The organism is Mesorhizobium sp. WSM1293, from assembly GCF_000513875.1.
Classification (GTDB): domain Bacteria; phylum Pseudomonadota; class Alphaproteobacteria; order Rhizobiales; family Rhizobiaceae; genus Mesorhizobium; species Mesorhizobium ciceri.
In genome coordinates this window covers 502,397-617,739 of the sequence record NZ_AZUV01000001.1, presented here as the reverse complement: position 1 = coordinate 617,739, position 115,343 = coordinate 502,397, and the positions used below count along the sequence as shown (strand labels likewise).

Sequence of the window (115,343 nt, the reverse complement as noted above, 5' to 3'; positions counted from 1 at the left end):
AAATTCATGGCCAGCGCCGGGCTCCTGAAGGGCTCGATCGACTACGGAAAATGGGTCGACAAGAGCTTTGTCGATGGCGCCGCGGCTGAAGTCGCTGCCGTCCAATAGACTGGAAGCATCGAGCGGGGCGGGCGCTTTACCGCGCTGCCCCGTTCGTCTGGTCCGTCAAATCTCTGGGATGTTCTCCTTGAAGATCACCTGCAGCCTTGGCTGGTGCAGTTCATAGGGCAATCCCCGGACCGCATGGGTCAAAGTGTTGAGCGCTTCGCGGGCTTCGACGCGCGGGTTCTGGTCGATGACCGCGTCGAGCGTGCCGTCGAGCAGAAGGTCCTTGGTGCCGTCCGTCACCTCGTGGCCGAGGAAGACCATGGACTGGGCGCGGCCGTGCTCCTTGAGCGCGCGGGCGATGCCGGTGTTGCCGGCGCCGACATTGTAGATCGCGGCAAGGTCGGGGTGCCGTTCCAGCAGGGCCGATGCCTCCGAATAGGCCTTCTCGCGGTCGTCGAGCATTTCGCGCATCTCGACGATCTGCAGGTTGGGTGATTCCTCGGTCAGGACGTGGCGGAACCCCATCTCGCGTTCTTCGTGGCCGCGATAGGACAGCGAGCCGGCGAACAGCGCCACCTTGCCCGGATGCCCCGATCCCATGAAGCGGTTGAGCAGATAGCCGGCCAGCCGCCCGGCGGCGCGGTTGTCGATGCCGATATAGGCGACCCTGGGCACATGCAGGATGTCGGAGGCGATGGTCACCACCTTGATATCGTTGGCCGACAGGGATCGGATCGCTTCGCGCACCGTCGGATGGTCGAGCGCTATAACGCCGACGCCTTGCGTCTGTCCGCGCAGGTCCTGCAGCAGGCGGGCGAGCCGGTCAGGATTGAAGCCCTCGATGGTGGCGATATGGACATCGAGGTCGGGCCGCGCCAGAGCCTGTGCCTCGATGTGCCGGTGCAGCATCTTGATGAAGGAATTGGTGCCGGCCGGCAGCGCGAAGTCGAGCCGGATGACCTCGCCAGGCGAGGGCCGTGGCGGCGCGCCGTTCGGGCCTTCGGCGATGTAGCCGAGGCGCTGCGCCATTTCGAGCACGATTTCGCGCGTGCGCGCCCGCACGCCGGGTCGGTTGTTGAGCACGCGGTCGACGGTGGCGGCCGAGACGCCGGCTTCCCGGGCTATGTCAGTCAGGGTGGAACGCACCGTCTTTCATCTCCTGCATGCGTCAGATCGGCTGGTGACGGCTTCCCCGCCATCGGCGATTCTGATGGGAAATGATGTATCCGCCCTTAGCCCATGCGCAAGCCGCCGCGCTAAATCAAATGGTCCGGCAGGGCTGCGCAGGGCCGGGAAGGGTCGTGTGCCCTCAAATTGAAGCACCCGGCATGATGCATGGATCCCGTTTTTGTGCATTTCCTTGCCCTATTGCGATGTTGTGAGGTGTTTTGATTATTTATGATGTTGACAGCCTTGCCATGCTGCCGTCAATATCCCTCATAAGGGCCGTGGAGGAAACGTGGCCCTGAGGGAGGAGTTTCAATGTCTGACTTGATCCGCATCTCGCGGCGCCGGCTGCTGGCATCCGGAGGAAAGGCGGCTGTGATCATGGCCGCCGCTGGTATCGCACCCCAATTCATTCGTCCCGGCCGCGCCTATGCGGCCGACGCGCTGGCGCCAGGCATGATCGGCGGCCCGACGGGCTTCGATGGAGCCGAGCGCTACCAGTATGGCGCCGACACGCCGGAAGGCCGCGCCATCGAGGCGGCCAAGGCGCTGAAGGGCGCCGGCAAGGCGCCCGCCAAGATCGTGCTCGGCCTGTCCGACGGCTCGATCGGCCAGCTCACGCAGCCGTTCCCGGCCGGTGCGCCGTCGATCAAGGAGCTGTGGGAAAAGGAAACCGGCATCGCGATCGAAATCGTCGGTTTGCCGAACGGCCAGGAATTCACCAAGACGATGCAGGACATCTCCACCAAGGGTGGGGCCTACGACATCTATTCGACCGAATGGAACCGCCTCGGCGACCTCGCCGAAACCGGCGGCATCGCCAAGCTCGATGACTTTGTCGCGCAGCACAAGCCCGAATGGGACGATCCCGTCAGCGGCTATGTCAACGGCGCCAAGGGCGTGTCGCTGCTCAACAAATACCGCGGCTCCAACTATGGCGTATCGCTGGACGGCGACTTCCAGACCTGGGTCTACCGCACCGACCTGTTCGGCGACGAAGCCGAGAAGAAGGCCTTCAAGGACAAATACGGCTACGATCTGGCGCCGCCGAAGACCTGGAAGCAGCATGGCGACATCGCCGCCTTCTTCCAGCGTCCGGACAAGGGCCTGTTCGGCTCGACCGACCTGCGCAACCAGGGCTGGGGCTACACCAACTGGTACCAGCGCTATGTCTCGATGGCTTCGCCCAACCAATTCCTGTTTGGCGATGACGGCAAGCCGATGATCAATTCCGAGCAAGGCATCGCCGCCACCAACGAATATGTCGCTTCGCTCGCGCATCACTCGCCGGATGCGATCTCCTGGGGCTGGCCGGAGCAATACGGCAACTTCGCCAAGGGTGGTGCGGCGATGACCTGCGCCTTCTCCAACCTGCCGAAATTCCTCGACAATGCCGGCAACAAGGACTCAGCCGTCACCGGCAAGATCGGCTCGATGCTGCCGCCAGGCCGCGAGATCGACTCCAAGCTGATCAGCCGCTCCGTGCTGTGGTTCTCGCTGACCGGCATGGTTTCGTCGCAGTCGAAGAACCAGGAGGTTGCCTATCTCCTGCTGCAATGGCTGGGCTCGGCCCGTATTTACGCCTGGATGAGTGCCAATCCCGGCGGTTATCTGGACCCGTTCCGGCTTTCGGACTTCTCCGATCCGCTGGTGCGCCAGACCTATCATGCCTACCACATGGACGTCGTGCGCGAGACGGTGGCGCGCACCGTGCCGACCATCAACTATCCCGGCGCGACAGCCTTCCACAATGCGCTCGACGAGAACCTCATGGCGGCGCTGACCAAGGCCAAGACATCGGAGCAGGCGATGGCCGATACGGAGGCGGAGTGGAAGAAGATCGTGCGGCGCACCGGCGAGGACAAACTGCTCGAAGCCATCAAGACCAACAAGGAGGCCTGGCCGACAGTTCTCGACCCGATCGTCTGATCCATCTCCCTGGATCACATCGAAGGAGGGGAGGAGCCTGCTTTTCCCCTCCGCCCACAACGCCACCAGCAAAGCCGCCAGATGAAGCGTTCCGTTCCTTTCCTGATATTCCGCTATGCCGCGATCTTCGCGGCCATGGCGGTGACGCTGGTGCCGATCCTGTGGATGGTATCGATGGCGTTCAAGCCGATCGCCGAATGGTCGGCGACCGGCGCCGACCTGACCTGGTGGCCGAAGAACCCGACGCTCAGCAATTTTCGTTTCGTCTTCGGCGAGTCGACCAACAATTTGATCGTCGCGCTCGACCGTACCGCGCTGAAGCCGATCCTCGCATCGCTGCTGTCGGCGGTTTTCGGCACGGTGATCGCCATGTCGGCGGGCACTGCGGCGGCTTATGGGCTCTCGCGTTTCGGCTCCGGCCAGAACCTGCCGCTGGCGCTGATCCAACTCAGGATCTTTCCGCCGATGGCGGTCATGATCCCGGTGATGATCATGTGGGCTTTCCTCAACTTCACCGATAGCTGGTGGGGCCTGGCGCTGATCTACGGCATCGTCACCTTGCCGTTCGCCTTCTGGCTGATGAAGACCTTCTTCGACGACATGCCGCGTGAGATCGAGGAGGCGGCGCTTGTCGAAGGCTGTTCGCGGCTGCGCGTCTTCACGCGCATCACGCTGCCGATGATGCGCGCGCCGCTGGCCAGTGCCGCGCTCTTCGTCTTCATCCTCAACTGGTCGGACTATCTGATCGCGCTGCTTCTGACGACGCGCGAATGGGTGACCATCCCGGTCTACATGGCCTCTCTTTCTTCCTCGATGACCGGGCAGCTCTATGGCGCCAAGGCAGCGCTTGGGCTGATCGCGGCCGTGCCGCCGGTCATCATGGGCATCGCCATCCAACGCCATCTGGTGCGCGGGTTGACATTCGGGGCGCTCAAGCAATGAGCGCGGTGACTGTCATGACTTCCAAGGATGAGGTGAAAGCCGTCGGAGCAAAGCCGGTTTCGCGCGATGAGGGCGCAAGGCTGGGTTTCCGGCTGACATTGCCTGCGCAGATCCTGGTGCTGTTCATCTCGGCCTTCCCGCTGTTGATGCAGCTCTACATCAGCGTCACCGACTGGTCGCCCCTGTCGGGCACCGGCTGGTGGAACGCCTGGTCGATGTGGAACAGCTTTGCCAACTACACCGATCTCGCCGCCGACGCGCGCTTCTGGAGCGCGCTGAAGCGTACGGCCATCGTCATGATCGTCTGCGTGCCGGCGGAATTCCTGCTTGGGCTGGCGCTGGCGACACTGTTTGCCGACGATTTCCCGGGCAAGCGCGTCTTCTATTCGATCCTGCTGATGCCGATGATGGTGGTGCCTGCCGTGGCCGGCTACATGTTCTTCATGCTGTTCCAGTCCGGCGGCCCGGTGAACGACATCTTGTCGGCGCTCACCGGATCTCCGGTCACCATCGCCTGGCTGTCGGATCCGACACTGGCGCTGATCGCGGTGATGGTCGCCGACATCTGGCAATGGACGCCGCTGATGTTCCTCATCCTGCTTGCCGGCCTGGTCGGCGTGCCGGAGGACCAGATCAAGGCGGCGACGCTGCTCGGCGCCAATCCGTGGCAGCGCTTCGTCACCATCGTGCTGCCGAAGATGAAGACGATCATCATCATCGCGTTGGCGATCCGGGTGATCGAGAACTTCAAGATCTTCGACACGCTCTACATCATGACCGGCGGCGGTCCAGGCGTCGCTACCGAAACCATCTCGGTCTACATCTACAAGCTCACCACGCAGGACCTGATCTGGGGCTATGTGGCGGCGATCGCGCTGGCCATTTTGGTCGTGCTGTCGATCGTCGCGGTGTTTGCCATGAAGCGCATGGCGCGGGCACGCGAGGTTCCGGCATGAGCGCCATCCACCTGCAAAACCTGGTCAAGAAATTCGGCGACTTCACCGCGCTGAAGACCATGGACCTGGCAATATCAGATGGCGAGTTCATGGCGCTGCTCGGCCCGTCGGGCTGCGGCAAGTCGACGACGATGAACATGATCGCCGGCATGGAAGAACCGACCGGCGGCAAGATCCTGTTTGGCGACCGCGACATGGCCGGCGTGCCGATGGGCCGGCGTGGCGTCGGCTTCGTGTTCCAGAACTACGCCATCTTCACGCATATGACGGTGCGCCAGAACCTTGCCTATGGACCAAAAATGCGAGGTGCCGCGAAAGCCGAGATCGACCGTCGCGTCGGCGCCATCGCCGAGATGCTGCAGCTTTCGCCGCTGCTCGACCGCAAGGCCGACAAGCTGTCGGTCAACATATTGCAACGGGTGGCGATCGGCCGCTCGGCGATCACGGAGCCGGCGATCTTCCTGCTCGACGAGCCGCTGTCCAATGTCGACGCCGCTTTCCGGGCCGTCATGCGCACCGAACTGAAGCAGCTGCAGCGGCAGTTCCGCCAGACCATGGTGTATGTCACCCACGATCAGCTCGAGGCGATGACCATGGCCGACCGCATCGCGGTCATGGATCATGGGGTTTTGCAGCAGGTCGGCACGCCGCTCGAGGTCTACAACGATCCAGCCAATGTGTTCGTCGCCCGCTTTATCGGTGCGCCGGGCATGAATCTGCTCAAGGGCAGGCCGGCGGAGAGCGACCGCGGACTGGTCGTCGATCTCGGACCGTTGGGCGTCACGCCGCCGCTGCCGGGCGAACTCGCAGCGGCCATGCGTGGTGCACGCGGCGAGGTGCTTTACGGATTCCGGCCTGAACAGGCGACGTTGGTGCAGAATGGGCAGGGCCTCGCAATGCCGGTGACCTTTGTCGAACGGATCGGTGCGCGCACCATCGTTCATCTCGGCCAGGGCGAGGCGGCTGTGAAAGCGGTGTTCGACAATGATGTCGGGCTGGCTATCGGCGACACCGCTGTCATCGCTCCCACTACGTCGTCAGTGCGCGTCTTCGACGCCGCTACCGGCCTTGCGATGAAGGCGGGTTGAGATGGCCGATATCGTCTTCCGTAATGTGACCAAACGCTACGGCAATACACTCGCCGTCGACGACGCCTCGTTCACCGTCAACGACAATGAGTTCTTCTGCTTCTTCGGTCCGCCGCTGTCGGGCAAGTCGACCATCCTGCGCCTGGTGCTCGGGCTGGAGGCACCTGACACCGGCGAAATCCTGATCGGAGGCAGGCCGGTCAACGCGATGTCGCCGGCCGAGCGCAACGTGGCTATGGTGTTCCAGAACCTGGCGCTGTTTCCGCATATGAGCGCGCTCGAAAATGTCCGCTTTCCCCTGGTCGAACGCCGGGTCGCCGAGGCCGAGATCAAGCGGCGGGTCACGGACGTCGCGGCGAAGCTGCATATCGGCCATATCCTGCACAAGCCGCCGGGACAGCTTTCGGGCGGGGAGCGGCAGCGCGTAGCGATCGCCCGGGCTCTGGTGCGCGATCCCAATGCCTATCTGATGGACGATCCGATCTCGGCGCTCGACGCCAGGCTGCGCGAAGAAACGCGCGTCGAGCTGAAGCGCATCCAGCGCGAACTCGGAAAGACGCTGATCTACGTCACGCACGACCAGGAAGAGGCGATGTCGGTCGCCGACCGCATCGCCATCCTGGAGGACGGCAAGATCAGGCAGATCGGTACGCCGGCAGAGATTTACGACCGCCCGGCCAGCACCTATGTGGCGAGGCTGCTTGGTTCGCCGATGATGAACATCCTCAGATCGGCGCGCGGCGATGGCGGTGTCGAAGCGGCTGAAGGCACGATCCGCATCAACGACAAGACAGCGCCCGCCGACGCCGTGGAGATCGGGCTGAGGCCGGAGGACATCAAGGTCAGACCGTGGGCGGATGGGGGCCCGGGCCGCCCGGCGCGAGTGTTCGAGGTCGAGCCGCTTGGCGGCTACACCGTGGTGACGCTCGCTGCCGGGCAGGCGCGGCTGAAGGCGTTGCTGCGCGGCCAGCCCGACATCCGGCCGGATGCCATGGTGGCGATATCCTGCGAGCCGGCCAGAGTGCATTATTTCGAACAGAGCGGCGGGGCGTTGGCACGATGACGGCCGCCGCAAGGAAAGACTTTCGGGAGGAAGAGATGGCAAGCAAAGGCTTCGAGCCGGACGTGAAGGTCCGCACGAAGGAATACAAGATCGGCTGTGTCGGCGCAGGCATGATCATGGCCGAGTGCCATCTCGCCGCCTACAAGGAAGCCGGGTTCCCGGTGGTGGCAATCGCCTCGCGCACCAGGGCCAGCGCCGAGAAGGTGGCGACGCGCTGGGGCATTCCGACCGTCCACGACACACCGAAAAAACTGATCGAGGACGAAAATGTCGAGATCATCGACCTTGCTTTCCCGCCCGACCTGCAGCCGGCGCTGATCCGTCACGCGCTGAGGCAGAAGCATATCAAGGCGATCCTGGCGCAGAAGCCGCTGGCGCTGTCAGTCGAGGAAGCGGTCAAGCTGCGCGATGAGGCGGCCAAGGCCGGCAAGATCCTCTCGGTCAATCAGAACATGCGCTACGACCAATCGATGCGCGTCTTGAAGCAGATCATCGACAGCGGCGCGCTGGGCGACATCGTCTTCGCGCAGATCGACATGCACGCCATCCCGCATTGGCAGAGCTTCCTCGAGGACTATGACCGGCTGACGCTCGCCAATATGAGCGTGCATCATCTCGACGTGCTGCGCTTCCTGTTCGGCGATCCCGACGAAATCACCACGCTGACACGCAAGGATCCGCGCACGAAATTCGACCACTCCGACGGCATCACCGTGTCGACGCTGCGCTTTCCGTCCGGCGTGCTTGCCGTGTCGCTGGAGGATGTCTGGTCCGGTCCGCGCCAGGATGGCTACAAGGACGACCAGCACATCAATTGGCGCGTCGACGGCAGCAAGGGGGTCGCGAAGGGCACCATCGGCTGGCCGACGGGCGCTGCCTCGACGCTGACTTACGCTTCGACCGAGACGACCGGCGGCGAATGGGTCAGCCCGAGCTGGGACACGATGTGGTTCCCGCATGCCTTTATCGGTGTGATGGAGCAGCTCCAGCACGCGGTGAAGACCGGCACGCCGCCGGCGCTGTCGGTCGCCGACAACGTCAAGACCATGGCGCTGGTCGAGGCGGGTTATCGCTCGATCGACGAGGGCCGCACGGTCAAGCTTTCCGAAATCGCTACATGATCACCGCAGCTGAAACACCAAACAACTGAATCGCTTACAGGGAGGAATTCATACCATGATGCAGGCAGGTATTTTCACGGGCTATTTCCCGTACGGCCTCGAAGAGACGGCGAAGAAGATCCGCGGGCTCGATTTCAACACGGTGCAACTCGACCTCCACTTCAAGGACGTCGACCTGTCGGCGGGGCAGATCACCAAGGACAAGGCCAAGAAGGTACGCGACGTCTTCCGCGATCATCACCTGCCGGTGTGCTGCATTTCCGGCTACACAAATATCATCCACCCGGACAAGGCCGAGCGCGACAAGCGCGTCGGCTACCTCAAGGAGATCATCCGCAACGCCCGCCATTTCGGCAGCCCGTATGTGATCTCGGAAACCGGCACCTACAACACCGAATCCGACTGGGTGCATCACCCCAAGAACAAGACCGAGGAAGGGTTCGAGGAATGCCGCAAAGTGATCGCCGACCTTGCCCAGACGGCCTATGACCACGGCGCGGTCTTCCTGCTCGAAACCTATGTCAACAACGTCGTCGGCTCGGTCGAGGAGACAGTCAAGATGTTCGCGCAGGTCGATCACCCCGGCCTCGGTCTGCTGATGGACCCGACCAATTATTTCGAGACGCATAACATCGACAGGATGGACCAGATCCTGAACCAGGTGTTCGACACGCTGACCGACAAGATCAGAATAGCTCACGCCAAGGACGTCAAGCGTTCGGGCGGCGACAAGTCCGAGAAGCACGCCGATATCGGCGACGAGGACGCGCTGGAGAGCCATACATTCCGTGGCGTCGGTGAGATCGAGCTGCCGGCACCGGGCCTCGGTTCGCTGAACTACGACCTCTATCTCCAGCGGCTGGCGGAAAAGCATCCGAACATCCCGGTGATCATCGAGCATCTCTCGGAAGACGACGTGCCGCGCGCCAAGAAATTCCTCGACGGGAAGTTCCGCGCCAATGGTCTGTGACGATCACTGCGCGCCGTCGATTTGCGGCGGCGCGGTTCGGTTCCAAAGTAAGGGAGGAGAAAAAATGTTGAAATTCGCATTGAAACTGGCGGCTGCCGTAACGCTGCTCGCCGGCGTCTCGTTGAGCGCGCCGGCAATGGCGCAGGATGGCCAGAAGACGTTCTACTTGCTGTCGCATGGCGGTCCGTCGGATGCGTTCTGGCTGGACTGGAATGCCGGCGCGACCAAAGCCTGCGACCAGCTCAAGGTGACCTGCAAGATCTCATTCAGCGGCGGCGACATGGCGGCGCAGAAGGAGGCCTTCAATTCCGCGCTTGCGGCCAAGCCCGACGGCATCGCCACCACCTCGGCCCAGCCGGGCTTGTGGACGGAAGAGGTGAAGGCGGCCAAGGCAGCCGGCATCCCGATCGTGTTCTTCAACACAGACGACCCGGCGACCGGACGGCAGGCCTATGTCGGTGCCGATCTCAAGGAGGCGGGCGTCATCTGGGCCAAGTATCTTGTCGACCACAAGATGGTGAAGCAGGGCGACAAGGTGTTCCTGCCGGTGGAAGTGCCCGGCGCCAGCTATCAGCAGCTGGAGACCGAAGGCATCGCCAGCGTCTTCGATCCGTTGGGGATCAAATATGATGTGGTCGATTGCGGCACCGACCCGGCCGGCATCATTGCCAAGATGACCGACTACATGGTGGCCAACAATCCGCCGGCGATCATCGCGCTTGGCGATTCCGTCGCGGCCAGCGTCAAGCGGGTGTTCGACGGCGCCGGCGTGCCGGCCGGCAAGATCCCGGTCGTCGGCTGGGGCAATTCCAAGGAAACCGCGGAAGCCGTCAAATCCGGTTTCGTCAACGCGGCCGCCTGGCAGTTCCCGTCTGCGCAGGGCTTCATGCCGGTGGCGCTGCTCGGGCTCGCCGCTTCGGGTGAGCCGATCGGCTACGACATCCATACGTTCAGCCTCTACGACGCCTCGAGCGTCGAACCGATCCTGAAACTCTACGACACGAAGTGAAAACGGTGCCCGCGGCGTAAGCTGCGGGCGTCTCTTCAAAGCATGGTTGAAGCAGTCATGATGATCGCCGCAGAAGACGAAATGCCTGTCGGGAAACGCAGATCGAGCCTTATGCGCTCGCCGCAATTCTCCTCGCTCGTCATCCTCATTGTCCTGCTCGCGGTGTTCGCCATTGCCGATGCCAATTTCCTGTCGCCGCTCAACATCTCCAACATGATGGCGTTCCTGCCCGAGCTCGGCATCATCGCGCTCGGCATGACGCTGCTGTTGACGGCGGGCGAGTTCGACCTGTCGGTCGGCGCCGTGTTCGGGCTGGCGCCGGTCGTCGTCATGCTCCTGGTGCAGAACGGCGGCGTGGATATAGGTGTCGCCCTTCTGGCCGGGCTTCTGCTGTGCATCGCCATCGGCGCCATCAACGGGCTGATCGTCACCAAGATCGGCATTTCGTCCTTCCTGGTCACGCTGTCGATGCTGCTCGTGGTGCGTGGGGCAGCGCTCTACATCACACAGGGCTTTCCGCTGAAATCCTGGGACCAGCCGGGTTTTTTCGTGACGCTGCTGGCCGGCAGCTTCAATGTCGGCTCGTTCCGGTTCTACACCTCGCTGTGGTGGTTCATCGGTCTCTCGCTGCTGGCGATCTACGTGCTGCGCTATGCCAAGCTCGGCAACTGGATCAGCGCCATCGGCTCGAACCGCAACGCGGCGGTGGCGCGTGGCGTGCCGGCGGACGCCGTCAAGGTGTGGCTGTTCATCCTGACTTCGGTTCTGGCGGGGCTGGCCGGCATGATCAGCGCCTTTCGCATTTCGGCCGCTTCACCGGTGGCCGGCACCGGCTACGAGCTCGAAGTGATCGCCATGGTGGTGGTCGGCGGCACGGCGCTGACCGGCGGACGCGGCACGATCCTCGGCACCATCGTCGGTGCGCTGATGCTGCGCGCGATCCGCAACGGCATCGTGCTGATCGGCGTGCCGGGCCTCGCCTACAATATCTTCGTCGGCCTGATCATCCTCGCCATGCTCATCCTGCACGCTTTGCTGCAGAAGAACGCCGCAAGGGGCTGACGATGGAAGTTCTCCGGCTGCAAAATCTGCAAAAATCCTTCGGCAGCGTCCGCGCACTGAAGAATGCGTCCTTTGCCCTCAAGGAAGGCGAGGTGGTGGCCCTGCTCGGCGACAACGGCGCCGGCAAATCGACGCTGATCAAGGCGATTTCCGGTGTGTTTCCGATCGACCGTGGCGACATCTATGTGCGCGGTGAAAAGGTTTCGATCCGTTCGACACGCGATGCGATGGACCTCGGCATCGAGACCATCCACCAAGATACATCTCTTGCGCCGGATCTCAGCATCGCGCGCAATCTTTTCCTTGGGCGCGAGCCGGTCAAGCTGAAATGGCTGGGCGTGTTCGCGCCGCTCGATTTCGCCAAATTGCGAGACGCGGCGTCGGCGCTGTTGAAGCGCGTCGGCATCTCGAAAAAACTCGACGCCGATGCGCTGGTCTCGACGCTATCGGGCGGCGAGCGCCAGTCGATCGCGATTTCTCGCGCCATGCAGTTCGCCGCCAAGGTCATCATCCTCGACGAACCGACCAACAATCTCGGTGTCGAGGAAACCCATGGCGTGCTGCGCTTCGTCAAGGAGGTGCGTGACGCCGGGCACTCCGTGCTCTTGATCACCCACAACATCCACCACGTGTTCCAGGTCGCCGACCGCATCATCGTCATGCGCCGCGGCGAGATCGTCGCCGAGCAGACGGTTGCCGATACCGATCTTCTGACCGTGGAAAGCATCATCACCGGGGCCGACATGTCGGCGCTGCTGAAAGAGACGAGAGCGAAGTGAAGAAGTTGGCCGTCACATGGTAGAACTTTACGGCAAGACGCTTTCGCGCCGGCAGGTGTCGGAACGTTCGGGCATGCTGTCGCAATTTGCCGGCGTGCGGCTGATGACGCTTGGCGACGGGGTGGAACGCGGCATCCGCATGCTGGAGTTCCGCACCGGCTCGGGCCTGCGCTTCACGGCACTGGTCGACCGGGCGCTCGACATCGCTGACTGCGACTTCAAGGGCCAGGCGATCGGCTGGCATTCGCCGAGCGGTTTTCGCCACCCCGGCCTGCACGATTATGAGGGGGAAGGGGGGCTCGCCTGGGCGCGTTCGTTTTCAGGGCTGCTTGTCACCTGCGGCCTCGACCACATATTGGGCCGGGAAGAAGTGCCGGCCGATAGCTACAACTACCCGGGCAGGAAGACCGTGATCCATTCGCTGCATGGCCGCGTCGGCACCATTCCGGCGCGGCTGACCGGTTATGGCGAGACCTGGGACGGCGACCGCTGCGTGCTGTGGGCCGAAGGCACCGTGCAGCAATCGGCAGTGTTCGGCGAGGATCTGCATCTGATCCGGCGTATCGAGGCCGATGTCGGCGGCAACGAGATCCGGCTGTCGGATCGCGTCGTCAACCACGGTTTCAACCGCACGCCGCACATGTATTTTTACCACGTCAATGTCAGCCATCCCTTGCTCGACGAGGGTTCGCGCTATCTGGCGCCGATCCGCGACGTCGTCTGGGCTGGCCATGCCGGCGAGCGCTACCAGGCGCAGAAGGTGGGTTACCGCACGATGCCGGCGCCGCAATCGGGTTTCAGCGAGCAGGTCTGGCAGCACGAGATGGCGGCGGACGCCAATGGCGAGGTGCCGGTGGCAGTGGTCAACGATCAGCTCGGGCTCGGCTTCGAAGTGGTGACGCGCAAGGACCAGCTGCCTTGCGCATATCAATGGCAGAATTTTCAGGCGGGGCAGTATGCGCTGGGCATCGAACCCTCGACGCACCATGTGCTCGGCAATCTCGCGGCGCGCGAGCGGGGCGAGATGATCTGGCTGGAGCATAGTGAAAGCCGTTCTTACGACGCAGTGTTCCGGGTGCTCGACGGCGCCGGCGCGATCGCCGAGGCCGAAGCAAAGATCGCGTCGATCGCCAGGCAGCCGCAACAGGATTATCCTGTGCCGTCGGGACATTTTCCGGGATTGGCGGACAGGGCATGAGGCGAAACGAATGCTCCGGCTGGCGGGCCGGAAATCGGAGGTCGATGTGATGGAGAAAAAGCGCGACTACAGCCTGGTCGGGGAAAGCACGCGCATCGCGATCGAGACCGGGCTGGCCTCGGCCGAGTGGTATCACACCGATGTGCCGCGCAAGGCGATGAAAGAGCTGATGCAGCGCTCGGACGGCCCGGCGATCCGCGACACGATCATCTGGATCGTTGCCATATTGGGTTCCGCCGCCGGGATCGCCTGGTTCTGGGGCACGTGGTGGGTGGTGCCGTTCCTGCTCGTCTATGGCGTGCTCTACGGCTCGTCCAGCGACTCGCGCTGGCACGAGTGCGGCCACGGCACCGCCTTCCGCACACGCTGGATGAACGATGCCGTCTACCAGATCGCCAGCTTCATGCTGATGCGCAATCCGGTGACCTGGCGCTGGAGCCATGCCCGCCACCACACCGACACGATCATCGTCGGCCGCGACGCCGAGATCGCGGTGATGCGTCCGCCGGACCTGCTGCGCGCCGCACTCGCCTTCACCGGTGTTCTCGATTTCCGCTATTCGCTGCCGACGCTGGTGCGCAATGCGTTCGGCAGCATCTCGCCGGACGAGAAAAGCTTTATTCCCGAGATGGAGCTTCACAAGGTGGTCACAGCCGCGCGCTGGCATGTCGCCATCTATGTCGCGGCGATCGGGCTGGCGCTTTATCTGTGGTCGTTCCTGCCGCTGGTGCTGATCGGCCTGCCGCGCCTCTACGGCAGCTGGCACATGGTGCTGACCGGCCTGCTGCAGCATATCGGGCTGGCCGACAATGTCACCGACCACCGGCTGAACACGCGCACCGTCTACATGAACCCGATCAGCCGCTTCATCTATTGGAACATGAACTATCATGTCGAACATCACATGTTCCCGATGGTGCCCTATCACGCGCTGCCGAGGCTGCACGAATTGATCAAGCACGATCTGCCCGAGCCGAACCCTTCGATGTGGCATGCCTATCGCGAGGTCTGGCCGGTGCTGCTGAAGCAGCTTCAGTACGAGGATTATTTCCTCAAACGTGAATTGCCGCCGACGGCGCGGCCGTATCGGGACGAATTCCATGCACTGACCGTTCCGGCTGCGGCGGAATAGGGGAGAAGCAGATGGCCGACTGGGTTGAAGCGTGTGGCGTTGACGATGTCGAGGAAGAGGATGTCATCCGCTTCGATCATGGCGGCCGTACCTTCGCTATCTATCGCAGTCCCGATGACGAGTACTTCGCAACCGACGGGCACTGCACGCATGAGAAGGCGCATCTGGCCGATGGGCTGGTGATGGACGACATCATCGAATGCCCCAAGCACAATGGCCGCTTCAACTACAAGACGGGCGTGGCTCGAGGCGCACCGGTATGCGTCAATCTCGCCACCTATCCAGTGAAGGTCGAGGCTGGCAAAGTGATGATCCAGATCGGCTGACCTGCCGCCGAATGCAACTGAGGGAACCCTTTTGATGAGCCGAAAAAGACCGACGGTGGCGGATTTGCGCGCCATGAAGGGCAAGCGACAGCTGACCATGCTGCGTGTGCTGACGATGGACGAGGCCGAGGCCGCGGAGCGCGCAGGGGTCGACATCGTCTCGGTGCCGCCCGAATTGGTGCTCAACCCTGAGTACCGCGACGCGGCGCCCAGCCTGTTCACCATGCCGGGCGACAATTTCTACGTGATCGGCACGGCGGACGATTTCGTGCGCTGGGCCTTCCGGCTCTACAAGGCCGGCGCCGACGCGGTCTATTGCAGCGCCGGCTACGCCACGATCAAGCGGATGGCCGATGACAATATCCCGGTGATCGGCCATGTTGGCCTCATTCCTTCCCGCGCGACCTGGACTGGCGGCTTCAAGGCGGTCGGCAAGACCGCCGACACCGCCATGGAGGTCTTCGCGGCGGTGAAGCAGCTGGAGGCTGCAGGCGCCATCGGCGCCGAGATCGAGGTGGTGCCGGTCGAGGTGGCCAAGGCGATCTCGGAGCGGACGTCGCTGATCATGCTGTCGATGGGAGCGGGTACCGGTTGCGATGCGCAATATCTGTTCGCCGACGACATTCTCGGCCAGAACCGTGGCCACATGCCCCGTCATTCCAAGGTGTATCGCAATTTCGCCGCCGAATATGATCGTTTGCAGGCCGAGCGTATCGCCGCGTTTTTGGAATATGTTGCCGACGTGAACAGTCTCGCCTATCCCGAAGACAGGCATGTGGTGCATATGGATCCGGCTGAACTCAGCCTGTTCATGAAGAGGGTCGACGGGGCGTGAAATCTCAAGGCAATGATGCGACGGACGAGGCCGCGCCGGTTCATATTCTCACGCTTTCCTGCGAGGATCGGCCGGGGATCGTCGCCGCCGTCACGGCGGAGCTTGCCGCGAACGGCGCCAACATCGCCGAAAGCAGCCAGTTCTGGGACCGGCAGACCAATCGCTTTTTCATGCGGATCGCCTTCATCAGCCCGTTAGGCTCGACCGGGGACAGTCTGGAGCGGGCCCTGGAATCAAGCGTCGATCGCTTCGGCATGAAGACCGCGCTGGTCGATCAGGGACGCCGCCCGAAGATCATCGTCATGGTCTCCAAGTTCGACCACGCGCTTCTCCATCTGCTGTACCAGATCAGGGTCGGCTGGCTGAACGCGGAGGTTGCAGCCGTCGTCTCCAACCACGAGGATGCCCGCCGCTTCGCCGAGCTGGAGGGCATTCCCTACCACCATTGGCCGACCACCAAGGAGAACAAGGCCGAACAGGAACAGAAGCTGCTGGACCTGGTGCAGCGGACAGGGGCCGAACTGGTCATCCTGGCGCGCTACATGCAGGTCTTTTCAAAAGGTCTGTCGGACCGGCTGTTCGGACGGGCGATCAACATCCACCATTCGTTCCTGCCGAGCTTCAAGGGCGCCAAGCCGTACCACCAGGCTTTCGACCGCGGCGTCAAGCTGATCGGTGCGACGGCGCATTACGTCACTTCCGACCTCGACGAGGGCCCGATCATCGATCAGGAGACCGAACGCGTCACCCATGCGATGAGCGCCGAGGATTTCGTCGCCGTCGGGCGCGACATCGAAAGCCGGGTACTGGCGCGCGCGGTCAAGTTGCATCTCGAAGCCCGCGTCATGCTTAACGGCCACAAGACCGTCGTCTTCTGAGAAGCCGCGTCAGGCCGGCCAATTTCCGCCGGCGAGCGCGGCGTAGAGCGCTTCGGCGTCGATGCCGAGCGGCCGGTCCTCTTTCAGCATGGGGACGAGAGCGCGGATTGCCGTGTGAATTGCGGCGGTGCGCGGCGCCAGCGTGAAGCCGTCGCGCAGGTCGACGGCCTGCGCGGCGGCCATCAATTCGAAGGCGATCAGCCGCCGCCACAGCGCGATCATCCCTGCGCATTTCGCAACCGCCAGAGGTGTCTGCGTGGCGTGATCCTCGACGCCCTCCGACACGGCCAGAAAGTCGAGCATCACCGGATTGGCCTTGTGGCGGATGGCGGCCAGGATCGAGGTCACTGTCTTCTGCAACGGCACGAAGCCGGCCGAGGCGCCGCCGACCGGCGACAGATATTTCGGTAGGCCATTGCGGCCCGAACCGGTGAGCTGGATGAAGCGCGCGGCACTGGCCGCGGCACATTGGGCGATCGCCAGGCCGAGCGTCTCAAAGGCGAGCGCCAGTGCGGCGGTGTGGAAATTGCCGGTCGACAGTACCAGTTCATCATCGCCCAGCACCAGCGGGTTGTCGGCGGCGGCGTTGAGCTCGATCTCGACAGCCTGTCTCGCCTGGCCGATCGCCTCGATCAGTGCGCCATGGACCGACGACATGCAGCGGATCGACAGCGGGTCCTGCAAGGTGGTCGGTGCCGGCGCCTCGTCTCGGACGAGCAGATTGTGCAGCACCTTGGCTGCTTCCTGCTGGCCGGCTGCCGGGCGCGCCATATGCAGGCGCGGGTCGAGGATGGTGCGGTTGGCACCAAAACCTTCCATGGTCAGAGCCCCGGCATGCTGTTGCTGGGCCAGGGCAGTGAGGGCATCCGTCACTGCAAGTGCGCCGCTGCCGGCGGAAACCGCCGATGCGTTGATCAGCGATAGCCCGTCCTTGGGCGCCAGGCTGATCGGGGCGAGGCGCGCCATCATCAGCGCCTTGGCCGCCGGTATGCGACGGCCCTGATAGTCGGCTTCGCCTTCGCCGGTGAGCATGCGGGCGAGTGCCGTCATCAGCACCAGGTCGCCGGCTCCGATCGAACCGAGCGAGGGCATGACGGGATGGACGCCGGCATTGAGCGCGTCGAGCAAAGCAACGAAGACGGAAGACGAAAGGCCGGATCCGCCAACCGACAGCATCGCTGCACGCGCGGCCATGCTTGCCCGCACGGCATCGACCGGCAATCCTTCGCCGACGGCGCCGCTGCGTCCCTCCAGCAACTGGCGCTGGAAGGCTCCGGCATCGCCCTCTACAGCAGTGCCGAGATTGGCGCCGAGCCCGGTGTTCAAGCCATAGATCTGCTGGCTGGACGCTGCAGCCTGGTCGAGCACTTTTCGTGCCTTCTCCAGCCTGCCGATGACATCGGGTCCGATCTCCACCTTGCGCCCATCGCGGGCGACCGCAGCGACATCGCCAACGCCGACGCCGGTTCCGGTGAGGACGAGCGCGCTCATGCGAAGCGCAGTCTCTGGCCGATGCCTTGCGCCTGCGCCTTGGCCAGCATCGCCTTGCCCAACGCGATATCAGACAGCGACAGGCCACGATGCCAGAACAGGATCGTTTCGTCGTCGCTTTCGCGCCCGACTTTCAGGCCGGCGGCGATCTGGCCGAGTTCGGCATGCAGCGTCTTCTCGCTCAGCCGCCCGGTCTCGACATGGGCGCGTAGCGAGCCGAACTTGCCGCCCTTGCACTGGCCCCAATCGTCGACGACCATTTTCTGCATGATGTCGGTCAACGACAGTTCCACCGCGCTCATCGTGCCATAGGGCACGACCAGCGCGCCGGGCTTGATCCATTCGGTCTTCAGCAACGGCTGCGGCTCCGGCAGCCGCGAGGCCTCGACGACGATGTCGGCGCCCTCGATGCAGCTTTTCCAGTCGGCCACCGCTGTGACCGTCTTGCCGAGATCGGCTGAGAGTTCGGCGGCAAAACCGTCGCGGCTTTCCGGGCGGCGCGAATGGACGCGAATCTCGTCGAAGTCGAAGAGATGGTCGAGCAGGCGCACATTCCAGTAGGCGGTGCCGCGCGCGCCGATATGGGCCAGCACCTTGGAATTCCTGCGCGCCAGATGCCTGGCGCCGATGGCGGTGACGGCGCCGGTTCGCATGTCGGTGATGACGGTGGCGTCGAGGATGGCGCGCGGCGCGCCGGTGCGCGGGTCGAACAGATTGAGGATGCCGAATTCGGAAGGCAGGCCATGCAGGTAATTGTCGACATAGTCGCCGACGATCTTGACGCCGGCCGTGTCGAGCGGCGCGACGTAGCCGCGCAACACGTTGAAATGGCCGTGGAAGGACGGGTCCGGCTCGAGATGGACGCGCGGTTCGATCACCGTCTGGCCCTTGCCTTGCGCCACCAGGCCAGCCTCGACGGCGGCGATGATTTCGCCATCGGTCATGGCAAGGGCATCGATGTCGAGGGCATTGAGGTAGTCGATGTAGATGGGCTTCATGTTACGCGTATACTCTCCTTGACGGCCCCATCCATTCCATAGCAGGCCATGGCGGCACACGAAAGTTTGTTGCGACGTCTCTGGACGTCGCCGGGGAGATGCTGTTCAAACCGGTTCCGTCATGACTGCCATTCCCGAGATCGCAACCTTGTCCGAAACGGCCACCCATGCGCGGCGCGTGGCGTTGATCGTCGCCATCGCCTTTTTCATGCAGTTGCTGGATTCGACGATCATCTCGACATCGCTGCCGCAGATGGGCGCCTCCTTCGGCGTGTCGCCGGTGGCGATGAGCATCGGCATCACCGTTTACATGCTGACCATGGCGGTGTTCGTGCCGCTGTCGGGCTGGCTCGCCGACCGGTTCGGGGCGCGCAACATCTTCCTGCTGGCGATCGTCCTGTTCACCCTGGCTTCGCTCGCCTGCGGCCTCTCGCAAACCCTGACCCAGTTCGTCGCCGCACGTGTCGTGCAAGGGCTCGGCAGCGCGCTGATGACGCCGGTTGGGCGCATTCTCGTCCTGCGCAATGCGTCGAAATCCGAACTGCTCAACGCCACGGCGCTGATCACCTGGCCAGCACTGTTTGCGCCGGTGGTCGGGCCGGTGCTCGGCGGCTTCATCACCACCTATCTGTCCTGGCATTGGAATTTCTTCATCAACATCCCGCTCGGCGCGGTCGGGCTGGCGCTGGTCGCCCGTTTCATCCCAGGCGACCGCGAGGCCGACCCCAAGCCGCTCGACTGGCCCGGTTTTTTCCTGACATCGGCGGGACTTGCCTTGCTGCTCTACGGTCTCGAGCGTATCGCGCATCCCGAGGACGGCGTGCTGCCGACAGCGCTGCTGATCGTAGCCGGCATCGTCCTCGGCTGGCTGGCGGTGCGCCATCTCAGGCGCGTGCCGCATCCGCTGCTCGATCTCTCCTCGTTCAAAGTGCTGACCTTCGCCATCTCGACGCTTGCCGCCGGCACCATTTTCCGGGTGGCGATCAACGCCACGCCGTTCCTGCTGCCGCTGCTGTTCCAGGTTGGCTTCGGCCTTTCGCCTGTCGATGCCGGCTTGATGATCCTGGCCTATTTCCTTGGCAATCTCGGCATGAAGACGGTGACCACGCCGACGCTGCGCCGTTTCGGTTTCCGCTCGGTGATGGTCGTCAACGGCATCATCGCCTCGGCCTCGATCATGGCTTGCGGAGCGATCTCGCCGCAGACGCCGCAAGCGCTGGTGGTGGCGCTGATGCTGATTGCCGGCCTGTCGCGCTCGATGCAGTTCACCGCCCTTAACACGCTGGCCTTCGCCGACATCGATGCGTCGCAACGAAGCTCGGCGGCGACGCTGTCCTCGATGCTGCAGCAGGTGGCGATGCTGTTTGGCGTCGCGGTGGCGGCGGCGATCCTTAATCTGTCGCAGATCGTCAGGGATCGCCCCGCTCTCGATCTTGTGGATTTTCGAGTAGCCTTTCTGGCGATCGGCGCCATCGGGCTGGTGGCGGCGTTGCGTTTTCTCGTGCTCCCGCCAGGTGCGGGCGCGGAGGTTTCCGGGCACTCGCCGGGAAATTCAGATCGATTTTTCCGCCTGATGCGGAGATAAATTCCGTCCTGTCCCTTTGCCTTGGTGCAGCGCTTTCGCGTGCGGCCGCAATGGCGCAACCAATTGCCAAAAGCGCAGAGTTTTCCGCGCATTGCGCCAGCTTCGGCAATCGATGCGTCCACTCGATAAATATCGCAGCCGGCCTGGATTCCGGGCGCGGATTCATTTGACGAACCGGCGTTGGGCCGATTAGCGTTCTTTCCCAGGGATGGCAGCGCTGCCATCGGGGCAAACGCAGACATGAACACCATCGGCTGGCCAAATTTCAGGAGCCTGAACCAGGAAGGCATTGTCTTTGCCATCGCCGTGGTGCTGTTCGTTGCAGCGGCTATAGGCCTGCCAGGTTTCATCGACCCCAACAATCTCGTCGCCATCGTCCGCTCCGTGTCGGTGCTGGGCATCCTTGCGCTCGGCATGGCCGTGGTCATCATCGGCCGCGGCATCGACCTCTCTGCCGTCGCGATCATGGCGATGTCGGTCGCCTGGTACCTGCAACTGCTGAATTCGGGGACGCCGGACGGGCTTGCCTTCGCCTATGTGCTGGCCGGTGTGCTGGCCATCGGCCTGCTCAATGGTTTTCTCGTCGCCTATGCCGACGTGCCGGCGATCTTCGTGACGCTGGCGACAGGCTCCTTCGTCTTCGGCTATGTACGCTCGCAACTGATCACGCAGGATGCCGTGCCGGTGCCGCAGGGCCATTGGGTCGAGTTGCTCGGTGGCCTGCGCTTCCTCGACATTCCCATCGAGGTTTTCGTCTTCGCAGGGCTGGCCTTCCTGTTCTTCCTGTTCCTGCGCTACACCAAATGGGGCCGCTATATCTATTTCGCCGGCGATAATCCGGTGGCCGCCCGCAACATCGGCATGCCGGTGCGGCCGATGCTGGTGCTGCGCTATGTGCTTTCCGCCTTCGTCGCACTGGTCGCCGGCCTGCTGACGGCGGCCAGCCTGCATTCGATCAATACCCGCGTCGTCAATTCGACGCTGCTCTACGATATCGTGCTGGTGGCGGTTATCGGCGGCATCGGCCTGTCCGGCGGGCGCGGCGGGGTGCGCAACGTGCTGGTCGGTGCGGCACTGATCGGCATCCTGCTCAACGCCATGACCATCATCGACATTCCGCTGCTCTACCAGAACCTGATCAAGGCAGCGATCCTGCTCGGCGCCATCATCGTCGACGGCATCATCAATCCACGTGACGAGCAGACCGCCCAGCAGGGCGACATTTAGACCTGAACTGCGGCGGACGGTTGGGGCCGGCCGCTGATAACAACGACCAAAGCAAAAGGATCCGACATGAAACTGATCAAGACACTCATGGCCGCCGCCACGGCGCTCGCTGTCACCGCCTTCGTGGCGCCAACCTTCGCCGCCGACGATCCGGGGCCGGCTGCGTACGCGCAGGCGCTCAAGGGCAAGCGCGTCATGCTGGTGCCGCTGGCAATGGGCTTCGACCTGGCGCAGGGCTGGGCGCACTATCTGAAGACCGAAGTCGAGGCCTGGGGCGGCGTGTTCGAGACGCGCGACCCGAACTGGGTCGTCGATGCCGGCGCGCAGGCGATCACGGACGCCATCTCCTCGGACACCAGGCCGGATGTGCTGATCATCCACGCGCCGGACCTCAACTCCTATTCCAAGCTGATGAAGAAGGCACAGGCCGCCGGCACCTATGTCATCCTGGTCGACAATCCCGCCAACTTCCCGGCCGACGCCTTTATCGGCAGTGACTGGGACCGGCTTGGCCAGCTCGAGGCCGAAGCGGCGATCAAGGGCTGCGGCCCGAACTCGTCGAAGAAGATCGGCCTGGTGCAGGGTGACCAGGCGAATTCCTCCAGCCTCTATCAGTATGCCGGCATCATGAAGGTGCTGGACAAGAATCCCGACTTCAAGGTGGTGGCCAAGCCCGATTCCAACTGGGATGCGACGACCTCGCGCAACGTGACGACGACGATGCTGCAGCAGAACCCGGATATCTGCTCGATCATCGATTTCTGGGATGGCGACGCCACCGGCGCGTCCGCCGCGATCCGCGATGCCAAACTCGACGGCAAGGTGTTCCTGGTCACCACCGGCGGCGGCGAGAAGGCGGCCGATTGCGACAAGCTGGTCGACGGCACCTATGGCGCTGTGGTGATGACCGATCTTGCTCGCCAGTCGGGCGACATGAACGCCATCATCAAGTTCCTGCTGCAGAGCGGCCAGCCGGCCGGCACCTCGCACACCTACATCTACACGCTGGAGAAGGCGACGACCAAGGCCGACCTCAAGCCCGACAGCTGCTGGGACCTGAAGGCGCTGCAGGCACAAGCGGCGGCGGCAAAGTAAGCCGCACCTTTTCGACTGAAGTACAAGCGAGGTGACCGGAAGGATCCGGTCACCTCGTCCCCTCATGGAATAGCAGCAGCCGATGTCCTTTCGCGAACGCCTCCAGTCCTGGCGCTACAATCTCGTGCCCGACCATGTCGTCGGCGAGATACTGACCAAACGCTGGACCGACAACGCCATTCCGTTCCTGGCGCTGGTGGCGACATTGGCCACCTTCGGCTCGGTCATTCCCGGCTTCTTCAAGCTGACCGCTTTGCAGGAATCGACCCGCCAGCTCGGCGAGTTCTCGATGGTCGTCACCGGCATGACGGTGGTGATGCTGGGTGGCGGCATCGATCTGTCGGTCGGCTCGATCTTCGCGCTGTCGTGCTTTTCCGCCGTCTATGTCTTCTTCATCCTCGAACAGTCGATCTGGCTGGCGCTGGCCGCATCGCTCGCCACCGGCCTCATCTTCGGCGCCATCAACGGCTACCTCGTCGGTTATCTCCGCTTGCGCGCCTTCCTCACCACGCTGGTGACCTTCATCTTCGGCCGGGCGCTGTTCGACATCCTGGTCACCACCTATGCCGCCGATGTGCAGCTCTCGACCGCGACATCGGATGTGCTCGACTTCATCGGCGACAGCACCTTCTGGGGGCTGTCCGTCTCGGTGTGGCTGGCGATCATCCTGGCCATCGTCACCCATATCGCGCTGACGCGTTCGCGGCCGGGCTGGCACGTGCTGGCGGTCGGCGGCTCGAGGCGCTCGGCGCATAACGCCGGCATCCGCGTGCGCCGCACGGTGTTCATGACCTATGTCTTCTCCGGCTTCTGCGCCTCGATCGGCGGCTTCCTCATTGCTTGCCGGCTGAGCGGGGCAGGGCCGGGCACCGGCCTCAACCTCGAGATCATGGCGCTGACGGCGGCGGTGGTCGGCGGCGTCAGCCTCGGCGGTGGCCGAGGCTCGGTAATCAAGGGGCTGATGGGCGCCATCATCGTCTTGACCATGACCAATGGGCTGATCCGGCTGGGCTACGGCACCGGCACCAACCAGATGGTGCTCGGCATCATGCTGGCAGTGGCGGTGACCATCGACATCCGCTGGCTGAAGAACCGGCACAAGGTGCTGAACGAGGTCTATGTCGCGCCGGTCTATCTCAAGATGGGCGAGACACAGTCGGCCGCACCCGGCTCGGGCACCCCATACGAACTCGACAACAGGCTGTCGGCCGCAGAGCATATCGGGCTTGGCGAGCTGGAGGGGCCGGAAGACGTCATCCTCGACCGCGACGACAATCTCTATTGCGGCACGCGCCATGGCGAGATCGTCCGTTTCTTCGCGCCCGATTATGTCAGGTCGGAGGTGTTTGCCCATATCGGCGGTTTCCCGCTGGGGCTGGCCTTCGACAAATCAGGCAATCTGATCAGCTGCGTCGGCGCCATGGGACTCTATTCGGTCTCGCCGCAGCGCGAAGTCAAACGGCTGTCGGCCGAGACATCGCGGTCCTGGACCTCGATCGTCGACGATGCGCGGCTGCGTGACCCCAACGACTGCGACATCGCACCCGATGGCCGCATCTATTTCACCGACTCGACCAAGCGTTATGACGCCCATGACTGGGCGCTGGATTCGATCGAGAACCGTGCCACCGGCCGGCTGCTGGTCTACGACCCGAAGGACGGTTCGACGAAGACGCTGCTCGACGGCTACCGCTACACCAACGGTGTGTGCATGGCGCATGACGGCAAGTCGCTGTTCTTCGCCGAAAGCTGGGCCTGCCGCGTGCACCGCTACTGGCTGGAAGGGCCGAAGGCCGGCACCGCCGAATGCGTCATCCGCGACATGCCGGGCTATCCCGACAACATCAACCGCGCCTCCGACGGCAATTACTGGATGGCGTGGCTCGGCATGCGCACGCCGAGCTTCGACCTGTCGCTGCGCCATCCCGACATGCGCAAGCGCATGACGCGCCGGCTGCCGCAGGACGAATGGCTGTTCCCCAACATCAACACCGGCGGTGTGGTGAAATTCAATGACAGGGGCGGCATCGTCGAGGCGATGGGCGATCTCACCGGCGGCGCGCACCCGATGGTCACCTCGATGCGCGAGCACAAGGGGTATCTGTTCGTAGGCGGCATCCTCAACAACCGCATCGGCCGCTACAAGATTGCAGGCGCCGACCCGAACTGGACCAGCCCCGCTTCCTATTGGGGAGCAAAGCCATGATCCTCGACCCGGTGCTCGACCTGTTCCGCGGCAAGGCGGTGACCATCCCGCCGCTCGACGGCGCTTTTCGCCCCAATACGCGGCTGGATGATGCGCCGGCTTTTGCCGAGCTGACGGAACCGGATAATCTGCTGGTTACCGGTGACAGGCTGGTGGTCTCCAGCGGCAACGCCATCCATTCGATTGCTGCTGGAGCGCAACCTGTCGTGGTCGAGACCTTTCCGTCTGCCGTCACCGCGCTGGCGCTGTCGCCATTGGGCGAACTGACGGTCGGGCTGGAAAGCGGCAAGTTGCTGATGTCAGGCGTGGAGGTTTCGCTGCCGGCCGGGATCAGCTGCATCACCGCACTAGCCTATGCGGATGACGGCACGCTGTGGCTGGCCAACGGCTCGGCCGAGCATGTGCCATCGCAATGGGCCGCCGATCTGATGAAGAAGGGCGCGTCCGGTTCGCTCTGGAAGCGAGACGCGGCAGGCGGTGATTTTCGCAAGCTCGCCGGCGACATTGCCTTTCCCTACGGGCTGCATCCTGTCGGCAAGGATGTGCTTGTCAGTGAAAGCTGGCGCCATCAGTTGGTGCGTTTCGGCGGCGCGACGGGCAGCCGTTCGACGGTTCTGACGCATCTGCCGGGATATCCCGCGCGGCTGTCGCCGTCCGCCGATGGTGGGGCCTGGCTGACCTTGTTTGCGCCGCGCAACCGGCTGATCGAATTCGTGCTGCAGGAAACGCATTACCGGCAGGACATGCTGAGCCAAGTGCCGCCGGCCTACTGGATCGCGCCGGCACTGGCGTCCAGCCGCAGCTTCCTCGAGCCGCTGCAATGCGGCGGCATCCGCACCATGGGCATCCACAAGCCGTGGTCGCCGAGCCGCTCCTATGGGCTGGTGGTCAGGCTCGACCAGAAGATGCAGCCGCTGTTCAGCCTGCACAGCCGCGCCAACGGCACGCGTCATGGCATCTGCAGCGTTGCGGAAAAGGACGGCCGGCTGTTTGTCGCCTCCAGAGGCGGCGACTGCGTGCTGGCGATCGACCTCGCTTCGGGAGGTTTCTGATGGAACCGATCGTTCGGCTGGAAAACGTCACCAAGAATTATCGCGGCGTGCCCGCGGTGAAGAACGTCAGCTTCGAACTGCGCAAGGGCGAGATCCATGCGCTGCTCGGCGAGAACGGCGCAGGCAAATCGACGCTGACCAAGATCATCGCCGGTGTGGTCGACGCCACTTCAGGCAAGATGTTCCACAAGGGCCAGGAAATCGCCTACGCCTCGCCGCACGCAGCGCTTGAAGCCGGCATCGCGATGGTGTTCCAGGAGACCAGCCTGGTGCCGTCGATGACGGTGGCGCAGAACCTTTATCTCGGCACCGAAAAGTTCCTCAACCGGCTGCGCGGCACCTACATTTCAGCGCAGCAGTTCCTGCAGTCGCTGAATTTTCCGGTCGACCCCAACGCCATGGTGGCAACGCTGGGTGCGGCCAAGCGGCAGATGGTCGAGATCGCGCGCGCCGTCCACCACAATGCCGAGATCATCATCTTCGACGAGCCGACGGCGACGCTGACGCCGGAGGAGAAGCGACACTTCTTCGCGCTGATCCGCCGGTTGAAGGCGGGCGGCGTCTCGATCGTCTTCATCAGCCATGCGCTGGAAGAGGCGCTCGATATCGCCGACCGCATCACCATCCTGCGCGACGGCGAGCTGGTCATTACCGACGACACATCCGCCTTCGACCGCGACAGGATCGTTTCCGCCATGGTCGGGCGCACGCTATCGGGACAGATCTACCGCCAGCGCGACGAAGCGAAGCTGCGCAAGGCGGGCAAGAAAGTGCTGTCGGTGCAGGACATTTCGATGAGCAATGTCGTGCGCAACACCTCTTTTTCGATCTTCGAGGGCCAGATCACCGGCGTGTTTGGGCTGATCGGCTCCGGCCGCACCGAGACATTCAAGATCGTCTCAGGCATCTACAAGCGGGATTTCCTGCGCGGCGGCGCGATTGAACTCGATGACAGACCGGTGCGCTATCTCGTGCCGAGCGAAGCGGTGGCCGACGGCATCGTCTATGTCACCGAGGACCGCAAGAGCGAAGGCATCTTCGAGACGATGGGCATTGCCGAAAACCTGTTCGGCGGACTGCTGGCGGCGGGCCGCGAAAAGGCCTGGGTGATCAACACGCAGGAGATGCGCGCGCTCTCGGCCGAATGGACGAAGACGCTGAACATCAAGGCAATCAACGACAATGCGCGCGTCGTCGAGCTGTCAGGCGGCAACCAGCAGAAGGTGGTGATCGGCAAGGGGCTGGTGCAGAAGCCGCGCATCGTCATCTTCGACGAGCCGACACGTGGCGTCGATGTCGGCGCGATCGCCGAGATCCACCAGATCATCAACCGGCTGGCCGATGAGGGGCTGGCCGTCGTCGTCATCTCGTCCTACCTGCCGGAGATCATGAACCTGTCCGACCGCATCCTGGTCTGCCGCCAGGGCCGCATCGTCGAGGAGTTTTCGCCGGCGGAGGCCACGGAGGAGAAGATCATGTACGCGGCCGTGCATTAGATTCAGGTGAGGCCGGCCTGCAAATGATGGCTTCCTGCGCTTCCGGTGCTCACGTACGAAAAGTACGCTCTGCTCCGGTTCTCGGAATCCACCATTTTCGACTCGGCCTGACCTGAATCTAGACGCCGGCGCTGGAAAAGTGAATCGGACGAGTGGATTGGCCGCAATTGCTCAAGACCTGATTCAATTCACGCAACCATCCAACGAAGGAAAAACCCATGGCCACCACAAAACTCCTCAGCGATGCCGAGGTCGAAAAGATTCCCGCCGTGAAAGCCGTGTTCGACGACATCCGTACGACGCGCAAATCTGATTTCGTCAACAATTTCTGGCGCGGGCTGGCCAATGATCCTCCGGCGCTGAAGCGGATCTGGGAACAGTTGAAGGTGGTGATGGTCGCCGACAGCGCCATCGATCCGCTGACCAAGGAGATGATCTACATCGCGGTGTCGACCGCCAATGGCTGCTCCTACTGCGTCCACTCGCACACGGCGGCAGCCCGCGCCAAGGGCATGACCGATGCGCAGCATGGCGAACTGGTGTCGATCATCGGGCTCGCCGGCCAGACCAACCATCTGGTGACGGCGATGCAGATTCCAGTCGATCCGCAGTTCGAGGTGAAGTGAGGCGTCACACCGGCCGGTAAACCTTCTCCGCCGTGTTCCAGAAGATATCCGCCTCGGCCACCGCACCATGCTTGGCCACCGCGTCGCGGTGCGCCTTGATCAGCTCAGCGTGGCTGGTCCACAGCTTCTCGATCGGGAAGTTCGAGCCGAACATCAGATGGTCGGCGCCCAGGATATCGATCGCGTTGTCTACGACATAGGCGATCAGCAGGGGATCGTTGCGGTGGACGAAGGTGCCGAGGCCCGACAGCTTGGCGTAAAGATTGGGCGCCGCCGACAGCGTTTGCAGGCCTGCCTTCCAGGCCTCGGTGGTTTCCGGTTCCATGCCGGTCAGCATGCCTGCATGGGTGAGGATGAAATTCGTTTCGGGGTTCTCGCCGACCAGCGTCAGGCCGTCCTTCATTTGGGCGGGGAAGAGCTGCAGGTCGAAGGACAGGCCATAATCCTTGAGCCGCGCCACATTGGCGCGCACTTTCGGGTCGATCACCTGATCGGCGGAGGCGGCGAAGCGGAAGGCCGGGGTCTCGTGCCAGTGCAACTGCATGCGCACGCCGCGCAGCAGCTTGTATTTCATCAAGCGATCGATCTGAGGCCTGATATCGTCGACGGTCATGTCGGTGTAGCCGACGATGGCATGCGGCCAGCCGGTTTCGTCGGACGTCTTCTGCAGGAAAGCGACTTCCTTCTCGAAATCCTCCTTGGCCCAGTTGGTCTGGACGTAGACGGCCTTCTCGACGCCTGAATCCCTCTGGTCTTCGAGAAATTCCTCGATCGGATAGTCGCGCCGGATCGGTTCGTAGGGGCCGAAGATGCGCGGCACCATCGGTCCGACCAGCCATGGCTGGTCCTGTTGGCGCCAGATGTGAAAATGTGCGTCGATGGCTTTCTGCATCACGAAACCCTCTTCCAGATTGTCGCCGCCGCCGGAGCAGGGCGGGCGAGCGACAGGATGAAATCGGTGAGACCGGCAAGCGACGAGCCGTCGACGAGATCGTCGAGGTCAGGCAGGATGGCGCGAAGTGCCGCCGTTGCCGGCCGGAAGCGCGGGTCGCCGGCCAAAGGTGTGGCCAGCGACAGCCGGAAGGCGCGGGCGCTCAGCCGCCGCATGGCTGTCTCCAACTCGGCATGATCGCCGCGTTCCAGCGCGTCGGACAGGATGACGATAGCGGCACCGCGTGCAAAGGCTGAAAAGCGCGGCACCGATAGGAAAGCGAGCAGCGTCGGCCCCATCCGGGTGCCGCCGTCCCAATCGTCGACCTGGGCAGCGGCGCGGGCCAATGCCTGGTCGCGGTCGCGGATGCGCAATGCCGCGGTGATGCGGGTCAGCCGCGTGCCGAAGGTGAAGATTTCGGCGCGGTCCGCGCCTTGCACGGCGGCATGCGCCAGCTTCAGATAGTCCGCGGTGTGCAGCTTCATCGAGCCGGAAACGTCGATCAGGAGCAGCAGCTTGCGCGGCACGGTCTGGCGGCGGCGCAGCAGCGGCGAGGGTACGTCGCCATCGGCGCTGACGATTTCCCGCAGCGACCGGCGCAGATCGAGCTTGCCGCGCGAATGCGTGCGCACGGTGCGGAACGAGCGGCGGGCGGGCAGGGCTGAAGCGAGCCTGCGGCGGAAAGCGGCAAGGTTGTCGTCGTCGCGCTTGAAATCGCGGGTACTCAGTTGTTCGGCGCCGGAAGAGAGTTCGCCACCTTCCTGATGGCTGATGACCTCGATCTCTTCCTGGCTCGCACCGCCATCATCCTTGATGCGGGTTTCCTCGTCGGCGTCGCCTTCGACCACGGCGGACCTGTTGCCATAGAAATGGCTCTGGAAATGCGCTTCGAATTCGTCGCGGCGGTCGGGCGGCGGCGCCAGCGTGGCAAGGGCGGCCTCGCGGATGTCGGCCATCGAGCGCGGCCCGAGCAACGTCACCGCCTGCATGAAACAGGAGACTTGCTCGGGGGCTATGGCAAAGCCGTAGCGGCGCAAGAGCCTGGCAAAACCCAGGAATGGCGAGGCGGCGCGGGGGAAGCTTGTTTCCCGCATCATTCTGTGTCGCCCCCCTCTGTCCTGCCGGACATCTCCCCCTCAAGGGGGGAGATTGGCAGCTTCGGCGCTTCGCTCTGTTCGGCGACGTCAGCGATTAGCGAAAGCGGGGATGACATCCGATCTCCCCCCTTGAGGGGGAGATGTCCGGCAGGACAGAGGGGGGCGCTGTCCCGCCAGCCTTGCGAAATGACCTCCCGCGTCACGCCAGTGCCTCCTCGACGATCCGTCCAAGCTCCGGTGCGATGTAGGAAAGGTCTTCCTCGTCCTTGATCAGCACGCCGATGGCGCGGCGGAGGGCTTCCGGCCACGGGCTGCCGCCTTTCTCCAGGATGGTCGCGGCATTGGCCCATTCGACGGCCTCGGCGATGCCGGGCGGCTTGGCCAGCGGCCGGGCGCGGATGGTCTGCACGGCTGCCGCCACTGCGCGCGCCGTTGCTTGCGCCACATCGCCGGCGCGCAGCATGATGATGGCGGCCTCGCGCTCGGCGTCGGGATAGCCGATCCAGTGGTAGACACAGCGGCGGCGCAGCGCCTCGGCAAGCTCGCGGGTGCGGTTCGAGGTCAGGATGACGATCGGCTGCGCCGTGGCGCGGATCGTGCCGCGTTCGGGAATGCTGATCTGGAAATCGGAGAGGAATTCCAGAAGCAGCGCCTCGAATTCATGATCCGAGCGGTCGATCTCGTCGACCAGCAGCACGCGCTGTTCCGGCGCCTTCAGCACCTGCAGCAGCGGCCGGGCGATCAGGAAACGGTCTTCGTAGATGTCGATCTCGTGCTCGCCGGCGTGGCGAATGGCGAGCAGCTGGCGTTGATAATTCCATTCGTAGAGCGCGTGCGCAGCGTCGATGCCTTCATAGCATTGCAGCCGCACCAGATCGCGGCCGAGCAGCGCGGCGATCGCCTTGGCCGCTTCCGTCTTGCCGACGCCTGGTGCGCCTTCGAGCAGCAGCGGCTTCCCCAGCCGGATCGCCAGGAAGATCGCGGTCGCAAGACTGTCGTCGGCCAGATAGCGCGAGGCGGCAAGATGCTGCGCCACCGCCTCCGGTGAGATTGCGACAGTCTCGGCGCTTGTCCCGTTCATTCCAGCCTCAGTTCGCCGCTTGCGCCTTCAGCGCGCGCAGGACGCGCTCCGGCGTGATCGGCAGCGTGTCGATGCGCACGCCGACGGCGTCGAAGACGGCATTGGCGACCGCCGGGATCTGCGGGTTGGCGCACATTTCGCCCGGCCCCTTGGCGCCGTATGGCCCGTCCGCCGATGGCCGCTCCAGCACGATGATCTCGGTCTCGGCGAGGTCGCCGGGGCCGGGCATCAGATACTGGTTGAAGTCCGTGCCGCCATGGTCGCGGTTGGGATAATAGGGCTCGGTCGTCTCGTAGAGCGCATGGCTGATGCCCATCCACGAACCGCCGACCAGTTGCTGTTCGACCATTTTCGGGTTCAGCGCGCGGCCGATCTCGAAGACGTTCTTCACAGTCAGCACGGTGACCGCGCCGGTCTCGTCGTCGACCTCGACCTCGGCCACGGTGCAGGCATGCGCGTAGCAGGTCGATGGCTTCATCGCGCCGGTTTCTTTCTCCGGATAGGAGCGCGGAATCAGGAACATGCCGCGGCCCGAGATCGAGCGACCGCGCTTGAAATGCGCTGACAGCGCGACATCGAAGATCGAGATCGATTTTTGCGGCGCGCCCTTGACCAGTATGTTGCCCTGGCCATCGGTCTCGAGGTCGGAGGCGTTGACCTCCAGTTCCTCGGCCGCCACTTCCAGCATCACCTGCCGCGCTTCCCTTGCCGCCTGGATGACGGCGTTGCCGGCGCGGTGCGTGCCGCGCGAGGCGAAGGTGCCCATGCAGTGCGGGCCGGTGTCGGTGTCGGCGGTGTCGACGACGACGCGGTCTGTCGGCACGCCGATGGTCTCGGCGCAGATCTGCGCCATGATCTGCTTCATGCCCTGGCCGAGATCGACGGAGGACAATGTCACCATGAAATTGCCTGTTGGCGTCGAGTGCACCAGCGCCTGCGTCGGGTCGCCGCCGAGGTTCATGCCGGTGGGATAGTTGATCGCGGCAACGCCGCGTCCGCGCCTGATCGCCATCTCAAGCTCCCTTCACGTAGGAGGACATCGCCAGGTACTTTTCCGCCACCGGCCAGTTGGCGGCGCGCGAAGCTTCCTGCATGCATTCGATCAGTGCGGCGCCCTCTGTCGGCTGGCGGTGCGCTTTCATATCACCGTCGCGATAGGCGTTGATGAAGCGGAATTCGAGCGGATCCATGCCGATCAGGCGCGCCAGCTTGTCCATCTGCACCTCCAGCGCGAAATCGCCGATGGTGACGCCGAAGCCGCGCATGGCCGACGACGGGGTGCGGTTGGTGTAGACGCAGTAGGTGTCGATCCAGACGTTCGGAATAGTGTAGGGGCCGGGATAATGCCCCGCGCCCTTCTGCGCGCCATAGGGCGAGTGGCGCGAATAGGCGCCGGCATCGGTGTATCCGGTGACCTTGCGCGCGACGATGCGGCCATCTTTCATGACGCCGTCCTTGATGACGACCTTTTCAGCGGCGCGCGGCGACGAGATCTGCATCTCCTCCTCGCGGCTGTAGATAAAACAGACTGGTCGTCCTGTTAGTTTTGCGCCGAGGATGGCGATCGGCTCGACGATGACGTCGACCTTGCCGCCAAAACCGCCGCCGACTGTGCCGCCGACGAAATGCAATTTGCTGCCCGGCATCTGCAGGATGATCGAGGTGTTGTCGAGCGTGAAGAACATCGCCTGCGTGTTGGTGTAGCAGGTGAAGCGGTCATTGCCCTCGGGCGCCACCACGCAGCCGGTGGTCTCGGTCGGCGCGTGCTCGATCGGCGAAGACTGGTAGCTCTGCTCCAGTATGTGGTCGGCGCCGGCGAAGCCCGCCTCGACATCGCCGAAGCGCACCTTGCGGCACTCGCCGCTATCATAGAGGTAATAATTCTGGCCGTGATATTCGTTGACCAGCGGCGCGTCGGGTTTCAGCGCCTCTTCCATGTCGAAGACGGCCGGCAGCACCTCATAGTCGACCTTGACCTTGGCTGCGGCCTCTTGTGCCGCGCGCTCGGTTTCGGCCAGCACCGCCACCACGGCCTCGCCCTTCCAGCGCACCTTGCCGTCGGCAAGCACCGTCTCGTCCTCCGGCCCGATCTGGATCAGGATCAGGATGGTGTAGACATTGTGCGGCACGTCCTTGGCGGTCAGAATTTTCACCACGCCCGGATGTTTTTCCGCCTCCGAGGTGTCGATCGAACGGATGCGGGCATGGTGATGCGGGCTGCGCACCATCTTCAGGTGCAGCATGCCGGGGAAATTGCGGTCGGCGAAAAAGGCGGTCTTGCCGGTGACATGGCCAGGCGAATCCGAGCGCGGCCTTGGCTGGCCGATCTCGTGCAGATCGTCCTTGCGGACATCGGCGAAGTAGTTCTTGCGCAGTTCCATTGTTTTGGACCCCTCAGGCCGCGTTCTGCGAATTGGCGCGGGCGGCGGTCAGCACCGCCTGGATGATCGGCTCGTAACCGGTGCAGCGGCAGATGTTGCCCGACAGCGCCTCGACCACCTCGTCGCGGCTGGGATTGGGCGTGTGGTCGAGCAGCGCCTTGGCCGCCATGATCATGCCCGGCGTGCAGAAGCCGCATTGCGTGGCGAACGTGTCGAGGAAGGCCCGCTGCAACGGGTGCAGCACGCCGCCTTCCGCAAGACCGGATGTCGTGGTGATGGTTGCACCATTGCAGGTCTCGGCCAGCGTCAGGCAGGAGAGCCGGAGTTCGCCGTCGATGATGACCGAACAGGCACCACAAGTGCCCTGATGGCAGCCGCCCTTCGGCGAGGTGTCACCGATCTTGTCGCGCAAGGCGTGCAGCAGCGTCGTGCCGCTATCGATAAATTCGGCCTTTTCAGAACCGTTGAGCGTGAACTGAACCGGGATCTTTGCCATGTTTTCCTCCTTGCGCGCCTGCCCGAACCAGCGGACAGACGCGCGCCCCCGAACAAATATTATGCGAGCAGCAACCGGCCGAGATGAACCGGCAGGACTTCGGCGCGATACCAGGCGCTGGCGATCGGGTCGGTGACGGGCGAGGTGCCATCACCGGCCGCGGCCAAGGCCGGCGCGATGCCGTCAGCGGTCAGCGTTCGGCCGATCAGCGCTTTTTCCGCCGCCCTGGCGCGCATGGGCCGGTCGGCCATACAGCCGAGTGCAATCCGCGCCGAAGATACGGTGCCGTCTGGCGACTGTTCCAGAGCACCGGCTATGCTGAGCACGGAGACGCCCTTGGGCTTGACCCTCGACACTTTCAGGAAGCGGAAACTGTCGGCCTTCGGAAGCGTGAAGCTCACGGAAGTGACGACGGCGCGGCTGCCGTCCCGATTGGCCAGGAAGGTCTCGATCGGCGTTTCACCGTCATCGGTGCTGACCGTCGCATCGAGCGCCAGCAGGGCAACAGCGAAATCGCCATACGGGCTCGGGGCAAAAAGATTGCCGCCGACGGTCGCCATGTTGCGGATGGCCGGGCCACCGACGGCGCGGGCAGCCTTGGCGAGCGTGCCAAGCTCCGGATGGCCGGCGATCACCGCCATGGTCACCGAAGCGCCGATGCGGACTTTATCGCCGGCAACGGCGATGGTGGACAAAGACGGCTCGGTCGACCTGACAAGGCCGGAAACCGAAACGTCGCCTTCATTGGCCGCGCGGACAACCAGCGTGCCCCCGCCGAGATAGCGTGTGCCCTGGGCTTTCAGTGCCGCGCTAGCGTCCTTCACCGTTGCAAAAGTCTGCAGTGCCAGCGCCATGGTCTGGCTCCTGTCAGCTCTGGCCGGCGAAATGGCTTTTCAGGGCGTTGAAGCCGCCCTGAAAGACATTGGCGCCCATGCCCTCGGCCAGCTTGTCTGCCTCCTCGGGGGCGGCGTCGAAGCTGGCGGTCCATTCGGCGTAGGTGCGGTCGCCATCGGTCACGCGCCGCAGCTGCAGGGTCGCCTTGTGGTTGGTCAGCGGCTGCGGCGTCTCGAGGATGGAGTAGCTGACCAGGAAATTCTGATCGGAGAAGTCGAGCAGCTTTTCGCGCAGGCGGGCGCCGCTGGCGAGCTGGAAATTGCGCACGCAGCCGATTGTGGTGGCATCCTTGCCGTCTTCAATGTGGCTTTCCACCATGCGCGGATGCCAGTCCGGCAGCCCGTTGAAGTCGCGTATGCGCGCCCAGACCTTTTCGACCGGCGCGTCGATGACGCTGGAGATGGTGACTTTGGCCATTCAAAATGTTCCCTTGCAAAAGCGATCCGGTGCAAGGGTAGGGCGGCCATTTCAGCGACGCTTATCAATGCGTCTTGAGCGCCTATCAAGGAGTCTGAAAAAGGGCGGGGAGTCTGAAAAAGGGCGGGGAGTCTGAAAAAGGGCGGCTGGCTCAGGCGATCGCCCGCGCGGCCTCGCGGTAGAGCGTCGGCGGCACGCCGACATGGTCGCGGAAGAAGCGCGAGAAATTGCCCTGCGTGGTGAAGCCGAGATTGCAGGCGACCGAGATCAGCGGTTCCTGCGACCATTGCAGCTGCCGCACCGCTTCCTCCACGCGCAGCGTGTTCCAGTAGACATTGGGCGTCAGATTGGTCTGTTCCTTGAACAAAGCGAAGAAATGCGGTCGCGACAGGCCGACGCTGCGCGCCACGTCGTCGAAGCAGATGCGCTCGCAGACATTGGCTCTCATCAACTGGATTGCCTTGCGGACACGAAAATCCTGCATGGTGTTGATGCGGACACGGGCCTCCTGCGGCGCCGAGGCGTCGGCGGCGTCGAGCACGCTATCGATGAAACGCTCGATCTCGTAGTTGGCGATATCGTCGACGCTCTCATTGTCGCTGAGGTGGTCGAGCAGATTGGCGGCGGCCTGATGCAGCCACGGTTCCAGCGTGATCGCGGCTTGTGAAAACAGCGGCGCCGACGAAGGCAGGTCGCGGCGGCGCCGCGCCCAGTCGGGATCGACGTAGAAGGCGAGAAACAGACCGGGCGTCCCGTTTTGCGACAGAACATGGCTGTGCGGCTGGAAGGAGTTGATGCCGGCGGCCGTTCCAGGCCCAAGCCGGACGGTCTCGCGGCCGATGGTCATTTCGCCGGCCGTACCTTCCAGCCAGATGATGAGATGGGCCTCGACATGGGCATGGGTGACGAAGTCGCTTGCGACATTCAGGATAGAAACATGTCCGAACCGGCCCCAGTAGAGCCTGATCGCTTCCGTCATGGGTATATCCTCCCGCAGGCGACTGGCCTCCCTTCGCCTGCAGTGGGGATTGTGCGGCCGAGTTCGGGGCCGCGTCAAGACGCGCGCGGGCGGCGAGGGCGAATGACGGCCAGTGAGGCCGGATTTTCAGACTGAGCGATACGCACTGGGACGAATAGCGGTCGGGAGAATTGCCAACCTCAAACCGAAGCCGTCATGCCGCCATCGACATACAGCGTATGGCCGTTGACGAAGGACGAAGCATCTGACGCCAGAAACACGGCGGCGCCGATCAACTCGTCGACATTGCCCCAGCGCCCGGCCGGCGTGCGCTTTTCCAGCCAGGCGGAAAATTCGGGATTGTCGACCAGCGCCTGGTTCATCTCGGTGCGGAAATAGCCGGGCGCGATCGCATTGATCTGCAGGCCGTGTTTGGCCCAATCGGCGCACATGCCCCTTGTCAGGTTGCGGATCGCGCCCTTGGTGGCGGTGTAGGGCGCGATGTTCGGCCTTGCCAGTTCGCTCTGCACCGAACCGACGTTGATGATCTTGCCCTTGCCGCGCGGGATCATGTGGCGGGCGACCGCCTTGGCCGCATGGAAGGCGCCCGACACATTGGTCTTGAACAGGCGCTCCCATTGCTCCTCGGGAAAGTCCTCGAGCGGGGCGCGGAATTGTATGCCGGCATTGTTGATGAGGACGTCGATGGCGCCGATCTCGGCCTCGATGCGGGCAATGTCCTCGTTGACCGCCTGAAAATCGGTGACGTCGAATACCGAGGCGTGCGCCTTGAAGCCGGCGTTGCGCAGCTTTTCGACGGCGCTGTCGATCCTGGCGGCGTCGCGGCCGTTCAGCACCACGCTTGCCCCATGTTCGGCCAGGCCCCGAGCCAGCGCGAAGCCGATGCCCTGGCCGGAGCCGGTCACCAGCGCCAGCCGGCCCTCGAGGCTGAACAGGGAGTTGGCCATCAAACCGTCTTTTGTTTGACCATGATCTCCGGACAAACGGTTCCGTTTGTCCGAGAAAACCGGTTTCCACTTTTCGGGATCATGGTTCTAGTCGCTGCGGCGGAAATTGCGGATGCGGTCGAACAGCACCGCCAGCAGGATGGCGCCGCCGATGAAGACGCCTTGCCAGAAGGCATTGATGCCGAGCAGGCCGAGACTGTTGCGGATCACCTCGATCAGGGCCGCGCCGACGATGGCGCCGAAGGCGGTGCCGACGCCGCCGGCCAGATTGGCGCCGCCGATGACGGTGGCGGCGATTACCTGCAGCTCCATGCCGGTGCCGAGATTGGTGGTGACGGCACCCAGCCAGCCGGTCTGGATGATGCCCGCAATGCCCGCCGACAGCGCCGAGATCATGTAGACGGCAACCTTGATCTGGCGCACCGGAACGCCGGTCAGCGTTGCCGCGTGCTCATTGCCGCCGATGGCGAAGATATGGCGGCCGAACTTGGTCCAGCGCAGGATGAATCCGGTGATCAGCGCCAGAAGGATCATGTAAAGCACCGGGTTGGCGATGCCGAACACCCAGGCGCCGCCGCCCAATGACAGAAGCTTGGCATGGTCCGGCCCGAACTGGAAGACCACCGTGTTGTTGGAGGCGACCATGGCGAGGCTTCGGGCGATCGACAGCATGCCGAGCGTCACCACGAAGGGTGGAAAGCCGAGATAGGCGATCAGCACGCCGTTGAAGGCGCCAATGGCGAGCGCGGTGGCAATCGAGGCCAGGATGCCGACCTCGATCGAGTAGCCGGCATGCATGATGACGGCCAGCACCATCGACGACAGGCACAGCACCGAGCCGACCGACAGGTCGATGCCGCCGGTGATGATGACGAAGGTCATGCCGAGCGCGATGATGGCGACGAAGGTGATGTTGCGGGTGATGTTGTAGAGGTTCTTCGAGGTGGCGAAAGCGTCGGTGGCAAACGACAGGAACACGCAGGCAAGGATGACCGCGATCACCACCCAGAAAGTCTGGCTGGCAAACAGTCTCGCGGCCAAGGATTGCTGCTTATGCTCGATCGGCTGGTCAATTGTCAGTGCCATCGTCGACCTTCATCTGCTGTGCGTGGTGGAATTCGCTTGAAATCAAACCTGTTCGATAGCGCCGGTGATCAGCCCGGTGACTTCCTCGGGCGAGCTCGACGCAATCGTCTTGTCGGCGACCTTGCGCCCGCGCCGCATGACGATGACGCGGTCGGCGACGGTGAACACGTCGGGCATGCGGTGGCTGATCAGCACGACGGCGATGCCCTGATCGCGCAAATGGCGGATAAGGTTCAGCACTTCGGCGACCTGGCGCACCGAGATCGCCGCCGTCGGTTCGTCCATCAGCACGATCTTGGCCTGCGACAGCATGGTGCGGGCAATCGCCACCGCCTGGCGCTGGCCGCCCGACATCTGCTTGACGAGGTCGCGCGGACGGGTCTCGGACTTCAATTCGGCGAAGAGCTGGCCGGCACGCTTGTACATCGAGGCATAGTCGAGGATCCGGAACGGCCCGACGCCGCGCCGCAACTCACGGCCGAGATAGACATTGGCGGCGGCAGTCAGATTGTTGCAGAGCGCAAGGTCCTGGTGGACGATCTCGATGCCGTGCTGGCGGGCTTCCGCCGGCTTGTGCAGGATCAATTCCTTGCCGTCCATGTGCATGGTGCCATGGCTCGGGCGGAAATTGCCAGCGATCATCTTGACCAGCGTCGACTTGCCGGCGCCGTTGTCGCCCATCAGGCCGACCACCTGTCCGGGCTCGATCGACAGCGAAACGTCGTTGACGGCCTGGATAGCGCCGAAATGCCTTGAGATGTTGGTGAGTTCGAGAACCGCCACCAGCCTTTGCCTCCCCGTGTTTTGCGACCTGCAGCTGTTACCGGCGTGGATGCCGACGCTGCTTTGGCCTCGCTCTCCCCGGCTCCTCCCGAAGACGGCGTTAGCGTTCTTTTACGCAAAAGCCGGCGCACGTCAATCAATTGTCGGACGAATTAGGCCAGGACTATTTTAAAAATCCGTTTTGTAGGACAAATAGCATTGACGTTGGCGCCAAGCCGATATTAGCTAAGCGTCGGAGGAGATTATGCCGATCCCCGCTGGCGGTTCGCCGGCCGGAATTGGCGGAGGTTTGACGGTCCAGGATCCGGCGGCACCTGTGTGTGAGCTGGTCTGAAGCCGAATCTGGAAATGCTTATCGATCTGTCCTGGCGACACGAGCGCTCGCGAAACGACCCTCGGTCATCACGCATCCGGTCGATCTGTATGGCGGGCACGCCGTGTCCGTTTGTTTCAAGGGAGGACTGACATGAGGAAAACACTTTTGCTCGCCGCCGTCGCCGCCATGGCGTTGGGTGCCGGGCCGGCTTTGGCCAAGAAACAGCTCGTCATTGTCGTGAAAGGTCTCGACAATCCGTTCTTCGAGGCCATCCACCAGGGCTGCGAGAAATGGAACAAGGAAAACGCCAGCTCGGAATATGAATGCTTCTACACCGGTCCGGCGTCGACTTCGGACGAGGCCGGCGAGGCGCAGATCGTCCAGGACATGCTGAGCAAGGCCGACACGGTGGCGATGGCGATCTCGCCGTCCAACGCGCCGCTGATCGCGCAGACGATCAAGAGTGCCAATCCGTCGATCCCGATCATGACGGTCGACGCCGATCTCAGCAAGGAAGACGCAGGCCTTCGCAAGACCTATCTCGGTACCGACAATTACCTGATGGGCAAGAAGATCGGCGAGTACATCAAGAAGGGCAAGCCGAATGGTGGCACGATCTGCACCATCGAAGGCAACCCGGCAGCCGACAACATCCTGCGCCGTGCGCAAGGCATGCGTGACGCACTGTCGGGCAAGGAGGGCCTCGCCGCACTTGCCGGTGAAGGTGGCTGGACCGAAGTCGCCGGCTGCCCGGTGTTCACCAACGACGACGGCGCCAAGGGCGTGCAGGCGATGACCGACATCCTCGCCGCCAACCCCAAGCTGGACGCCTTCGGCATCATGGGCGGTTGGCCGCTGTTCGGCGCGCCGCAGCCCTATCGCGATCTGTTCGGACCGCTCAAGGACCGGATCGCCAGCAACGACTTCGTCATCGGCGCTGCCGACACGATCGGCGACGAGATTGCGATCGCTCGTGACGGCCTTGTAACGGCTCTGGTCGGCCAGCGGCCGTTCGAAATGGGCTACAAGGCACCGTCGGTGATGATCGACCTGATCGAAGGCAAGGCGGTCGCCGATCCGGTGTTCACCGGCCTCGACGAGTGCACCAAGGATACGGTCGACACCTGCATCCAGAAGTAGGTTCTCGATTTCGGGGCGCCCGGCTGCGGGCGCCCCGTCATTCCTGGACGGAAGCGATAATTCCCGAACGGACGCAATGGTTGGGGCAACCGGCTCCGGCTTTGCTGCGCCCGTGATCTGGATTTTTCGGCAACGAGATCGGCGCCCGTGCGGTTCGGACCAGTCCGGACGACAGACGGTCGACGCATTGGAACGTGGATGCCGGACGAGAAGTCAAGCAAGCGAACCGACCGGGCCAAGGCACAAGCCGGCCACGGCCCGGCTGTCATGCGCAAGGCCGGTGCCGCGCATTTTGCGGGAGCGAGCGTCCATGTCTCGCTGGCCGGCGAGATCGGCCTGCGGATCGTGCGTGGCGACTATCCGCCCGGCACCATCCTGCCCAACGAGTCCAGATGGGCCGAGATCTTCAATGTCAGCCGTTCGGCGGTGCGCGAAGCCATCAAGATGCTGATGGCGAAAAGCCTGTTGGCCTCACGCCCCAAGATCGGCAGCTGGGTCGAGCCGAAGGAGCGCTGGAACCTGCTCGACCGCGACGTGCTGGCCTGGTACGCGACGGCGCCCGACCGCGAGGCGTTCCTGCGAACCGTGCAGGAGTTTCGTCATATCATCGAGCCGGAAGCATCGGCCTTTGCCGCCATACGGCGCAGTGACGAGCAAATGGCGGAAATCAGCCAGGCCTGCCGCGAGATGGGCGAAGCCTTGAGCCTGCAGGAGCGTATCCGCGCCGATACGCGCTTTCATCTGGCCATCCTGCGCGCCTCCGGCAACGACCTTCTGGTGCCGCTCGGCGTGCTGATCGAATCGGCGCTCGACCATCTCTTCGCATTCACGACACAGCAGGTCGCCGATCAGCGCCAGGCGCAGAAGCTGCATGAGGCAATCGAAAAGAACATCCGCCTGCAGCGCCCGGCCGCGGCGCGCAACGCCGTGCACAAGCTGCTTGCGGATACCGATGAAGGGATCGGGCGCTGGAGGCGGTGATCGGCGCCTGCGTTGGGCAATCGGTTAAATGGTCTGCTTCTTGCCATCCTTCATCGGCATCAGGTCGACGCCGTTCACCTTGCCGATATGCGTTGCCAGCATCGGTACGAATTGCTCGGCCGGGCCGGTTGCATGAGCACCGGCGAAGGCGTTCTTGGTGGCGTTGCCGAGCGGGTTGGCAATGCCGGCCGCACCCGCCATCGATTCCAGATAGGTCAGGTCCTTGAAGGCATTGGCGATGGTGAATTTGTGCGCGTCGCGGTCACCTTCCAGCGTCCAGCGCATGAAGGTCTGGTAGAAGCCGCAATCCATACGGCCATTGCGGATGACGCTGTCGAAGCGCGGCGGCGGGATGCCGACCTTCTCAGCCAGTGCCAGTGCCTCGGAATAGATCGCGGCGTAGCCGAGCGAGATGAAATTGTTGAGCAGCTTCATGCGATGGCCATCGCCGGTGTCGCCGATATGGACGATGCGGCCGGCCCAGGTTTCGATTACCGGTTTCACCCTGGCAAAGAGGGCGTCCGGCGCGCCGACCATGGCGTCGAGTGTGCCTTCCCAGGCTTCCTTCGGCGTGCGGCTGAGCGGTGCGTCGACAAAATCGATGCCGAGCGCCTTGAGTTCAGCGGCAAGCGCAATGGTCGAGACGGGGTCGGAGGTCGAGCAGTCGACGACGACGGAACCTTTCTTCAAACCCTCCTTGAGGCCGCCCGGGCCGCGAATGATGGCTTCGACCTCGCGCGAACCGGTGACGCAGATGAAGACGATTGTCGATGCCGCCGCCACATCGCGCGAGGTCGATGCTTCGGTGGCGCCGCGGCCAAGCAGGTCTTCCGCCGGCTTGCGGTTCTTGCGGCCGAGAAAGGTCAGGCTGTAGCCCTTGTCGACGATGTTCTTGGCGATCCCGTGGCCCATCAGGCCAAGCCCGATGAAGCCGATCTTTTCGCTCGCGGCAGTCGTGTTCATGTCTTCAAGTCCTGTTGCAATGATTGATGTCAGGCGCTGCCGTTTTGCAGGCGTGGGTGGTTGCGGATGGCGATATTGTCTGACAATACACATAAATTCCTGAGGATGTGGAGAGCAAAATGACGAAGCGGATCATGTTCACCGGCGGCAGCGGCAAGGCCGGACGCCATGTCGTCCAGTATCTGGTCGAGCAAGGCTGCCAGGTGCTCAACATCGACACCAGGCCGCTCGACAACCCCAAGGTGCGCACGCTGATCACCGACATCACCGACAGCGGGCAGGTGTTCAACGCACTGTCGAGCTATATGGGCCTGCATGAATTCGACCCCTCGCTGCGTCCGCAGCCGGTCGATGCGGTGGTGCATTTCGCTGCCATCCCGCGCATCATGATCACCACCGACAACGAGGTGTTCCGCATCAATGCGCTCGGCACCTACAATGTCATCGAGGCGGCGGTTAAGCTCGGTATTCGAAAGGTAATCATCGCCTCCAGCGAGACCACCTATGGACTGGTCTTCGCCAACGAGCCGCGCGATCCAAAATATTTCCCGCTCGACGAGGAGTATGACGTCGATCCGATGGACAGCTATGCTTTGTCCAAGGTCGTCAACGAGAAGACCGCGCGCGCCTTCGCACAGCGCAACGGCACCGACATTTACGCCCTGCGCATCGGCAACGTCATCGAGCCGCACGAATATTCGCTGTTTCCGAAATGGTTCGCCGATCCGGGTTTCCGCAAGCGCATCGCCTGGAGCTATGTCGACGCGCGCGACCTTGGCCAGATCACGCTGCGCGCCATAGAGAAGGACGGGCTCGGCTATCAGGTGTTCAACGCGGCCAATGACGACACCTCATCCGACCTGCCGACAGCCGAACTCTTGAAGCGGTTCTACCCCGGCGTGCCGGTCAAGGCCGAACTCGGCGAATACGAGACGCTGCTCTCCAACCGCAAGGCGCGTGACGTGCTGGGCTTCCGCCCGGAGCATAGCTGGCGCAAATACGTCAAGCAGGCCTAGGCATGTCGACATTCAGGTGATGCCGGCCTGCGAATGACGGCTTTCTGCGCTTCCGGCCTTCGCCGGCCGAAGCACTTATGAGTGGTCGTGGCAGTCAAGGCTACGGCCGGCGTAGGCCGGTGCTTACGTACCCAAAAGTACGCTGCGCTCCGGTTCTCGAAATCCGTCATTCTCGGCTCGGCCTGACCTGAATATCGACATGCCAATCAAGCGGCGGATCGGGGCTGATCTGTGCACAGCGGGCAGCTTTGCGATGCAAGCCGCTTGCTGCGCTTGACAGCCTGCTTAATACGGACTTTCTGGACCCCATGCGGGACGCGAAGCCGAACAAGGAAAAATCGTTGGGGAAAGCGGCCTCCGGGGACCGTCCGGGCGGCGTTCGCCGGGCGGACGCCGCGCGTATTCCCGGCTCCAGCGTCCACGCCTCGCTGGCCAGTGAAATTGGCCTCAGGATCGTGCGCGGCGATTATCCGCCTGGCACCATCCTGCCCAATGAAGCGAAATGGTCGGAGACCTTCAGCGTCAGCCGCTCGGCGGTGCGCGAAGCGATCAAGATGCTGATGGCCAAGAGCCTTTTGGCCTCACGTCCCAAGATCGGCAGCTGGGTCGAGCCGAAGGAACGCTGGAACCTGCTCGATCGCGATGTGCTGGCCTGGTACGCGACGTCGCCGGACCGCGAAGTGTTCCTCAAGACGGTGCAGGAATTCCGCCATATCATCGAGCCGGAAGCGACCGCGTTCGCCGCGATGCGAAGAACCGACGAGCAGATGGCCGAGATCAGCCTGGCCTGCCGTGAGATGGGCGCGGCGACGAGCCTGCAGGAGCGGACCCGCGCCGACACGCGCTTCCATCTCGCCATCCTGCGGGCTTCGGGCAACGACCTGCTGGTGCCGCTCGGCGTACTGATCGAATCCGCCTTCGATCATCTCTTTGCCTATACGACACGGGAGATCGACGATCTCAACCACGCGCAGAAGCTGCACGAGGCGATCGAGAAGAACATCCGCCTGCAGCGCCCCGACGCGGCGCGCAATGCTGTGCGCAAATTGCTCGCCAACACAGACGGCGTCATCCGCGCCCGGTAGGGCTGGACGGGCCGCTAATCATCCTTGTCACGTCCGAAGGCGCTGCGCAGCTCGCCCTTGGCGTCCTCAAGCACTTTTTTGCGCGCGGCAGGCAAGTTCTTGCCGGCGCGGTTGATGTAAAAATTCAGCATCGACATGGCGGATTGAAAAGGCTCGGCCTTGCGCCTGTGGCTGTGTTCGGCGGATCGTTTCAGCGAGGCGGCGATCTTCCTGGCGTCGTCGGATTCGAAGACGTGATCCTCAAGATCCATTGCGTTGCTGTGCTCGGTCACCTCGGCCGACCATTTTTTCCTGGTGGCGGTCATCGCAGGACTCCTTTGCGGGGTGGTTGCCGGGAAACTCCGCACATCGGCATCGGTTCCGCCCTGGCTCTGGAGCCACGGATTTGCCCGCTGTGGCGCTGCTGCGGCCTGAGAATGCGCCGATAGTGGCGCAAACGGCAGCCGATCTCCGAGACCGCCGACAGGAAACGCCTTGACCCGAACCGACAGCCTCCAGCCCGGCCCCGGCATCGACAGCTCCTATGCCTGGATGCGGCTTGCCATCTCGATGCTGCTGGCGACGATCGGCGCCGTGGGCATGTGGGCTGTCGTCGTCGTGCTGCCCGCCGTGCAGGCCGAGTTCGGCGTCGACCGCGCCGCGGCGTCCATGCCTTACACGGCGACCATGGTCGGTTTCGCCGCCGGCAACGTGCTGGTCGGCCGCGCCATCGACCGGATGGGTTACTGGATCCCGGCGCTGATCTCTTCGATTGCGCTTTCCGCCGGCCTGCTGCTCGCGGCGCTATCGACCTCGATCTTGCAATTCACGCTTGCCCAGGGAGTGCTGATCGGTATCGGCACGTCGGTGATCTTCGGGCCGCTGATCGCCGATATCTCGCACTGGTTCAACCGCCGTCGCGGTGTTGCGGTCACGGCGGCGGCGGCCGGCAATTATCTTGCCGGGGCGTTGTGGCCGACCATCATGCCGACGCTGATGAAGGCGGAGGGCTGGCGCTTCACCTATGCGGCAATCGGCATCTTCTGCCTGGTGACAATGGTGCCGCTGGTGCTGATGCTGCGGCGCGGTGCCCCGGCGGCGGCCGTCGCGGGTTCGCCCGGAAGCCGGTCGGTGCAGCCGATCTCGCTGTCGCCGGCGGCCTTGCAGGTGCTGCTGGTCGTCGCCGGGCTCGGCTGCTGCGTGGCGATGTCGATGCCGCAAGTGCATATCGTCGCCTATTGCATGGACCTTGGCTACGGCGTCGCACATGGCGCCGACATGCTGTCGATCATGATGGCGGGCGGCGTCGTCAGCCGGCTGGCGTCCGGCTTCCTCGCCGACCGTATCGGCGCCGTGTGGACATTGATGATCGGCTCGGTCCTGCAGTGCCTGTCGCTGCTGTTCTACATCCCGTTCGACGGGCTTGCCTCGCTCTATGTGGTGTCACTGGTGTTCGGCTTGTCGCAGGGCGGCATCGTGCCTTGCTACGCGATCATCGTGCGCGATTATATGCCGGCCAGAGAGGCCGGCCAGCGTATCGGCATCGTCATGATGGCGACCATCTTCGGCATGGCGATCGGCGGCTGGATGTCGGGCTGGATCTACGATTTGACCGGCTCTTATGCGGCTGCGTTCCTGAACGGCATTGCCTGGAATATCTTGAATATACTGGCGATCGTTCTGTTATTGTGGCGGTCGCGGCGATCATTGACGGTTGCAGCTTAAGCCTTATTCCGGGCGCACAAAATGCATCTCGATCTTCACGGTAAGCCCATTCTTCTAACAATAGCGGTGTGGGCCTGCACCGCGGGATGCTTCGCAGGCGCCGCCGCAATTTTCTATTCGATTATCCTGGTGCTCGGCAGAACCGGGGCGCTTGTAGACACTACTGAGGAAAGATCACTTGGTTGGAGCGAGCGAGCCGGCCGCAGGAATAGCCGTTTCAACAGATTTCTTGTTGCTGACGAATTCCGATCGCTTCGCAAGCTCCTGTTTGGAGCATGGGCCGGATTTTTAGTCTCGTTTGGTCTTCTTTCTCTGCTGATTTTTCTCTTTGGGGAGCGGACATTGACCTAGCGTCGAGAAGGAAGCGCGCGGATAAATATCCCACTTTGACAACATATGACGGCTGCGGGCGCGATGGCTTCCGATCTGTATCTTGCGAGGACTCGATTTTGACCAAGCTGCGCACGCGCCGGGGCGGCGGCCGCCCGACCATCGCGGATGTCGCGCGCAAGGCCGGCGTCGGCGCCATCACCGTGTCGCGCGCCCTGCGCGAGCCGGAGCGTGTGTCCGAAGAGCTGCGCCGCCAGATCCAGGCCGCCGTCGACGAACTGGGCTACGTGCCGGACCCGAATGCCCGGGCGCTGGCCTCGGCGCGCGCCGAGGTGTTCGGCGTGCTGGTGCCGTCGCTTACCAACAACGTCTTCGCCGAGGTGGTGCGCGGCATCTATGACAGCCTGTCGGCCAGCCCGTTCCGCATCCAGCTTGGCAACACCCACTATTCCGGCCTCGAGGAAGAGCGGCTGCTGCAGCTGTTCGGTTCGCAACGGCCAGCGGCGCTGATCGTCGCCGGCATCGATCAGACGCCGGCTTCGCGAAAGCTGCTGGAAAGTGCCGGCTGCCCTGTGGTGCAGGTGATGGAAACCGGTTCCGATCCGGTCGACATGATGGTCGGCTTCTCGCATCTCGATGGCGGGAGGGCGGCGACCGAGCATCTGATCGAGGCCGGCTATCGCCGCATCGGCTTCATCGGCGCGCGCATGGATCCGCGTTCGCAGCGGCGCCTTGCCGGCTATCGCGCGGCGATGGAGGCCGCGGGCCTGTTCGACCCGCGCCTCGTCACCACCACGCCGGTGCTGTCCAGCGTGTCGCTCGGCCGCGAGATGTTCCGCGACGCGCTGGCCAAGGTGCCGACACTCGACGGGGTGTTCTGCAACAATGACGACATCGCGCTCGGCGTCTTGTTCGAATGCCATCGCGCCTCGATCGCGGTGCCGAAGACGATCGGCATCGTCGGTTTCAACGATCTCGACATGATGCAGGTGGCGTTTCCTTCGGTCACCAGCATCCGCACCCATCGTTATGAGATCGGCCGGCGTGCCGTCGCCATGGCGCTTGCTGCGATCGCCGGCAAAAGACCGGAGCAACGGATCGTAGACCTCGGTTTCGAGCTCAAGCGCCGCGAGAGCACGGCGCGTTGAAACGCACAGAAGCGACTGTGCGAATGCCGGTTTACACGCCAATTTGGTAGCGCTACCATCTCCTCCAGGCAGGTGCATGAACGACAGGTCGCACCTGTTTATTATACATAAGCGACAACTAATACTTGTTTATTATGGATAATATGATAGTTTTCGCCCGGCTTGCGGCGACAAGGGAGGTACCGGGTCGGCCATCACGGGCGGCCGAGGAAGCGCATGGCGAGGCGGGAGGTGCCGGTCCATCGCGCGAAAAATTCGCATTGCGAAACGAACAATCAGAACTGCAATCGGGAGGATTATCGATGATCAAGTCACTTGTTGGTGGCGTCGTTGCCGCCACTGCATTCGTCATGCTCAATTCGGCCGCCATGGCCGCCGGACCCGAAATCGTGTCGGGTCCCGCCGCTCAGGCGGACTGTTTCGCGCCGTGGAGCGCGGAGACCAAATTCTTCAAATATCCCAAGAAGGAAGGGCCGTTCCGCATCGCCTTCGCCAATGGCTATATCGCCAACACCTGGCGCATCCAGATGGTGCAGACGGCCAAGGCCTACGCCGCGCAACCTGAAGTCAAAGCCAAGATCAAGGAATTCAAGGTCGTCTCGACGGGCGAGGACGTGCCGGCACAGATCTCGGCGATCAACAATTTCATCGATTCCGGCTATGACGCCATCGTCACCGACGCCCAGAACCCGACGGCCTTCGGTCCGGTCATCAAGCGTGCCAAGGAAGCGGGCATCGTGCTGGTCGCCTTCGACAACATTCTCGACACCAAGGACGCCATCAACGTCAATGTCGATCAGAAGGGTCTTGGCGAATTGTGGGCCAAGTGGCTGGTCGGCAAGATACCGAACGGCGGCAAGATCCTGGAAGTGCGCGGCGTCGCCGGCACCTCCGTCGACACCGATCGTCACAACGGCATCCACGAGGTCTTCGATGCGTCCGGCAAGAAGTGGGACGTGACCGAAGTCGCCGGCAAATGGGATGACGGCGTGGCACAGAAGGTGACCGCGGATGCGATCGCCACCAACGGTCCGTTCGACGGCATCACCGGGCAGGGCGGCGACACCGGCATCGTGCAGGCGATGATCGACGCCAAGCATCCATTCGTGCCGTTTGGCGGCGAGACCGAGAACGGCTTCCGCAAGTTCTGCGCCGCGCATTCAGCCGACGGGCTGAAGTGCTCGTCCGCGGGCTCGGGCCCGGCTCAGGTCGCTGTCGCCATCAAGACAGCGATCGCCGCACTCGAAGGCGAAGTCGTGCCACAAGAGGTGAAGCTGCCGCTGGCGATCGCCGAAGACCCGAACATGAAGGAAGGCACGGATTACTTCCCCAAGGAATCCGACAATTTCTTCGTCGGCAATTCCTTCCCGACCTGCGGCATCAATTTCAGCGCCCAGGAAATCATGGGTCAGACCAAGGAAAACCAGTAAATCATCGCTGGCTGTCACCTGGCGCCGCGGCTTGAGCCGCGGCGTTTGTCTCAATTCCACAATCGCCCTGGGAGGGCCGATGGACGGTGCGGCTCCGCTCTTTCGTATGGAAGGCATATCCAAGCGCTATGGCGGTGTACGCGCGCTGGAGAAGGCCGAGCTTGTTGTCGAAGCCGGCAGCATCCACGCCATTCTCGGCGAAAACGGCGCCGGCAAGTCGACGCTGATCAAGGTCATGGCAGGTGTCGTGGCGCCCGATGAGGGCCGCATGACGCTGGACGGGCGCGAGGCGACCTTCGCTTCTCCGGGTGCCGCCAACAAGGCCGGCATCGTCTGCATCTTCCAGGAACTGTCGCTGGTCCCCGAGCTAAGCGTTGCCGACAACATCGTCATTTCCGATCCGCCCAAACGCTTCGGCATGATCGACCGCAAGGCGCAGCGCCGCATCGCCGAAGAAGCACTTGCTCGTGCCGGCGCCGCCGACATCCACCCGCTGGCGCTGGTCAAGGACCTGCCATTGTCGCGCCGGCAGATGGTCGAGATCGCCAAGGCATTGGCACGCAAGCCGCGCATCCTCATCCTCGACGAGGCGACCTCCGCGCTGACTGCCGCGGATGTCTCGAAGATCTTCGCGGTGCTCAAGCGGCTGCGCTCGGAAGGGCTGGCGCTGCTTTACATCTCGCACCGCATGAACGAGATCGCCGAACTGGCGGATCAGTGCACGGTGTTCCGCAACGGCCGCAATGTCGCCAGCTATCCAGCCGGCTCGAAGAGTGACAATGAGGTGGTCGAACTGATGATCGGCCGCGAATACAGCCATATCTTTCCGCCCAAGCCGACGGCCGTGCCTGCCGCCGCGGCCCCCAGGCTCGAGGCCCGCAAGCTCTCATGGGCCGACCGGCTGCACGACATCTCGCTGACCGTCAGGGCAGGTGAGGTGGTCGGCCTTGGCGGCCTCGACGGCCAGGGCCAGCGCGAATTGCTGCTCGCCTTCTTCGGCGTGCTGCGCGGCCTCAGCGGCCAGATCCTGATCGACGGCAAGCCTGTGTCGATCACCAGTCCATCCGTTGCGCGCGACGACGGCATCGGCATGGCGCTCATTCCCGAGGACCGCAAGACCGAAGGGCTGATGCTGCCGATGACGGTGCGCGAGAACCTGTCCTTCGCCGCCCTCGACCGGTTGTCGAAAGCCGGCATCATCGACCGTGCCGCCGAGCAGCGGCTGATCGACGACATGGTCGGTCTTTTGGCGATCAAGACGGCGGGCCTCGACATTCCGGTCGGCGCGCTTTCGGGCGGCAACCAGCAGAAGGTGGTCATCGCCAAATGGCTGATGCGCCAGCCGCGCATCATCCTGCTCAACGATCCGACGCGCGGCATCGACGTCGGCACCAAGCAGGAGCTGTACCAGCTGATGCGCAAACTGGCCGACGCGGGTGCTGCGATCCTGTTCTACTCGACCGACTATGACGAGCTGATCGGCTGCTGCGACCGTGTGCTGGTGCTCTACGACGGAGCGGTCAAGCGCGAGCTGGTCGGCGCCGAGATCACCGAGCGGGCGCTGATATCAAGCGCGCTCAACATCCATGGCGAGGACAGCCCGGTGGGCCTGGGAGTGGGCGCATGAAGGATTGGCGTTACTGGCTGGCCGAGCAGCGCGGAACGCTGCTGGCGTTCGGCATCTTCATCGTCATGTTCGTCATCTACACCTCGAACCATCCGGCCGGCTTCACCGCCAATGTGGTGCAGACGGCGGCCAACAAGGGCGTGCTGCTCGCCTTCGTCGCCATGGCGCAGACGCTGGTGGTGATCACCGCCGGCATCGACCTGTCCGTCGGCATGATTTTTCTCCTCACCAACTGCCTGGCTTCGTGGCTGGTGGTGGGAACGCCGATGCAGACGACGCTCGGCGTCATCGCCGTGCTGGCGGTGGGACTGCTGTGCGGCGCCATCAACGGCGCCATCGTCATCTATGGCCGGCTGCAGCCGATTGTCGCCACCATTGCCACAGGCGCCGTCTATTACGGCATCGGCCTGTTGCTGCGGCCATTTCCGGGCGGCTCGGTCAATGAGGACCTGGCCGATGCGCTGACCGGCCGTGTGTTCGGCGTGGTGCCGGCAAGTCTCGTCGTGCTGCTGGCCATCGTGCTGGTGATCTGGGTGCCGTTCAGCCGCTCGGTGCTTGGCCGCGCCGCCTACGCGGCAGGCTCATCGGAGACGGCGGCCTACATGTCGGGTGTGCCGATCCGGCGCGGCAAGTTCGCCGCCTACACGCTGGCCGGCCTGCTGGCGGCGATCGGCGGACTGTTCCTGACCTTCTTCACCTATACGGGTGAGGCGGCCTATGCCAGCGGCAACTCCTACACGCTGTTTTCGATCGCCGCCGTGGTGCTCGGCGGCGTCTCGCTGTTCGGCGGCAAGGGCAGCGCCATCGGCGCCATCTTCGGCGCACTGGCTTTCCGCACGATCGGCGACCTGTTGTTCGTCTTCGATTTCGATCCGCTCTGGCAGCCGCTGTTCCAGGGCGTTATCCTGCTGGTCGCCGTCAGCCTCGGCGCCTTCGCCCTGTTTCGGGTCCGCAACCGGCTGGAGTGGTTCCTGTGAGCGAAACGACGCTTGGCGGCATTGCCGGCCGCATGCCAAGATTCATCCGCCGCGCCGATCCGGCGGTGCTGACGGCCTTTGCCTGCATCGTGCTTTTGCTGTTCTTCGGCAGCCTCTATTCCAGAAGCTTCCTGTCGCCTGAATATCTCCTGCAGCAGCTCAAGGTGGCTTCATTCCTCGGCGTCATCGCGACAGGCATGATGCTGGTCATCCTGCTCGGCCAGATCGACCTGTCGGTGCCGTGGGCGGTGGCGGCGGGCGCCATGATGGCCTGCGCCGCGGCGGCGTACGGCCCGGTCGGCGTGGCGTTGGCCATCCCGTTCGGCATCATCTGCGGCATGCTGATCGGCGTCGTCAACGGCATCGGCGTCGCCTATCTGCGCATCCCCTCGATGATCATCACATTGGCCACCAACGCTGTCGCGCAGGGGCTGATGGTGGTCTACACCGGCGGCTTCTCGCCGCAGGATTCGGCGACGGGCGCGATGCGCTACCTGGCGACCGGCTTCGCCATTCCGGGCGTGCCCAACGCCGTCATCATCTGGGCGCTGATCGGGGCCGCGATGGTGTTCGTGCTGACGCGGACCGGCTTCGGCCGCACCGTCTACGGCATCGGCAACCGCGAGCGCGCGGCCTATCTCTCCGGCATCGACACAAGGCGCGTGGTGATGATCGCCTTCGCCGTCTCCGGTGGGCTCTCGGCTTTCGGCGGCGTGCTTCTGGCCGGCTATGCCTCCAAGGCGGCGCAGTCGATGGGCGACGCTTATCTGCTGCCGTCGATCGCCGCGGTGGTGCTTGGCGGCACCTCGATCCTGGGTGGGCGCGGCTCCTATCTCGGCACTGTCGCCGGTGTCATCCTCATCACGTTGCTGCAATCCATCTTGTCGGTCATGCAGATGCCGGAGGCGGGGCGGCAGATCATCTACGGTGTCGTCATCGTCGCCATGCTGCTGCTCTACGGCCGCGCGCCGGCAAGCCGCTGACAGTGGACGAAGCGGCAGCACAGGCGCCGACGAGCGCCCCCGGCTCGGTGCCGGCCATCGTGGTTATGGGCGTCGCCGGCTGCGGCAAGTCGGCGGTGGGCGTTGGGCTTGCCGCCGCTCTGGGCGTTACCTTTATCGAGGGCGACAGGCTGCATCCTCCGGAAAACGTCGCACGCATGGCAAGCGGCGAGCCGCTTACCGATCAGCTGCGCGAAGGCTGGCTCAACGCGATCGGCGAGCGCATCGCCGCGTCGGTGGGGCAGGGCAACGGCGTGGTCGCCGCCTGCTCGGCGCTGAAGCGCAGCTACCGCGACCGGCTGAGCGGCTTCTGCCCGGAAATCGTCTTCCTCTATCTGGAGATCGACCCTGGTACGGCCAGGCAGCGCGTCGGCAGCCGCAAGGGCCACTTCATGCCGGCGAGCCTGGTCGACAGCCAGTTCGCCATCCTCGAGCCGCCGGCTGCGGATGAGCGCGCCTCGAAACTCAATGCCACACGCCCGGTCGGTGAGCTCGTCGCCGCCGCGGTCCGCCTGATACGCCGGTCATGAGCCTTCATCCATTCCGATGCCGATGCTGTCCGAGACCTCGGTCAGCCGCTGCCGGCGGGACCACGTCAGCATCTGCTCGGGGTAGAGCTTCAGCGCTTCCAGCAGGCGGTCGCGCTTGAGCAGGATGTAGTGCGCCTGCACAGTCATGTTCTTGGCGCCATCCCTGGCCATGTCCGTTGCCGGGCTGACAGATGCCTCCGGCGTCAGCTCGGGGCTGAGCACGGCCCGGTATTCGATGAAGGGAACCACTTCGAAGGTCGACATGGCAAACAGGGCTGTCCTGCCCCTGGCGGCAAAATTCGCCGGCGCCGAGGCGAGATGCGTCCAGCCGCTTTCGCCCATGGCTGCCTCGGTGAAGGTCGTGCCGGCATGGACGGTGTTGGTCATCGTCACCACGCCATTCTGCTTCAGGATCTTCTGGATGCGGATGGTGACCTGATAGGTGTCGTCGCGGCCAAAGACGACCCGGCTTTTCAGGAACCGGTTTTCGACATCGATCAGCGGCGGATTGAGGAAACGCAAGCCGAACGCCGATTCGGAAATACCGTGGGTGTTGACGCTCACCTGATGCGCTTCGATACCGGCCTCGTACAGCGCGCGCTTGCCGATGATGGTCTGGGCGGTGAACTGATCGCACCAGAGGATGGCGCCGTGGCCGCGCTGCAAGGCCGACCGCAGCCCCGCCAGCCCCTCCAGCCGGATCGTCGGCGACCAGCGGCCGGCCACCAGATGAGCGGCGAGCTGCAAGCGGCGGCGGTGGCGCGCTGCCAGCAATCCCTCGAACAGCTTGCGTGCATCGATACCATCGCCCAGCACCGCGAGCGCGGCGGCAGCGTAGGCCGGGAATTCCTTGCGCATATGGCGCTTGAGGCGAAACCTCGATACGCGGCCGCAGATCGGCGCCCACCACCGCACCGGCAGTGCCGCCGCCACCACGAGATAGAAGATAGACAGCAGGCCTTCGCGAAGATCCTTGTTGGAAAAGCGGCGAAGCCGGCCAGGGCGAACCAGCTTGCGGCTGAAGAAGCGCACGTCCTCCGCCCGTTCCGGGACGAAGACGTCGGCGATGATTTCAGTGCGGAAACTGGCTGCCGATGGCAGCTTGCGGGCGGCCTTGCGGGATTTCGCGAACCACCACAGCCTCATCGGTCCAGCCCGTTCTTCGAACCCCGCTTTACTGCGTCGGCTTGGGCCGTGCAAGGTGGTGTCCGTGCTCGAGACTTCTGCAAATTTCGCTTGCCCTAGACTTAAGACAAGCGCGCCGCTTACGAAGTGTTGATTTCAAGGGCCGGACGAAGATAGTCGTATCGCTATTCCATATATGGCGTCAGCACATCTTCGATCCATTTCATGAACGCGCGGACCCGGCGCGATAGATTGCTCCGATGTGCGACGACGAGGGACACGGCGAGCGGCCGGCGACGAAAATCGGGTAGGATCTCGACAAGCGCTCCACTCTCCAAGTATCGGCCAATGCCCAAGAGTGGCGCCTGGATCAGGCCAAGGCCGGCGAGGGCCGCTGCTTCGTAGGTCTGTGCGCTGTTGACGTGTAGCGCACCTGGCAACTGAAGCGTCGCGTAGCTGTCGCCGTCCGGATATTCCCATCCATAGGGTCGCGCGCCCAGCAGCGTCGAAAAATGAATTGCCCTATGTTCCTGACGCTGGAGATCTTCCAGCGATCGAGGCACGCCATGGCGCGCCAGATAGGCGGGACTGGCTGCGTTGGCCATGCGCAACAGGCCCAACGGGCGGGCAATCAGGGTCTCGTCGCGAATGGGTCCAAGCCGCAATACACAATCGAACCCCTCTTGAACCAGATCGACTTGCCGATCCGTACTCGACACCTCCAGCTCCAACTCGGGGTGAGCCGCCATGAAATCCGGCAAAGCCGGTACGATCGTTGTGCGCGCCACTTCGGTCGGAAGGTCGACCCGCAAACGGCCGCGAAGTGCCACGCGGTCGCCTGCGAACATCGAGTGCAGATCATCGACTTCAGCAAGCAGATCGCGGGCGCGGGCATGAAATGCGCGTCCGTCCTCCGTCAACCGCACGCTGCGCGTCGTCCGGTGCAGAAGCCTGACACCCACATCTTCTTCCAGCTTGCGGACCGCCGTTGAGGCTCTCCCCTTTTGGATGCCCAGGCTATCGGCCGCGCGGGTGAAGCTCCCCATTTCCGCGACCGTTGTGAAAATGAGGATGGGTTCGAGATTCTGCATTTTCGTGCCTCGGATTGTTCCCAAAAAAGAGAACAGTTGGTTCATTTTCTCGGCATTTATCACATTTGAGAGGCACAGTAAGCTTCGAATATGGGATCTCCCCATCGGAGAATGACAAGTGTCCGAAACTGTGAACCTGCATCAGACACCGGAAATTATGACCTTGCATCGCGCCCTGTGGGCCGGCCGGATCATGAGCGCGTTTGTCGTCATCGCCCTGACGGCAGATGGCACTGTTCAGCTTTTCGCGCCGGCACAGATCGCCAGCATGTTGCAGGAAACCGGGTTTGCGATGGACCTGACCCGTGTCGTGGGTCCGATCATCCTCGCCTGCGCCATCCTCTACGCCATCCCGGTCACCGCCGTCCTCGGCGCGATCCTGGTGACGGGCTTTTTGGGAGGTGCCATCTGCGCCCATCTCCGCATCGGTGAGTTGGGGTCGCCGCCGGAAATCATCTCCCTGCTTCTGGGCGCGATGACCTGGGGCGGCCTCTATCTCCGCGATCCCCGTATCCGGGCCATTCTGCCGCTCATCCATTGAACCAACAGGGGCAGCTCTGTCCCCCGACATCAGGAGAAAACACATGTTCCTAGTAATGGGGATCACGGGAAAAGTTGGCGGCGCAACGGCAGAGCATCTGCTGGCGCACGGCAAGGAGGTACGCGCGCTCGTCCGCAATCGCGACAAGGCGGCCAATTGGGCGAACCAGGGCGTGGAACTGGTAGACGGCGACTGGAATGATTCGGCAGCCATCGAGCGAGCCCTCAAAGGCGTCGAAGGCGCGTTCGTCATGTTGCCCCCTGTCTGGGCGCCGTCGCCCGATTACAAAGAAGCGAGGAGCGTGATTGCTAGCTATGTCGAGGCTTTGACCAAGGCAGCGCCGCCGCGAGTGGTTGCGCTTTCGTCGATGGGTGCGAACAGAACAAGCGGGCACGGGGTGATCGCGGCCTTGTCGCTTCTGGAGCAAGGGTTTCGCGGCCTGACATCGCCAACCGCATTTGTGCGCGCGGGGGGATTCTTCGAAAATTTCCTCTACGGCTTGCAGGTCGCGCAGGGCGGAATGCTACCGGTCTACTACAATCCGACAAACCGGAAATCGACCATGGTTGCGACGAACGACATCGGCGCAGAGGTCGCAACCCTTTTGACCGGGTCGACGTGGTCAGGGCAGCGCATCGTCGAGATCGGTTCGATGGTCACCGCGGATGAAGTCGCCGAGCAGTTGGGTGAAGTCCTGAATCTCGCCGTGAAAGCCTTTGCAATTCCGCGTGCGGGGTGGGCGGAAGCGTTCGAGCAATTCGGCATCCCGAAGGGTCACTCCGGACCTGCCGAAGAAATGTTCGAGGCCGTGAATGCGGGATGGATGGACCTCGGTGTGGCGGGTACGGAGCACGTAGCGGGTACGACGTCCGCACGCGCTGTATTCGAGGCTGCGTCTAATGTGAACGGATAGGCCAAAACTGCATGAGGTTCTCCGTGATTTCGAGCTTCGCAACCCGAGATTCGGAGAACCTCTCCTTCAATGCAGGAATCTCTATCTGAACGCGATCGGCTTGAAGTCGGTGGTTTAGATCTGCGACGTCAGCTCGACCGGGAAATCGTCATTGTCGGCATCGCGCATGGCGGCGAGGCTGCGATTATCCAGCACTTCGGCGATTGCCTGCCGCACCTCCAGCATCATGTGGCGGACCTGGCAGGTCGCCTCGTCGCAATCCTCGCAGCGTTGATACTGCGTGCGGCTGGCGCAAGGGATTGGCGCCAGCGGCCCGTCAAGCACGCGCACGACATGGCCGATCTTGATTTCGGAGGCCGGCCGGGCAAGGCGGTAGCCGCCTTCCTTGCCTTTGCGGCTCTGGACGAAGCCGGCATTGCGCAACTCGCCCAGAATGGCATCGAGGAATTTCTTCGGGATGTTGTTGGCCACAGCGATGTCATTGACGAAGGCCAATTGGCCGGCCGGCAGGCCAGACAGATGCACGAGGGCCTTGAGGCCGTATTTGCCTTTTTTTGTCAGCATGCCCAGATCAACCCATAAAAGCCCCAACCACTCGCATCTGGCGACTGTTTGTGTGCAAATAATGACGTCTTCGCCGCGCGATGATGTTTCGCGAAACAGCCACCAAATTGCACGTTAGGCACAAACGCGTTGATTCTTTGTAACATTTTGCACTGAGAACGCGGATATTCCGCTGATAACCAGGTTATCGGCGTTCAAAAACGAAAAAAGCCGGCAGCGCGCCGGCTTTTTCGTCTGCTGTGCAGGTATCGCTGCCTCAGCGGCTGCCGTAGGTCTGGTCGAGCAGGCCGCCGGCGGCGAAATGCTCTTTCTGCACCTTGTCCCAGCCGCCGAAAACGTCTTCCACCGTCAGCAGCCGGACATCGGGGAAATCGGCCTTGTATTTCGCCGCCACAGCGGCGTCGCGGGCTCTGAGGCCGTTGCGGGCGGCGATGTCCTGGCCCTCCGGTGTGTAGAGGAAGTCGAGATAGGTCTTGGCCAGATCGCGCGTGCCGTGATCGTCGGCAACCTTGTCGACGATGGCGACCGGGAATTCGGCCAGCAGGCTGACCGAAGGCGTAACCTGCTCGAACTTGTCGTCGCCATACTCCTTGCGGATGCCGCGCGTCTCCGACTCGAAGGTGATCAGCACATCACCGATCTCGCGCTGCACGAAGGTGGTGGTCGCGGCGCGGCCGCCGGTGTCGAAAATCGGCACGTTGTTGAACAGCTTGGTGATGAATTCCTTCACCTTGGCGTCGTCGCCCTTGAAGGCTTCCTTGGCGTAGGCGGTGGCCGCCAGATAGGTGTAGCGCGCATTGCCGGATGTTTTCGGGTTTGGGAAGATCACCTGCACGTCGTCGCGCACGAGATCGTTCCAGTCCTTGATGTGCTTGGGGTTGCCCGCGCGGACAAGGAACGAAGGCAGAGAATAGAAGGGCGAGGCATTGTCAGGGAAATCCTTCTGCCAGTCGGCCGAGACGAGGCCCTTCTTGACCAGGAAGTCGATGTCGATGACCTGGTTGAAGGTAACAACGTCGGCGCCAAGGCCCTCGGCGATGGCGCGTGCCTGCGCCGAAGTGCCGGCATGCGACTGGTCGACGGTGACGCCCGGATGCTGGGCGATGAAAGCCTTGTTGACCTGCACGAACAGTTCGCGGCCGACATCATAGGACGCGTTGAGCAGTTTGTCGGCCGACCAGGCTTGGGAGGATGCAAGGAACAGGCCGGCGACGGTGGCAAGCCCGAGGAAAAATCGTTTCATGAAAACAGGCTCCGATGCAATGCGTTGATGGTCGGACCATAGCCGTGACGTATCATGCGCGACGAGGCATGCGCTGTCGGTTCGCGGCCTCGTCGTGGGAAAATATATCGCCTAAGTTGGCACCTGTTGGAATTCTGTTCCAGGAGATGGCTACCTTCGTCGGAGTTTTTCTGCGCCTTGTTTGCGGTGCTGCATGGCATATACAAAAGGCATATACAAAGAGCTGCCGCCATGCCCCAGAACCGTCATTCAATAACGCCGCCCAAGGAGGCGAAGCTGTTTCGCAACAACCGCAGCCCAACACGGGAGAGTTCACCCGGATCAGGAATCTGAAGGTCGAAAACTGGTTGGCGTAGCGCTTGAGCCGAGAATCAAGCCGCCGGAAAAAGCTTCCAGCGGCCGGGGCGGAACGCCACCCGGCTTTTTTGCGCCGCGGGATGATCGACCGGCAATTCGATTTCGACCCGCTGACGCTCACCACCGATCTCGAGCTCGACCCGGCGCGTGCCGGCGACGCGGCGGCTGGCGGCGACCGTGCCGGCGATGCAGCCGCTGCAGCCGTCCAGCAATTCGACATCGTGCGGGCGGAAGTAGAGCGTCGCATCGCCCGAGGGCTCGTTGGGCGCGGCAAGCCCGATCGGACGGTCGGCGAGCCAGATCTCGCCATTCTCGACTTTGACGGGAAGCGAGCTCGATTCACCGATGAAGCCGTAGACGAAGGGCGAGTTCGGCGTGTCGTAGATGTCGTCGGCGGTGCCGACCTGCTCGATGCGACCCTGGCTCATCACCACGACGCGGTCGGCAAGCTCCAGCGCCTCTTCCTGGTCGTGGGTGACGAAGACGGTGGTGTGGCCGGTGGCGTCATGGATTTCGCGCAGCCAGCGGCGCAATTCCCGGCGCACCTGCGCGTCAAGCGCGCCGAACGGTTCGTCGAGCAGCAGCACCTTGGGTTCGATGGCCATGGCCCGCGCCAGCGCCACGCGCTGCCGCTGGCCGCCGGAAAGCTGCGCCGGATAGCGCTTTTCCAGCCCCGACAGCTGGACAAGGTCCAGAAGCTCGGAGGCGCGGCGGCGGATCTCCTGCGCCGGGGGGCGCGACGGCCCGTGCCGGACCTTCAGGCCGAAGCCGATATTGTCGGCCACCGTCATGTGCCGGAACAGCGCATAGTGCTGGAAGACAAAGCCGACATTGCGATCCTGGATCGACTTGTGCGAGGCGTCCTCGTCGCCGAAGAAGATGTTTCCGCGCGTCGGCCGCTCCAGTCCGGCGATCAGCCTGAGCAGCGTCGTCTTGCCGGAGCCGGACGGCCCCAGCAACGCGATCAGTTCGCCCGACTTGATATCGAGCGACACGTCGTGGAGGGCCGGAAACCGGTCAAACTCCTTGCGCACGTTGGCAACGCGAACTTCCATGCAAATCCCTCTGTCAGTGTCCGCGCGTCGCGGCGATCTCGGCGCCGTAGCGCATCTCGAGAAGTGTTTTCAAGACCAGCGTGACGAGCGCCAGGCCCGCCAGCAATGAAGCGACGGCGAAGGCGCCGACGGCGTTGTACTCGTTATAGAGGATTTCGACATGCAGCGGCATGGTGTTGGTCAGGCCGCGTATATGGCCCGACACCACCGAGACTGCGCCGAACTCGCCCATGGCGCGCGCATTGCACAGGAGCACGCCGTAGAGCAGCCCCCATTTGACGTTGGGCAAGGTCACGTACCAGAAGGTCTGCCAGCCATTGGCGCCAAGCGAAAGTGCTGCCTCCTCGTCGCCATTGCCTTGCTCCTGCATCAGCGGGATCAACTCGCGGGCGACGAAGGGGAAGGTGACGAAGATTGTGGCCAGCACGATGCCCGGCACGGCAAACAGGATGACGATGCCATGCGCTTTCAGCCAGGTGCCGAGCAGCCCCTGGGCGCCGAACAGAAGCACATAGACGAGGCCCGATATGACCGGGGAGACCGAGAAGGGAAGGTCGATCAGCGTGGTCAGGAAGGCCTTGCCCTTGAACTCGAACTTGGCGATCGCCCAGGCGGCGGAGATGCCGAACACAATGTTGAGCGGTACCGAGATCGCGGCGACCAGCAGCGTCAGCCGGATCGCCGAGCGTGTGTCGGGATTGCCGAGCGCTTCGGTGTAGGCACCGATGCCCTTGGCGAAGGCTTCGTTGAAGACGATGATCAGCGGCAAGAGCAGGAAAATGCCGAGGAAGGCAAAGGCGACGGCCATCAGGGCCAGGCGCGCCGGGCGGCTTTCCGTGACCGCCGCCGATTGGCTTTCATGGTGCGGTTCGTAGGATTTGATCTCCGGATCAGCCATAGCGCTTGCGGCTCCACGACTGTGCGAGATTGACGACCAAAAGCATGATGAATGACAGAGCGAGCATGATCGCCGCAATCGCGGTTGCCGCCGGGTAATTGTATTCCTCCAGCCGGATGACGATCAGCAGCGGCGCGATCTCTGATTTGTAGGGCAAGTTGCCGGCGATGAAGATGACCGAGCCGTATTCGCCGACGCCGCGCGCGAAGGCGAGCGCGAAGCCGGTGACGATGGCCGGCGCCAGGCCCGGAAACAGGATGCGGGTGATGATCTGGAAACGATTGGCGCCAAGGGTGGCCGCGGCTTCCTCCACTTCCTTGTCGATCTCCTCCATGATCGGCTGCACGGTGCGCACGACGAAGGGCAGGCCGATGAAGATCAGCGCGATGACGATACCCAGCGGGGTATAGGCGACCTTGATGCCGAGCGGCATCAGCAATTTGCCGATCCAGCCGTTCGGCGCGTAGAGCGTGGTCAGCGCGATGCCGGCCACAGCCGTCGGCAAGGCGAAGGGCAGATCGACCATGGCATCGACGATGCGGCGGCCGGGGAAGCGGTAACGCACCAGCACCCATGCGACCAGCGTGCCGAAGACGACGTTGACAGCAGCCGCGACGAAGGCAGTGCCGAAGCTGATTCTCAGCGCATTGATGGTGCGGCGATCGGTGGCGATCGCCCAGAATTCAGGCCAGCCAAGGGCGGCCGAGCGCCAGAGCAGCCCGGATAGCGGGATGAGAATGATGAGGGTGAGGTAGGCAAGCGAGAAGCCGAGCGTCAATCCGAAACCCGGAATGACGCTCGGCTGCCTGAATCGCCACCCCGCCTGGGCGGGTGCTGTGGTCATGTCGTCCTGAATATCGACTGCTTACTGGGGCTTGTAGATCTGGTCGAATATACCACCATCGCCGAAATGATAAGGCTGTGCTTTTTTCCAGCCACCAAACTGTGGATCGTCGATGGTTACAAGTTTGATCGGCGGCAGCTTGGCGAGGTCCTCGGCCGGCACCAGATCGGGCTTGGCAGGACGATAATGGTTCTTGGCGATGATCGTCTGCGCTTCCTTGGAGTAGAGCCAGCTCAGATAGGCTTCGGCGATCTTGCGCGTGCCCTTGGCATCGACATTGGCGTCGACCACTGCCACCGGCGGTTCTGCCAGGATGGAGGTCGGCGGGTAGACGATGTCGAAATTGTCGGCACCGAACTCGTCGAGCGCCAGATAGGCCTCGTTTTCCCAGGCGATAAGCACATCGCCGAGACCCTTTTGCGCGAAGGTCACGGTCGAGCCGCGCGCGCCGGTGTCGAGCACCGGGGCATTGGCGTAGAGCTTGCCGACGAACTCCTTGGTCTTGGTCTCGTCGCCGCCGTCATTGGCGTTGGCGTAGGCCCATGCGGCGAGATAGTTCCAGCGCGCGCCGCCGGACGTCTTGGGATTGGGCGTGATCACCTGGACACCGTCCTTGACGAGGTCGCTCCAGTCGTGAATGCCCTTGGGATTGCCCTTGCGCACGAGGAAGATGATGGTCGAGGTGTAGGGCGCCGAATTGTTTTCGAATTTGGTGCGCCAGTCCGGATTGATCTTCTTCGACTTCGAGACGATGGCATTGATGTCGCCTTCGAGTGCCAGCGTCACCACATCGGCGTCGAGGCCGTCGATCACGGCGCGGGCCTGTGCGCCCGATCCGCCATGCGACTGCTGGACGGTGACCGTCTCTCCGGTCTCGGCCTTCCAATGGGCGACGAAAGCTTCGTCATAGGCCTTGTAGAGCTCGCGTGTCGGATCGTAGGAGACGTTGAGAATGGTGGTATCGGCAAACGCGAAACCGAGCGTGCCGAACTGGACAGATGTGGCGACCAGTGCGCCGAGCAGTTTCCTGAAATGAGGTTTGGTCATTTCTGCCTCCGTTGAACCCGCGCCAAATCTACCGAATTGGTAGAAATTAGATGCATTCAATGTTGCCTTTTTTGCCCCTCTTGAGAAAATGTTCGGCGCCATTTCGTCCTTTGGAGAAATATTTTCCTCTTGCGGCCAAAGGAAGAATCCATGGCCCTGCCACTCAGCCTATCTAGCAATGGGTAGTGCCGAGGCAAGGTGTGGAATTTGATCCGGTGCCTCAATCGGCGGTGATGGGAAAGTCGAAACGCTGTTTGGCGAACGGTTCGCTTTTCAGCGTGAAGTGCCACCATTCCCTTGCATAGTTCTTGAAGCCGCCGGCGCGCATGGCGTCGACAAGCATCTTGCGATTTGCCGCCGCTTCACTGGCAGGGCCGCGGTATGCGGTTTCGCTCATTGAATCAAAGCAGTCGAAACCGGTACCGAAATCGAGCGTGTCGGCATCCCCGGTGCCGCAGGCCGGGTTCGGGCTGGACCTGCGGTCCATCTGGGCGACGGCGACGTCGACGGTCGAGCCACGTGAATGAGTCGACAACTCTCCGACATAGCCCTTGGCGATCAGGTCGCTGCGCCTGACCTCCGGATACCATTGCGGATCGGGCGGCCCGCCCTGTTTTGTCCATTCGCCCATGTCGGCGACGGCGCGGGCAGGGCGGTAGCAATCGAACACCACCAGGGTCAGGCGTTTGGCCGCGATCGCTTTCTGGACAGCGGAGAGTGCCTTCGCCGCATCCTCGGTGAGGATGCAGACCGGGGCGCCATAGCCGTTCACCTTGCGGTGCAGAAAATTATCCGATCCGGCGTAGCGGATGTCCTGGCGGATCGAGGGGTCGACATCGGCGAGCCGGACAAAGCCGGCGGGGAGTGGGTCAGCGAGAGCAGGGAGGGTGATTGCCGTGACAAGGATTGTTGCTGCCAGTGCTGAGGCTGCCGACAGGAAAGGATCGCGCGAGGCACCCCCCTCTGCCTTGCCAGGCATCTCCCCCGCAAGGGGGGAGATTGGCAGCTTTGGCGTCCTGCTCCACCATTGATAACTGGCGAAAGCGGCAAGGACATCCGATCTTCCTCCTTGCGGGGGAGATCGCCGGCAGGCCAGAGGGGGGTGCCTCGGAACAGGCATGGGTGAGTATCCTGCTATCCGCTGAGCCTGTGGAAAGCCAATTCCACGAATCGCTTGCAGCCGTCTATTCGACAAACACCTTCACGCTCGCCGCACGTCCTGCGGCGTCGATGACGGTCAGCGTCGAATAGCCGGCGCCGTCGGGCTGCCAGGTCGCGGTGCGGCGACGGTCGATGCCCACCAGCGGCTTGCCGTTGGCCAGCCAGCGGAACGGCGCACGGCCGCCTTGCAGCTTCAGCACCAGCGGCGAGGCGTCGACCGAATTGGTGCCGAGATCGACGCGGGCGCCGTCGGGCGGGAAGATGATGGTCGGTGCGGGTTCGGTCACTGTCGCCTGCACCAGGCCGTCCGCTCCGGCGCCGAAGCGGGCGAGCGTCACCGGCAGGTCCTCGCGCCTGGGGCTGAACAGTCCGGGCGGCTTGCCCGGCAAGGGGACGGCGGCCAGGCCCGAGCGGACAAAACCGTCGAACAGGATGGGAGCGGCCGAGACATAACCGGACAGTCCGGGCACCGCGCCGGCGTCGGGACGGCCGACCCAGACACCGAGCACATAGCGGCCGTCGAAGCCGACCGACCACGCGTCGCGGTACCCGTAGGACGTGCCGGTCTTGTAGGCAATGCCGCGCTGCAGGGCACCCTCGGGCGGCTTGACGCCCGACAGTATGTCGATGATCTGCCAGTTGGCCTGACCGTCGAGGATGGTGGCGCTGGTGCGCTCGGCATTGGCCGGCTCGGTGCCGTCATGCAGCGTGTGCGTCTTGCCGCCATTGGCGAGCCCTGTGTAGAGCTGGACGAGGTCGCGCAGCGTGACGCCTACGCCGCCAAGGCCGATGGCCAGGCCCGGCGCCTCGTTGACCGGCAGTATGGGGCTGACGCCGGCCTGGCGGAAGCGCGCCATCAGCCGCGTTGGCCCGACCGCGTCGAGCACGCGGATCGCCGGCACGTTGAGCGACAGTTGCAGGGCTTGCCGGATGCTGACATCGCCCTGGTAGCCCATGTCGAAATTCTTCGGCCGGTAGCCGGAGAAATCGACAGGGCTGTCATCGATCAGCGTCTCCTGCGCCACCAGGCCCTGTTCGAAGGCAAGACCGTAGATGAACGGCTTCAGCGTCGAGCCGGGCGAGCGGACGATCTTTGTCATGTCGATCCAGCCGGAGCGGCTGGCGTCGAAGAAATTGGCCGAGCCGACTTCGCCGAGAATGTCGCCGGTGCGGGAATCGGCCAGCATCATGGCGACCGACAGGCGAGGGCCGAGCTTGGTGGCGGCGTCCCTCGCCACCTGTTCCAACCCTTCTTGGACGCTCTTGCGGATCGTCAGTTGCAAGGGCTGGCCGGGGACGGCCTTGGGCAGCATCGCATAGGCTGCATGCGCAGCGAGGGCCGGCAGGGTACGGCGCAGGCCCGACACATCGTCGAGGGCGGCACGCGCGGCCTCGCGCTCGCCGAGCAGTTCGGAGGAGACCATGCGGGTCAGCACCCGGTCGCGGGCGGCGTGGGCGATCTTCAAATTGCGGTCGGGCCGCCGCTTTTCCGGCAGCTGCGGCAGGGCGACGAGCAGGGCGGATTCGGAAACGGTGAGCCGTTTCGGCTCCTTGCCGAAATAGGCCAGCGAGGCGGCGCGCACGCCTTCCAGATTGCCGCCATAGGGCGCCAGCGTCAGGTAGCGTTCGAGGATTTCGCGTTTCGACAGCCGCCGTTCGATCTGGATGGCGCGCAGCATCTGCTTGATCTTGGAGCCGAGGCTGCGGCTTTCGCGCGGCTCGATCAGCCGGGCAAGCTGCATCGAAAGCGTCGAGCCGCCGGAAACGATGTGGCCGCTGGTGGCGAACTGGCCGGCGGCGCGCGCCAGCGCCAGCACGTCGACGCCCTCATGGTCCCAGAAACGTTTGTCTTCATAGGTGACCAGCATGTCGACGAATTGCTTGTCGACCTGGTCGAGCCGGGTTTCGAGCCGCCAGTAGCCGTCCGGCGTGGCGAAGGCGCGCAACAACTGGCCATCGCGGTCCTGGACTTCGGTGGAGACCGTGAGTTCGGCTGGAAGCGGGGGCGGGAAGGCGCGGTCGAGTTCCCAGAGGGACGCGGCGGAAAGGGCGAGGATGCCGGCGCACCCTGCCGCTCCAACAGCGAATTTGCGAAGCATCTTCATGGCAGTAAAGATGCCCCCTCATCCGGCCGCTTCGCGGCCGCCTTCTCTCCGGTGGGGAGAAGAGACTGGCGCCAGCGCTGGCCGTCTCCTCTCCCCTCGGGGAGAGGTCGACCGAGCGAAGCGGAGGGCGGGTGAGGGGGCACTTTGCTCATCGCGTCCATCACCATCAGCGCCTTACGGCGCCTTGATCTCCATCATGCCGGTGGCGGTGCGGGCCGAGTATTGCGGCCGATACATGTCTTCCACCGTTGCCGCGGGGTGCGCATAGGTACCCGGCGTCACGGCGCGCACGACATAGGCGAGGGTCAGATTGTGGTCGTGGTCGCCGTCGGCCGGGTTGAATGCCGCGACGAAACGGTCGTCGCGGAATTCGAGATGGGCCGCATCGGTCTGCGCAAGCCACGAGAAGTTCGTCAACTGGGCGCTGGAGACCAGGCCGGGATTGTCGATCTCGAAGCCGGCCGGCAACAGGTCGGTGACCAGCAGGCGCGACGGCCATGTGTTCTGCTCGTTGACCTTGAGCACGACGACATAGCGTTCGTTCTGAGTCGCCTCGGTGACATTGGCTTCGGTGCCGTCGAGCTTGTAGTAAGTGCGGCTGATGGTGAAGCCGTCGCCGCCGGCCGGCAGCGGCTGGACCGGCGACGCCACCGTGGTGACGACGGCCTGCAGCGGGGTCTTGCCGGTGTTGGCGATGGTCAGCGGGCTGTCGACAAGGTCAGAGCCTTCGACCTGGTTGGAGTAGCCGCCGGAATGCGCCGCGCCATTGACGGTCAGCGTGATCGTATCATTGCCTTCTTTCAGCGCGCGGGCCGCCAGCAGCATCCAGGATTCGTCCTGGGTGCTGGTCCAGCGGGCTTCGGCGCGTTCCCTGGTCACCAGCTTGATCAGCTCCGGCACGATTGTCGGTACCGGCTTGGATTCCGCCGCCAACGCCAGCATCGCCGCGCCATCACGCAGCCGCGAACCGTAGTCGGAGCGGTAGTAGTCGTAGTCGGTGGTCGACTTGGCCAACTGCAGGGCAGTCTTGAACGTCGATTCCGCACGCGGTGTATCGCCGTAGAGCGCCAGGCTTGCCGCCAGCTGGGCAACGGCCATCGGGCTGGAAAAAGCTTCGAGCTGCGTGTCCGCATAGTAGCGCAGGTCGCCGATCGAGGCCTTCTTGTTGCGGGCCAGAACGTAGAGGGCGTAGGCGATCTCGCTGCCCCGGTCCTGGACGCTCTGGTCGTAGCCGAGTGAGTTCTGCAGGTTGCTGAGCGCCTGGTTCATGGCCAGGCTCGGCACGTCGTATTTCTGCTCGCGTGCCCTGGTCAGGAAGTCGGTGACATAGGCATCGAGCCACAGATCGCCGGAGCCCGGGCCCCACAGGCCGAAGCTGCCGCCCGAGGCCTGGTAGCTCAGAACCTTGTAGATGGCGTCCTGGATGCGGCCATGGATATCGGGATCGCTGGCCATGCCGATGCCGGACGCCAATTCATTGACGTAGAGAAGCGGCATGGCGCGGCTGGTGGTCTGCTCGGCGCACCCATAGGGGTAGCGGTCGAGCGTCATCAGCAGCGAAGGCACGTCGAAGGCGGCAGCCTGCGAAACGCCGACGCTGACAGAGGCGCCGTCGAGCAGGCTTGCCGCGAGCAGCTCCTTGTCGACGCGAAGCGCGCCGCCATCGCCCTTGAGGTCGACCACCAGGCGGGTGGTGACCGGTAATTGCGCCGGGCGCACCGGCACATAGAGCGTCTGCTCGACCTTGGTGCCGTCGGCATGGGCAAGCTTGATGGTGAGCGAGGCATTGCCGGCCGTCTGAGCGATCAGCGGCACGGTCAGCGTCTGGCGCTTGCCATGGGCGAGCGTCAGCTTCTGGGGCAGGGGCTTGTCGCCCGTCGACAGGTCGCCCGTCGTTTCGATCGAGAACGCATAGTCGCCGGCCGGACCATCGGTGTCGGCGACGTCGAGGCGCATAACGGCGGCGTCACCAGGCGCCAGGAAGCGCGGCAGGCCGGCGGTGATGACCACGGGATCGCGCACGATCACGTCGGACTGGGCGTGGCCGACCGCGTCCTTGGTCCAGGCGACGGCCATGACGCGCACGGTGCCGTTGAACTGCGGGATGTCGAAGCCGACCCGCGCCTTGCCGTCGGCGTCAAGCTCGACGACGCCGGAGAAGAAGGCGACCAGCTTTTCGGTCGGCGGGCTGCCTTGCGCCTGCATGTTGGCGCCGTCGCCGCCGGTCCTGAGCTTGCCGGCGTTGCCCAGAGAACCGTCGATCAGGCGACCGTAGATGTCGCGGATTTCCATGCCCAGCATGCGCTGGCCGAAGAACCAGTTCTCCGGATCCGGCGCCTTGTAGCTGGTCAGGTTGAGGATGCCGACATCGACGGCGGCAACCATGACATAGGCATTGCTGCCCGCCTGCACGCCGGCGACCGAAACCGGGATCGACAGCTGCTGGCGCGGCATGGTCTTGTCCGGTGGCGTCAAGGTGATGGCGAGCTTCTTCGAACCCGGATCGACCTTCAGCCATTTCACGCCGATGGCGCGGGCCGGCATGCGCGTCTCCTGCGCATCGCCCGGCCGGAACAGGGTTGCGGTGACATAGGCGCCGGCGCCCCAGTCGTCGCCGACCGGAATGTCGACGGTGCTGCCGCCGGCCGGCACTGACGCCGTGATGGTCTTCAACAGCTTGTCGGAGCCGATGTTGATCAAGAGTTCGCCGGCAAAATGCGGCGAGATTTTCAGCTTGGCCACTTCGCCGGCGGCATAATTGTCCTTGTCGAGGGCGATTTCGAGGCCGTCAGGCGTTTCGGTGGTGGTCGAGGAGACATACCAGCCGGCGTCGAACTCGTAGCTGGTCGCCGGTCCTTCGGGATCGGCGGTTTCAACCTCGAGCCTGTACTGACCCCAATCGACCGGCACGGAGACCGTTGCGTCGCCGTCGGCGTTGAGGTCGACCTGGCCGTTGGCGATCGACTTGGTGAAGGTCACCGGCTCGTAATTCCACGAATTGTTGGAGCGGTACCACTGGTAATTGCGTTCGACTTTGACCAGCGTCCATTGCGCGCCTTTCAGCGCCTCACGCTTGCCGTCGGGATCGACGGCGATCAGGCTGAACTTGGCCGTGCCGCCCTGCGGCACTTCATTGTCGGCGAAATCCGGACGAATGCCGATCATATGGCCCTGCGGGCGGATGCCGATGTTGAGCGAGCGCTCGATGGCGCGGCCGCCGGTTTCACGCATCCTGACCGTCACCTTGGCGTCGACCAGCTTGGTGGTCGAGGGCAGTTGGTCGACGGAGACCGGGAAGGTCACCTTGCCGTCATCGCCAACCACCGGCAGATCGGCGAGGGGGGTGACCGTGGGTTCGGCCGACTGCTCGTCGGCGAGACCGAAGGAAAAGCCCTGGAAACGGTCCCAGTCGCGCGACGTCGACAGCGTCAGCTCGCCTTCCAGCGCCAGGCCTGCTGCCGGCGCGCCATAGAGGAAGCGGCCGTCAATGTCGATGTTGGCGGTTTCGCCCTGGGCGATTTCCTGCTTGTCGGCCTTCATGTCGAATTCGATGCGATCCGGCACGAAATCCTCGACCAGGAACATCTGGCTGGCCACCGCGGGCTGCTTGGGATCGGTGTAGATCGACACCGACCAGGTGCCGCGCATGGCGTTGGGGGCGAGCGGCAGGTCGACGGCATGGCCGCCGGCCGATGCGCCGTCGCTGACGATACGGCGGTCCTCGACGCCGTCGGGGCGCGAGAAGATGAAGGTCAACGGCAGGTTTTCGACCGCCTTGGCGGCGCCGTCGCGAGCAAGTGCGGCGACATGAACATCCTCGCCGGCGCGGTAGATACCGCGTTCGGTCCAGGCATAGACGTCGAGCGCACCTGGCGCCGCGCGCCCGGTGACGCCGCGGTCGGACAGGTCGAAGCCGGCCCGGCCCATGTCGAGGAAGACGAAGTCATTGTCGCCCTGCTTGGCCATCAGCACGGCCGGCACCATGCCGCCGTCGCCGCGCGTCAGGCCGGGGTTGAAGACGGCATGGCCGTCGGCATCCGACGTCGCCGTGCCCAGAACCTCATTGTTCCTGGCGACCAGCGTCAGTTCGGCGCCGGCGATCGGCTTGGCGCTGCCCAGCGAACGGGCAAAGACGTTCAGCCCGTCCTGACCGGTATAGGTCGACAGGCCGATGTCGGAGACGACGAACCATTGCGTGGCCATCGAGTTGTAGTCGTCGCTCTTGTCGTTGACGGCCTGGGCGGTCAGCACGTAGACGCCGGGCTTGCGCTGCGGCACCGCCTCGTCGACCGGGAAGGAGGTGGTGACCTCCTTGTTGAGGTCATTGGCGATGTCGAGCTGGCCTTGCCAGACCGGCGCGCCCATCTGCTCGGAAATGTTGGAGATGTCATAGCCGTCCAGCTGGTGCAGGAACTGGTAGCCCGACAGAAGCTGTGCCAGCGAACGATCGCCGATGCGATAGAGCTTCATCTCGGCGGCGTTCATGTTGACGGTAACGATCGGAATGCCGCGGCGCGCGCCGGCCGGCAGCACGAAGCTGTCGCCAGTGAAGCGGGCGGACGGTGCGCGGTCCTGCACATAGATCGACAGCACCACGGGAGCCGCGGTCACTTCGCCGATTGCCGCCGGCAGGCCGGCGCGGAAGGTGACGTCGTAGTGCTGGCCATGCTCCAGCCCTTCGACGCAGATCTGCTTATCCTTGGCCTCGACGCCCTTGGGCGGTGCATTGTCGACAGTGACGAATTGCGCGTAATCGACGCCGGTCTTGACCAGATCCTCGGAGAATTGCGCGCAGATGCGCGGCGCGCTGGTGTCGGCGTCGATGGTGTGGTCGATAACGCGGAAACCCTTGCGCGCCTTCAGATCGGCATAGTCGGCCTGGACCGCCGGCGACGGATTCAGGGCAAGGCTCGCCTCATAGGCCTGCAGCGCCGGCCGGTAGAGATCGCGCTTGTCGAGGCCGTTGCCGAGCAGCGCCAGCACTTCGGCGCGCGTCTTGGTGGTGCGCAGTAGTTTATAGGCATTGAATGCGGCCGAAGTGCCGTTCGTCGGCAAAGTGGAAGCTTCGGATGTGCTGGCGGCGGGCTGCACGGCCAGCGTTTCACGCGCCAGGTTGAGCCAGAGCTGGCCATCATCGGGCAGTACCGAGACAGCGGCCTCGTATTTCAGCATGGCGGAGCGGTGGTCGCCGGTCAGCACGGCCTGTTCGGCGGCACTCAGCAAGGCAGCCATGCCTTCTGTCGGCTTGTCATAGGCCGGGCCGAGCAGCTTGTTGCGGTATTGCTGGGCCTGGTCGGCCATCCAGTTGGGGAAGAAGGCGAGTTCCGGCGGCGCGCCGATATCAGGATCGCCATCGATGTTGACGACCTTGCCGGCGACCGCGCCATTGAAGGTTTTCAACTGGTTGTAGTCGGATTTGAGGAAGCACCATTTGGCTTTTTTATTGTAGGTGAAGGCACGGCAGGCCGGGTCTCCCAGGCATGTCGTCTTGCACTGGTCGATTGTCACATTCTGGTCGGACCTGAGATCAAAACCGAAATAATCGGAATTGTCCGTTGTCGCGATACGCCGGGCCTCGGCCGCCTGCGCGACGCTGCTCCAGGCCAGGACATTGGCCCAGGCAAAAAACAGGAGAATCAGAATCGAAAGACCACGAGCCGCGCGCATTGCCATAACACCCCTCCAGACACAGCTGACGTCCGGGCATGATCAAGCTTCAGTCAGGCTTGTCAACACAAGGACGCGGCAGGGGTCCGCCTGCCAACGGTTTCCTTTCCGGTCGATGACCGGTAGTACCTCCATAGGACAGGGGATCACGCTTTCTTGCGGCGACGCAAAAGGTGTGAATTCCAAGCCCGTCCTATTTCAGACAATTGGATTGTGGCCCCTTTACGAGCGCTTCAGAACTTCATTCCAATTTTAGTTTTGTAACCTAGGTTGTCTTAATGCCGGCGCATGAAGAGCAGATGTCAGGAGGTCGCGCGCCAGGGCGTGCGCTTCCGCGCGCCCTGCTGCTGGCCATGATGTGCTCGACCGTGCTCGTCGCCGAATCGCCCCCGGCGGCCGCTTTCGAGCTTTTCGGCATCAAGCTGTGGGGATCGTCCAGCGACGAGGATGCCGACATCGTCGATCCTCTGCGCTACGCCGTGACCATCAATGCCCCCGACGCCGACAAGGACCTGGTCAAGAAGCTCGAAAATGCCTCGGCGCTGAAGAGCGACGAGGAGCGTCCGGTTTCAGGCTCGCTAGGGCTGATGGCCAAGGCGCGCAGCGACCGCGAACAGCTTGTCGCCGCGCTCTATGCCGATGCCCGCTACGAAGGCGTCGTCACCGTCACCATCGACGGCAAGCCGCTCGACGATTTGCCGCCGGATGCCGAATTCAAGGGTCCGCAGCCGGTTCCCGTGGCGATCGACATTGCTACCGGGCCGAAATTCACCTTGGGCAATATCAGGCTGCAAGGCGACGCGGCAGGACTGATGAGCGCCGATTATGGCCTGATATCAGGCGGCGACGCCGGATCCGGCGCAGTGCTCAAGGCCGAGGCGCTGATCGTGCGGACGCTGAAGGAGCAAGGCAGGCCGCTGGCAGAGGTGACGGACCGCCAGATCGTCGCCGACCATGCCACCTCGACGCTCGACGTGACGCTGACGGTCGCCGCCGGACCGGTCGCCGGCTATGGCCCGACCACCGTGGAAGGCACCGAGAAGGTCGACCGCGACTTCACCGAATACATGACCGGCCTCAAGCGCGGCCGGCAATACTCGCCGCAAGAGATCGACGACGCGCGCGACCGGCTGCTGGCGCTCGAGGTCTTCAACAGCGTGACGTTCAAGGAAGCCGACAAGCTCGATGCCGAGGGCAACATCCCGATAGGCGTCCAGGTCAGCGAGCGCAAGCCACGCTATTTCGGCGTCGGCGGCACTTTTTCCAACACCGAGGGGCTGGGCCTTGAGGGCTATTGGGGCCACCGCAATTTGTTCGGCCGGGCCGAGAAGCTGCGCATCGATGGCAAGATCAGCGGCATTGGCAGCAACGATCTCGGCGAACTCAACTACAATGCCGGCATCATGTTCGAGAAACCCGGTGTGATCGGACCGGCATCGAAGTTCTTCGCCGGCGTCAAGACGGTGCTCGAACATCCTGATGCCTATGACCATTTCTCGGTCAAGGGCAGCGCCGGCCTGTCCTACGAACTGACCAAGAAGCAGACGGTTTCCGCCGAGGTGGCGCTCGACTATTCCCGCATCCACGACGCTTTCGGCAAGCACAAATACCTGATCGCCAGCATTCCGCTGCAATATGTCTACGACAACAGGGACAACCGCCTGAACCCGACCAGCGGCTTCCGGGTGCTGGCCTATGCCGAGCCGAGCTACGACATTTTGAATGGTGCGGCCTTCCTGAAGCTCAAGGGCGAGGGATCGGCCTATCAGTCGCTGGATTCGGCTTCCAAGTTCGTGCTGGCCGAACGTGTCGCCATCGGGTCGATCGTCGGCACCGGGCTTCAGAATGTGCCGGCCGACCGGCGCTTCTATTCCGGCGGCGGCGGTTCGGTGCGCGGCTACGCCTATCAGGGCATCGGTCCGAAGGATTTCACCGGCCAGCCGATCGGCGGCCTGTCCTTCTTCGAAACCTCGGTCGAGATGCGCATCGCCATCACCGACACGATCGGCATCGTGCCGTTCGTCGATGCCGGCACCGTGTCGACCAAATCGGTTCCCGATTTCTCCGATGTCAAGGTCGGCGCCGGCGTCGGCCTGCGCTATGTCACGCCGTTCGGGCCGCTGCGCATCGACGCGGCCGTGCCGCTCAACCGCGATCCGGGCGATCCGCATTTCGGCATCTATGCCGGCATCGGACAGGCATTCTGAGCGATGAAAACAGTCTGGCGCATCCTCCGCATTGTTCTCTACACCCTGCTGATCGTGATTGCGGGAGCGATCGGCGCGCTGGTGGTGCTAACCAAGACCGAGCGCGGCCGCGACAATCTCGCCGGCATCATTTCGCGGCTGGCATCGACCGACGACCGCAAGATCACGGTCAGCGGCATAGATGGCATCTGGTCCGGGGCGCTCAGCGTCGACCATGTCGTGCTGGAGGACCGCGAGGGCGCCTGGCTGGTGGCGCGCAAGGTGGCCGTCGACTGGTCGCCGCTGGCGCTGCTGTCGAAAAACTTCAGCGCCGACCGTATCGCTGCCGAGCGTATTGAACTGGCGCGATTGCCGGTGGCCAGCACGCAGCCCGCGCCGAGCGGCGGCACGACGACGCTGCCGGTTTCCATCGACATCAAGCAGATCGACCTGCCCGAGATAGCGCTTGGCCAGCAACTGGCCGGGAGCGGCATCGCCGAACTTGCCGCCAGGGGCATGCTCAAGGCCGACGCCGCGCCTCTGGCGGTCGAGACGGTGCTCAACGTCACCCGCCATGACGGCAAGCAAGGCAATGTCGACGCCAAGATCCACTTTGCGCCGGCGGACAACAGGCTCGATCTTGACCTGAAGGCCTCGGAGCCGGCAGGCGGCATCATCGCCAATCTGCTCAAGCTGCCCGATACGCCGCCGGTCGACATAATTGTCTCGGGCACCGGGCCGCTCGCCAATTGGAACGGCATCGGCACGTTCTCGGTCGACGGCAAGATCGTCACCCAACTGACAGGCCGGCACCAACTGACCGACAAAGGTAATCATGTTGAGGCCAAGGGCGACGGCGATTTCGCTCGCTTCCTGCCTGAGAATCTCAAGCCGCTGTTTGCCGGCAAGACCAGCTTCGATGTCGCCGGCACCGCCACATCGGCCGGTGGCGTCAGTGTCGACCGCGCCAACATCGACAGCGATGCGGTGCACGGCACCGCGACCGGCATTGTCGATCCTGCCGGCGCCAGCGACCTCTCGATCGAACTCGCCGCCAAGGGTCCGCCCGTTGTGATCAGCGTCGGCAGCAAGGCGCAACCGATCACGCTGGCGATCAGCAATGCCACCGCCCGCGCCTTCGGCGACGGCAAGGCGCCGATCATCGACATCGGCGCCTCCTTCGTCTCCATCGTTGCTGGCGGCACGCGGCTGGATGATCTGGCGGCGCAGATCCATTCCGACGGCTTTGACATCCAGAACCGCGCCGGGCCGGTCACTGTCAAGCTGCAGGCAGGTGGCCTCAACACCGACGTGGCGACGCTGGCGCCGCTGATCACCGGCAAGATCGATGTCGATCTGGCCGGGTCGGTCAGCAAGGATGCCATTGCCATCGACCAGGGCACGCTGCGCTCCGACGCGCTCAACGCCTCTCTGACGGCGACGGTGGCGCTTGCCGACCTGTCGATGCAGCTGAAGATGAACGCGGATGCCGTGGCGACGGCCTTTCCGCCGCAGATCGCCTCGGTGCTTGGCGCCCGGGTGAAATTCTCGGCCACCGCGGCCCGCGATCCGCAGGGATCCTTCGCCGCCAACTCGATCGAATTCACGTCCGGCACGCTCAGCGCCGCCGGCACGGCCAGCATGCAGGGCACCGACATCCAGGCCGACATCAAGGGCAAATTGGGCGACGTTTCCGTGCTGTCGCCGACAGTCGGCGTGCCGGTTGCCGGTGGCGTTGATTTCGCGCTGTCGGCAAGCGGCGCCATGACGGCGCCCGACTTCACCGTTACCGCAGACAGCGACAGCCTGACGGCATCGGGCCGCACGGTGAAGAGCATCAAGCTGACGGCAAGCGGCAAGGCCGATATCACCAGTCCCGCCGCCAACGTATCGCTGACCGGCTCCGTCAACGACCAGCCGCTCGATATCAAGGCAGCACTGGTGACAAGCGAGGGCAAGCGTTCGATCAACGGATTCCTGGTCTCGCTGGGCGACAACAAGGTCTCGGGCGATCTCGCGCTGGACGACACGTACATGCCGCTCGGTACGCTGACGCTCGACGCGCCCGCTATCGACCAGTTGGCCGCACTGGCCGGCCAGGCGGTGACGGGCGACATCGACGGCACCATCGGCTTTGCCAAGGAGGGCGACGCGCCCTCCGTCACGATCGATGCGAAGAGCACTTCGATCGCGCGTGGCGACGTGACGGCCAAGGCCATCACCGTCAATGCGCTGATCGCCAATTATCTCAAGGCGCCGGCGATCGCCGGTTCGATAAAGGCTGACAGCGTCACTTCCGGAACCACCGAAATCAGCGGCATCGGCGTCGACCTGAAGCGCGACGGCGATTGGACCAATTTCACCGGCGGCGCCACCATAGCGGGCATTCCGGCGACCGCTGCCGGCCGGGTGAAGATCGCCGACGGCAAGACGAGCGTCGAGATTGCCTCGGGCGAGGCGACGGTTCGCGGCATCAAGGCGGCAATCGCTCAGGCGTCGACACTGAGCATCGCCAACGGCACGGCCAGCATCGAGAAACTGGCGCTCGATGTCGGCGGCGGTTCGGTGACGCTGTCGGGCACTGCCGGTCAGACGCTCGACCTCGCGGCGCAATTTTCGGCACTGCCCGCGGCGCTCGCCAATGAATTTTCGCCCGGCCTCGACGCTGTCGGCACGCTCAGCGGCACGGTTGGAGTGACCGGACCGCCGGCCGCTCCCGATGTCCGCTTCAATGCGCAACTGGCCGGTGTCGAAACCAGCCAGACCCGGCAGGCGGGGCTCGGGCCGCTGGCTGTCGACGCGGCCGGCAGTTACACCATGGCCGGCGGCGTTGTGCTCGATCAAGCGACACTGACCGGTGACAAGATTTCCGGCAAGGCAGCCGGCACCCTCAATCCGAACGGCGCCAGCGATTTTGCGCTCGATCTCATCTCATCCGGCCCCAGTCTGCCCCTGACTGTCGGCAGCGCCGAGAGCCCGGTCAAGATCGAGATCCGGTCCTTGTCGGCAAAGGTGGCGGGCGAGAGCACGCGGGCCCGCCTGGATGTCTCCGCGATCCTGCCCTCGATCGTCACCAGTCCAGCGAAGGTGGACGGGCTTGCCCTGGCGTTGCACTCGGATGCGTTCGATCTCAAGAACCGTGCAGGGCCGGTTTCCGGCACAGTGTCGGTGGACAAGGTCGGTCTCGACAATCCGGTGATTGCGCCGCTGATCGCCGGCAAGGTCACGGCGGCGCTCAGCGGTCGCCTGACAGCCGATGCGGTTGCCATAGACAGCGGCTCGCTCAAGAGCGATGCGCTGAACAGCCAGGTTGCCGGCCAGGTATCGCTGCGTGACGGTGCCATCGACCTCAATCTGAAGGCGGATGCCCCGTCGTCGGCCTTGCCGGCGGCGGCACGCGGCATGCTTGGCGAACGCGCTGAGATCAGCGCCACGCTGAAGCGCGACCCCAACGGCAGTATCGCTATAGGCGGATTGAAGCTGACCTCGGGCGCGCTGACCGCAGACGGGCAAGCCAGCCTTGCCGACAACAAGGTAGCCGCCGACATCAAGGGTGCGCTGAGCGACATCTCGCTGCTGTCGAAAGACGCCAAGGGCGCCATCGCTTTTGCGTTGAACGCGCAGGGCCCGGCCGCGGCGCCGGACCTGTCGTTGACCATCGACAGCGACCGCCTTCTCGTGGCGGCGCGAGAGATCATCGGGCTGAAGCTGACCGCCACCGGCAAGGCCGATGCCGCCAATCCGGCGGCGAATGTGCAGCTGACCGGCAATGTCGCCGGCCAGGCGCTGCAAGGCAGTGCGGTGCTGGCGACGGCGGACGGCAAGAGCGCCATCAATGGCCTGCTGCTGTCGCTCGGCAAGAACAGGATTTCCGGCGATCTGGCGCTGGATGAGAAGTTCGTGCCAGTCGGCACCATCGCGCTCGACCTGCCCGATATCGGCCCGCTGGCAGCACTTGCCCTGGAGAAGGCCGAAGGCGATGTGCGCGGCACGATCGCCTTTTCGAAGAACGGCAATGCGCCACAGGTCGCAATCAAGGCGGCGACAGCATCGATTACGCGCGGCGACCTGCAGGCGAAAGCCGTCTCGATCGATGCGCTGGTCGCCAACTATCTGGCGGCGCCCGTGATCTCCGGAAAGATCCACGCCGACACCGTCACGTCGGGCGGCACCGTGATCAGCGGCATCGATGTCGACTTGAAGCGCGACGGCGACTGGACCGGCTTCTCCGGCGGCGCAACCGTCAAGGGCATTCCGGCACAGGCCGCCGGCCGGGTGAAAGCGGCCAACGGCACGACGACCATCGAGCTTGCCTCCGGCCAGGCGACCGTACAAGGCATCAAGGCGGCCATCGCCCAGGCCTCGACCGTCAGCATCGTCAACGGCACGACGACGCTGGACCGGCTGGTGCTCAACCTTGGCGGCGGCACGGCGACGGTGACCGGCAAGGTCGGCACGGCGCTCGACATCAATGCGACGCTGGCGCGGGTGCCGATGTCGCTCGCCAACAGTTTCTCGCCGGGGCTCGACGCCGCCGGTTCGATCTCAGGCACGGTCAAGGTGACGGGTGCGCCGGCGAACCCCGCCATTGCCTTCAACCTCGACGCGGCCGGCGTGCAGACCTCGCAGACGCGCGGTGCCGGTGTCGGTGCGGTGAGTGTCTCCTCGTCGGGCACCTTCGGCGGCAACAAGCTGACCTTCAATGCCAATGTCGGCGATGGCGCCGGCCTTGGCCTCAAGGGCGGCGGCACCGTGACGACGGCCGGCACGCCGTCACTGGTGCTCGACTTCAATGGCGTCGTGCCGTTCGGTCTGCTCAGCCAGAAGCTGGCCGCGCAGGGCCTGTCTTTGTCTGGAACCGCCAATGTCAACGTGCAGGTGCGCGGTCCCGCGACATCGCCCGTCATCGGCGGCAGCATCAGCACCTCGGGTGCGCGCCTTGTCGATGCGCGCTCCGGCCTCGCCGTCAACGATCTCGCCGCCGATGTCTCGATTGCCGGCGGCGTCGCCAGGATCAACCGGCTGACCGGAACGCTGTCGACGCGCGGCAGCCTGTCGGCCAGCGGCACGGTCGGCATCAACCCGGCGCAGGGTTTCCCGGCCGACCTGTCGATCAAGCTGGTCGACGGCCGCTATACGGACGGCAGGGTGGTGACCGCCAATCTCGGCGGCGACCTGACGATCAAGGGACCGCTGACCTCCGCACCGGTCATCGCCGGTACCGTCAATCTCGCCAAGACGGTGATCACCGTTCCCGACAAATTGCCGGGCTCGCTGGCGGCGCTCGACGTCAAGCACAAGAACGCGCCGGGCGCGGTCAAGGCGCAGGACAAGGCGCTGCGGCCGCCGACGACCAGCGGCAAGGGCGGCGGTAGCGGCCTTGCGCTCGATGTCACGGTCAACGCGCCGAATCAGATCTTCATCCAGGGCAGGGGCGTTGATGCCGAACTTGGCGGCTCGCTGAAGCTGACCGGCCCGGCCTCGTCGCCGCAAGCGGTCGGCACCTTCACCTTGCAGCGCGGACGACTGTCGATCCTCGGCAAGCGGCTGACCTTCACCGAAGGCACGGTCGGGTTTTCCGGCTCGCTGGTGCCCTATCTCAATTTGACGGCGACCACGACGACGACCAGCGCCACCGTCACCATCGTGGTGTCGGGCGAAGCGACCAATCCGAAGTTCACCTTCTCCTCGGTGCCGGCGCTGCCCGAGGATGAGGTGCTGGCGCAATTGATCTTCGGCCGCTCGATGTCGAACCTGTCGCCGCTGCAGATCGCCCAGCTCGCCGAAGCGGCGGGGCAGCTGGCCGGCGTCGGCGGCTCGACGTCGCTGCTGGAAAACCTGCGCAGCGCCATTGGCGTCGACGATCTCGACGTCACCACCGACGACCAGGGCGGCACGGCGGTTTCGGCCGGCAAATACCTCAACGACCGCACCTATGTCACCATCCAGAAGGGCGACAAGCCTGGCTCGGGCAAGGCGACGATCGACCTCAATGTCGGGCGCGGCGTCAAGCTGCGCGGCGAGGCCAACGATGCCGGCGAAGCCAAGGGCGGCATCTTCTACGAGAAGGAATACTGACAGTCCGGCGGGGCTTTTGGCCTCATGGTGGATCGATTCTGGTGCTGTGCGGGCCAGAGTAAATGTCTCAGTTTAATCGACTATCGCGATTCCAGAAGAATCCGTCGGACAGTAGCAAATTTGCGCCAAGACTGTCGTTATCACGCGAACCGCTCCCCTTTCAAAGTTGCACATTCCCTAACATGTTCTCAATCCACGCCGTCTTTGACATCATGGCCTGGATGCGGAATGTTAAAAGGCGGAAAGCCAACAATGGGAGTTAAGTCATGACAATTTATAAGAGTAATGGCGATCGCGTTCCGGATCACATCCTGGCCATGGCCGAAGAAGCCAAGGCAGGCAAGGTGGACCGCCGCGAATTCCTGGCCATGGCCAGCGTCTTCGGCGCATCGACGGCAATGGCTTACGGCTTGCTCGGCCTCGCCGATCCGACGCCGGCGAAGGCCGAAGAGGTAAAGGGCAAGAAGGGCGGCACGCTGAAGATCGCCCAGTGGATCAAAGATCCCAAGGACCCGCGCAAGGCCGACTGGTCGGAAATCGCCAATGCCGAGCGCCAGGCGCTGGAGCCGCTGGTCAAGTACACCTCCGAATACACGTTTCGCCCCTATCTGCTGGAAAGCTGGGACGTCAACGACGACGCCACGCAGTATACGCTGCATGTGCGCAAGGGCGTCACCTGGTCGAATGGCGATGCCTTCACCGCCGATGACGTCATCTTCAACCTGAAGCGCTGGGCTGACAAGAAAGCCGAAGGCAATTCCATGCCCGGCCGTCTCGGCTCGCTGGTCAAGGACGACAAGCTCGACGAAAGCGCCGTGACCAAGCCGGACGACCACACGGTCGTGCTTAAGCTCAGCAAGCCGGACATCGCGCTGATTCCGAACATGTGCGACTATCCCGGGCTGATCGTCCACAAGACCTTCGATGAGAAGGGCGGCGACTTCAAGGCCTGCCCGATCGGCACCGGTCCGTTCGAACTCGTCTCCTACGATGTCGGTCAGAAGGTGGTCTACAAACGCCGCACCGATGACAAGTGGTGGGACGGCGAAGTGTTCCTCGATGGCCTGGAATTCATCGACTACGGCACCGATCCGGCAGCCATGGTCAGCGCTTTCGAGGCCGGCGAAGTGCACACCAACTTCGAGACTTCGGCCGACTATGTGTCGATCCTCGACGGCATGGACCTGGTGAAGTCGGAAATCGTCACCGCGTCGACCATCGTCTGCCGCACCAACGTCAACAACAAGCCCTATGGCGACCAGAAGGTGCGCAACGCGCTGCAGCTTGCGGTCGACAACAATGTCGTCTTGCAGCTCGGCTACGGCAATGCCGGCTCGGTCGCCGAAAACCACCATGTCTGCTCGATCCATCCGGAATATTACGAGCTGCCCAAGGTTGCCCGTGATCCGGCCAAGGCGAAGGCGCTGATGGCGGAAGCCGGCCAAGCCGACTTCGAACACGAGCTGATCACCGTCGACGAAGACTGGCACAAGAACACCGGCGATGCGATCGCCGCCCAGCTGCGCGACGCCGGCATCAAGGTGAAGCGCACCGTTCTGCCGGGTTCCACGTTCTGGAACGACTGGACGAAGTATCCGCTGTCGATGACCAACTGGAACATGCGTCCGCTCGGCGTCCAGGTTCTGGCCATCGCCTATCGCACCGGCGAGGCCTGGAACGAGGCCGGCTGGTCGAATCCGGACTGGGATGCCAAGCTCAATGCGGCGCTCGCCGTTGCCGACGCCGCCAAGCGCAAGGACATGATGAAGGACATCGAGCAGATCCTGCAGGATTCCGGCATCATGATCCAGCCGTACTGGCGCAAGCTCTACAGCCACTCGGTGAAGGCGGTGCAGAACTATAAGATGCACCCGACCTTCGAGCGCGACTACGGCAAGGTCTGGCTCGACCAGGCTTGATATCGCATCGACATGGAGGGAAGGGGCTCGCTCCCTTCCCTCGCTCTTTGCATTGTCCGTCCCTGCTGGTCCGCACATTCTCAAAAAAGTTGCGGACTCGCGGGCAAGGCCATGCAACAAAAACAGGGTTGATCGCATCCGAAGGCCTGTTTGACAGCCAGCCCCGCCGGTCACGGCAGGGTTGGCTTTCATAGCCGGCTCAAACCCCAACCCATCGGCAGGGGGCCGCCATGCTTTCCTTCGTTATCAGGCGTCTTGGCACCATGGCATTGACGATGCTGTGCCTGACCATGGTCGTCTTCTTCCTGATCAACCTCGAACCCAATCTGAAGAAGCTGGCGATCAGCCAGACCGAAATGCATACGTCGGCCGAGCAGCTCGAGAGCTGGCTGGTCAACCATGGCTACCGGCAGAACTTCTTCGTCCGCTACGGCCAGTGGCTTGGTGTCTTGCCCAAGCAGCCGGTAACCGACCCGGCGACCGGTAAGCCGGCGCAGCGTTTCTCCTTCTGCAACGATCCGCTCGTGCCGACCTTTGCCGGCGTTTTCCAGGGCGATTTCGGCTGCTCGACCAAGTTCAAGGCGACCGTCGCCTCAAAACTGTTTCCGGCACTCGGCGCTACCGGCATCCTGATGTTCTGGGTGCTGGCGGTGATGGTGCCGATCTCGCTGCTGATCGGCATTCTGGCCGGCATGCGTGAGGGGTCGCGAACCGACCGGGTGCTGTCCGTGGCGTCGATCGCCTCGACGGCGACGCCTGAATATGTGTCGGGCGTCATCTTCACCGTCATCTTCGCCTCATGGCTAGGCTGGCTGAACGGCTCGGCGGCTTCGGCCAGCCAGGGCATCACCTTCTACAATTTCACACTGCCGGTGATGACGCTGGCGATCTACGGCATCGGCTATATCGCCCGCATGACGCGAGCTTCGATGGTCGAAGTGATGACGCAGCAATATATCCGTACTGCGCGGTTGAAGGGTCTCTCCTTCGGCAGCGTGGTGGTCAAACATGCCTTACGCAACGCGCTGATCGCACCGTTCACCGTCATCATGCTGCAGTTCCCTTGGCTGCTCACCGGCGTCGTCATCGTCGAGGTGATGTTCCGCTACCAGGGCTTCGGCTACACGCTGGTCGAGGCGGCCGGCAACAACGATATCGACCTTTTGCTCGGCTGCTCGCTGGTCTCGGTGTTCATCGTCTTGATCACGCAGCTCATTTCCGATGTCGGCTACGCATTTCTCAATCCGCGTATCAGAGTTCAGTAGGGAGCGAAGCCGATGCCGGTTCAATACATCAGTGGCTTCACCGTCGTTTTCGAAGTGCTGTCGCGCTTCTGGCCGGTCTGGATCGCGCTCGTCATCGTCATGGGCGCGAGCTTCGCCTACAAGAAGAAGCTGGCGCTCTACGGCCAGCTGTTCGACAGCGGTGTCGGCATCGTCGGCGTCGGCATCTGCCTGTTCTGGCTGTTCACGGCGATCTTCGCCGCGACCATATCGCCCTTCGATCCGCTGGCCCAGATTCCGATCATGAAGGACGTGCTGCCGGGCGCCGTCGAACCGCAGTCGGGGCTGACCTATCTGTTCGGCGGCGACAAGCTGGCGCGCGACGTGTTTTCGCGCATGGTCTATGGCAGCCAGATCGTGCTGATCATCGCGCCTGCCGCGACCGGCTTCGCGCTGATGGTCGGCATCACGCTCGGCCTGCCCGCCGGCTATTACGGCGGCAAGATCGACACCGTGCTGTCGTTCCTGGCCAACCTTGTGCTGGCCTTCCCGGTGATCCTGCTGTTCTACCTCTTGGTGACGCCGGGTATCATGGACACGCCGATCCCGTACGGCATGGCCGGCGTGTTCTTCCTGTTCCCGATCATCTTCTTCAGCGTGCTGTTCTGGACCCGCTACAAGAACCGGCCCGACCGGCTCTACATCCTGCTCGGCATCACCCTGATCCTCGGTGGCTGGATCTATCTCGGCCTTGTGTTCGATAAGGACCCGCTGCACATCGTCCATATCGATCCAAACCAGCTCAACATCTTCGTGGCGGTGGTGTTCGCCTCCAGCCCCGGCGTGTTCCGCATCGTGCGTGGCCTGGTGATGGACATCAAGACGCGCGATTATGTGGCGGCGGCGCAGACGCGCGGTGAATCGCCCTGGTACATCATGCTGTGGGAGATCCTGCCCAATGCGCGCGGGCCACTGATCGTCGATGCCTGCCTGCGCATCGGCTACACCACGATCCTGCTCGGCACGCTCGGTTATTTCGGCCTTGGCCTGGCGCCGGAAAGCCCGGACTGGGGCACCGCGATCAAGGACGCCAGCCGCCTGCTGCGCTCCTTCATCCATCCGGCGCTGCCGCCGACCATCGCACTGATGTCGTTCGTGCTGGGCTTGAACCTGCTCGCCGACTCGCTGCGCGAACAATCGATGAAAGACTGATGTCGCGGGTTTCGACCCGATGGGCCTGAGAGAAACAGGCCTGGAAGAACCAGGATTGGAGCGACCCATGAACGAGGCAGTTCGAAATCCCGCCAAGCCGACCCCCGGGCCAACCAAAGGGCCGATCATCGAGATCGAGAACCTGTCGATCTCCTTCTTCACCCGCAAGGGCGAGATACCGGCGGTCATGGATTTTTCCTGCACCGTCATGCCGGGCGAGGCGATGGGCATCGTCGGCGAATCCGGCTGCGGCAAGTCGACCGTGTCGCTCGGCATCATGCGCGACCTCTCCAACATCGGGAAGATCGTCGGCGGCAAGATCAAGTTCCAGGGCAAGGACATGGGCGAACTCTCCGACGAGGAGTTGCGTTCCATCCGCGGCAACAAGATCGCCATGATCTACCAGGAGCCGATGGCGAGCCTGAACCCGGCGATGAAGGTCGGCCAGCAGCTGATGGAAGTGCCGCTGATCCACGACAAGGTGTCGAAGGAAGAGGCCTATAAACGCGCCCTCGATATGGTGCGCTCGGTCAAATTGCCCGATCCCGAGCGTATGATGCGCTCCTATCCGCACCAGCTCTCCGGCGGCCAGCAGCAGCGCATCGTCATTGCCATGGCGCTGCTGTCGAAGCCGGCGCTGCTTTTGCTCGACGAGCCGACGACGGCGCTCGACGTGACGGTGGAGGCGGGCATCGTCGATCTGGTCAAGGGGCTGGGCGAGAAGTTCGGCACGTCGATGATCTTCGTGTCGCACAATCTCGGCCTGATCCTGGAAACCTGCGATCGCATCACGGTGATGTATTCGGGCGAAGCGGTGGAGACCGGCAAGATCAAGGACGTGTTCGACCGGATGCGCCACCCCTATACGCAAGGGCTGTTCCGCTCGATCCCGCTGCCGGGCGCCGACAAGAACTCACGGCCGCTGATCTCCATCCCCGGACAGCTGCCGCTGCCGCACGAGCGGCCCAAGGGCTGCAATTTCGGCCCGCGCTGCCACCATTTCGTCGAGGGTGTCTGCAACGCCGCCGAAATCCCGATGATCGAGGTCGCTGGTCACGAAGGCCATTTCTCGCGCTGCGTGCGCTTCAACGAGATCGACTGGGAGGCGCTGCCACCCGGTGCCAAGAAGGTCAATGAGCGCGTCGTGCCCGGCGCGCCGGTGCTGAAGATCGAGGACCTCAGAAAATATTACAGGGTCGGCGGCAGCGAGGTGTTCGGCTCGAGTGAGGGCCGCGTCGTCAAGGCCAACGAGACGATCTCGTTCATGGCGCGCGAATCCGAGACGGTCGCCATCGTCGGCGAATCCGGCTGCGGAAAGTCGACGCTGGCCAAGGTGCTGCTCGGGCTGGAGACGGCAAGTGCCGGCACGGTGACGCTGGGCAACACGGAAATCCAGTCGACGGGGATCGACAAACGGAGCGTCGACACGGTGTCGTCGATCCAGATGGTGTTCCAGAATCCGTTCGACACGCTCAATCCCAGCCATTCGGTCGGTTCGCAGATCATCCGCACGCTGGAGAAGTTCAATGTCGGCAAGACGGTTGCCGATCGCCGCAAGCGGATGCTGGAGCTGCTCGACCTGGTGAAGCTGCCGCGGGCATTCGAAACCCGCAAGCCGCGTCAGCTTTCGGGCGGCCAGAAGCAGCGCATCGGCGTGGCGCGAGCCTTTGCCGGTGACGCCAAGGTGGTGGTGGCCGACGAGCCGGTCTCGGCATTGGACGTGTCGGTGCAGGCGGCGGTGACCGAACTGCTGATGGACATCCAGCGCAAGAACAAGACGACGATGCTGTTTATCAGCCACGATCTGTCCGTCGTTCGCTACATCGCCGACCGCGTCGTCGTCATGTATCTCGGCTACATCGTCGAGCAAGGCACGACCGACCAGATCTTCGCACCGCCCTATCATCCCTACACCGAGGCGCTGCTGTCGGCGATCCCGATCGCCGACACGAGTGTCGTGAAGAAGCACATCGTGCTGGAAGGCGACATCCCGTCGGCGATGAACCCGCCATCCGGGTGTCCGTTCCAGACCCGTTGCGGCTACAAGAAGCTGGTGCCGGACAATCTCTGCGAGACCAAGGTGCCGCCGGTCAAGCATCTCGGCGACGGTCATATGAGCCTGTGCTGGCTCTCCGACGACGTGCTGGCCAAGATGGAGCCCGTGATCAAGTTCGACAAGGAACACGCCGCGCACGAAGGTATGCCGGACGACGCGCCGCATGGCGATGGCCCCGGTTTTGCTGGCACGCCACCAAAGCGTCCGCGAGGTAAAAGGCCGAGTTGACCGTCCGAAGATCGAGATCAACGATGCGGCAAGATCAGTTCCCGCACTCGCTCAACTGCTGGGCATAGTCCCGCGCCATCTTGTCGGTGGCCCGGGCATAGCCCTGCACACCGGCATCGCCCCTGTTGCCGCGGCCATAGGCGGTCCAGCCGAGATAGTAGGCAAGGTAGAGATTGTAGGTGTCGTTGCGGGCGACGCCGTAGGTGTCAGATGTCTTGGAATGATACCAGCCGACGAAATCGACCGCATCGGCGAATTTCGTCCGCCGCGCCGCCCAGTTGCCGGTCTCGCGCTGATATTGCGACCAGGTGCCGTCCAGCGCCTGCGAGAAGCCGGTGGCCGTGGAGACGTGCTTCCACGGAATGAAGCCGAGCAGCTTGGTACGCGGCGGCCTTGCATTGCTCTTGAAGCCCGATTCCTTGCGCACCGTCGCCATCAGTACGGGAACGGGGATGCCGTATTTCTGCTGCGTGCGCTCGGCGGCAGACTGCCAGTTGTCGAACCAGCCGTCATTCTGGTCGAAGACGGCGCAAACATTGTTGATGTGGCTGGGCGGCGTGGCGCAGGCCGAAAGCGCCAGCAGCACGCAAACCGCACCAATTTTACTAAAACTCGAACTACGCATCGGCAGAGCAATAGGCCGAAATCATAAAGGGAATCTTGCAGCGTCCATTAACGCTTCGCCCGAGCGGTCGCTCGAGGAAATCCCATATCAACAATCCGACATACTTCGTCGTATTCTATAAATGGATACTGCGGAAATGCCGCCGTGGCTAAAATCACGCCCGCAGACGGCGTATTTATGACAGCTTACCTGGTTTGCCGGGGCTTTGATGCCAGGCATGAACGAACCAAGACGCAAACGCGGCGCCGAGCGCACCAGCAATCGGGGGCCATCGGCCATTCCGCAACTGCCGCTCAGGCGGGTGACCAATCCCTATCCGCCAATGGCCATGCTCTCGCCCGATCAGATCGAGCAGATCCATCAGGCGTCGATGCACATATTGGAGAATTTCGGCATCGAGGTGATGAGCCCGCGGGCGTTGTCGCTGTTCGAGAAGGCCGGCGCCAGGGTCGATCATGCCTCAGCGAATGTCCGCATCGATCGCGGCCTGATCGAAGACGTGCTGAAGACCACGCAGCCCAGCTATGTGTTGACGCCGCGCAACCCGGCCAACGCGGTTCATCTGGGCGGCAACACCATCAATTTCACCCTCGTTGCCGGGCCGCCCAATGTCCATGACATGGAGCGCGGCCGCCGCGCCGGCAATTTGCGCGACTATTCGGATCTCACACGGCTGGCGCAGCATTTCAACTGCATCCACATGCTGGGCAACCAGGTCTGCGCGCCGGTGGAGCTGCCGGCAAACTCCCGCCATCTCGACACTTATTTCACCAATCTGACGCTGACCGACAAGAGTTTCCATGTCTCGGCGATCGGCCGGGGCAGGGCATTGGACGGCATCGAGATGATGGCGATTTCGCGTGGGCTGACGCTCGACCAGATGCGCGACGATCCCGGTATCACCACGATCATCTCGGTCAACTCCCCGCGCCGCTTCGACGAGATGATGGCCGAAGGCCTGATGACCATGGCCGAGTTCGGCCAGTCGGTGGCGGTGACGCCGTTCACGCTGATGGGGGCGATGAGCCCGGTGACGCTGGCCGGGGCGCTGGCGCAGCAGAATGCCGAGGCGCTGTTCGGCGTAGTGCTGACGCAGCTTGTCCGTCCGGGCGCGCCGGTCATGTATGGCGCCTTCACCTCCAATGTCGACATGAAGTCGGGCGCGCCGGCCTTCGGCACGCCTGAGAATACCAAGGCCAACATTGCGTCAGGGCAACTGGCGCGGCGCTACGGGCTGCCCTACCGCACGACGCCAGGCTCGGCTTCCAATGCCGCCGACGCGCAGGGCGCCTATGAGACGCTGATGGCACTGTGGGGCGCGGTGCTCGGCCACGGCAACCTCGTCTACCACGCCGCCGGCTGGCAGGAGGGCGGGCTGACGGCGTCGTTCGAAAAACTCATCATCGATGTCGAGATGATCCAGCATATGATGGAGTTCTTGCGCCCGATCGAAGTCAATGAGGCGGAACTCGCCGTCGAGGCTTTGGGTGCGGTGCCAACCGGCGGGCATTTCTTCGGCGAGCCGCACACGCTGGAGCGCTACGCCACTGCCTTCTACCAGCCGATGCTGTCCAACTGGCAGAATTACGAAGCCTGGCAGGAAGCCGGCGGCCTCGACGCCACGGCACGCGCAACGCGGCTGTGGAAGAAAGCGCTGGAGGACTATGTCGAGCCGGTGATGGATATCGCCGTGCGCGAGGCGCTAGAGGCTTACATGGCCAGGCGCAAGGAAGCGATCGGGCAGGGAGAGCCGTGATCGTTCCCAGCTTGAATCCATTCACCCATTCAACTCACTGATATCAGAGAAAAAATCCATGAAATCGCATGCAAAGGTCGTGGTCGTTGGCGGTGGCGTCGTCGGATGCTCCGTGTTGTTCCATCTCGCCCGCCACGGCTGGACCGATGTTGTCCTGCTGGAGCGCGACGAGCTGACCTCAGGCTCGACCTGGCACGCGGCCGGGGGCATGCACACCATCAATGGCGACCCCAACGTCGCCAAGCTGCAGAAATACACGATCAATCTCTACAAGGAGATCGAGGAGCTTTCCGGCCAGGCGACCGGCGTGCATCTGACCGGTGGCGTGCTTCTGGCAGCGACCGAGGCGCGGCTCGACTGGCTGCGCGGCGTCGTCGCCAAGGGCCGCTATCTCGGCATCGAGCTCGAGGAGATCTCGCCCAACGAAGCGGCCGAACTGATGCCGCTGCTCGATCCCAAGCAGTTCGTCGGCGCGGTCAGGAACAAAGAGGACGGCCATCTCGATCCCTCCGGCGTCACCCACGCCTATGCCAAGGCCGCGCGGAAACTTGGGGCGGAAGTGGAGCGTTTCACCAAGGTCGAGGACATCGTGCGGCGCCCTGACGGGCTGTGGCGGGTCATCACCAACAAGGGCGAGGTGGTGGCCGAGCATGTCGTCAACGCCGGCGGCCTGTGGGCGCGCGAGGTCGGCCGCATGGTCGGCCTCGAACTGCCGGTGCTGGCCATGGAGCACATGTACCTGATCACCGAGGACATGCCGGAGGTCGCCGCCTGGAACGCCAAGACCGGCACCGAGATCATCCACGCGGTCGACTTCGATGGCGAGCTTTACCTGCGCCAGGAGCGCGGCGGCATGCTGATGGGCACTTACGAAAAGGCCAACAAGCCATGGTCCGAATACCAGACGCCATGGAATTTCGGCCATGAATTGCTGGCGCCCGACATCGACCGCATCGCGCCGTCGCTTGAGGTCGGCTTCCGCCATTTCCCGGCCTTCCAGAACACGGGCATCAAGCAGATCATCAACGGGCCTTTCACCTTCGCGCCCGACGGCAACCCATTGGTCGGGCCGGTGCGCGGGCTGCCGGGCTTCTGGGTCGCCTGCGGTGTCATGGCCGGGTTTTCGCAAGGCGGCGGCGTCGGCCTCGCTTTGTCGAACTGGATGATCGAGGGCGATCCCGGCGCCGACATCTGGGCGATGGATGTCGCGCGCTACGGCGACTGGGCGACGATGGCCTATACCAACGCCAAGGTGCGCGAGAATTATTCCAGGCGCTTTTCGATCCGCTTCCCCAATGAGGAGCTGCCCGCCGGGCGGCCGCTGAAGACGACGCCGGTCTACGACCTGCTGTCGGCCAAGGGTGCGCAATGGGGCGTTGCCTATGGGCTGGAAGTGCCGCTGTGGTACGCGCCGGAAGGCGTCAAGGACGAATTCTCCTGGCGCCGCTCGAGCGATTTCACGCAGGTCGCCAAGGAGGTCGCCACAGTTCGCGACGGTGTCGGCCTGTCGGAGATTTCGAGCTTCGCCAAATACAAGGTGACGGGTGAGGGAGCGGCCGCCTGGCTCGACCGGATGCTTGCCTGCAAACTGCCCAAGCCCGGCCGCATGACGCTGGCGCCGATGCTGAAGGAAGACGGCAGACTGATCGGCGATTTCACCCTCGCCAATCTCGGAAGCGAGGGCTGGTTTCTCGCCGGCTCCGGCATCGCCGAGCAATACCACATGCGCTGGTTCGAAAAGCACCTGCCTGACGATGGATCGGTCCGCATCGAGGCGCTGGGCGCGAAGCTCACCGGTCTGTCGATCGCAGGCCCGAAGGCGCGGGATGTGCTGGCAAAGGCGACGCGCTCGGATGTCTCCAATGCGGCCTTTTCCTTCATGGCCATTGGCCGGATGGATATCGGCATGGCGCCGTGCCTGGTCGGCCGTGTGAGCTATACCGGCGATCTCGGCTACGAGATCTGGGTGGCGCCGGAATACCAGCGCGCCGCCTATCAAGCACTGATGGCGGCGGGCGGGGAATTCGGCATCGGCCTGTTCGGCTCGCGCGCCCTCAATGCGCTGCGGCTGGACAAGAATTACGGCTCATGGGGGCGCGAGTACCGGCCGATCTACGGGCCGCTGGAAGCGGGGCTCGACCGCTTCGTTGCTTATGGCAAGGACGCCGATTTCATAGGCAAGGCCGCGGCGCTGGCCGAGCGCAGGCAGGGCGGCAAATTGCGCCTGCGCGCTTTTATCGTCGATGCCGATGATGCCGATGTCATTGGCGATGAGCCGATCTGGTTCGATGGTGCGGTGCGCGGCTGGGTGACGTCGGGCGGCTATGCGCATCATTCGAAGAAATCCGTCGCCGTCGGCTATGTGCCGAAGGAGATCGCTGATGAGAGCGACGGCTTCGAGATCGAGCTGCTGGGCAAGCGCCATGCGGCGCGCATTCAGGCGGTGTCGCTGTTCGACGCCAATTTCGAACGGATGCGTGCTTGAAGCGCTTCGGCTTCGCCGATGCGCTTCAGATTCCTGTTTTGTGGATGTCGTTGTCCCAAAACCGCCGGGCACTTTTGGGCGACATGCACCAGGCCCGCATCCTCTTTCTGGCGTCAGGCGCTGCGGCGGCTGTCCAGCGCGAAAGCGCCGGCGCCGGCAAACACCAGATAGAGGAAGATGAAGCAGAACGAGATCGCCGAATCGCCGCCATTGTTGACCGGGAAGAAGTCGCGCGGCATGTGCGCCATGAAATAGGCGATCGCCATTTCGCCGGCCAGAAGGAATGCCACCGGTCGCGTGAACAGGCCCAGCGCGAGCAGGATGCCGCCGGCGAATTCGAGGATGGCGGCAGTCGTGGTCAGCCCGGAAAGGGCGTGCGGATCGACGCTGACGGGGAAGTTGAACAGTTTCTGGCTGCCATGCTCGATGAACTGCAGCGCGGTCATGATGCGCAACACGCCGAGCGCCTGCGGCTGGTATCTGGAGAGGCTTTCGAAAAGCTTCATAATGACTCCATTTTCAATCCGTCCGGCCATAGATTATCGCCCAGGAATGGACCATTCACTTCCCATGGCCTGGCGTCAACAATCGGTGATTGAAAATGTCCCCAGCTTGACCCTTCATATTTTTCCCGCAAGGGTTGCATTTCTATCGTTGCGGTTGTATTGGTGCGGCCACTCTAGAAATGTGGGTTCCCTTTCCATGAAAAAAGTCGCCATCAGCCTCTTCGCAATTCTTGCAGGCACCAGCTTTGCCATGGCCGAGGACGCCGGCTGTGAGGCCTTCAAGTGGCCCGTGACGCGGGAGCAGACCCTGTTTGCCGCGGCACCGGCAACGCCGTCCGGAGCGGCACTGGCGGTTGGTGCGGCTGCGGACCTGGCGCTGGTGCCGGTAGAGAAAGCCGGTTTTGCGGTAGCGCCCGAACGTGCGCCGGCATCAGACAGTTTCGGGGCCGTCGCCAGCGTGGAGGTGCCATCCGAGGGAGCCATCCAGATAAGTCTCTCGGGGGAGGCCTGGATCGATGTCATCCAGGATGGCCAGGCCATCAAGTCGGCGGGCTACAGTGGCGTGAAAACATGCCCTGGCATCCGCAAGAGCGTGCGCTTCAAGCTTGCGCCCGGCCCGGCCACCGTTCAGTTCAGCGGCGCGAAAAAAGCTGAGTTGAAGGTTGCGGTGCTGGCGCCGGAATGAGGCGGCGCCAGGCAGGGGGGAGAGGCCTTCATCGGTGGTCCGATGAAGGCCCGCACTTTGTGTCGGCGGTGTTCGATCGCCGTCAGCGGACTGGCGCCATCAAGGCGAAGTGTGCGCCTTGCGGGTCCTGGCACTGCACGATCCAACTGCCGCCGGGGACCTCCATCGGCCCCATCAGGATCTTGCCGCCATTGTCGGTGACCCGTTTGGCCGCCGCGTCGATGGCCGCAACGTTGAAGTAGAATTGCCAGACCGGGACCGGGATCTGCGCGGGCTTGTTCATGATGCCGCCGCCGGATTCGGGGCCGGCCGTAAAAGTCTGGTACGTGCCCATCGGGCCCATGTCGAAATCGCCGGCGTCGACCCAGCCGAACTGGTCGGAATAGAAATCGAACGCGGCTTTCCAGTCCGACGTGTAAAGCTCGTGCCAGCCGATGTGGCCCGGCGTGCTGGCCGGCACGACAGGCTGGTCGGGACCGTTCGGCTGCAGGAACATGAAGGTCGCGCCTTGCGGATCGGCGACGACGGCAAAGCGGCCGACGCCCGGAATGTCGTCGGGCTGGCGGTGAACGGTGCCGCCGGCTTTCTCCAGCGATGCAGTTGCGGCATCGACATCCCTGGTGTGGATATAGCCGAGCCAGGCAGGCGGCATGCCCATCTTGGCGGCATCCTCGGGCAAGGTCATCAGGCCGCCGACGCCACGTTCGCCGACATTCATGACGATGTAGCGCGGCATGCCGGGTGCCTTATCGAAGGGCTGCGCCGTCCAGCCGACCACTTGGGTGTAGAACGCCTCGGCGGCGTCGAGATCTGATGTCATCAATTCGTACCAGAAGAAGGGCATCGGGGTTTTTGGCATTTTCGGTCTCCTCACCTTTCATGAATCGATCGTCGTCCATCATAGGACGATCCTCACGACGGAAATCCGACACCGCCCGGACAACAATGGGTGTGTGTGCCAAGCGTTCCCTGATTGCGCATCCAGCGGTTTTCGATTTCTCTGCGGTGATGAGGGGTTGTCGTCCATGCGCTTGATGTCGCTCACGCCCGAGCTTGTCGCACTGTGCCATCGGGAAGAGGCCGATCCCGGTCCGGACCCGAGCTGGACAGACATGAACGACGAGGACTTTCGAACCCTCGCCTTGCGACTGTCCAATGAAGCCGATGAGGGACCGTTATGGGTGTTCGCCTATGGGTCGTTGATCTGGAAGCCGGAATTCGAGTCGGTCGAGCAACAGCTCGCCACGGCCTTCGGCTGGCACCGCTCCTTCTGCCTCGACATGGTGCGCTGGCGCGGCAGCGCCGAGCAGCCTGGGTTGATGATGGCGCTCGAGCGGGGCGGGCGCTGCAACGGCGTGATCTATCGCTTGCCGGAGGGTGAGAAGCCGGCGCAGATCGAAAGGCTGTTGCGGCGCGAGATCAGCGACCATGAAAGCATCGAGACGGTCCGCTGGCTGCCGGTGCATACGCCGCAGGGTAAGCTGCGCGCGCTCGGCTTCTGGGTCGGCGTGAAGGGCAGGGGAACGTCGCTGAACCAGCCGCTGGACAGAGTGGCGAGCGTGCTGGCCAGAGCCTGCGGGCATATCGGATCCGGCGCCGAATATCTCTACAACACGGTCAGCCATCTCGAAGCATTCGGCATCCGCGACCGCAATCTGTGGCGATTGCAGGAATTGGTGGCGCAGGAGGTCAGGGCCATCCATGGCCGCAAGCTTGAGCCTGGCCTTTCGCTCGCACTGCAAGCCCGACCGCAGTCGCAATAATATGAGTAAAAAAATCATGTTATTGCCGAGCCTTTTCAGTGACTTGCGTCGAAAATTGACCAATTGATAAAAAAATAAAACGTGCTAGCCTTCTCCAAAAGAAAACATGGGGAACTGACGATGCCAGAAGGCCAATTCAGGGAAGGCATAGCGGGCGGCAGGCTCTCGGCCGACCAGTATGCGGATAATTTTTCCGACCTGCATCCGCCGCTCGATCACCACGAGGCGCTGGTCGAATCCGATCGCTGCTATTTCTGCTACGACGCGCCGTGCATGAATGCATGCCCGACCTCGATCGACATTCCGCTGTTCATCCGCCAGATCTCGACCGGCAATCCGATCGGTTCGGCCAAGACCATCTTCGACCAGAACATATTGGGCGGCATATGCGCCCGCGTCTGCCCGACCGAGACGCTGTGCGAGGAAGTCTGCGTGCGCGAGGTGGCGGAAGGCAAGCCGGTGCAGATCGGCCGCCTGCAGCGCTACGCCACCGACGTCGCCATGGGCGAGAACAAGCAGTTTTATCCGCGCGCCGAGCCGACCGGCAAGACGGTCGCCGTGGTCGGCGCCGGGCCGGCCGGCCTTGCCGCCGCGCACCGGCTCGCCCGCCACGGCCATGACGTGACCATCCTGGAGGCGCGCGCGAAGGCCGGCGGCCTCAACGAATACGGCATCGCCGCCTACAAGAGCGTCGACGATTTCGCCCAGGCCGAAGTCGACTACGTGACCGCGATCGGCGGTATCGACATCCAGAACGGCAAGGCGCTCGGCCGCGACTATCAGCTGTCGGATCTGATCCGCAATTACGACGCGGTGTTTCTCGGCATGGGCCTTGGCGGTGTCAATGCGCTGCGTGCCGATGGCGAGGACGCTGACGGCGTCATCAACGCGGTCGAGTTCATTGCCGAGCTGCGCCAGGCCAGCGACCTTTCCGGCCTGCCGGTTGGTCGCCGCGTCGTCGTCATCGGTGGCGGCATGACGGCCATCGACGCCGCGGTACAGTCGAAGCTGCTCGGCGCCGAGGAGGTGACGATCTGCTACCGGCGCGGCCAGGAGCACATGAATGCGTCTGAGTTCGAGCAGGATCTGGCCGCTGCCAATGGCGTCAGCATCCGTCACTGGCTGCAGCCGAAGCGGGTGATCGCCGAGAGCGGCAAGGTCACTGCCGTCGAACTCGAATACACCGCCCTCAACGGCGACAGGCTTGCCGGCACCGGCGAGACGCTGACGCTCGTTGCCGACCAGGTGTTCAAGGCGATTGGCCAGAGTTTTGTCCCGGCCGCCCTCAACGGCAGCGGTGCATCGATCGACCTCGAAGCCGGCCGCATCAAGGTGGATTCGGAAGGGCGCACGTCGCTTGCCAAGGTCTGGGCCGGTGGCGACTGCATCTTCGGTGGCGACGACCTCACCGTCTCGGCGGTCGCGCAGGGACGCGACGCTGCGGAGAGCATCAATCGGGCACTGACCTCGAACGGGAGGGCATGAGCATGGCGGATATCAGAAACAATTTCGTCGGCATCAAGTCGCCCAATCCGTTCTGGCTGGCCTCGGCGCCGCCGACCGACAAGGCCTACAACGTCATCCGCGCCTTCAAGGCCGGCTGGGGCGGCGTGGTGTGGAAGACGCTGGGCGAGGAGGGCCCACCGGTGGTCAACGTCAACGGTCCGCGCTACGGCGCGATCTGGGGCGCCGACCGCCGCCTGCTCGGCCTCAACAACATCGAACTGATCACCGACCGCGACCTGCAGGTCAATTTGCGCGAGATCAAGCAGGTCAAGAAGGACTGGCCCGACCGCGCCATCGTCGTCTCGCTGATGGTGCCCTGCGTCGAGGAAGCCTGGAAGGCGATCCTGCCGGTGGTCGAGGAGACCGAAGCCGACGGCATCGAGCTCAATTTCGGCTGTCCGCACGGCATGTCGGAACGCGGCATGGGCGCCGCCGTCGGCCAGGTGCCGGAATATATCGAAATGGTAGTGCGCTGGTGCAAGCAGAACACCCGTATGCCCGTCATCACCAAGCTGACGCCCAACATCACCGATGTGCGCAAGCCCGCGCGCGCAGCACATGCCGGCGGCACCGACGCGGTGTCGCTGATCAACACCATCAATTCGATCACTGGTGTCGATCTCGACAGCTTCGCGCCGCAGCCGACCATCGACGGCAAGGGCTCGCATGGCGGCTATTGCGGGCCGGCGGTAAAGCCGATCGCCATGAACATGGTGGCCGAGATCGCGCGCGATCCGGAAACGCAGGGCCTGCCGATCTCCGGCATCGGCGGCATCACCACCTGGCGTGACGCGGCCGAATTCATGGCGCTCGGCGCCGGCAATGTGCAGGTCTGCACGGCGGCGATGACCTACGGCTTCAAGATCGTGCAGGAGATGATCGCGGGCCTGGAAAACTGGATGGACGAGAAGGGGCACGCCTCGCTCGACGACATCGTCGGCCGCGCCACGCCCAATGTCACCGATTGGCAGTATCTCAACCTGAACTACGTCGCCAAGGCGCATATCGACCAGGATGCCTGCATCAAGTGCGGCCGCTGCCACATCGCCTGCGAGGACACTTCGCACCAGGCGATCACCAGCATGGTCGACGGCGTCAGGCACTTCGAGGTCATCGATGCCGAGTGTGTCGGCTGCAATCTCTGCGTCAATGTCTGCCCGGTCGAGAACTGCATTACCATGGAGCCGCTGGCAGCCGGTGTGATGGACCAGCGCACCGGCAGGCCGGTATCGCCGGTCTACGCCAACTGGACCACGCACCCGAACAACCCGATGGCCAAGGTGGCTGCGGAGTAGGAACTACCCCCAAGAGAAAATCGGCGCTTTCGAGCGCCGTTTTTCATTTTCCTATTGCAGATAAGAATTATCCACGATAGTATGTATCCATGAATAAGGAACCTGTTCGATGAAGCTGGGCGAGGGTGTTGAAGCAGCCATCCATTGCGCCGCCACGCTGGCCAGTGTGGAAGGCAATAGCACCATGCCGGGCGCCGCTCTCGCCGAGGCCTTTGGCCTTTCGCCGAGCTATCTGCTCAAGCATCTCAACATGCTGAGCGCGGCGCGCGTCCTGGAATCGGTGCCCGGGCCTGCCGGTGGCTATCGGCTGGCGCGGCCAGCCGAGCGCATCACGCTGCTCGACATCGTGCTGGCCGTCGAGGGCCGCGAGCCGGCCTTCCGCTGCGGCGAGATCCGCCAGCGCGGTCCGGTGAAGCTCGATGCGTTGGCCTATGTGAAACCCTGCGGCATCAACGCCGCGATGCTGAAGGCCGAACGCGCCTATCGCGCCGCGCTCGCCGAGACCAAGCTGTCCGATATCGTGGCCACCTACGCGGCAGAAGGCGATCCCAGGTCGCTTGCTGCGAGCTGCGCCTTTGTCGAGCGCCACCAGCGGCCGCAGAAATCCAGTTAACCCCAAAACCTCAAAACCCAAGCAGACGTGAAAGGACAAGACGATGAAACAGAGGCTGCAATTTTTCGCCAAAGCGCCGGAGATCATGAAGGCGGTGTCGGCGCTCAACAAGGCGGTGGACGAATGCGGGCTCGAGGTGAGCCTGCTGCACCTGATCAAACTCAGGGCTTCGCAGATCAATGGCTGCTCGTTCTGCGTCGAGATGCACAGCCGCGAGGCCAGGCGCGACGGCGAGACCGAGCAGCGGCTCTATCTGGTTTCAGCCTGGAAGGAATCGCCGCTGTTCTCGGAGCGTGAACGCGCGGCTTTGGCCTGGACCGAAGCCGTCACCCTGATCGCCAGCAATGGCGTGCCGGACGAACTTTATGCACGTACGCTGGAGCATTTCTCAGAAGAGGAGCTGGTCAAGCTGTCCGTTGCGCTCGGCATGATCAACACCTGGAACCGGCTGTGCATCCCGTTCCAGGCCATACATCCGATGCCGGCGGCCAAGGCTGCCTGATTGTCCAATCATGTTGGGAGCGCCGTAGAGAGCGCGCTCCCACTGCCTTGAACCTTTAAAGGGGAGAGTTTGATGCCTGCGGATTTGCCTTCGACCTTGTTGTTTCTCGCTCGCCTGCTGCTCGGCGGCGCCTTCGTTTTCGCCGGCCTGCGCAACATCCAGAACGCGGCCTTCCTGACCCAGCTAATGGCCGCGCGCGGTGTGCCGCAGGCGCGGTTGGCACTGTGGACTGGTATCGTGCTTCAGGTCGCCGCCGGTGTGCTGGTCATCGCAGGATTGTGGACGGCACTCGCGGCCACGGTGCTGCTGCTGTTCCTCATCGTCGCCACGCCGATGTTCCACAATTTCTGGGACCATCAGGGTCCGGACCGTGCGTCCCGCATCAATGGCTTCGTCGGGAATGTTGCCCTGAGCGGTGGCTTTCTGACCCTGATCGCGCAATCCGTTTGACGCACAGTTCCATGCCGACTGCGGCCTCTGGTGCCGACGGCTCGACCATAAAATCGGAACCAATCGAGCCGTTGACGCATTTCACACCTGCATGCCCAGCATCCAGGATGAAATATGAAAATCGCCCATGTCGCGCCGCTTTATGAATCGGTGCCGCCAAGGCTCTATGGCGGCACCGAGCGCATCGTCTCGTATCTGACCGAAGCGCTGGTCGATCTGGGGCATGAGGTGACGCTGTTTGCCAGTGGCGACAGCCAGACCTCCGCGAAGCTGGTACCCAGCCGGGAACGCGCGTTGCGCCTCGATCCGCGTCCGCTCAAATCCGAGATCGCGGCGCATCTTTCGATGCTTGCGCAGGTGAGGGAACGGGCGTCGGAGTTCGACGTCATCCACTTCCACCTCAGCCACTTCCTGCACTTTTCCTTCTTTGAGGATATTGCGGAGCGGACGGTGACGACGCCGCATGGCCGCCTGGATTATGTCGACCTGGCGCCGGCCTATGAACGGTTCCCGCGCTTTCCCCTGATTTCCATTTCGCACAGCCAGAAGGCGGGCCTTGCCAACGCCAACTGGTTGGCGACGATCCATCACGGATTGCCGACTGCTCTCTACGAACCGACGTTCGAGACGGCCGCCGAAGAACCCTACCTTGCCTTCCTCGGCCGGTTCTCACGCGACAAGCGCCCGGATCGCGCCATCGAGATCGCCTTGCGTTCGGGGCTCAAGCTCAAGCTCGCGGCAAAGATCGGCGACGACGATCGCGCCTATTTCCGTGAGGTGGTCGAGCCTTTGATCGATGGCGATCGCGTTGTCTATGTCGGTGAGATCGAGGAAAACCAGAAGGCGAAATTTCTCGGCAAGGCGGCAGGCCTGCTGTTCCCGATCGACTGGCCGGAGCCGTTCGGCCTTGCCGCTATCGAGGCAATGGCCTGCGGTACACCGGTCATCGGCTGGAATTGCGGTGCGCTGCCGGAGATCATCGATCAAGGCGTCACCGGTTTTATCGCTGACACAATGGATAGCGCGGTCGCTGCGGTGCCGGACTTGCTGCAACTCGACAGGCGAAAGGTGAGGGCCGTTTTCGAAAAGCGGTTCTCCGCCAGGAGAATGGCCGGCGACTATCTGGCCGCCTATGCGGGCCTGATCGGCGTCCCGAGCACGGCGAAGGCGTCTTGAGCAGCGACGTGCACGAGCCACGGCAACGAAACAACAGGGATCTTTGACGAATGGCCCAACTCGATGAGCGCCAGCTCGATCCTGCGGTCGCGCTTGCATCGCTCGACGCCACCGCCCCTCGCGAGCCGCATCGGTTGTTTGCGCTCAAGCAGGGCGATTGCTTCGCCGTTGCCGACGCCTATGGCGACATACGTGGCGCCGGCGACGGTTTCTTTCGCGACGACACGCGGGTTCTTTCCGAGTTCCGGCTGACCGTCGGCGGCAGGCAGACATCTCTGCTCGGCGCCTCGCTCAGCCAGGACAATGTGCTGTTCACCACCAATTTGACCAATCTGCCGATACAGAGCGCCGGTGGACGCGACATCCCGCAGGGAGCCATTCACATCGAACGCGTCAGACTGCTTTGGCAGGACAGGCTGTTTGAACGCATCACCCTTTCCAATTACAGCCGGGAACACTCGACGATCAGCGTTTCCCTGCACTATTCCGCCGATTTCCGCGACATGTTCGAAGTGCGTGGCTCGACACGGCCGAAGCGCGGGCTGGCCCATGCCGCCGAAACAAACGCGACGTCGGTCCTGCTGCGCTATGATGGGCTCGATGGCCTGGCCCGCCTCTCGGCGATATCGTTCTCGCAGGCGCCGGACCAACTGAGTGCCAACCGTGCCGATTTCCTGATCGCCGTGACCAAGCGCAGCAGGAAGGTGCTTTATGTCGAGGTCGGTCCCGAGGTGGCCGACAAGCCCGACCGCGACCGGTTCCGCGCCGCTGCCGCCCGCGCCCGTTTTGGCATGCGGGCCAAACGTCGCCATGGCGCGACGGTGCGCAGCTCGGGCCGTGTCTTCAACGACTGGGTCGAGCGCGCTCGCGCCGATGTCGCGCTGCTGACCACCGAGCTGGCGACCGGCCCCTATCCCTATGCCGGCATCCCCTGGTTCTCGACGGCGTTCGGCCGCGACGGCGTCATCTCGGCGCTGCAGATGCTGTGGCTCAATCCGGGCCTGGCGCGGGGCGTGCTGGCCTTTCTGGCCCAGCATCAGGCGACCGAGACATCGCCGTTCAGCGATTCGCAGCCGGGCAAGATCATGCACGAGACCCGCAAGGGCGAAATGGTGGCGCTGCGGGAGCTTCCCTTTGGCCGCTACTACGGTGGCGTCGATACGACACCGCTCTACATCTACCTTGCCTGTGCCTACGCCGATCGTACCGGTGACATGGCGTTCATCGACGGCCTGTGGCCGTCGCTGTGCGCCGCGGCCGAATGGACGGAGGAGGCGGGCCGGGAGACCGGATTCGTGACTTACCAGCGAGCGGCCGAGTCCGGCCTCGCCAACCAGGGATGGAAGGACAGTTTCGATTCGGTCTTCCATGCCGATGGCCGCATTCCCAAGGGCCCGATCGCCCTTGTCGAAGTGCAGGGCTATGTCTTTGCCGCCTTCCGGGGGCTGGCGGCACTTGCCCGTCGCCGGGGCGAGAACGACAGGGCCGACCACTGGGATGATCGCGCCGAAGCGATGCGGGTTGCCGTGGAACGGGATTTCTGGCTTGACGATCTCGGCTTCTATGCGCTGGCAATCGACGGTGCCGGCGAGCCCTGCAAGGTGCGGACCTCGAATGCGGGGCATCTGCTCTTTGTCGGATTGCCTGAGCCTGCGCGGGCCCAGATGGTGGCTGACCAGCTGCTTTCCGCCTCCTTCCATTCGGGCTGGGGACTGCGGACGCTCGCCGACGATGCCGTGTTCTTCAATCCGATGTCGTACCACAATGGCTCGATCTGGCCGCACGATACCGCCCTTTGCGGTGCCGGGCTGGCGCGCTATGGCGAGCGCGAAAGCGTGGTTCGCCTGATGAGCGGCACGTTCGAATCCGCGGTCCATTTCAACATGCGGCTGCCCGAACTGTTCTGCGGTTTTACACGTGCGCCGGGCGAAGCACCCATCGCCTATCCCGTCGCCTGCCTGCCGCAAGCGTGGTCGGCGGGCTCGGCTTTCATGTTGATGCAGGCCTGTCTTGGCCTGGAGATCGACGGCTGGGAGGGTGAGATTCGCGTTGGCCGCCCCAGGCTGCCGATCGGCATCGACACGCTGACACTGCGGCACCTGGGCGTCGGCGACCGGGTCGTCGATCTCACCTTCCAGCGCGTCGGCGACCGGGTCGTCGCTTTCCTGGCCGACCGCCATGAAGGGCTGGTGCCGCTCATAGTAAGAACATGATCCGAACAAAATTGGCGGAACCGATCCAGGCCTTGTGCGTTGCAAAAACACTGGTCCGAACGCCGACCACGTGGCCGGCGGACCGTTTCAAACGGGAAACACGAACAAACGGTCGCCGACGGCCGGGGTGAGTTGACGTTCAATGACAAACTACGGTGCGGACCTGCTCTGGGTTCTGATTTTCGCGAGCCTCGGTTTTTCCGCTCTTGCCGTATTCCTCTCCATATCGCGGCACCGTCGCCGTCATCCTCCTGCCGTCCCACATACGGCAGGCGAAGATGTGGCGGCGGAGGCCGCGCGCAAGGTGATACGGGAGTTCGAAAAGAACGGCCAATCGGCCGATGCCGCGCTGGTGACCTGGTCGCCCGAAACATTGCGCAAGATCCTGGCCGACGATCTGCCCGATGCGCAGGTTATCGTGGTGTCCAATCGCGAGCCGTACATCCACAATGTGAAGGACGACGGCGTCGAGGTGAAGGACGACGGCGTCGAGTTGCTCGTCCCGGCCAGCGGGCTGGTGTCGGCGCTCGAGCCGATCACCCGCGCCTGTGCCGGCACCTGGATCGCCTATGGCGGCGGGACGGCGGACCGCCTCACCGTCGACGACCACGATCGTGTGCAGGTGCCGCCTGGCAACCCGTCCTACACGCTGCGCCGGGTCTGGCTGACGGAGGAAGAGCATCAGGGCTATTATCTCGGTTTCGCCAATGAGGGCCTTTGGCCGCTTTGCCATATCGCCTTCACCCGGCCGATTTTTCGCGCCTCCGACTGGGCTGCCTATGAAGCCGTCAACCGGAAGTTTGCAGATACCGTGGTTGCCGAGGCGCGCAACGAGCGGCCGATCGTGCTGGTTCAGGATTACCATTTCGCGCTGCTGCCGCGCATGATCCGCGAGCGCCTGCCGGAGGCGATCGTCATCACTTTCTGGCACATCCCCTGGCCAAATTCGGAAGTGTACAGCATCTGCCCATGGCGTGAACGCATCCTCGAAGGCCTGCTCGGCAGCTCGATCATCGGCTTCCACACCCAGTTCCATGCCAACAATTTCACCGAAAGCGTCGATCGCTTCCTGGAAAGCCGCATCGAGCGGGCCGATGCGGCCATCTCCTACGGCGGACGGACCACATTGGTGCACGCCTATCCGATCTCGATAGAATGGCCGGCGGACCTGCTGGCGAAACTTCCCGCTGTCGACGATTGCCGCGCTCGCATGCGCGAGAGGTTCGGCCTTAAAGCGGATGTGAAGCTGGCCGTCGGGGTCGAGCGCCTCGATTATACCAAGGGCATTCTCGATCGGTTTCACGCTTTGAACGAATTGTTCAAGCGACAGCCTGAGTGGATCGGAAAACTGGTCTTCCTGCAGATCGCGGCACCCAGCCGCGGCACGCTGCCTGCCTACAAGCTGCTCCATGACGAGTGCCACCGTTATGCCGAAGAGCTCAACCGGCGTTATGGCAGTGAGGGCTACAGGCCGGTGATCATGGTGGCCGAACATCACTCGCAAGAACAGGTCTACGAGATCTATCGGGCCGCCGACATATGCATGGTCACCAGCCTGCATGACGGCATGAACCTCGTCGCAAAGGAATTCGTCGCCGCGCGCGACGACGAGCAGGGCGTTTTGATGCTCAGCACATTCGCCGGCGCCTCGCGTGAATTGCTGGAGGCGCTTATCGTCAACCCTTACGATGCCGCCATGATGAGCGGAGCGCTGTTGCAGGCACTGACCATGTCGCCCGAAGAACAGCGCGAGCGCATGCGCCCCATGCGCGAGACAATCCGCAACAACAATGTCTATCGCTGGGCCGGCAGCATGCTTCTGGATGCGGCACGTTTGCGCAAGCGCGGGGACCTCGATCGGGTGACCGGTGCCGTCAGCGACCCGCCGCCCAGCGTCGACAATGTCGTCTCCATTTTTGAGCGCAGACGGGTGGCGATGTCATGAGCGATGCGCTGCAAAATATTGTTGGCGAGACCCTGCACAAGCCGCAGGCCGTCATGGAGAAACCGCACACTGTGCTGACCGGCGAATGGGCGTTGTTCCTCGACATCGACGGAACCCTGCTGGAACATGCCGAACACCCGGACGCCGTCTCGGTCAGCGACGAGCTCCGCTCCTTGCTGCAAGGCCTGGATCGCAAGCTGAACGGGGCATTGGCCTTCATAACAGGCCGTTCCGTCGCGGCTGTCGATCATCTGTTTCAGCCTTTGAAGCTGCGCGCCGCCGGGCTCTATGGCCTGGAACATCGGCTCCTACCGAACGACGACGTCGAAGTCGCGGATGAGCCGGCGGATATTTCTGCGCTTGCCGACGAGATCGAGGCCGAGCTCGGTCGTGGCGCCTATATCGAGCGCAAAGGACGGGTGCTGGCCATCCACACGCGCGCCGCCCCGCATCTGCTTCCGCGCGCGACGCAGCTGGTCGAGCAGGCGCTGGCCACGCTGCCAAAGGGCTACCGGGTGGTTCCCGGCAATGCCGGTGTGGAACTGCTGCCGCTCGAGGCCGCCAAGGGCGCCGCGATCCGGCGTTTCATGGAAATTGCGCCATTCACGGGCCGTCGCCCGGTCTTCCTGGGCGACGACACGTCGGATGAAAACGGTTTTGAGGCCGTCAATGATGCCGGCGGCATATCGATACGCGTCAAACCACCAGCGCACACCGTAGCGCGGTACGGGCTTGCCGATGTTGTCGAGACGCTGGCCTGGCTGAGAGGTCAACTTTAGATCCAGCCGACGCAACCGCGATCGCGCCTCCTGGAAAGGGCAAGGAAAGGAACGGTTTCGATGGGACGCTTTGCACAATTGGTCCGAGAGATCACCCCGAACTGGCTGCACTCTCGCTCCTCCCGCCATGACATTGCCGACGTTTCACCGTCCGACGCGGATTTCAGCTGGCAAGAGGCGATCGACAACAAGATGTATGGGGCTGATACGCCTGATTATTCCTACGTTCCGGAAAAGCCCGCTGCGGTGAGACCGGGCGGTGACAGCCCCGGCGAAAAGAGCGTGCGGGGTGATCCAAAGAGAGCCAATTGAGGGTGAAAGCCTGTCGGCGCCCGATGAACGCTACGCCGCAAATCGCAGTCCGCCGTCGCAGGTCAGCACCTGACCGGTCATGAAGCCGTTGGAGACGAGGAAGGCTATTGCCGCGGCGACGTCTTCGGCGCGACCGATGCGGCCAACCGGGGTCCTGCCGGCATAGTCGGCAAACAGCGCCTGCCTCTGCTCCTCGGCCAGAAAGTCCCACCAGGGCGTGTCGATGACGCCTGGCGCCACGACATTGACGCGCAGCGGTTTCAACTCCATCGCCAGGATCGGCACCACGGTCAACAGCATGCCGTTGATGGCGGCGATACCGGCGACGCCGGGCGTTGCGAGCTGCGCCGACACCGCCGAGATGAAGGTGACCGATCCGGCCTTGTTGAGTGTCGGCAAGGCGGCCTGCAGGCAGGACAGCTGCGGGCGGACCTTTTCCTCCACGCCACTGCCGATGTCACTCAGGTCAAGCGCCGGGAACGGGCCGAGGCCCTTGCCGCCGCTGGCCGCCAGCACCAAGTGATCAAAGGGGCCGAGGCGCTCGAAGAATTGACGGACCTCATCCGGCTTCGACGCGTCGAAAGCGGCCTTCTCGGCAGCACCGCCAAGGCTCTTCCAAGCGCTCTTCAGCTTGTCCTCGTTGCGGCCGGTGATGGTTACCTTCATGTCCGGGCCAAGCAGTTTGCGCGCCGTCGCCAGCCCGATGCCGGACGAGCCGCCGATGATGACGGTGTGTTGGATTGCCTTGGTCATCAATGCTGTTCCTTCGATGTGGGGGAGGCCGGGCCGATGAGGTCGAGGCTCAAGCTTCTCAGCTGTTGCCTTGCCTTGGCGTCGTAGGCCTGAGCATCGGCGCGGGATTCCCGCAGGCCGTCGAAATAGAGGCCGCTTTTCCCGTTGAGCGTGGGTGAGGTGGCGAGATTGAGGATGGCGTCGGCACCGGTCTCGACCGAACTCCACGGCGTCACCCCGGCCTGCCGGACCATGGTTGTGTTCATGTAGCTCGCCGGATGCAATGCGTTGACGGTGACGCCGGTGCCTTTCAACTGTTCGGCCAAATCGACGGTGAACAGAATCTGCGCCAGCTTGCTCTGGCAATAAGCGCGCACCCCGTCATAGGAGCGGGTCAGCATGACATCGCTGAAGTCGATCGCCTGCTGCCCCGCAGAGGCGACATTGACGATGCGCGCCGGCGCACTGGCCTTCAGCAATGGCAGGAGCTCCGATGTCAGCAGGAAACCGGCGAGATAGTTGACCGCGAAGCGCAGTTCATAGCCGTCGGCACTCACCTGCCTTTTGGCACCTTGGCCCGCTGTGCCGATGCCGGCATTGTTGATGAGGATGTCCAGCCGGTTCGTCCGGGCGCGCACCGCCTCGGCGAGGTGGCGCACCTCGGCCAGCGAAGAGAGGTCGGCGACCAGAAGCTCGGCCTTGCCGCCGGCGGCTTCGATCTCGGTGACAACAGCCTTGCCGCGCGTTGCATCGCGGCCGTGCACCAGCACACGGGCGCCCGCGGCGCCGAGCCGTTGCGCGACAACGCGGCCGACGCCGTCTGTCGAGCCGGTGATGAGGATCGTCTTGTCTTTGAGTTCCATGTTCAGAGCCTCCGTTCTGTTGCTCTGAACGGAAGATGGGGCAGTTGGCGCTGGCCAAACAGTTCAAACTTTATCCTGGTATCAATACTGCTATAATACGCGCATGGAGTCCCAACCTCACGCGGCCCCCACACGTTCGGCTGAAGACAGCCGCCGGCGCGAACTCGGCGCCTTCCTGCGCTCGCGCCGCGAAAGGCTGACGCCCTCGGCCGCAGGCATCGCCATCGGTCTCAGGCGACGTACGCCGGGCTTGCGCCGCGAGGAGGTGGCGATGATCGCCGGTGTCGGCACGACCTGGTACACATGGCTGGAGCAGGGGCGGGAGGTCAGGCCCTCGGTCGAGGTGCTGACGGCGCTCGCCGAAGCACTGCGCCTCGACGCCGCCGAAAAACAGCATCTGTTCATCCTCGCCGACCGCCAGCAGCCGGAGCGCCGTGCCGTAGCGCCGGAAAAGGTCGATGGCCCGTTGCTGCACATGCTGCAGAGCCTGGTGCTGCAGCCGGCCTATGTCGTCGGGCGGCGCTGGGACGTGCTGGCCTGGAACCCGGCGGCGGTGGCGGTGTTCGGCGATTATGGTCTGCTGGAGGGTGACGCCCGCAACATCGTCCACATGGTGTTCACGAGCCCGCATCACCGGCACCTGCTGGTTGACTGGGAGCAACTGGCGCGCACCGTGCTGGCCTCGTTCCGGGCCGCGAGCGCCCGCTATGTCGGCGATCCGGATTTCGAGCGGCTGATCGAGTTGATGACCCGTTCGAGCCCCGAATTTCGTGCCTGGTGGCCGCAGCGCGACGTCGCGCATCGGTTGTCGGGGGTGAAACATGTCCGGCACCCGAGCGCGGGCGCCATGACCTTCGAGCATATGAGCCTGTCGATCGGCGACGGCTCGGACATGAAGCTGATCGTCTACACGCCGTTAGCCGAGCAGAATTCGATCGCCAAGCTGCAGGCATTGCTGGACGCGCTGCCGGCCGAGCGGCGCAGCGCCTGAGGTTGGCTGGCGTCCCCCTCGGCTTCGTCATCCACGGGCGAAGCGGACGCGGAGACCCGAGGATCCATGCCGGGACGTTTGCCGAAGAGTACTACGGAGCAGAATTTGGACCTTTGCGGCGCGTTGAAGTCGCGGCATGGATTCTAGGGTCTGCGCCGCGTCGCTTCGCTCCTTGCTTCGCCCTAGAATGACGAAACCATTTAGCCCTTCGGCTTCAGCCCATCGAGGAACAACTGCTCGAGAAATCTTGCCGCATCCTCGAAGCGGCCGTCGCCGCCGCGGTTCGGTCCGAGCACGGCGCGGACCTGGACGTCGAAATCGGCATAATGCTGCGTCGTCGCCCAGATCGAGAAGATCAGGTGCCACGGGTCGGTCTTGGCGATCTTGCCGGCGCGCATCCAGCCCTTGATGACGGCGGCCTTCTCGTCGACCAGCGTTTTCAGTTCGCCCGCCAGCAGCGGCATGATGCGCGGCGCGCCTTGCAGGATCTCGTTGGCGAACAGCCGGCTCTCGCGCGGAAAATCGCGCGCCATCTCCAGCTTGCGCCTGATGTAGCTGCGCAGTTCGGTTAGGGGATCGCCAATGTCGTCAAGTTCGCGCAGTGGCGCCAGCCAGGTGTCGAGCAGGCGCTGCATCAGCGTTTCGTGGATGTCTTCCTTGCGCCGGAAATAATAGAGCAGGTTCGGCTTCGACATGCCGGCGGCTTCGGCGATCTGGTCGATGGTCGAGCCGCGAAAGCCGTTGGTGGAGAAGACCTCAAGCGCCGCCTCCAGGATGAGTTCGCGCTTTTCCTGCTGGATGCGGGTGCGGCGAGGGGCATCCGTGCCGATGGTCACCGTGGCAAGCCCTCGTGTTGAGGCTCATCTGGACCAATTCTCTGGACCAGTTTTTCCCTAGCCTGTGGAACGCACTTCAGGTGCCGCATTTCCGCTAGTAATCCTTGACCGCCTAAAGGGCGGTGCTAACGTTTGTCCAATCGGTCAAAAATTTGCGTAGCATGAAAACGCGGCAAAGACCAAGCGTTGGGCGCAGCGAAACAGTTTACAAGGGGAAGTCCTGGTCATGTCCAACCGGCTGAAAGTCACGCCGAACGATCTCAGTGCATTCTGGATGCCGTTCACGGCAAACCGGCAGTTCAAGCAGGCGCCGCGCATGATGGTGTCCGCCAAGGACATGCATTACACAACCAGCGACGGCCGCAAGGTGCTCGACGGCACCGCCGGCCTGTGGTGCGTCAATGCCGGCCACTGCCGTCCGAAGATCACCGAGGCGATCCAGCACCAGGCTGCCGAACTCGATTATGCGCCGGCCTTCCAGATGGGCCATCCGATCGTGTTCGAACTGGCCAATCGCCTGGTCGACCTGGCGCCCAAGGGCATGGACCATGTCTTCTTCACCAATTCCGGCTCGGAATCGGTCGAGACGGCGCTCAAGATGGCGATCGCCTATCACCGTGTGAAGGGCGAGGGCTCGCGCACCCGGTTGATCGGCCGCGAGCGCGGCTATCACGGCGTCAATTTCGGCGGCATTTCGGTCGGCGGCATCGTCACCAACCGCAAGATGTTCGGCACGCTGCTCGGCGGCGTCGACCATATGCCGCACACGCATCTGCCGGAAAAGAACGCCTTCACCAAGGGTGTGCCGGAGTATGGCGCGGAACTCGCCAACGAGCTGGAGCGTATCGTCGCCCTGCACGACGCTTCGACCATCGCCGCCGTCATCGTCGAGCCGGTCGCCGGCTCCACCGGCGTCATCCTGCCGCCGAAGGGTTATCTGGAGAAGCTGCGCGAGATCTGCACCAAGCACGGCATCCTGTTGATCTTCGATGAGGTCATCACCGGTTTCGGCCGTCTCGGCACACCGTTCGCCGCCGACTATTTCGGTGTCACGCCCGACATCATGACCACCGCCAAGGGCGTCTCCAACGGCGTCATCCCGATGGGCGCGGTGTTTGTGAAGAAGGAGATCCACGACGCCTTCATGACCGGCCCCGAGCACATGATCGAGTTCTTCCACGGCTACACCTATTCGGGCAACCCGATCGCCTGCGCGGCCGCACTCGGCACGCTTGACACCTACAAGGAAGAGGGCTTGCTGACCCGTGGCGAGGAGCTGGCGCCGTACTGGGAAGACGCGCTGCATTCGCTGAAGGGCGAGCCGAACGTCATCGATATCAGGAACATCGGCCTGATCGGTGCGATCGAGTTGGCGCCGATCGCCGGCCAGCCGACCAAGCGGGCCTTCTCGGCCTTCGTCAAGGCGTTCGAGCGCGGCGCGCTGATCCGCACCACCGGCGACATCATCGCGCTGTCGCCGCCGCTGATCATCACCAAGGGCCAGATCAACGAATTGATCGACCATGTTCGCGATGTGCTGAGGTCAATCGATTGACGGACTGACGCGGTCGGTTGAGGTCGGCGCGGCAGCGCGCCGACCTGACCTTTTGCTTGCAACGAACCATTACAGTCAGGCGGGCAACGCACCGATCCCGGTCAGGATCACCCGCTTGATATTTTCCTTGGCTTCCCGCCATTGCCGGTCGGACAGAGGTTTTCCGCCATTGAGTGTCTCGATCTGATGGCCGAAATCGGCGTAGTGCTGGGTCGTAGCCCAAAGCATATAGAGCAGATGGCGCGGATCCACCGGGTCCATCTTGGCTTCCTCGATCCAGCGCCTGATGATCTCGACGCGGCCGTCGGTCCATTCGCGCAGCGTCGATTCCATATAGTCCTGAAGCACCGGCGCCCCGTGCATCACTTCGGAGGCCCAGACCTTCGAGCCGTCCGGATGGCGGCGTGATATTTCCATCTTGGCGTCGATATAGGCACTGATGCCGTCTATGGGCCCGCGCGCCGCGTCGAAGCAATTGGCCGCCTGTAGCCAGATTTCAAAGATGTTTTGAACGACCGACCGGTAAAGCTCTTCCTTGGTGGCGAAATAGTAGTGGAGATTTGCCTTCGGCAATCCCGCCAGATCCGCAATCAACTGCATCGTGGCGCCGCCAAACCCTGCCTCCGCAAACACCTTCTCTGCAGCGACGAGAATGGTTTTTTCATTCTCTCGGCGGATCTCCTGTCGCCGCATGGGGCGGGTGGGTTCTGCCATGTCTACCCCAAGATTCTAGTTGACCGCTTGGTCAGGTTGTGTAGTTTAAAAGCTGACCATACGGTCAAGCTGTAAATCACTCAAGGGGCGACAAGACCCCCGGTGTAGATGGGAACTCGAGATGGCCGCACCCGGCGAGAATCTGCGAATCAATTCAGACCGTTTGTGGGATTCCATCATGGAGATGGCGAAGATTGGCCCCGGCATTGCCGGCGGCAACAATCGCCAGACCGTGACCGACGAAGACGGCGAAGGGCGGCATCTGTTCAAGCGCTGGTGCGATGCGGCCGGGCTCGAAATGGGCGTCGATGAAATGGGCACGATGTTTGCCCGCCGCGAAGGCACCGATCCCAGCCTGCCGCCGGTCTATGTCGGCAGCCATCTCGATACGCAGCCGACCGGCGGCAAGTATGACGGCGTGCTCGGCGTACTGGGCGGGCTTGAAGTGGTGCGCTCGCTCAACGATCTCGGCATCAAGACCAAACATCCGATCGTCGTCACCAACTGGACGAACGAGGAGGGCTCGCGCTTTGCGCCGGCTATGATGGCGTCCGGCGTGTTCGCCGGCGTGCTCGACCAGGCCGATGTGTACGGGCATGTCGACAAGCAGGGCAAGAAATTCGGCGAGGAACTGGAGCGCATCGGCTGGAAAGGCACCGAGAAGGTCGGCGACCGCAAGATCCATGCCTTCTTCGAACTGCATATCGAACAGGGTCCGATCCTCGAGGACGAAGATATCGACATCGGGGTCGTCACCCATGGCCAGGGCCTGAAATGGCTGCAGGTGACGCTGACCGGCAAGGAAGCCCATACCGGCTCGACGCCGATGCCCAAGCGCCGCAATGCCGGGCTCGGCATGGCGCGGGTGATCGAACTGGTGCACGAGATCGCCATGGACTACCAGCCCGATGCCGTCGGCGCGGTCGGCCACATGGAGGTCTATCCCAATTCGCGCAACATCATCGCCGGGCGCACCGTCTTCACCGTCGATATCCGTTCGCCGGAAAAGGAAGTGCTGGACGCGATGGATGGCCGCATCCGCGAAGGCATCGACACGATCTGCGATGCACTCGACATCCCCTACGAGATCGAACAGGTCGGCGCTTTCGATCCGGTGACTTTCGATGCCGGCTGCGTCAAGGCGATCCGCGATGCCGCCGACCGCCTTGGCTATTCCCATCGCAACATCGTTTCCGGTGCCGGCCACGACGCCTGCTGGATCAACCGCGTCGCGCCCACCGCCATGGTGATGTGCCCTTGCGTCGATGGCCTCAGCCACAACGAGGCCGAGGAGATCACCAAGGAATGGGCTTCGGCGGGTGCCGATGTCTTGTTCCACGCGGTGGTGGAGACGGCTGTCATCGTGGAGTGAGCTTAGAATCCACCTTCCAAACGACGCTCGTAAAGAAGCGCGAAGAGAACAAGGGAACAGTCAATGACCAAAGTCATCCGAAACGGCACCATCGTCACCGCCGACCGCACCTGGAAGGCCGATGTGCTGATGCAGCACGGCAAGATCGTCGCCATCGGTTCGGGCCTGCATGGCGACCATGAGTTCGACGCCACCGGCTGCTACATCATGCCGGGCGGCATCGACCCGCACACCCATCTCGAAATGCCGTTCATGGGCACCTATTCGGCCGATGATTTCGAATCCGGCACGCGCGCGGCGCTCTCCGGCGGCACGACGATGGTGGTCGATTTCTGCCTGCCGGCGCCGCAGCAGTCGCTGCTCGAAGCCTTGCAGATGTGGGACAACAAGACCTCGAAGGCGTCGTGCGACTACTCTTTCCACATGGCGATCACCTGGTGGGGCAAGCAGGTGTTCGACGAGATGGCCACGGTCGTCGACAAGGGCATCACCTCGTTCAAGCATTTCATGGCCTACAAGGGCGCGCTGATGGTCGACGACGACGAGATGTATGCGTCGTTCCAGCGCTGCGCCGATCTCGGCGCGCTGCCGCTCGTTCATGCCGAGAACGGCGACGTGGTGGCGGCACTGTCGCAGAAGCTGCTGGCTGCCGGCAACAACGGCCCCGAGGGCCACGCCTATTCACGGCCGCCCGAAGTGGAAGGCGAGGCGACCAACCGCGCCATCATGATCGCCGACATGGCCGGCGTGCCGCTCTATGTCGTGCATGTCTCCTGCGAGCAGAGCCACGAAGCGATCCGCCGGGCGCGCCAGAAGGGCATGCGGGTGTTCGGCGAGCCGCTGATCCAGCACCTGACGCTGGACGAGAGCGAGTATTTCGACAAGGACTGGGACCATGCGGCGCGCCGCGTGATGAGCCCGCCCTTCCGCAACAAATCGCACCAGGACTCGCTGTGGGCCGGCCTGCAGGCGGGTTCGCTGCAGGTGGTGGCGACCGATCATTGCGCTTTCACCACCAAACAGAAGCGCAACGGCGTCGGCGATTTCACCAAGATCCCGAACGGCACCGGCGGGCTTGAAGACCGCATGCCGGTGCTGTGGACCACAGGCGTCAACACCGGCCGGCTGACGATGAACGAGTTCGTCGCGGTGACCTCGACCAACATCGCCAAGATCCTCAACATGTATCCGAAGAAGGGCGCCATCGTAGAGGGCGCCGACGCCGACATCGTCGTCTGGGATCCCAAGCGCAAGAAGACAATTTCGTCCAAGAAGCAGCAATCGGTGATCGACTACAATGTCTTCGAGGGTTTCGAGGTGACCGGCCTGCCGCGGTTCGTGTTCTCGCGTGGCGAACTGTCGATCCAGGAGTCCGAGGTCAAGGCCAAGCCCGGCCATGGTGAATTCGTCGGCCGCGAGCCGAATGCGGCCGTCAACCGGGCGCTGTCGACGTGGAAGGAAATCTCCGCGCCGCGCAAGGTGGAACGCACCGGCATCCCGGCGACCGGGGTTTGAGGTGCGGCGCGGGGGACTTCTTTTCGCGGCAGTTTTGGTTCTGGTGGCCAGCCAAGTGTCGGCGGCCGGCATCGACCTAGCCAAACCTTATGGCAACAAGTCCGGCTGCATCAACAAGAACGGCCAGGAAGTCTACGCCGAGGACATGCTGCTTCTAACCAACACCGACTTCATCACGGCGACGAGCGCTTGCACCTTCACCGGCAAGAGGGTCCAGGCCGACGGCTCGCTTGTGGTGAAGGCGGAGTGCGAGGCCGAAGGCGAAGAGGGCAAGTCGCCCGCCACCTTCATCATCAAGCACAGCACCAAGAACGCCAAGAAACTGGTGATCGCGGATGCGGACGGCACCGTCTATGGGGAAGTGTCTCGGTGCCGATGATTGCCGAAGCTGGCGGGCGCAAACCTCTAGCAATTGGCCGACGGGCGCCTAGCCCGGCGAAGTCAGCTTCCGGCGACCAGCACATCCAGTTCCGGCAGCAGGACGACGCTTTACTGTTCGTTGGGATCGGTGCGCGCAATGACGGCAGAGGACGGGGCGCCGCTCAGGTTAGCCGGCAGATGAGGCACGCCGGCGGGGATGTAGAAGAGATCACCGGCCTTGACGACGATATGATGCTCGAGCCGGTCGCCATACCAGGTGTGAACTTCGCCGGAGAGCACATAGATCACCGTCTCGTGGCTCTCGTGCATATGCGCCTTGGCGCGGGCGCCGGGCGGCATGGTGAGCATGTGCATGCAGATGCCGGACGCACCGACGGTCTCGGCGGCAATGCCGGCGAAATAGGTCAGCCCCTGCTTGCCTTCATAAGTGCTTTCAGGGCGGATAAGATGACAAGTGGGTTTGGGCGACATCGGGGAAACTCCGGGCGTCGATCGCGTGGGACAAGGTCAGAGGGACAGGGCCAAATGGGACAGGGCAAGTGGAAAACAACATCGCGATAAAAGCAATCGGATTCCAGCCGCCGCAGGAACGGAAACAGGCAGGCGGCAGCCGATGACGGGGAATTCGCCAGCCGTCGTCG

Annotated in this window: 99 protein-coding genes (2 of these 99 running past the window's edge); 63 read left to right on the top strand and 36 right to left on the bottom strand. The window is 63.4% G+C overall.

Annotated features, from left to right (window positions below; all coding sequences use genetic code 11):
• Nucleotides 1-108 carry the end of an aliphatic sulfonate ABC transporter substrate-binding protein gene (locus tag M729_RS0103020; protein ID WP_024501568.1) on the top strand. 912 nt of this gene lie to the left of the window's left edge, so the window shows 108 of its 1,020 coding nt (coding positions 913-1,020); the start codon falls outside the window, past its left edge; the stop codon is at nt 106-108.
• Nucleotides 109-165: 57 nt separating this feature from the next.
• Here M729_RS0103020 and M729_RS0103015 read toward each other — a convergent pair whose 3' ends face one another.
• Nucleotides 166-1,194, bottom strand: a complete 1,029-nt coding sequence (locus M729_RS0103015; protein WP_024501567.1) for a LacI family DNA-binding transcriptional regulator — start codon at nt 1,192-1,194, stop codon at nt 166-168.
• A 336-nt stretch (nt 1,195-1,530) separates the two neighbouring features.
• Here M729_RS0103015 and M729_RS0103010 point away from each other — a divergent pair, with 336 nt between their 5' ends.
• The 15 genes from M729_RS0103010 to purU all read left to right on the top strand — a co-directional run bounded on the left by M729_RS0103010 (nt 1,531) and on the right by purU (nt 16,503).
• On the top strand, nt 1,531-3,144 hold the full coding sequence (locus M729_RS0103010; RefSeq protein WP_027160720.1) for an extracellular solute-binding protein: 1,614 nt from the start codon (nt 1,531-1,533) through the stop codon (nt 3,142-3,144).
• A gap of 81 nt (nt 3,145-3,225) precedes the next feature.
• Entirely contained in the window at nt 3,226-4,086 is an 861-nt protein-coding gene (locus M729_RS0103005; protein ID WP_024501565.1) for a carbohydrate ABC transporter permease, read from the top strand.
• Nucleotides 4,083-5,042, top strand: coding sequence for a sugar ABC transporter permease (locus tag M729_RS0103000; RefSeq protein WP_013530822.1), 960 nt, complete (start codon nt 4,083-4,085; stop codon nt 5,040-5,042). Before M729_RS0103005 ends, M729_RS0103000 begins: the two co-directional genes overlap by 4 nt.
• On the top strand, nt 5,039-6,130 hold the full coding sequence (locus M729_RS0102995) for an ABC transporter ATP-binding protein (protein ID WP_027160719.1): 1,092 nt from the start codon (nt 5,039-5,041) through the stop codon (nt 6,128-6,130). Before M729_RS0103000 ends, M729_RS0102995 begins: the two co-directional genes overlap by 4 nt.
• A gap of 1 nt (nt 6,131) precedes the next feature.
• Nucleotides 6,132-7,193, top strand: coding sequence for an ABC transporter ATP-binding protein (locus M729_RS0102990; RefSeq protein WP_027160718.1), 1,062 nt, complete (start codon nt 6,132-6,134; stop codon nt 7,191-7,193).
• A 35-nt stretch (nt 7,194-7,228) separates the two neighbouring features.
• The gene (locus M729_RS0102985) at nt 7,229-8,314 is read left to right on the top strand and encodes a Gfo/Idh/MocA family oxidoreductase (RefSeq protein ID WP_027160717.1); all 1,086 of its coding nucleotides are present in this window, start codon (nt 7,229-7,231) and stop codon (nt 8,312-8,314) included.
• 55 nt (nt 8,315-8,369) lie between these two features.
• On the top strand, nt 8,370-9,284 hold the full coding sequence (locus M729_RS0102980; protein ID WP_027160716.1) for a sugar phosphate isomerase/epimerase: 915 nt from the start codon (nt 8,370-8,372) through the stop codon (nt 9,282-9,284).
• A gap of 64 nt (nt 9,285-9,348) precedes the next feature.
• Nucleotides 9,349-10,293 (top strand): substrate-binding domain-containing protein, encoded by a 945-nt coding sequence (locus M729_RS0102975; protein WP_024501562.1) that lies wholly within the window; start codon nt 9,349-9,351, stop codon nt 10,291-10,293.
• A gap of 42 nt (nt 10,294-10,335) precedes the next feature.
• Nucleotides 10,336-11,355, top strand: coding sequence for an ABC transporter permease (locus M729_RS0102970; RefSeq protein WP_198032074.1), 1,020 nt, complete (start codon nt 10,336-10,338; stop codon nt 11,353-11,355).
• On the top strand, nt 11,352-12,134 hold the full coding sequence (locus tag M729_RS0102965) for an ATP-binding cassette domain-containing protein (protein WP_024501560.1): 783 nt from the start codon (nt 11,352-11,354) through the stop codon (nt 12,132-12,134). The genes M729_RS0102970 and M729_RS0102965 overlap by 4 nt, the downstream gene beginning before the upstream one ends.
• Nucleotides 12,135-12,150: 16 nt before the next feature.
• Entirely contained in the window at nt 12,151-13,332 is a 1,182-nt protein-coding gene (locus M729_RS0102960) for an aldose 1-epimerase family protein (RefSeq protein WP_027160714.1), read from the top strand.
• A 10-nt stretch (nt 13,333-13,342) separates the two neighbouring features.
• A complete protein-coding gene (locus tag M729_RS0102955) occupies nt 13,343-14,464 on the top strand; it encodes a fatty acid desaturase family protein (RefSeq protein WP_013530831.1) in 1,122 nt (373 codons plus the stop codon).
• Nucleotides 14,465-14,475: 11 nt separating this feature from the next.
• Entirely contained in the window at nt 14,476-14,790 is a 315-nt protein-coding gene (locus M729_RS0102950) for a MocE family 2Fe-2S type ferredoxin (RefSeq protein ID WP_027160712.1), read from the top strand.
• 34 nt (nt 14,791-14,824) lie between these two features.
• Complete coding sequence (locus M729_RS0102945; RefSeq protein WP_027160711.1) at nt 14,825-15,625, top strand: 3-methyl-2-oxobutanoate hydroxymethyltransferase; 801 nt, start codon at nt 14,825-14,827, stop codon at nt 15,623-15,625.
• Nucleotides 15,622-16,503 (top strand): formyltetrahydrofolate deformylase, encoded by an 882-nt coding sequence (gene purU, locus M729_RS0102940; RefSeq protein ID WP_050596166.1) that lies wholly within the window; start codon nt 15,622-15,624, stop codon nt 16,501-16,503. Before M729_RS0102945 ends, purU begins: the two co-directional genes overlap by 4 nt.
• Nucleotides 16,504-16,512: 9 nt before the next feature.
• Here purU and hutH read toward each other — a convergent pair whose 3' ends face one another.
• Nucleotides 16,513-17,994 (bottom strand): histidine ammonia-lyase, encoded by a 1,482-nt coding sequence (gene hutH, locus M729_RS0102935; protein ID WP_027160709.1) that lies wholly within the window; start codon nt 17,992-17,994, stop codon nt 16,513-16,515.
• A complete protein-coding gene (locus tag M729_RS0102930; RefSeq protein ID WP_027160708.1) occupies nt 17,991-18,992 on the bottom strand; it encodes an ornithine cyclodeaminase family protein in 1,002 nt (333 codons plus the stop codon). Before M729_RS0102930 ends, hutH begins: the two co-directional genes overlap by 4 nt.
• 121 nt (nt 18,993-19,113) lie before the next feature.
• Here M729_RS0102930 and M729_RS0102925 point away from each other — a divergent pair, with 121 nt between their 5' ends.
• From M729_RS0102925 to M729_RS0102895, 7 genes are all read left to right on the top strand, one after another.
• Complete coding sequence (locus tag M729_RS0102925) at nt 19,114-20,577, top strand: DHA2 family efflux MFS transporter permease subunit (protein ID WP_027160707.1); 1,464 nt, start codon at nt 19,114-19,116, stop codon at nt 20,575-20,577.
• 240 nt (nt 20,578-20,817) lie between these two features.
• Nucleotides 20,818-21,804, top strand: coding sequence for an ABC transporter permease (locus M729_RS0102920; RefSeq protein WP_013530837.1), 987 nt, complete (start codon nt 20,818-20,820; stop codon nt 21,802-21,804).
• Between the two features lie 66 nt (nt 21,805-21,870).
• Nucleotides 21,871-22,899, top strand: a complete 1,029-nt coding sequence (locus M729_RS0102915) for a sugar ABC transporter substrate-binding protein (RefSeq protein WP_013530838.1) — start codon at nt 21,871-21,873, stop codon at nt 22,897-22,899.
• An 82-nt stretch (nt 22,900-22,981) separates the two neighbouring features.
• Nucleotides 22,982-25,105, top strand: coding sequence for an SMP-30/gluconolactonase/LRE family protein (locus tag M729_RS0102910; protein WP_027160706.1), 2,124 nt, complete (start codon nt 22,982-22,984; stop codon nt 25,103-25,105).
• The gene (locus M729_RS0102905) at nt 25,102-26,157 is read left to right on the top strand and encodes a hypothetical protein (protein WP_027160705.1); all 1,056 of its coding nucleotides are present in this window, start codon (nt 25,102-25,104) and stop codon (nt 26,155-26,157) included. The genes M729_RS0102910 and M729_RS0102905 overlap by 4 nt, the downstream gene beginning before the upstream one ends.
• Nucleotides 26,157-27,653 (top strand): sugar ABC transporter ATP-binding protein, encoded by a 1,497-nt coding sequence (locus tag M729_RS0102900; RefSeq protein ID WP_013530841.1) that lies wholly within the window; start codon nt 26,157-26,159, stop codon nt 27,651-27,653. The genes M729_RS0102905 and M729_RS0102900 overlap by 1 nt, the downstream gene beginning before the upstream one ends.
• A gap of 218 nt (nt 27,654-27,871) precedes the next feature.
• On the top strand, nt 27,872-28,279 hold the full coding sequence (locus M729_RS0102895; protein ID WP_013530842.1) for a carboxymuconolactone decarboxylase family protein: 408 nt from the start codon (nt 27,872-27,874) through the stop codon (nt 28,277-28,279).
• Between the two features lie 4 nt (nt 28,280-28,283).
• On the opposite strand, the gene M729_RS0102890 is transcribed toward M729_RS0102895, so the two are convergent.
• The 12 genes from M729_RS0102890 to M729_RS0102830 all read right to left on the bottom strand — a co-directional run bounded on the left by M729_RS0102890 (nt 28,284) and on the right by M729_RS0102830 (nt 39,371).
• Nucleotides 28,284-29,171 carry an amidohydrolase gene (locus tag M729_RS0102890; protein ID WP_027160704.1) on the bottom strand — a complete coding sequence of 296 codons (888 nt, stop codon included), beginning with the start codon at nt 29,169-29,171 and terminating at the stop codon, nt 28,284-28,286.
• Nucleotides 29,171-30,307 carry a VWA domain-containing protein gene (locus M729_RS0102885; protein WP_027160703.1) on the bottom strand — a complete coding sequence of 379 codons (1,137 nt, stop codon included), beginning with the start codon at nt 30,305-30,307 and terminating at the stop codon, nt 29,171-29,173. The genes M729_RS0102890 and M729_RS0102885 overlap by 1 nt, the downstream gene beginning before the upstream one ends.
• A gap of 199 nt (nt 30,308-30,506) precedes the next feature.
• Entirely contained in the window at nt 30,507-31,388 is an 882-nt protein-coding gene (locus M729_RS0102875) for a MoxR family ATPase (protein ID WP_027160702.1), read from the bottom strand.
• A 7-nt stretch (nt 31,389-31,395) separates the two neighbouring features.
• Nucleotides 31,396-32,400, bottom strand: a complete 1,005-nt coding sequence (locus M729_RS1000000139645; RefSeq protein WP_027160701.1) for a molybdopterin cofactor-binding domain-containing protein — start codon at nt 32,398-32,400, stop codon at nt 31,396-31,398.
• A gap of 1 nt (nt 32,401) precedes the next feature.
• On the bottom strand, nt 32,402-33,769 hold the full coding sequence (locus M729_RS1000000139640; RefSeq protein ID WP_027160700.1) for a xanthine dehydrogenase family protein molybdopterin-binding subunit: 1,368 nt from the start codon (nt 33,767-33,769) through the stop codon (nt 32,402-32,404).
• 13 nt (nt 33,770-33,782) lie between these two features.
• Nucleotides 33,783-34,265, bottom strand: coding sequence for a (2Fe-2S)-binding protein (locus M729_RS0102860; protein ID WP_027160699.1), 483 nt, complete (start codon nt 34,263-34,265; stop codon nt 33,783-33,785).
• A 59-nt stretch (nt 34,266-34,324) separates the two neighbouring features.
• Nucleotides 34,325-35,119, bottom strand: coding sequence for an FAD binding domain-containing protein (locus M729_RS0102855; RefSeq protein ID WP_027160698.1), 795 nt, complete (start codon nt 35,117-35,119; stop codon nt 34,325-34,327).
• A gap of 13 nt (nt 35,120-35,132) precedes the next feature.
• Nucleotides 35,133-35,576: an SRPBCC family protein gene (locus M729_RS0102850; RefSeq protein WP_013530850.1), complete on the bottom strand. Its 444-nt coding sequence runs from the start codon at nt 35,574-35,576 to the stop codon at nt 35,133-35,135.
• 151 nt (nt 35,577-35,727) lie between these two features.
• The gene (locus M729_RS0102845) at nt 35,728-36,555 is read right to left on the bottom strand and encodes an AraC family transcriptional regulator (protein ID WP_027160697.1); all 828 of its coding nucleotides are present in this window, start codon (nt 36,553-36,555) and stop codon (nt 35,728-35,730) included.
• A 179-nt stretch (nt 36,556-36,734) separates the two neighbouring features.
• Entirely contained in the window at nt 36,735-37,502 is a 768-nt protein-coding gene (locus M729_RS0102840) for an SDR family oxidoreductase (protein ID WP_027160696.1), read from the bottom strand.
• A gap of 87 nt (nt 37,503-37,589) precedes the next feature.
• A complete protein-coding gene (locus M729_RS0102835; protein WP_027160695.1) occupies nt 37,590-38,588 on the bottom strand; it encodes an ABC transporter permease in 999 nt (332 codons plus the stop codon).
• Nucleotides 38,589-38,630: 42 nt separating this feature from the next.
• Nucleotides 38,631-39,371: an ATP-binding cassette domain-containing protein gene (locus M729_RS0102830; protein WP_013530854.1), complete on the bottom strand. Its 741-nt coding sequence runs from the start codon at nt 39,369-39,371 to the stop codon at nt 38,631-38,633.
• 466 nt (nt 39,372-39,837) lie between these two features.
• Here M729_RS0102830 and M729_RS0102825 point away from each other — a divergent pair, with 466 nt between their 5' ends.
• On the top strand, nt 39,838-40,827 hold the full coding sequence (locus tag M729_RS0102825; RefSeq protein ID WP_013530855.1) for a sugar-binding protein: 990 nt from the start codon (nt 39,838-39,840) through the stop codon (nt 40,825-40,827).
• Nucleotides 40,828-41,025: 198 nt separating this feature from the next.
• Entirely contained in the window at nt 41,026-41,808 is a 783-nt protein-coding gene (locus M729_RS0102820; RefSeq protein WP_024501539.1) for a FadR/GntR family transcriptional regulator, read from the top strand.
• Between the two features lie 24 nt (nt 41,809-41,832).
• Here M729_RS0102820 and M729_RS0102815 read toward each other — a convergent pair whose 3' ends face one another.
• Nucleotides 41,833-42,771 carry an NAD(P)-dependent oxidoreductase gene (locus M729_RS0102815; RefSeq protein ID WP_027160694.1) on the bottom strand — a complete coding sequence of 313 codons (939 nt, stop codon included), beginning with the start codon at nt 42,769-42,771 and terminating at the stop codon, nt 41,833-41,835.
• Nucleotides 42,772-42,890: 119 nt separating this feature from the next.
• Here M729_RS0102815 and M729_RS0102810 point away from each other — a divergent pair, with 119 nt between their 5' ends.
• Both M729_RS0102810 and M729_RS0102805 read left to right on the top strand, forming a co-directional pair.
• Complete coding sequence (locus tag M729_RS0102810; RefSeq protein WP_013530858.1) at nt 42,891-43,787, top strand: NAD(P)-dependent oxidoreductase; 897 nt, start codon at nt 42,891-42,893, stop codon at nt 43,785-43,787.
• Between the two features lie 308 nt (nt 43,788-44,095).
• Nucleotides 44,096-44,872 (top strand): FadR/GntR family transcriptional regulator, encoded by a 777-nt coding sequence (locus tag M729_RS0102805; RefSeq protein WP_024501538.1) that lies wholly within the window; start codon nt 44,096-44,098, stop codon nt 44,870-44,872.
• A 14-nt stretch (nt 44,873-44,886) separates the two neighbouring features.
• On the opposite strand, the gene M729_RS0102800 is transcribed toward M729_RS0102805, so the two are convergent.
• Nucleotides 44,887-45,177, bottom strand: coding sequence for a DUF3175 domain-containing protein (locus tag M729_RS0102800; RefSeq protein WP_027160693.1), 291 nt, complete (start codon nt 45,175-45,177; stop codon nt 44,887-44,889).
• Between the two features lie 169 nt (nt 45,178-45,346).
• On the opposite strand from M729_RS0102800, the gene M729_RS0102795 reads away from it, so the two are divergent.
• The 8 genes from M729_RS0102795 to M729_RS0102760 all read left to right on the top strand — a co-directional run bounded on the left by M729_RS0102795 (nt 45,347) and on the right by M729_RS0102760 (nt 53,619).
• Complete coding sequence (locus M729_RS0102795; protein WP_013530861.1) at nt 45,347-46,576, top strand: MFS transporter; 1,230 nt, start codon at nt 45,347-45,349, stop codon at nt 46,574-46,576.
• 21 nt (nt 46,577-46,597) lie between these two features.
• The gene (locus tag M729_RS0102790; protein ID WP_027160692.1) at nt 46,598-46,927 is read left to right on the top strand and encodes a hypothetical protein; all 330 of its coding nucleotides are present in this window, start codon (nt 46,598-46,600) and stop codon (nt 46,925-46,927) included.
• 98 nt (nt 46,928-47,025) lie between these two features.
• Entirely contained in the window at nt 47,026-48,054 is a 1,029-nt protein-coding gene (locus M729_RS0102785) for a LacI family DNA-binding transcriptional regulator (protein WP_027160691.1), read from the top strand.
• A 302-nt stretch (nt 48,055-48,356) separates the two neighbouring features.
• Nucleotides 48,357-49,484, top strand: coding sequence for a sugar ABC transporter substrate-binding protein (locus M729_RS0102780; protein WP_013530863.1), 1,128 nt, complete (start codon nt 48,357-48,359; stop codon nt 49,482-49,484).
• A gap of 79 nt (nt 49,485-49,563) precedes the next feature.
• A complete protein-coding gene (locus M729_RS0102775; protein WP_027160690.1) occupies nt 49,564-51,111 on the top strand; it encodes a sugar ABC transporter ATP-binding protein in 1,548 nt (515 codons plus the stop codon).
• Complete coding sequence (locus M729_RS0102770; RefSeq protein WP_013530865.1) at nt 51,108-52,088, top strand: ABC transporter permease; 981 nt, start codon at nt 51,108-51,110, stop codon at nt 52,086-52,088. The genes M729_RS0102775 and M729_RS0102770 overlap by 4 nt, the downstream gene beginning before the upstream one ends.
• Entirely contained in the window at nt 52,085-53,071 is a 987-nt protein-coding gene (locus tag M729_RS0102765) for an ABC transporter permease (RefSeq protein WP_013530866.1), read from the top strand. The genes M729_RS0102770 and M729_RS0102765 overlap by 4 nt, the downstream gene beginning before the upstream one ends.
• 2 nt (nt 53,072-53,073) lie before the next feature.
• Nucleotides 53,074-53,619, top strand: a complete 546-nt coding sequence (locus M729_RS0102760) for a gluconokinase (protein ID WP_027160689.1) — start codon at nt 53,074-53,076, stop codon at nt 53,617-53,619.
• On the opposite strand, the gene M729_RS0102755 is transcribed toward M729_RS0102760, so the two are convergent.
• Together M729_RS0102755 and M729_RS0102750 are read right to left on the bottom strand one after the other, a co-directional pair.
• Complete coding sequence (locus M729_RS0102755) at nt 53,614-54,765, bottom strand: hypothetical protein (protein WP_027160688.1); 1,152 nt, start codon at nt 54,763-54,765, stop codon at nt 53,614-53,616. The genes M729_RS0102760 and M729_RS0102755 overlap by 6 nt on opposite strands.
• A gap of 164 nt (nt 54,766-54,929) precedes the next feature.
• Nucleotides 54,930-55,835: a LysR family transcriptional regulator gene (locus M729_RS0102750; RefSeq protein ID WP_024501530.1), complete on the bottom strand. Its 906-nt coding sequence runs from the start codon at nt 55,833-55,835 to the stop codon at nt 54,930-54,932.
• A gap of 118 nt (nt 55,836-55,953) precedes the next feature.
• Here M729_RS0102750 and M729_RS0102745 point away from each other — a divergent pair, with 118 nt between their 5' ends.
• Entirely contained in the window at nt 55,954-56,376 is a 423-nt protein-coding gene (locus M729_RS0102745; RefSeq protein ID WP_027160687.1) for a DoxX family protein, read from the top strand.
• 43 nt (nt 56,377-56,419) lie between these two features.
• Nucleotides 56,420-57,289 (top strand): NmrA family NAD(P)-binding protein, encoded by an 870-nt coding sequence (locus tag M729_RS0102740; RefSeq protein WP_027160686.1) that lies wholly within the window; start codon nt 56,420-56,422, stop codon nt 57,287-57,289.
• Nucleotides 57,290-57,403: 114 nt separating this feature from the next.
• On the opposite strand, the gene M729_RS0102735 is transcribed toward M729_RS0102740, so the two are convergent.
• From M729_RS0102735 to M729_RS0102695, 9 genes are all read right to left on the bottom strand, one after another.
• Nucleotides 57,404-57,853 (bottom strand): Rrf2 family transcriptional regulator, encoded by a 450-nt coding sequence (locus M729_RS0102735; RefSeq protein WP_013530871.1) that lies wholly within the window; start codon nt 57,851-57,853, stop codon nt 57,404-57,406.
• Between the two features lie 256 nt (nt 57,854-58,109).
• Nucleotides 58,110-59,096, bottom strand: a complete 987-nt coding sequence (locus M729_RS0102730) for a sulfate ABC transporter substrate-binding protein (RefSeq protein WP_013530872.1) — start codon at nt 59,094-59,096, stop codon at nt 58,110-58,112.
• A 371-nt stretch (nt 59,097-59,467) separates the two neighbouring features.
• Nucleotides 59,468-60,508 carry a sulfate/molybdate ABC transporter ATP-binding protein gene (locus M729_RS0102725; RefSeq protein ID WP_013530873.1) on the bottom strand — a complete coding sequence of 347 codons (1,041 nt, stop codon included), beginning with the start codon at nt 60,506-60,508 and terminating at the stop codon, nt 59,468-59,470.
• A gap of 13 nt (nt 60,509-60,521) precedes the next feature.
• On the bottom strand, nt 60,522-61,406 hold the full coding sequence (gene cysW, locus M729_RS0102720) for a sulfate ABC transporter permease subunit CysW (RefSeq protein WP_013530874.1): 885 nt from the start codon (nt 61,404-61,406) through the stop codon (nt 60,522-60,524).
• Nucleotides 61,399-62,250: a sulfate ABC transporter permease subunit CysT gene (cysT, locus tag M729_RS0102715; protein ID WP_013530875.1), complete on the bottom strand. Its 852-nt coding sequence runs from the start codon at nt 62,248-62,250 to the stop codon at nt 61,399-61,401. The genes cysW and cysT overlap by 8 nt, the downstream gene beginning before the upstream one ends.
• Nucleotides 62,251-62,271: 21 nt before the next feature.
• Nucleotides 62,272-63,297, bottom strand: coding sequence for a sulfate ABC transporter substrate-binding protein (locus M729_RS0102710; RefSeq protein ID WP_013530876.1), 1,026 nt, complete (start codon nt 63,295-63,297; stop codon nt 62,272-62,274).
• Nucleotides 63,298-63,517: 220 nt separating this feature from the next.
• The gene (locus M729_RS0102705) at nt 63,518-64,276 is read right to left on the bottom strand and encodes a M15 family metallopeptidase (protein WP_245267530.1); all 759 of its coding nucleotides are present in this window, start codon (nt 64,274-64,276) and stop codon (nt 63,518-63,520) included.
• Nucleotides 64,277-64,481: 205 nt separating this feature from the next.
• The gene (gene pbpC, locus M729_RS0102700; RefSeq protein ID WP_027160684.1) at nt 64,482-66,563 is read right to left on the bottom strand and encodes a penicillin-binding protein 1C; all 2,082 of its coding nucleotides are present in this window, start codon (nt 66,561-66,563) and stop codon (nt 64,482-64,484) included.
• A gap of 174 nt (nt 66,564-66,737) precedes the next feature.
• Nucleotides 66,738-72,236: an alpha-2-macroglobulin family protein gene (locus tag M729_RS0102695; RefSeq protein ID WP_027160683.1), complete on the bottom strand. Its 5,499-nt coding sequence runs from the start codon at nt 72,234-72,236 to the stop codon at nt 66,738-66,740.
• Between the two features lie 272 nt (nt 72,237-72,508).
• Here M729_RS0102695 and M729_RS0102690 point away from each other — a divergent pair, with 272 nt between their 5' ends.
• The 6 genes from M729_RS0102690 to M729_RS0102665 all read left to right on the top strand — a co-directional run bounded on the left by M729_RS0102690 (nt 72,509) and on the right by M729_RS0102665 (nt 87,132).
• Entirely contained in the window at nt 72,509-74,437 is a 1,929-nt protein-coding gene (locus tag M729_RS0102690; protein WP_027160682.1) for an autotransporter assembly complex family protein, read from the top strand.
• 3 nt (nt 74,438-74,440) lie between these two features.
• The gene (locus tag M729_RS0102685) at nt 74,441-80,494 is read left to right on the top strand and encodes a translocation/assembly module TamB domain-containing protein (RefSeq protein ID WP_027160681.1); all 6,054 of its coding nucleotides are present in this window, start codon (nt 74,441-74,443) and stop codon (nt 80,492-80,494) included.
• A gap of 266 nt (nt 80,495-80,760) precedes the next feature.
• Nucleotides 80,761-82,413, top strand: a complete 1,653-nt coding sequence (locus M729_RS0102680) for an ABC transporter substrate-binding protein (RefSeq protein WP_013530882.1) — start codon at nt 80,761-80,763, stop codon at nt 82,411-82,413.
• Nucleotides 82,414-82,643: 230 nt separating this feature from the next.
• The gene (locus M729_RS0102675; protein ID WP_013530883.1) at nt 82,644-83,678 is read left to right on the top strand and encodes an ABC transporter permease; all 1,035 of its coding nucleotides are present in this window, start codon (nt 82,644-82,646) and stop codon (nt 83,676-83,678) included.
• Nucleotides 83,679-83,690: 12 nt separating this feature from the next.
• Nucleotides 83,691-84,848 (top strand): ABC transporter permease, encoded by a 1,158-nt coding sequence (locus M729_RS0102670; protein WP_013530884.1) that lies wholly within the window; start codon nt 83,691-83,693, stop codon nt 84,846-84,848.
• A 67-nt stretch (nt 84,849-84,915) separates the two neighbouring features.
• On the top strand, nt 84,916-87,132 hold the full coding sequence (locus tag M729_RS0102665; RefSeq protein ID WP_024501517.1) for an ABC transporter ATP-binding protein: 2,217 nt from the start codon (nt 84,916-84,918) through the stop codon (nt 87,130-87,132).
• A 34-nt stretch (nt 87,133-87,166) separates the two neighbouring features.
• On the opposite strand, the gene M729_RS0102660 is transcribed toward M729_RS0102665, so the two are convergent.
• Complete coding sequence (locus M729_RS0102660; RefSeq protein WP_024501516.1) at nt 87,167-87,757, bottom strand: transglycosylase SLT domain-containing protein; 591 nt, start codon at nt 87,755-87,757, stop codon at nt 87,167-87,169.
• A gap of 217 nt (nt 87,758-87,974) precedes the next feature.
• Here M729_RS0102660 and M729_RS0102655 point away from each other — a divergent pair, with 217 nt between their 5' ends.
• Nucleotides 87,975-89,513: a trimethylamine methyltransferase family protein gene (locus M729_RS0102655; protein ID WP_024501515.1), complete on the top strand. Its 1,539-nt coding sequence runs from the start codon at nt 87,975-87,977 to the stop codon at nt 89,511-89,513.
• Nucleotides 89,514-89,571: 58 nt separating this feature from the next.
• The gene (locus M729_RS0102650; protein WP_027160680.1) at nt 89,572-91,998 is read left to right on the top strand and encodes an FAD-dependent oxidoreductase; all 2,427 of its coding nucleotides are present in this window, start codon (nt 89,572-89,574) and stop codon (nt 91,996-91,998) included.
• 113 nt (nt 91,999-92,111) lie between these two features.
• Here M729_RS0102650 and M729_RS0102645 read toward each other — a convergent pair whose 3' ends face one another.
• On the bottom strand, nt 92,112-92,504 hold the full coding sequence (locus M729_RS0102645; RefSeq protein WP_013530889.1) for a DoxX family protein: 393 nt from the start codon (nt 92,502-92,504) through the stop codon (nt 92,112-92,114).
• A 196-nt stretch (nt 92,505-92,700) separates the two neighbouring features.
• On the opposite strand from M729_RS0102645, the gene M729_RS0102640 reads away from it, so the two are divergent.
• The gene (locus M729_RS0102640) at nt 92,701-93,189 is read left to right on the top strand and encodes a hypothetical protein (protein WP_084652544.1); all 489 of its coding nucleotides are present in this window, start codon (nt 92,701-92,703) and stop codon (nt 93,187-93,189) included.
• Nucleotides 93,190-93,271: 82 nt separating this feature from the next.
• Here M729_RS0102640 and M729_RS0102635 read toward each other — a convergent pair whose 3' ends face one another.
• Nucleotides 93,272-94,048 (bottom strand): VOC family protein, encoded by a 777-nt coding sequence (locus tag M729_RS0102635; RefSeq protein WP_013530891.1) that lies wholly within the window; start codon nt 94,046-94,048, stop codon nt 93,272-93,274.
• A gap of 166 nt (nt 94,049-94,214) precedes the next feature.
• Here M729_RS0102635 and M729_RS0102630 point away from each other — a divergent pair, with 166 nt between their 5' ends.
• From M729_RS0102630 to M729_RS0102580, 11 genes are all read left to right on the top strand, one after another.
• Complete coding sequence (locus M729_RS0102630) at nt 94,215-94,952, top strand: gamma-glutamylcyclotransferase (RefSeq protein WP_024501513.1); 738 nt, start codon at nt 94,215-94,217, stop codon at nt 94,950-94,952.
• 120 nt (nt 94,953-95,072) lie between these two features.
• Complete coding sequence (locus M729_RS0102625) at nt 95,073-96,437, top strand: NAD(P)-dependent oxidoreductase (RefSeq protein ID WP_027160678.1); 1,365 nt, start codon at nt 95,073-95,075, stop codon at nt 96,435-96,437.
• Between the two features lie 2 nt (nt 96,438-96,439).
• Entirely contained in the window at nt 96,440-97,753 is a 1,314-nt protein-coding gene (gene preA / locus M729_RS0102620; RefSeq protein WP_027160677.1) for an NAD-dependent dihydropyrimidine dehydrogenase subunit PreA, read from the top strand.
• A 109-nt stretch (nt 97,754-97,862) separates the two neighbouring features.
• Nucleotides 97,863-98,366 carry an Rrf2 family transcriptional regulator gene (locus M729_RS0102615; protein WP_027160676.1) on the top strand — a complete coding sequence of 168 codons (504 nt, stop codon included), beginning with the start codon at nt 97,863-97,865 and terminating at the stop codon, nt 98,364-98,366.
• Nucleotides 98,367-98,409: 43 nt separating this feature from the next.
• Nucleotides 98,410-98,868 carry a carboxymuconolactone decarboxylase family protein gene (locus M729_RS0102610; RefSeq protein ID WP_027160675.1) on the top strand — a complete coding sequence of 153 codons (459 nt, stop codon included), beginning with the start codon at nt 98,410-98,412 and terminating at the stop codon, nt 98,866-98,868.
• 72 nt (nt 98,869-98,940) lie between these two features.
• Nucleotides 98,941-99,318: a DoxX family protein gene (locus M729_RS0102605; RefSeq protein WP_013530897.1), complete on the top strand. Its 378-nt coding sequence runs from the start codon at nt 98,941-98,943 to the stop codon at nt 99,316-99,318.
• Between the two features lie 114 nt (nt 99,319-99,432).
• Nucleotides 99,433-100,494: a glycosyltransferase family 4 protein gene (locus M729_RS0102600; RefSeq protein ID WP_027160674.1), complete on the top strand. Its 1,062-nt coding sequence runs from the start codon at nt 99,433-99,435 to the stop codon at nt 100,492-100,494.
• Nucleotides 100,495-100,544: 50 nt separating this feature from the next.
• Complete coding sequence (locus M729_RS0102595) at nt 100,545-102,707, top strand: amylo-alpha-1,6-glucosidase (RefSeq protein ID WP_027160673.1); 2,163 nt, start codon at nt 100,545-100,547, stop codon at nt 102,705-102,707.
• A gap of 142 nt (nt 102,708-102,849) precedes the next feature.
• A complete protein-coding gene (locus M729_RS0102590) occupies nt 102,850-104,652 on the top strand; it encodes a trehalose-6-phosphate synthase (RefSeq protein WP_027160672.1) in 1,803 nt (600 codons plus the stop codon).
• Nucleotides 104,649-105,431: a trehalose-phosphatase gene (gene otsB, locus M729_RS0102585; RefSeq protein WP_084652543.1), complete on the top strand. Its 783-nt coding sequence runs from the start codon at nt 104,649-104,651 to the stop codon at nt 105,429-105,431. Before M729_RS0102590 ends, otsB begins: the two co-directional genes overlap by 4 nt.
• Before the next feature lie 60 nt (nt 105,432-105,491).
• On the top strand, nt 105,492-105,743 hold the full coding sequence (locus M729_RS0102580; RefSeq protein WP_027160670.1) for a hypothetical protein: 252 nt from the start codon (nt 105,492-105,494) through the stop codon (nt 105,741-105,743).
• 30 nt (nt 105,744-105,773) lie between these two features.
• Here the strand turns inward: M729_RS0102580 and M729_RS0102575 are convergent, their stop codons facing one another.
• Both M729_RS0102575 and M729_RS0102570 read right to left on the bottom strand, forming a co-directional pair.
• Entirely contained in the window at nt 105,774-106,496 is a 723-nt protein-coding gene (locus tag M729_RS0102575) for an SDR family oxidoreductase (RefSeq protein WP_013530903.1), read from the bottom strand.
• Complete coding sequence (locus tag M729_RS0102570; RefSeq protein WP_027160669.1) at nt 106,496-107,338, bottom strand: SDR family oxidoreductase; 843 nt, start codon at nt 107,336-107,338, stop codon at nt 106,496-106,498. The genes M729_RS0102575 and M729_RS0102570 overlap by 1 nt, the downstream gene beginning before the upstream one ends.
• Before the next feature lie 103 nt (nt 107,339-107,441).
• On the opposite strand from M729_RS0102570, the gene M729_RS0102565 reads away from it, so the two are divergent.
• Nucleotides 107,442-108,329 (top strand): helix-turn-helix transcriptional regulator, encoded by an 888-nt coding sequence (locus tag M729_RS0102565; protein ID WP_027160668.1) that lies wholly within the window; start codon nt 107,442-107,444, stop codon nt 108,327-108,329.
• A 200-nt stretch (nt 108,330-108,529) separates the two neighbouring features.
• Here M729_RS0102565 and M729_RS0102560 read toward each other — a convergent pair whose 3' ends face one another.
• Nucleotides 108,530-109,165, bottom strand: a complete 636-nt coding sequence (locus M729_RS0102560) for a TetR family transcriptional regulator C-terminal domain-containing protein (protein ID WP_013530906.1) — start codon at nt 109,163-109,165, stop codon at nt 108,530-108,532.
• Nucleotides 109,166-109,391: 226 nt separating this feature from the next.
• On the opposite strand from M729_RS0102560, the gene M729_RS0102555 reads away from it, so the two are divergent.
• Complete coding sequence (locus tag M729_RS0102555) at nt 109,392-110,720, top strand: aspartate aminotransferase family protein (protein WP_013530907.1); 1,329 nt, start codon at nt 109,392-109,394, stop codon at nt 110,718-110,720.
• A 75-nt stretch (nt 110,721-110,795) separates the two neighbouring features.
• Here M729_RS0102555 and M729_RS0102550 read toward each other — a convergent pair whose 3' ends face one another.
• Nucleotides 110,796-111,434, bottom strand: coding sequence for a TetR/AcrR family transcriptional regulator (locus M729_RS0102550; protein ID WP_013530908.1), 639 nt, complete (start codon nt 111,432-111,434; stop codon nt 110,796-110,798).
• 121 nt (nt 111,435-111,555) lie between these two features.
• On the opposite strand from M729_RS0102550, the gene M729_RS0102545 reads away from it, so the two are divergent.
• The 3 genes from M729_RS0102545 (at nt 111,556) to M729_RS0102535 (ending at nt 114,700) form a co-directional block, all read left to right on the top strand.
• Entirely contained in the window at nt 111,556-112,806 is a 1,251-nt protein-coding gene (locus M729_RS0102545) for a Zn-dependent hydrolase (protein WP_027160667.1), read from the top strand.
• A 63-nt stretch (nt 112,807-112,869) separates the two neighbouring features.
• On the top strand, nt 112,870-114,321 hold the full coding sequence (gene hydA / locus M729_RS0102540; protein ID WP_027160666.1) for a dihydropyrimidinase: 1,452 nt from the start codon (nt 112,870-112,872) through the stop codon (nt 114,319-114,321).
• A gap of 43 nt (nt 114,322-114,364) precedes the next feature.
• Nucleotides 114,365-114,700, top strand: coding sequence for a hypothetical protein (locus M729_RS0102535; RefSeq protein ID WP_244514313.1), 336 nt, complete (start codon nt 114,365-114,367; stop codon nt 114,698-114,700).
• 110 nt (nt 114,701-114,810) lie between these two features.
• Here M729_RS0102535 and M729_RS01000000134595 read toward each other — a convergent pair whose 3' ends face one another.
• Nucleotides 114,811-115,173 (bottom strand): cupin domain-containing protein, encoded by a 363-nt coding sequence (locus M729_RS01000000134595; protein WP_050596165.1) that lies wholly within the window; start codon nt 115,171-115,173, stop codon nt 114,811-114,813.
• A gap of 142 nt (nt 115,174-115,315) precedes the next feature.
• On the opposite strand from M729_RS01000000134595, the gene M729_RS0102525 reads away from it, so the two are divergent.
• A protein-coding gene (locus tag M729_RS0102525; RefSeq protein WP_013530913.1) for an ABC transporter ATP-binding protein crosses the window boundary here: on the top strand, nt 115,316-115,343 show its beginning. The gene runs 764 nt beyond the window's last position; the window shows 28 of its 792 coding nt (coding positions 1-28); the start codon lies at nt 115,316-115,318; the stop codon falls past the right edge of the window.

Excerpts from the sequence above, each read along its gene's own strand:
- M729_RS0103010 (WP_027160720.1), top strand. The coding sequence starts at position 1,531 with ATGTCTGACTTGATCCGCATCTCGCGGCGCCGGCTGCTGGCATCCGGA.
- M729_RS0103005 (WP_024501565.1), top strand. The coding sequence starts at position 3,226 with ATGAAGCGTTCCGTTCCTTTCCTGATATTCCGCTATGCCGCGATCTTC.
- M729_RS0103000 (WP_013530822.1), top strand. The coding sequence starts at position 4,083 with ATGAGCGCGGTGACTGTCATGACTTCCAAGGATGAGGTGAAAGCCGTC.
- M729_RS0102995 (WP_027160719.1), top strand. The coding sequence starts at position 5,039 with ATGAGCGCCATCCACCTGCAAAACCTGGTCAAGAAATTCGGCGACTTC.
- M729_RS0102990 (WP_027160718.1), top strand. The coding sequence starts at position 6,132 with ATGGCCGATATCGTCTTCCGTAATGTGACCAAACGCTACGGCAATACA.
- M729_RS0102985 (WP_027160717.1), top strand. The coding sequence starts at position 7,229 with ATGGCAAGCAAAGGCTTCGAGCCGGACGTGAAGGTCCGCACGAAGGAA.
- M729_RS0102980 (WP_027160716.1), top strand. The coding sequence starts at position 8,370 with ATGATGCAGGCAGGTATTTTCACGGGCTATTTCCCGTACGGCCTCGAA.
- M729_RS0102975 (WP_024501562.1), top strand. The coding sequence starts at position 9,349 with ATGTTGAAATTCGCATTGAAACTGGCGGCTGCCGTAACGCTGCTCGCC.
- M729_RS0102970 (WP_198032074.1), top strand. The coding sequence starts at position 10,336 with ATGGTTGAAGCAGTCATGATGATCGCCGCAGAAGACGAAATGCCTGTC.
- M729_RS0102960 (WP_027160714.1), top strand. The coding sequence starts at position 12,151 with ATGGTAGAACTTTACGGCAAGACGCTTTCGCGCCGGCAGGTGTCGGAA.
- M729_RS0102955 (WP_013530831.1), top strand. The coding sequence starts at position 13,343 with ATGCTCCGGCTGGCGGGCCGGAAATCGGAGGTCGATGTGATGGAGAAA.
- M729_RS0102950 (WP_027160712.1), top strand. The coding sequence starts at position 14,476 with ATGGCCGACTGGGTTGAAGCGTGTGGCGTTGACGATGTCGAGGAAGAG.
- M729_RS0102945 (WP_027160711.1), top strand. The coding sequence starts at position 14,825 with ATGAGCCGAAAAAGACCGACGGTGGCGGATTTGCGCGCCATGAAGGGC.
- hutH (WP_027160709.1), bottom strand. The coding sequence starts at position 17,994 with ATGAGCGCGCTCGTCCTCACCGGAACCGGCGTCGGCGTTGGCGATGTC.
- M729_RS0102930 (WP_027160708.1), bottom strand. The coding sequence starts at position 18,992 with ATGAAGCCCATCTACATCGACTACCTCAATGCCCTCGACATCGATGCC.
- M729_RS0102925 (WP_027160707.1), top strand. The coding sequence starts at position 19,114 with ATGACTGCCATTCCCGAGATCGCAACCTTGTCCGAAACGGCCACCCAT.
- M729_RS0102920 (WP_013530837.1), top strand. The coding sequence starts at position 20,818 with ATGAACACCATCGGCTGGCCAAATTTCAGGAGCCTGAACCAGGAAGGC.
- M729_RS0102915 (WP_013530838.1), top strand. The coding sequence starts at position 21,871 with ATGAAACTGATCAAGACACTCATGGCCGCCGCCACGGCGCTCGCTGTC.
- M729_RS0102910 (WP_027160706.1), top strand. The coding sequence starts at position 22,982 with ATGTCCTTTCGCGAACGCCTCCAGTCCTGGCGCTACAATCTCGTGCCC.
- M729_RS0102905 (WP_027160705.1), top strand. The coding sequence starts at position 25,102 with ATGATCCTCGACCCGGTGCTCGACCTGTTCCGCGGCAAGGCGGTGACC.
- M729_RS0102900 (WP_013530841.1), top strand. The coding sequence starts at position 26,157 with ATGGAACCGATCGTTCGGCTGGAAAACGTCACCAAGAATTATCGCGGC.
- M729_RS0102895 (WP_013530842.1), top strand. The coding sequence starts at position 27,872 with ATGGCCACCACAAAACTCCTCAGCGATGCCGAGGTCGAAAAGATTCCC.
- M729_RS0102890 (WP_027160704.1), bottom strand. The coding sequence starts at position 29,171 with ATGCAGAAAGCCATCGACGCACATTTTCACATCTGGCGCCAACAGGAC.
- M729_RS0102885 (WP_027160703.1), bottom strand. The coding sequence starts at position 30,307 with ATGATGCGGGAAACAAGCTTCCCCCGCGCCGCCTCGCCATTCCTGGGT.
- M729_RS0102875 (WP_027160702.1), bottom strand. The coding sequence starts at position 31,388 with ATGAACGGGACAAGCGCCGAGACTGTCGCAATCTCACCGGAGGCGGTG.
- M729_RS1000000139645 (WP_027160701.1), bottom strand. The coding sequence starts at position 32,400 with ATGGCGATCAGGCGCGGACGCGGCGTTGCCGCGATCAACTATCCCACC.
- M729_RS1000000139640 (WP_027160700.1), bottom strand. The coding sequence starts at position 33,769 with ATGGAACTGCGCAAGAACTACTTCGCCGATGTCCGCAAGGACGATCTG.
- M729_RS0102860 (WP_027160699.1), bottom strand. The coding sequence starts at position 34,265 with ATGGCAAAGATCCCGGTTCAGTTCACGCTCAACGGTTCTGAAAAGGCC.
- M729_RS0102855 (WP_027160698.1), bottom strand. The coding sequence starts at position 35,119 with ATGGCGCTGGCACTGCAGACTTTTGCAACGGTGAAGGACGCTAGCGCG.
- M729_RS0102850 (WP_013530850.1), bottom strand. The coding sequence starts at position 35,576 with ATGGCCAAAGTCACCATCTCCAGCGTCATCGACGCGCCGGTCGAAAAG.
- M729_RS0102845 (WP_027160697.1), bottom strand. The coding sequence starts at position 36,555 with ATGACGGAAGCGATCAGGCTCTACTGGGGCCGGTTCGGACATGTTTCT.
- M729_RS0102840 (WP_027160696.1), bottom strand. The coding sequence starts at position 37,502 with ATGGCCAACTCCCTGTTCAGCCTCGAGGGCCGGCTGGCGCTGGTGACC.
- M729_RS0102835 (WP_027160695.1), bottom strand. The coding sequence starts at position 38,588 with ATGGCACTGACAATTGACCAGCCGATCGAGCATAAGCAGCAATCCTTG.
- M729_RS0102825 (WP_013530855.1), top strand. The coding sequence starts at position 39,838 with ATGAGGAAAACACTTTTGCTCGCCGCCGTCGCCGCCATGGCGTTGGGT.
- M729_RS0102820 (WP_024501539.1), top strand. The coding sequence starts at position 41,026 with ATGCCGGACGAGAAGTCAAGCAAGCGAACCGACCGGGCCAAGGCACAA.
- M729_RS0102815 (WP_027160694.1), bottom strand. The coding sequence starts at position 42,771 with ATGAACACGACTGCCGCGAGCGAAAAGATCGGCTTCATCGGGCTTGGC.
- M729_RS0102810 (WP_013530858.1), top strand. The coding sequence starts at position 42,891 with ATGACGAAGCGGATCATGTTCACCGGCGGCAGCGGCAAGGCCGGACGC.
- M729_RS0102805 (WP_024501538.1), top strand. The coding sequence starts at position 44,096 with ATGCGGGACGCGAAGCCGAACAAGGAAAAATCGTTGGGGAAAGCGGCC.
- M729_RS0102800 (WP_027160693.1), bottom strand. The coding sequence starts at position 45,177 with ATGACCGCCACCAGGAAAAAATGGTCGGCCGAGGTGACCGAGCACAGC.
- M729_RS0102790 (WP_027160692.1), top strand. The coding sequence starts at position 46,598 with ATGCATCTCGATCTTCACGGTAAGCCCATTCTTCTAACAATAGCGGTG.
- M729_RS0102780 (WP_013530863.1), top strand. The coding sequence starts at position 48,357 with ATGATCAAGTCACTTGTTGGTGGCGTCGTTGCCGCCACTGCATTCGTC.
- M729_RS0102775 (WP_027160690.1), top strand. The coding sequence starts at position 49,564 with ATGGACGGTGCGGCTCCGCTCTTTCGTATGGAAGGCATATCCAAGCGC.
- M729_RS0102770 (WP_013530865.1), top strand. The coding sequence starts at position 51,108 with ATGAAGGATTGGCGTTACTGGCTGGCCGAGCAGCGCGGAACGCTGCTG.
- M729_RS0102755 (WP_027160688.1), bottom strand. The coding sequence starts at position 54,765 with ATGAGGCTGTGGTGGTTCGCGAAATCCCGCAAGGCCGCCCGCAAGCTG.
- M729_RS0102750 (WP_024501530.1), bottom strand. The coding sequence starts at position 55,835 with ATGCAGAATCTCGAACCCATCCTCATTTTCACAACGGTCGCGGAAATG.
- M729_RS0102740 (WP_027160686.1), top strand. The coding sequence starts at position 56,420 with ATGTTCCTAGTAATGGGGATCACGGGAAAAGTTGGCGGCGCAACGGCA.
- M729_RS0102735 (WP_013530871.1), bottom strand. The coding sequence starts at position 57,853 with ATGCTGACAAAAAAAGGCAAATACGGCCTCAAGGCCCTCGTGCATCTG.
- M729_RS0102730 (WP_013530872.1), bottom strand. The coding sequence starts at position 59,096 with ATGAAACGATTTTTCCTCGGGCTTGCCACCGTCGCCGGCCTGTTCCTT.
- M729_RS0102725 (WP_013530873.1), bottom strand. The coding sequence starts at position 60,508 with ATGGAAGTTCGCGTTGCCAACGTGCGCAAGGAGTTTGACCGGTTTCCG.
- cysW (WP_013530874.1), bottom strand. The coding sequence starts at position 61,406 with ATGGCTGATCCGGAGATCAAATCCTACGAACCGCACCATGAAAGCCAA.
- cysT (WP_013530875.1), bottom strand. The coding sequence starts at position 62,250 with ATGACCACAGCACCCGCCCAGGCGGGGTGGCGATTCAGGCAGCCGAGC.
- M729_RS0102710 (WP_013530876.1), bottom strand. The coding sequence starts at position 63,297 with ATGACCAAACCTCATTTCAGGAAACTGCTCGGCGCACTGGTCGCCACA.
- M729_RS0102705 (WP_245267530.1), bottom strand. The coding sequence starts at position 64,276 with ATGCCTGGCAAGGCAGAGGGGGGTGCCTCGCGCGATCCTTTCCTGTCG.
- pbpC (WP_027160684.1), bottom strand. The coding sequence starts at position 66,563 with ATGAAGATGCTTCGCAAATTCGCTGTTGGAGCGGCAGGGTGCGCCGGC.
- M729_RS0102695 (WP_027160683.1), bottom strand. The coding sequence starts at position 72,236 with ATGGCAATGCGCGCGGCTCGTGGTCTTTCGATTCTGATTCTCCTGTTT.
- M729_RS0102690 (WP_027160682.1), top strand. The coding sequence starts at position 72,509 with ATGCCGGCGCATGAAGAGCAGATGTCAGGAGGTCGCGCGCCAGGGCGT.
- M729_RS0102685 (WP_027160681.1), top strand. The coding sequence starts at position 74,441 with ATGAAAACAGTCTGGCGCATCCTCCGCATTGTTCTCTACACCCTGCTG.
- M729_RS0102680 (WP_013530882.1), top strand. The coding sequence starts at position 80,761 with ATGACAATTTATAAGAGTAATGGCGATCGCGTTCCGGATCACATCCTG.
- M729_RS0102675 (WP_013530883.1), top strand. The coding sequence starts at position 82,644 with ATGCTTTCCTTCGTTATCAGGCGTCTTGGCACCATGGCATTGACGATG.
- M729_RS0102670 (WP_013530884.1), top strand. The coding sequence starts at position 83,691 with ATGCCGGTTCAATACATCAGTGGCTTCACCGTCGTTTTCGAAGTGCTG.
- M729_RS0102665 (WP_024501517.1), top strand. The coding sequence starts at position 84,916 with ATGAACGAGGCAGTTCGAAATCCCGCCAAGCCGACCCCCGGGCCAACC.
- M729_RS0102660 (WP_024501516.1), bottom strand. The coding sequence starts at position 87,757 with ATGCGTAGTTCGAGTTTTAGTAAAATTGGTGCGGTTTGCGTGCTGCTG.
- M729_RS0102655 (WP_024501515.1), top strand. The coding sequence starts at position 87,975 with ATGAACGAACCAAGACGCAAACGCGGCGCCGAGCGCACCAGCAATCGG.
- M729_RS0102650 (WP_027160680.1), top strand. The coding sequence starts at position 89,572 with ATGAAATCGCATGCAAAGGTCGTGGTCGTTGGCGGTGGCGTCGTCGGA.
- M729_RS0102645 (WP_013530889.1), bottom strand. The coding sequence starts at position 92,504 with ATGAAGCTTTTCGAAAGCCTCTCCAGATACCAGCCGCAGGCGCTCGGC.
- M729_RS0102640 (WP_084652544.1), top strand. The coding sequence starts at position 92,701 with ATGAAAAAAGTCGCCATCAGCCTCTTCGCAATTCTTGCAGGCACCAGC.
- M729_RS0102635 (WP_013530891.1), bottom strand. The coding sequence starts at position 94,048 with ATGCCAAAAACCCCGATGCCCTTCTTCTGGTACGAATTGATGACATCA.
- M729_RS0102630 (WP_024501513.1), top strand. The coding sequence starts at position 94,215 with ATGCGCTTGATGTCGCTCACGCCCGAGCTTGTCGCACTGTGCCATCGG.
- M729_RS0102625 (WP_027160678.1), top strand. The coding sequence starts at position 95,073 with ATGCCAGAAGGCCAATTCAGGGAAGGCATAGCGGGCGGCAGGCTCTCG.
- preA (WP_027160677.1), top strand. The coding sequence starts at position 96,440 with ATGGCGGATATCAGAAACAATTTCGTCGGCATCAAGTCGCCCAATCCG.
- M729_RS0102615 (WP_027160676.1), top strand. The coding sequence starts at position 97,863 with ATGAAGCTGGGCGAGGGTGTTGAAGCAGCCATCCATTGCGCCGCCACG.
- M729_RS0102610 (WP_027160675.1), top strand. The coding sequence starts at position 98,410 with ATGAAACAGAGGCTGCAATTTTTCGCCAAAGCGCCGGAGATCATGAAG.
- M729_RS0102605 (WP_013530897.1), top strand. The coding sequence starts at position 98,941 with ATGCCTGCGGATTTGCCTTCGACCTTGTTGTTTCTCGCTCGCCTGCTG.
- M729_RS0102600 (WP_027160674.1), top strand. The coding sequence starts at position 99,433 with ATGAAAATCGCCCATGTCGCGCCGCTTTATGAATCGGTGCCGCCAAGG.
- M729_RS0102595 (WP_027160673.1), top strand. The coding sequence starts at position 100,545 with ATGGCCCAACTCGATGAGCGCCAGCTCGATCCTGCGGTCGCGCTTGCA.
- M729_RS0102590 (WP_027160672.1), top strand. The coding sequence starts at position 102,850 with ATGACAAACTACGGTGCGGACCTGCTCTGGGTTCTGATTTTCGCGAGC.
- otsB (WP_084652543.1), top strand. The coding sequence starts at position 104,649 with ATGAGCGATGCGCTGCAAAATATTGTTGGCGAGACCCTGCACAAGCCG.
- M729_RS0102580 (WP_027160670.1), top strand. The coding sequence starts at position 105,492 with ATGGGACGCTTTGCACAATTGGTCCGAGAGATCACCCCGAACTGGCTG.
- M729_RS0102575 (WP_013530903.1), bottom strand. The coding sequence starts at position 106,496 with ATGACCAAGGCAATCCAACACACCGTCATCATCGGCGGCTCGTCCGGC.
- M729_RS0102570 (WP_027160669.1), bottom strand. The coding sequence starts at position 107,338 with ATGGAACTCAAAGACAAGACGATCCTCATCACCGGCTCGACAGACGGC.
- M729_RS0102565 (WP_027160668.1), top strand. The coding sequence starts at position 107,442 with ATGGAGTCCCAACCTCACGCGGCCCCCACACGTTCGGCTGAAGACAGC.
- M729_RS0102555 (WP_013530907.1), top strand. The coding sequence starts at position 109,392 with ATGTCCAACCGGCTGAAAGTCACGCCGAACGATCTCAGTGCATTCTGG.
- M729_RS0102550 (WP_013530908.1), bottom strand. The coding sequence starts at position 111,434 with ATGGCAGAACCCACCCGCCCCATGCGGCGACAGGAGATCCGCCGAGAG.
- M729_RS0102545 (WP_027160667.1), top strand. The coding sequence starts at position 111,556 with ATGGCCGCACCCGGCGAGAATCTGCGAATCAATTCAGACCGTTTGTGG.
- hydA (WP_027160666.1), top strand. The coding sequence starts at position 112,870 with ATGACCAAAGTCATCCGAAACGGCACCATCGTCACCGCCGACCGCACC.
- M729_RS01000000134595 (WP_050596165.1), bottom strand. The coding sequence starts at position 115,173 with ATGTCGCCCAAACCCACTTGTCATCTTATCCGCCCTGAAAGCACTTAT.